General features: G+C 48.2%; 109 protein-coding genes, 1 tRNA gene and 4 pseudogenes (1 of these 114 running past the window's edge). 65 read left to right on the top strand and 49 right to left on the bottom strand.

From position 1 onward, the window contains the following. Together ACEVG1_RS05055 and ACEVG1_RS05050 are read right to left on the bottom strand one after the other, a co-directional pair. On the bottom strand, nt 1-237 hold the beginning of the coding sequence (locus ACEVG1_RS05055; protein ID WP_374742478.1) for an OmpP1/FadL family transporter. The gene continues 1,320 nt to the left of window position 1, outside the view; 237 of the gene's 1,557 nt are visible here — the first part of the coding sequence; the start codon lies at nt 235-237; its stop codon lies off the left edge, out of view. A gap of 114 nt (nt 238-351) precedes the next feature. Further along, nucleotides 352-1,518, bottom strand: coding sequence for a hypothetical protein (locus ACEVG1_RS05050; RefSeq protein WP_374742477.1), 1,167 nt, complete (start codon nt 1,516-1,518; stop codon nt 352-354). 252 nt (nt 1,519-1,770) lie between these two features. Here ACEVG1_RS05050 and proS point away from each other — a divergent pair, with 252 nt between their 5' ends. From proS to ACEVG1_RS05025, 5 genes are all read left to right on the top strand, one after another. After that, nucleotides 1,771-3,243: a proline--tRNA ligase gene (gene proS, locus ACEVG1_RS05045; protein WP_374742476.1), complete on the top strand. Its 1,473-nt coding sequence runs from the start codon at nt 1,771-1,773 to the stop codon at nt 3,241-3,243. Between the two features lie 28 nt (nt 3,244-3,271). After that, nucleotides 3,272-4,060, top strand: a complete 789-nt coding sequence (locus ACEVG1_RS05040) for a 2-dehydropantoate 2-reductase N-terminal domain-containing protein (RefSeq protein ID WP_374742475.1) — start codon at nt 3,272-3,274, stop codon at nt 4,058-4,060. Between the two features lie 91 nt (nt 4,061-4,151). Further along, nucleotides 4,152-5,306 carry a cystathionine gamma-synthase gene (locus ACEVG1_RS05035; RefSeq protein ID WP_374742474.1) on the top strand — a complete coding sequence of 385 codons (1,155 nt, stop codon included), beginning with the start codon at nt 4,152-4,154 and terminating at the stop codon, nt 5,304-5,306. A 110-nt stretch (nt 5,307-5,416) separates the two neighbouring features. Continuing rightward, nucleotides 5,417-6,289, top strand: coding sequence for a TIGR02757 family protein (locus ACEVG1_RS05030; protein WP_374742473.1), 873 nt, complete (start codon nt 5,417-5,419; stop codon nt 6,287-6,289). Between the two features lie 51 nt (nt 6,290-6,340). Beyond that, on the top strand, nt 6,341-6,946 hold the full coding sequence (locus tag ACEVG1_RS05025) for a TlpA family protein disulfide reductase (protein WP_374742472.1): 606 nt from the start codon (nt 6,341-6,343) through the stop codon (nt 6,944-6,946). A gap of 7 nt (nt 6,947-6,953) precedes the next feature. Here the strand turns inward: ACEVG1_RS05025 and ACEVG1_RS05020 are convergent, their stop codons facing one another. Continuing rightward, the gene (locus ACEVG1_RS05020) at nt 6,954-7,097 is read right to left on the bottom strand and encodes a hypothetical protein (RefSeq protein ID WP_374742471.1); all 144 of its coding nucleotides are present in this window, start codon (nt 7,095-7,097) and stop codon (nt 6,954-6,956) included. Nucleotides 7,098-7,171: 74 nt separating this feature from the next. On the opposite strand from ACEVG1_RS05020, the gene ACEVG1_RS05015 reads away from it, so the two are divergent. Continuing rightward, a complete protein-coding gene (locus ACEVG1_RS05015) occupies nt 7,172-8,287 on the top strand; it encodes a M42 family metallopeptidase (RefSeq protein WP_374742470.1) in 1,116 nt (371 codons plus the stop codon). Between the two features lie 66 nt (nt 8,288-8,353). After that, nucleotides 8,354-8,662, top strand: a complete 309-nt coding sequence (locus tag ACEVG1_RS05010) for a DUF3467 domain-containing protein (RefSeq protein WP_374742469.1) — start codon at nt 8,354-8,356, stop codon at nt 8,660-8,662. 1 nt (nt 8,663) lies between these two features. Here ACEVG1_RS05010 and ACEVG1_RS05005 read toward each other — a convergent pair whose 3' ends face one another. Both ACEVG1_RS05005 and ACEVG1_RS05000 read right to left on the bottom strand, forming a co-directional pair. After that, nucleotides 8,664-8,819 (bottom strand): DUF5670 family protein, encoded by a 156-nt coding sequence (locus ACEVG1_RS05005; RefSeq protein WP_374742468.1) that lies wholly within the window; start codon nt 8,817-8,819, stop codon nt 8,664-8,666. A gap of 55 nt (nt 8,820-8,874) precedes the next feature. After that, nucleotides 8,875-9,930 carry an NAD(P)-dependent alcohol dehydrogenase gene (locus tag ACEVG1_RS05000; protein ID WP_374742467.1) on the bottom strand — a complete coding sequence of 352 codons (1,056 nt, stop codon included), beginning with the start codon at nt 9,928-9,930 and terminating at the stop codon, nt 8,875-8,877. Nucleotides 9,931-10,301: 371 nt separating this feature from the next. Here ACEVG1_RS05000 and ACEVG1_RS04995 point away from each other — a divergent pair, with 371 nt between their 5' ends. The 4 genes from ACEVG1_RS04995 to ACEVG1_RS04980 all read left to right on the top strand — a co-directional run bounded on the left by ACEVG1_RS04995 (nt 10,302) and on the right by ACEVG1_RS04980 (nt 12,205). Next, nucleotides 10,302-11,291, top strand: a complete 990-nt coding sequence (locus tag ACEVG1_RS04995; RefSeq protein WP_374742465.1) for a DUF6266 family protein — start codon at nt 10,302-10,304, stop codon at nt 11,289-11,291. 2 nt (nt 11,292-11,293) lie between these two features. Further along, nucleotides 11,294-11,734, top strand: a complete 441-nt coding sequence (locus tag ACEVG1_RS04990; protein ID WP_374742464.1) for a DUF5675 family protein — start codon at nt 11,294-11,296, stop codon at nt 11,732-11,734. Between the two features lie 86 nt (nt 11,735-11,820). Next, on the top strand, nt 11,821-12,042 hold the full coding sequence (locus ACEVG1_RS04985) for a hypothetical protein (RefSeq protein ID WP_374742462.1): 222 nt from the start codon (nt 11,821-11,823) through the stop codon (nt 12,040-12,042). After that, nucleotides 12,032-12,205 (top strand): hypothetical protein, encoded by a 174-nt coding sequence (locus tag ACEVG1_RS04980; RefSeq protein WP_374742461.1) that lies wholly within the window; start codon nt 12,032-12,034, stop codon nt 12,203-12,205. Before ACEVG1_RS04985 ends, ACEVG1_RS04980 begins: the two co-directional genes overlap by 11 nt. 53 nt (nt 12,206-12,258) lie before the next feature. On the opposite strand, the gene ACEVG1_RS04975 is transcribed toward ACEVG1_RS04980, so the two are convergent. Further along, entirely contained in the window at nt 12,259-12,825 is a 567-nt protein-coding gene (locus ACEVG1_RS04975; protein WP_374742460.1) for a DUF4256 domain-containing protein, read from the bottom strand. A gap of 230 nt (nt 12,826-13,055) precedes the next feature. On the opposite strand from ACEVG1_RS04975, the gene ACEVG1_RS04970 reads away from it, so the two are divergent. Then, nucleotides 13,056-13,967 carry an NAD(P)/FAD-dependent oxidoreductase gene (locus tag ACEVG1_RS04970; RefSeq protein WP_374742459.1) on the top strand — a complete coding sequence of 304 codons (912 nt, stop codon included), beginning with the start codon at nt 13,056-13,058 and terminating at the stop codon, nt 13,965-13,967. 22 nt (nt 13,968-13,989) lie between these two features. Here the strand turns inward: ACEVG1_RS04970 and ACEVG1_RS04965 are convergent, their stop codons facing one another. The 4 genes from ACEVG1_RS04965 to ACEVG1_RS04950 all read right to left on the bottom strand — a co-directional run bounded on the left by ACEVG1_RS04965 (nt 13,990) and on the right by ACEVG1_RS04950 (nt 17,269). Further along, on the bottom strand, nt 13,990-14,904 hold the full coding sequence (locus ACEVG1_RS04965; protein WP_374742458.1) for a pirin family protein: 915 nt from the start codon (nt 14,902-14,904) through the stop codon (nt 13,990-13,992). Between the two features lie 138 nt (nt 14,905-15,042). Beyond that, nucleotides 15,043-15,807: a type I methionyl aminopeptidase gene (gene map / locus ACEVG1_RS04960; protein WP_374742457.1), complete on the bottom strand. Its 765-nt coding sequence runs from the start codon at nt 15,805-15,807 to the stop codon at nt 15,043-15,045. Between the two features lie 204 nt (nt 15,808-16,011). Continuing rightward, on the bottom strand, nt 16,012-16,923 hold the full coding sequence (locus ACEVG1_RS04955; RefSeq protein ID WP_374742456.1) for an oxidoreductase: 912 nt from the start codon (nt 16,921-16,923) through the stop codon (nt 16,012-16,014). After that, nucleotides 16,898-17,269: a hypothetical protein gene (locus ACEVG1_RS04950; protein ID WP_374742455.1), complete on the bottom strand. Its 372-nt coding sequence runs from the start codon at nt 17,267-17,269 to the stop codon at nt 16,898-16,900. The genes ACEVG1_RS04955 and ACEVG1_RS04950 overlap by 26 nt, the downstream gene beginning before the upstream one ends. Nucleotides 17,270-17,317: 48 nt before the next feature. On the opposite strand from ACEVG1_RS04950, the gene ACEVG1_RS04945 reads away from it, so the two are divergent. Continuing rightward, nucleotides 17,318-17,578: a winged helix-turn-helix transcriptional regulator gene (locus ACEVG1_RS04945; protein WP_374742454.1), complete on the top strand. Its 261-nt coding sequence runs from the start codon at nt 17,318-17,320 to the stop codon at nt 17,576-17,578. A gap of 28 nt (nt 17,579-17,606) precedes the next feature. On the opposite strand, the gene ACEVG1_RS04940 is transcribed toward ACEVG1_RS04945, so the two are convergent. Together ACEVG1_RS04940 and ACEVG1_RS04935 are read right to left on the bottom strand one after the other, a co-directional pair. Further along, on the bottom strand, nt 17,607-18,059 hold the full coding sequence (locus ACEVG1_RS04940) for a carboxymuconolactone decarboxylase family protein (RefSeq protein ID WP_374742453.1): 453 nt from the start codon (nt 18,057-18,059) through the stop codon (nt 17,607-17,609). A 68-nt stretch (nt 18,060-18,127) separates the two neighbouring features. After that, nucleotides 18,128-18,700: a Crp/Fnr family transcriptional regulator gene (locus tag ACEVG1_RS04935; RefSeq protein WP_374742452.1), complete on the bottom strand. Its 573-nt coding sequence runs from the start codon at nt 18,698-18,700 to the stop codon at nt 18,128-18,130. Between the two features lie 336 nt (nt 18,701-19,036). Between ACEVG1_RS04935 and ACEVG1_RS04930 the strand changes: the two are divergent. Continuing rightward, a pseudogene (locus ACEVG1_RS04930) lies at nt 19,037-19,226 on the top strand (mobilization protein); the annotation flags it as partial. Nucleotides 19,227-19,270: 44 nt separating this feature from the next. Here ACEVG1_RS04930 and ACEVG1_RS04925 read toward each other — a convergent pair. Continuing rightward, entirely contained in the window at nt 19,271-20,686 is a 1,416-nt protein-coding gene (locus ACEVG1_RS04925) for a PLP-dependent aminotransferase family protein (RefSeq protein WP_374742451.1), read from the bottom strand. 107 nt (nt 20,687-20,793) lie between these two features. Between ACEVG1_RS04925 and ACEVG1_RS04920 the strand changes: the two genes are divergently transcribed. After that, on the top strand, nt 20,794-21,669 hold the full coding sequence (locus tag ACEVG1_RS04920; protein WP_374742450.1) for a DMT family transporter: 876 nt from the start codon (nt 20,794-20,796) through the stop codon (nt 21,667-21,669). A 42-nt stretch (nt 21,670-21,711) separates the two neighbouring features. Further along, nucleotides 21,712-22,038, top strand: a complete 327-nt coding sequence (locus ACEVG1_RS04915) for a multidrug efflux SMR transporter (protein WP_374742449.1) — start codon at nt 21,712-21,714, stop codon at nt 22,036-22,038. A gap of 230 nt (nt 22,039-22,268) precedes the next feature. Here ACEVG1_RS04915 and ACEVG1_RS04910 read toward each other — a convergent pair whose 3' ends face one another. The 16 genes from ACEVG1_RS04910 to ACEVG1_RS04835 form a co-directional block, all read right to left on the bottom strand. Continuing rightward, entirely contained in the window at nt 22,269-22,625 is a 357-nt protein-coding gene (locus ACEVG1_RS04910) for a nuclear transport factor 2 family protein (RefSeq protein ID WP_374742448.1), read from the bottom strand. A 2-nt stretch (nt 22,626-22,627) separates the two neighbouring features. Beyond that, entirely contained in the window at nt 22,628-23,212 is a 585-nt protein-coding gene (locus ACEVG1_RS04905) for an FMN-dependent NADH-azoreductase (RefSeq protein ID WP_374742447.1), read from the bottom strand. A gap of 35 nt (nt 23,213-23,247) precedes the next feature. Beyond that, nucleotides 23,248-24,096 carry a sigma-70 family RNA polymerase sigma factor gene (locus tag ACEVG1_RS04900; protein ID WP_374742446.1) on the bottom strand — a complete coding sequence of 283 codons (849 nt, stop codon included), beginning with the start codon at nt 24,094-24,096 and terminating at the stop codon, nt 23,248-23,250. A gap of 38 nt (nt 24,097-24,134) precedes the next feature. Next, a complete protein-coding gene (locus ACEVG1_RS04895; RefSeq protein WP_374742445.1) occupies nt 24,135-24,740 on the bottom strand; it encodes an alpha/beta fold hydrolase in 606 nt (201 codons plus the stop codon). After that, nucleotides 24,731-25,165, bottom strand: a complete 435-nt coding sequence (locus tag ACEVG1_RS04890; RefSeq protein WP_374742444.1) for an alpha/beta fold hydrolase — start codon at nt 25,163-25,165, stop codon at nt 24,731-24,733. Before ACEVG1_RS04890 ends, ACEVG1_RS04895 begins: the two co-directional genes overlap by 10 nt. 88 nt (nt 25,166-25,253) lie before the next feature. Continuing rightward, nucleotides 25,254-25,619, bottom strand: a complete 366-nt coding sequence (locus tag ACEVG1_RS04885; RefSeq protein WP_374742443.1) for a nuclear transport factor 2 family protein — start codon at nt 25,617-25,619, stop codon at nt 25,254-25,256. Between the two features lie 102 nt (nt 25,620-25,721). Further along, the gene (locus tag ACEVG1_RS04880; RefSeq protein ID WP_374742442.1) at nt 25,722-26,159 is read right to left on the bottom strand and encodes an antibiotic biosynthesis monooxygenase; all 438 of its coding nucleotides are present in this window, start codon (nt 26,157-26,159) and stop codon (nt 25,722-25,724) included. Nucleotides 26,160-26,170: 11 nt separating this feature from the next. Next, nucleotides 26,171-26,767, bottom strand: coding sequence for a hypothetical protein (locus ACEVG1_RS04875; RefSeq protein ID WP_374742441.1), 597 nt, complete (start codon nt 26,765-26,767; stop codon nt 26,171-26,173). A 32-nt stretch (nt 26,768-26,799) separates the two neighbouring features. After that, nucleotides 26,800-27,237: a carboxymuconolactone decarboxylase family protein gene (locus ACEVG1_RS04870; RefSeq protein ID WP_374742440.1), complete on the bottom strand. Its 438-nt coding sequence runs from the start codon at nt 27,235-27,237 to the stop codon at nt 26,800-26,802. Nucleotides 27,238-27,256: 19 nt separating this feature from the next. Further along, nucleotides 27,257-27,892, bottom strand: coding sequence for a LysE family translocator (locus ACEVG1_RS04865; protein WP_374742439.1), 636 nt, complete (start codon nt 27,890-27,892; stop codon nt 27,257-27,259). A 12-nt stretch (nt 27,893-27,904) separates the two neighbouring features. After that, a complete protein-coding gene (locus ACEVG1_RS04860) occupies nt 27,905-28,360 on the bottom strand; it encodes a DoxX family protein (protein ID WP_374742438.1) in 456 nt (151 codons plus the stop codon). Nucleotides 28,361-28,429: 69 nt separating this feature from the next. Next, nucleotides 28,430-29,326 (bottom strand): NAD(P)-dependent oxidoreductase, encoded by an 897-nt coding sequence (locus ACEVG1_RS04855; RefSeq protein ID WP_374742437.1) that lies wholly within the window; start codon nt 29,324-29,326, stop codon nt 28,430-28,432. 25 nt (nt 29,327-29,351) lie between these two features. Next, on the bottom strand, nt 29,352-29,993 hold the full coding sequence (locus tag ACEVG1_RS04850) for a hypothetical protein (RefSeq protein ID WP_374742436.1): 642 nt from the start codon (nt 29,991-29,993) through the stop codon (nt 29,352-29,354). A 344-nt stretch (nt 29,994-30,337) separates the two neighbouring features. Next, nucleotides 30,338-31,213, bottom strand: a complete 876-nt coding sequence (locus ACEVG1_RS04845; protein WP_374742435.1) for a helix-turn-helix domain-containing protein — start codon at nt 31,211-31,213, stop codon at nt 30,338-30,340. A 248-nt stretch (nt 31,214-31,461) separates the two neighbouring features. Beyond that, nucleotides 31,462-31,869 (bottom strand): RidA family protein, encoded by a 408-nt coding sequence (locus tag ACEVG1_RS04840; RefSeq protein WP_374742434.1) that lies wholly within the window; start codon nt 31,867-31,869, stop codon nt 31,462-31,464. A 117-nt stretch (nt 31,870-31,986) separates the two neighbouring features. Next, on the bottom strand, nt 31,987-33,102 hold the full coding sequence (locus ACEVG1_RS04835) for a tRNA-dihydrouridine synthase (protein ID WP_374742433.1): 1,116 nt from the start codon (nt 33,100-33,102) through the stop codon (nt 31,987-31,989). A 136-nt stretch (nt 33,103-33,238) separates the two neighbouring features. Here ACEVG1_RS04835 and ACEVG1_RS04830 point away from each other — a divergent pair. Beyond that, nucleotides 33,239-33,517 (top strand): annotated as a pseudogene (locus tag ACEVG1_RS04830) (recombinase family protein); the annotation flags it as partial. 131 nt (nt 33,518-33,648) lie between these two features. Here ACEVG1_RS04830 and istB read toward each other — a convergent pair. Next, nucleotides 33,649-34,377: an IS21-like element helper ATPase IstB gene (gene istB, locus ACEVG1_RS04825; RefSeq protein WP_374742432.1), complete on the bottom strand. Its 729-nt coding sequence runs from the start codon at nt 34,375-34,377 to the stop codon at nt 33,649-33,651. Between the two features lie 145 nt (nt 34,378-34,522). Then, complete coding sequence (locus ACEVG1_RS04820; protein ID WP_374742431.1) at nt 34,523-35,110, bottom strand: hypothetical protein; 588 nt, start codon at nt 35,108-35,110, stop codon at nt 34,523-34,525. Between ACEVG1_RS04820 and ACEVG1_RS04815 the strand changes: the two genes are divergently transcribed. The 4 genes from ACEVG1_RS04815 (at nt 35,084) to ACEVG1_RS04800 (ending at nt 37,948) form a co-directional block, all read left to right on the top strand. Then, complete coding sequence (locus ACEVG1_RS04815) at nt 35,084-35,644, top strand: hypothetical protein (RefSeq protein ID WP_374742430.1); 561 nt, start codon at nt 35,084-35,086, stop codon at nt 35,642-35,644. The genes ACEVG1_RS04820 and ACEVG1_RS04815 overlap by 27 nt on opposite strands. 34 nt (nt 35,645-35,678) lie before the next feature. Beyond that, entirely contained in the window at nt 35,679-35,966 is a 288-nt protein-coding gene (locus ACEVG1_RS04810) for an IS66 family insertion sequence element accessory protein TnpB (protein ID WP_374742429.1), read from the top strand. Then, on the top strand, nt 35,966-36,319 hold the full coding sequence (tnpB, locus tag ACEVG1_RS04805) for an IS66 family insertion sequence element accessory protein TnpB (RefSeq protein WP_326329419.1): 354 nt from the start codon (nt 35,966-35,968) through the stop codon (nt 36,317-36,319). The genes ACEVG1_RS04810 and tnpB overlap by 1 nt, the downstream gene beginning before the upstream one ends. Before the next feature lie 147 nt (nt 36,320-36,466). Beyond that, entirely contained in the window at nt 36,467-37,948 is a 1,482-nt protein-coding gene (locus ACEVG1_RS04800; protein ID WP_374742646.1) for an IS66 family transposase, read from the top strand. Here ACEVG1_RS04800 and ACEVG1_RS04795 read toward each other — a convergent pair. Beyond that, nucleotides 37,937-38,452, bottom strand: a complete 516-nt coding sequence (locus ACEVG1_RS04795; protein WP_374742428.1) for a helix-turn-helix domain-containing protein — start codon at nt 38,450-38,452, stop codon at nt 37,937-37,939. The two genes, ACEVG1_RS04800 and ACEVG1_RS04795, sit on opposite strands and share 12 nt — an antisense overlap. A gap of 434 nt (nt 38,453-38,886) precedes the next feature. On the opposite strand from ACEVG1_RS04795, the gene ACEVG1_RS04790 reads away from it, so the two are divergent. Both ACEVG1_RS04790 and ACEVG1_RS04785 read left to right on the top strand, forming a co-directional pair. Continuing rightward, nucleotides 38,887-39,162 (top strand): transposase, encoded by a 276-nt coding sequence (locus ACEVG1_RS04790; protein ID WP_090622413.1) that lies wholly within the window; start codon nt 38,887-38,889, stop codon nt 39,160-39,162. Next, a complete protein-coding gene (locus tag ACEVG1_RS04785) occupies nt 39,159-40,022 on the top strand; it encodes an IS3 family transposase (RefSeq protein WP_374742427.1) in 864 nt (287 codons plus the stop codon). Before ACEVG1_RS04790 ends, ACEVG1_RS04785 begins: the two co-directional genes overlap by 4 nt. Before the next feature lie 94 nt (nt 40,023-40,116). On the opposite strand, the gene ACEVG1_RS04780 is transcribed toward ACEVG1_RS04785, so the two are convergent. The 7 genes and pseudogenes from ACEVG1_RS04780 to mobC all read right to left on the bottom strand — a co-directional run. Next, nucleotides 40,117-40,995 (bottom strand): uroporphyrinogen decarboxylase family protein, encoded by an 879-nt coding sequence (locus ACEVG1_RS04780; RefSeq protein ID WP_374742425.1) that lies wholly within the window; start codon nt 40,993-40,995, stop codon nt 40,117-40,119. A 66-nt stretch (nt 40,996-41,061) separates the two neighbouring features. After that, entirely contained in the window at nt 41,062-42,225 is a 1,164-nt protein-coding gene (locus tag ACEVG1_RS04775) for a nucleoside hydrolase (RefSeq protein WP_374742424.1), read from the bottom strand. A 119-nt stretch (nt 42,226-42,344) separates the two neighbouring features. Then, complete coding sequence (locus ACEVG1_RS04770) at nt 42,345-43,823, bottom strand: RagB/SusD family nutrient uptake outer membrane protein (protein WP_374742423.1); 1,479 nt, start codon at nt 43,821-43,823, stop codon at nt 42,345-42,347. 21 nt (nt 43,824-43,844) lie between these two features. Continuing rightward, on the bottom strand, nt 43,845-47,309 hold the full coding sequence (locus tag ACEVG1_RS04765; protein WP_374742422.1) for a TonB-dependent receptor: 3,465 nt from the start codon (nt 47,307-47,309) through the stop codon (nt 43,845-43,847). Between the two features lie 155 nt (nt 47,310-47,464). Beyond that, on the bottom strand, nt 47,465-48,532 hold the full coding sequence (locus tag ACEVG1_RS04760; protein WP_374742420.1) for a FecR family protein: 1,068 nt from the start codon (nt 48,530-48,532) through the stop codon (nt 47,465-47,467). A 153-nt stretch (nt 48,533-48,685) separates the two neighbouring features. Then, a complete protein-coding gene (locus ACEVG1_RS04755; RefSeq protein ID WP_374742419.1) occupies nt 48,686-49,273 on the bottom strand; it encodes an RNA polymerase sigma factor in 588 nt (195 codons plus the stop codon). A gap of 262 nt (nt 49,274-49,535) precedes the next feature. Further along, a pseudogene (gene mobC / locus ACEVG1_RS04750) lies at nt 49,536-51,026 on the bottom strand (conjugal transfer protein MobC); the annotation flags it as partial. Between mobC and ACEVG1_RS04745 the strand changes: the two are divergent. After that, nucleotides 51,020-51,610, top strand: a pseudogene (locus tag ACEVG1_RS04745) (recombinase family protein); the annotation flags it as partial. The pseudogenes mobC and ACEVG1_RS04745 sit on opposite strands and share 7 nt — an antisense overlap. 736 nt (nt 51,611-52,346) lie before the next feature. On the opposite strand, the gene ACEVG1_RS04740 reads toward ACEVG1_RS04745, so the two are convergent. From ACEVG1_RS04740 to prmC, 3 genes are all read right to left on the bottom strand, one after another. Next, nucleotides 52,347-52,419 (bottom strand) — tRNA-Lys (locus ACEVG1_RS04740). Between the two features lie 169 nt (nt 52,420-52,588). Then, the gene (locus tag ACEVG1_RS04735; protein WP_374742418.1) at nt 52,589-54,232 is read right to left on the bottom strand and encodes an amidohydrolase; all 1,644 of its coding nucleotides are present in this window, start codon (nt 54,230-54,232) and stop codon (nt 52,589-52,591) included. A 16-nt stretch (nt 54,233-54,248) separates the two neighbouring features. Continuing rightward, a complete protein-coding gene (prmC, locus tag ACEVG1_RS04730; RefSeq protein ID WP_374742417.1) occupies nt 54,249-55,115 on the bottom strand; it encodes a peptide chain release factor N(5)-glutamine methyltransferase in 867 nt (288 codons plus the stop codon). 126 nt (nt 55,116-55,241) lie between these two features. On the opposite strand from prmC, the gene ribD reads away from it, so the two are divergent. The 5 genes from ribD to ACEVG1_RS04705 are packed head-to-tail and all read left to right on the top strand — an operon-like array spanning nt 55,242 to nt 59,510. Further along, nucleotides 55,242-56,309 (top strand): bifunctional diaminohydroxyphosphoribosylaminopyrimidine deaminase/5-amino-6-(5-phosphoribosylamino)uracil reductase RibD, encoded by a 1,068-nt coding sequence (gene ribD, locus ACEVG1_RS04725; protein WP_374742415.1) that lies wholly within the window; start codon nt 55,242-55,244, stop codon nt 56,307-56,309. Continuing rightward, nucleotides 56,309-57,187, top strand: coding sequence for an ABC transporter permease (locus ACEVG1_RS04720; RefSeq protein WP_374742414.1), 879 nt, complete (start codon nt 56,309-56,311; stop codon nt 57,185-57,187). The genes ribD and ACEVG1_RS04720 overlap by 1 nt, the downstream gene beginning before the upstream one ends. Before the next feature lie 13 nt (nt 57,188-57,200). Beyond that, nucleotides 57,201-57,956 carry an ABC transporter ATP-binding protein gene (locus ACEVG1_RS04715; RefSeq protein ID WP_374742413.1) on the top strand — a complete coding sequence of 252 codons (756 nt, stop codon included), beginning with the start codon at nt 57,201-57,203 and terminating at the stop codon, nt 57,954-57,956. Between the two features lie 43 nt (nt 57,957-57,999). Further along, nucleotides 58,000-59,289, top strand: a complete 1,290-nt coding sequence (locus ACEVG1_RS04710; RefSeq protein ID WP_374742412.1) for a DUF2851 family protein — start codon at nt 58,000-58,002, stop codon at nt 59,287-59,289. Next, complete coding sequence (locus ACEVG1_RS04705) at nt 59,289-59,510, top strand: PspC domain-containing protein (RefSeq protein WP_374742645.1); 222 nt, start codon at nt 59,289-59,291, stop codon at nt 59,508-59,510. Before ACEVG1_RS04710 ends, ACEVG1_RS04705 begins: the two co-directional genes overlap by 1 nt. Nucleotides 59,511-59,535: 25 nt before the next feature. Here ACEVG1_RS04705 and ACEVG1_RS04700 read toward each other — a convergent pair whose 3' ends face one another. Then, on the bottom strand, nt 59,536-60,189 hold the full coding sequence (locus ACEVG1_RS04700; protein ID WP_374742411.1) for an ankyrin repeat domain-containing protein: 654 nt from the start codon (nt 60,187-60,189) through the stop codon (nt 59,536-59,538). Between the two features lie 449 nt (nt 60,190-60,638). Between ACEVG1_RS04700 and ACEVG1_RS04695 the strand changes: the two genes are divergently transcribed. From ACEVG1_RS04695 to ACEVG1_RS04640, 12 genes are all read left to right on the top strand, one after another. After that, nucleotides 60,639-61,802 (top strand): NEW3 domain-containing protein, encoded by a 1,164-nt coding sequence (locus ACEVG1_RS04695; RefSeq protein ID WP_374742410.1) that lies wholly within the window; start codon nt 60,639-60,641, stop codon nt 61,800-61,802. Between the two features lie 3 nt (nt 61,803-61,805). Further along, entirely contained in the window at nt 61,806-62,789 is a 984-nt protein-coding gene (locus tag ACEVG1_RS04690) for an ABC transporter ATP-binding protein (RefSeq protein WP_374742409.1), read from the top strand. Beyond that, nucleotides 62,773-63,837 carry an ABC transporter permease gene (locus ACEVG1_RS04685; RefSeq protein WP_374742408.1) on the top strand — a complete coding sequence of 355 codons (1,065 nt, stop codon included), beginning with the start codon at nt 62,773-62,775 and terminating at the stop codon, nt 63,835-63,837. Before ACEVG1_RS04690 ends, ACEVG1_RS04685 begins: the two co-directional genes overlap by 17 nt. A gap of 76 nt (nt 63,838-63,913) precedes the next feature. After that, nucleotides 63,914-64,492, top strand: a complete 579-nt coding sequence (locus ACEVG1_RS04680; RefSeq protein ID WP_374742407.1) for a UbiX family flavin prenyltransferase — start codon at nt 63,914-63,916, stop codon at nt 64,490-64,492. Between the two features lie 97 nt (nt 64,493-64,589). Beyond that, a complete protein-coding gene (locus tag ACEVG1_RS04675) occupies nt 64,590-65,861 on the top strand; it encodes a dihydroorotase family protein (protein WP_374742406.1) in 1,272 nt (423 codons plus the stop codon). After that, nucleotides 65,861-66,529: a hypothetical protein gene (locus tag ACEVG1_RS04670; RefSeq protein WP_374742405.1), complete on the top strand. Its 669-nt coding sequence runs from the start codon at nt 65,861-65,863 to the stop codon at nt 66,527-66,529. The genes ACEVG1_RS04675 and ACEVG1_RS04670 overlap by 1 nt, the downstream gene beginning before the upstream one ends. A gap of 17 nt (nt 66,530-66,546) precedes the next feature. After that, nucleotides 66,547-67,128 (top strand): DUF4199 domain-containing protein, encoded by a 582-nt coding sequence (locus ACEVG1_RS04665; RefSeq protein ID WP_374742403.1) that lies wholly within the window; start codon nt 66,547-66,549, stop codon nt 67,126-67,128. An 8-nt stretch (nt 67,129-67,136) separates the two neighbouring features. Continuing rightward, complete coding sequence (locus ACEVG1_RS04660) at nt 67,137-68,087, top strand: glycosyltransferase family 2 protein (RefSeq protein WP_374742402.1); 951 nt, start codon at nt 67,137-67,139, stop codon at nt 68,085-68,087. Nucleotides 68,088-68,090: 3 nt separating this feature from the next. Beyond that, the gene (locus tag ACEVG1_RS04655) at nt 68,091-69,083 is read left to right on the top strand and encodes a glycosyltransferase (RefSeq protein ID WP_374742401.1); all 993 of its coding nucleotides are present in this window, start codon (nt 68,091-68,093) and stop codon (nt 69,081-69,083) included. A gap of 84 nt (nt 69,084-69,167) precedes the next feature. Then, a complete protein-coding gene (locus ACEVG1_RS04650; RefSeq protein WP_374742400.1) occupies nt 69,168-69,437 on the top strand; it encodes a hypothetical protein in 270 nt (89 codons plus the stop codon). Then, the gene (locus ACEVG1_RS04645) at nt 69,434-70,198 is read left to right on the top strand and encodes an MBL fold metallo-hydrolase (RefSeq protein ID WP_374742399.1); all 765 of its coding nucleotides are present in this window, start codon (nt 69,434-69,436) and stop codon (nt 70,196-70,198) included. Before ACEVG1_RS04650 ends, ACEVG1_RS04645 begins: the two co-directional genes overlap by 4 nt. An 87-nt stretch (nt 70,199-70,285) precedes the next feature. Beyond that, nucleotides 70,286-70,438, top strand: a complete 153-nt coding sequence (locus ACEVG1_RS04640; protein WP_374742398.1) for a lmo0937 family membrane protein — start codon at nt 70,286-70,288, stop codon at nt 70,436-70,438. On the opposite strand, the gene ACEVG1_RS04635 is transcribed toward ACEVG1_RS04640, so the two are convergent. Both ACEVG1_RS04635 and queA read right to left on the bottom strand, forming a co-directional pair. Beyond that, nucleotides 70,435-71,142 (bottom strand): 2-C-methyl-D-erythritol 4-phosphate cytidylyltransferase, encoded by a 708-nt coding sequence (locus ACEVG1_RS04635; protein WP_374742397.1) that lies wholly within the window; start codon nt 71,140-71,142, stop codon nt 70,435-70,437. The two genes, ACEVG1_RS04640 and ACEVG1_RS04635, sit on opposite strands and share 4 nt — an antisense overlap. 18 nt (nt 71,143-71,160) lie before the next feature. Next, entirely contained in the window at nt 71,161-72,210 is a 1,050-nt protein-coding gene (gene queA / locus ACEVG1_RS04630) for a tRNA preQ1(34) S-adenosylmethionine ribosyltransferase-isomerase QueA (protein ID WP_374742396.1), read from the bottom strand. A gap of 139 nt (nt 72,211-72,349) precedes the next feature. Between queA and ACEVG1_RS04625 the strand changes: the two genes are divergently transcribed. Then, on the top strand, nt 72,350-73,597 hold the full coding sequence (locus tag ACEVG1_RS04625) for an ABC transporter permease (protein ID WP_374742644.1): 1,248 nt from the start codon (nt 72,350-72,352) through the stop codon (nt 73,595-73,597). Between the two features lies 1 nt (nt 73,598). Here ACEVG1_RS04625 and ACEVG1_RS04620 read toward each other — a convergent pair whose 3' ends face one another. After that, the gene (locus tag ACEVG1_RS04620) at nt 73,599-74,804 is read right to left on the bottom strand and encodes a pyridoxal phosphate-dependent aminotransferase (protein ID WP_374742395.1); all 1,206 of its coding nucleotides are present in this window, start codon (nt 74,802-74,804) and stop codon (nt 73,599-73,601) included. 222 nt (nt 74,805-75,026) lie between these two features. Between ACEVG1_RS04620 and ACEVG1_RS04615 the strand changes: the two genes are divergently transcribed. Together ACEVG1_RS04615 and ACEVG1_RS04610 are read left to right on the top strand one after the other, a co-directional pair. Further along, on the top strand, nt 75,027-75,998 hold the full coding sequence (locus tag ACEVG1_RS04615; protein WP_374742393.1) for a cation diffusion facilitator family transporter: 972 nt from the start codon (nt 75,027-75,029) through the stop codon (nt 75,996-75,998). Nucleotides 75,999-76,057: 59 nt separating this feature from the next. Then, nucleotides 76,058-76,672: a response regulator transcription factor gene (locus ACEVG1_RS04610; protein ID WP_374742392.1), complete on the top strand. Its 615-nt coding sequence runs from the start codon at nt 76,058-76,060 to the stop codon at nt 76,670-76,672. Here ACEVG1_RS04610 and ACEVG1_RS04605 read toward each other — a convergent pair. Beyond that, the gene (locus tag ACEVG1_RS04605; protein WP_374742391.1) at nt 76,653-78,605 is read right to left on the bottom strand and encodes a histidine kinase dimerization/phosphoacceptor domain -containing protein; all 1,953 of its coding nucleotides are present in this window, start codon (nt 78,603-78,605) and stop codon (nt 76,653-76,655) included. The two genes, ACEVG1_RS04610 and ACEVG1_RS04605, sit on opposite strands and share 20 nt — an antisense overlap. A 123-nt stretch (nt 78,606-78,728) precedes the next feature. Between ACEVG1_RS04605 and ACEVG1_RS04600 the strand changes: the two genes are divergently transcribed. The 3 genes from ACEVG1_RS04600 (at nt 78,729) to ACEVG1_RS04590 (ending at nt 87,619) form a co-directional block, all read left to right on the top strand. Further along, a complete protein-coding gene (locus ACEVG1_RS04600) occupies nt 78,729-80,075 on the top strand; it encodes a right-handed parallel beta-helix repeat-containing protein (protein ID WP_374742390.1) in 1,347 nt (448 codons plus the stop codon). 95 nt (nt 80,076-80,170) lie between these two features. Further along, entirely contained in the window at nt 80,171-86,680 is a 6,510-nt protein-coding gene (locus tag ACEVG1_RS04595; protein WP_374742389.1) for a BspA family leucine-rich repeat surface protein, read from the top strand. Between the two features lie 51 nt (nt 86,681-86,731). Beyond that, entirely contained in the window at nt 86,732-87,619 is an 888-nt protein-coding gene (locus ACEVG1_RS04590; RefSeq protein WP_374742388.1) for a PorP/SprF family type IX secretion system membrane protein, read from the top strand. A 13-nt stretch (nt 87,620-87,632) separates the two neighbouring features. Here the strand turns inward: ACEVG1_RS04590 and ACEVG1_RS04585 are convergent, their stop codons facing one another. After that, entirely contained in the window at nt 87,633-88,541 is a 909-nt protein-coding gene (locus ACEVG1_RS04585) for a polyphosphate kinase 2 family protein (protein WP_374742387.1), read from the bottom strand. Between the two features lie 120 nt (nt 88,542-88,661). On the opposite strand from ACEVG1_RS04585, the gene ACEVG1_RS04580 reads away from it, so the two are divergent. Together ACEVG1_RS04580 and ACEVG1_RS04575 are read left to right on the top strand one after the other, a co-directional pair. Further along, entirely contained in the window at nt 88,662-91,007 is a 2,346-nt protein-coding gene (locus ACEVG1_RS04580) for a transglycosylase domain-containing protein (protein ID WP_374742386.1), read from the top strand. A gap of 72 nt (nt 91,008-91,079) precedes the next feature. Then, nucleotides 91,080-94,199 (top strand): peptidase MA family metallohydrolase, encoded by a 3,120-nt coding sequence (locus ACEVG1_RS04575; RefSeq protein ID WP_374742385.1) that lies wholly within the window; start codon nt 91,080-91,082, stop codon nt 94,197-94,199. On the opposite strand, the gene ACEVG1_RS04570 is transcribed toward ACEVG1_RS04575, so the two are convergent. Continuing rightward, complete coding sequence (locus tag ACEVG1_RS04570; protein ID WP_374742384.1) at nt 94,177-94,533, bottom strand: GIY-YIG nuclease family protein; 357 nt, start codon at nt 94,531-94,533, stop codon at nt 94,177-94,179. The two genes, ACEVG1_RS04575 and ACEVG1_RS04570, sit on opposite strands and share 23 nt — an antisense overlap. Nucleotides 94,534-94,644: 111 nt before the next feature. Here ACEVG1_RS04570 and ACEVG1_RS04565 point away from each other — a divergent pair, with 111 nt between their 5' ends. From ACEVG1_RS04565 to ACEVG1_RS04490, 16 genes are all read left to right on the top strand, one after another. Next, entirely contained in the window at nt 94,645-95,418 is a 774-nt protein-coding gene (locus ACEVG1_RS04565) for a helix-turn-helix domain-containing protein (protein ID WP_374742383.1), read from the top strand. Nucleotides 95,419-95,532: 114 nt separating this feature from the next. Beyond that, a complete protein-coding gene (gene rimP / locus ACEVG1_RS04560; RefSeq protein ID WP_374742382.1) occupies nt 95,533-96,003 on the top strand; it encodes a ribosome assembly cofactor RimP in 471 nt (156 codons plus the stop codon). A gap of 1 nt (nt 96,004) precedes the next feature. Continuing rightward, nucleotides 96,005-97,243, top strand: coding sequence for a transcription termination factor NusA (gene nusA, locus ACEVG1_RS04555; RefSeq protein ID WP_374742381.1), 1,239 nt, complete (start codon nt 96,005-96,007; stop codon nt 97,241-97,243). A gap of 109 nt (nt 97,244-97,352) precedes the next feature. Next, complete coding sequence (gene infB, locus ACEVG1_RS04550; protein ID WP_374742379.1) at nt 97,353-100,247, top strand: translation initiation factor IF-2; 2,895 nt, start codon at nt 97,353-97,355, stop codon at nt 100,245-100,247. Nucleotides 100,248-100,388: 141 nt separating this feature from the next. Further along, nucleotides 100,389-101,762 (top strand): tryptophanase, encoded by a 1,374-nt coding sequence (locus ACEVG1_RS04545; protein WP_374742378.1) that lies wholly within the window; start codon nt 100,389-100,391, stop codon nt 101,760-101,762. Nucleotides 101,763-101,971: 209 nt separating this feature from the next. Next, a complete protein-coding gene (locus ACEVG1_RS04540) occupies nt 101,972-102,934 on the top strand; it encodes a formylglycine-generating enzyme family protein (RefSeq protein ID WP_374742377.1) in 963 nt (320 codons plus the stop codon). A 50-nt stretch (nt 102,935-102,984) separates the two neighbouring features. Continuing rightward, nucleotides 102,985-104,304 (top strand): Gfo/Idh/MocA family protein, encoded by a 1,320-nt coding sequence (locus tag ACEVG1_RS04535; protein ID WP_374742376.1) that lies wholly within the window; start codon nt 102,985-102,987, stop codon nt 104,302-104,304. Further along, nucleotides 104,304-105,326: an FAD:protein FMN transferase gene (locus tag ACEVG1_RS04530; protein WP_374742375.1), complete on the top strand. Its 1,023-nt coding sequence runs from the start codon at nt 104,304-104,306 to the stop codon at nt 105,324-105,326. Before ACEVG1_RS04535 ends, ACEVG1_RS04530 begins: the two co-directional genes overlap by 1 nt. A 22-nt stretch (nt 105,327-105,348) precedes the next feature. After that, a complete protein-coding gene (locus tag ACEVG1_RS04525; protein ID WP_374742374.1) occupies nt 105,349-106,278 on the top strand; it encodes a hydroxypyruvate isomerase family protein in 930 nt (309 codons plus the stop codon). A 17-nt stretch (nt 106,279-106,295) separates the two neighbouring features. Continuing rightward, on the top strand, nt 106,296-107,540 hold the full coding sequence (locus ACEVG1_RS04520; protein WP_374742373.1) for a nucleoside permease: 1,245 nt from the start codon (nt 106,296-106,298) through the stop codon (nt 107,538-107,540). Nucleotides 107,541-107,636: 96 nt separating this feature from the next. Then, the gene (locus tag ACEVG1_RS04515; protein WP_374742372.1) at nt 107,637-109,316 is read left to right on the top strand and encodes a GMC oxidoreductase; all 1,680 of its coding nucleotides are present in this window, start codon (nt 107,637-107,639) and stop codon (nt 109,314-109,316) included. Nucleotides 109,317-109,356: 40 nt separating this feature from the next. Next, the gene (locus tag ACEVG1_RS04510; protein ID WP_374742371.1) at nt 109,357-109,926 is read left to right on the top strand and encodes a gluconate 2-dehydrogenase subunit 3 family protein; all 570 of its coding nucleotides are present in this window, start codon (nt 109,357-109,359) and stop codon (nt 109,924-109,926) included. A gap of 114 nt (nt 109,927-110,040) precedes the next feature. Continuing rightward, nucleotides 110,041-110,310 carry a hypothetical protein gene (locus ACEVG1_RS04505; RefSeq protein ID WP_374742370.1) on the top strand — a complete coding sequence of 90 codons (270 nt, stop codon included), beginning with the start codon at nt 110,041-110,043 and terminating at the stop codon, nt 110,308-110,310. 19 nt (nt 110,311-110,329) lie between these two features. Next, nucleotides 110,330-111,022: a type 1 glutamine amidotransferase gene (locus tag ACEVG1_RS04500; protein WP_374742369.1), complete on the top strand. Its 693-nt coding sequence runs from the start codon at nt 110,330-110,332 to the stop codon at nt 111,020-111,022. Between the two features lie 190 nt (nt 111,023-111,212). Continuing rightward, on the top strand, nt 111,213-111,860 hold the full coding sequence (locus ACEVG1_RS04495; protein ID WP_374742368.1) for a LuxR C-terminal-related transcriptional regulator: 648 nt from the start codon (nt 111,213-111,215) through the stop codon (nt 111,858-111,860). Nucleotides 111,861-112,221: 361 nt separating this feature from the next. Beyond that, nucleotides 112,222-115,343: hypothetical protein (locus ACEVG1_RS04490; RefSeq protein ID WP_374742367.1), on the top strand; the 3,122-nt coding region annotated here is incomplete at its 3' end.

Genomic DNA, 115,343 nt, shown 5'->3' with positions numbered 1-115,343 from the left:
CGAGATGCTGATGTCTGACTGCCCGAAGAAGCCGAGGCCGGCAGGGTTCCCCGAGAGAGAGCTGAGGTCGCCCCCCAGCGCCGTCTGTGCGTTGCCCAGCCCCTTGAAGCGGGCGGTTGCACCCTGCTCGGGTTGCGAAAAGCGAAGAACATCCTGTAGGTATTGGCCCTGCGCCGCGAGGCACATCGTGCCTAACAATAAGCCCGATAGGGCGATTTTCTTGATGTACATATTCATGGTTGGTTTCGATAAATTTCACAAATAGGCCAACTAAACAAATTTCCGGGAGAGGGTCCCTTTCACGAAATGGATTCAGTTGGCCCTTGAAATGAACGTATCTTATCTTACAGGCTACCCACGGCCACGGCCGCTACTGCTTCCGCTGCTACTCCCCCTACTGCTGCTACCACTGCTTCCGCTACTGCTACCCCTGCTGCTTGAGCCGGATGATGAGGGGGGCGAAACAGATGACCCCCGGGAGCTGCTTCCGGAAGAACGCGGTGCGGGGGTGCTTGGCCGTGAGGAAGACGCCGGCCTTGCGCTGCTGCTGGGTCGTGAAGCGGGAGCCGGCCGGGCACTGCTGCCCGATGGACGCCTCGTGGATGACGGGCGTACGCCGTTGTTTGACGGCCGCGAATTGCCCGATGGCCGTACGGTTTGGCCCGCGGGTCGCCTCGTTGTGCCGGTGCGCACGCCTTCGGTATTGCCACGTGTGGTGGCTCCCGGGCGCACCGTGCCGCGTGTACTGGTCCTTACCCCTTGTGTGGTGGCGCTGCCACGCGTAGCTACCGCACGGGTGGAGATACGCCCATTGGCATCGCGTGAAATCGCTGTGCGGGTAGTGCCCCGGGTGGAGGTACGTGCCGTGCGGGTACTCATCCGGTCGCGCGACGAAGAACGCGTAGCCATATGACGGTTGTTGACAACAATCACGCCCGGGTAATAGCCGCCGTAGCCGTAGCCACCATAACCGCCCCAGCCCCAACGGTTGTATGCATAGGGGCCTCCGAAGCCGCGGCCATAGTAAGGAGATCCCCAACCCCAGTAGCCCCCATAATAGGGATTGTACCAGCTGCTACCCCAACCGAGGCCCCAGCCACCCCATCCCCAACCGAGGCCTAGACCGAATCCGCTACCGTAACCATAGCCGTGCCACGAGTTATAACCATACCAAGGGTCGAACCAAGGATCGTAATAACCCATGCCCGGTGTATTGTAGTAAAAACGGTTTATGCGGTTCGCGTATTCGCTGTCGCTATACTCGTCGCCGTAGGAGTCGTCATAATACCCTTCATCCGTATAATCATCCGCATAGTAGCCACCATCGGCATACTGCTCATCGCCCACGGTGCTTTCGTCGTAATAATAATCCGGGCTTTGGTAGTTTACTTCCTTCGCGCGGGCGCTATTATTATAGACGTCGTCGCGGAATGCCACCTGCCTGGAGGTACTACATGCACCTAATATAAGTAAGCTGATTAAAGCTATCGTGCTGACCTGTAATCTGTTGGCTTTCATTTTTAACTGTCCTTTCTTTTGGTTAAGCCCATGCTTTGATTAATAGACATTATTTTGGGCAGTTGGTTTAACTGCCGGGTTATTTTTTTATTCGGTAATTTCACAAAAGCATATACCTTTGCTAGGCGAAATTCAGACGCGTGTACAATCCGCAAACTTAGCGAAAGTTGCTTTATAGGCAAAATAAATAAAGGTGTGCGTATGAAACGTTTCTAGAGGAAAGGTTATACTAATTTTCACAGAATATCAACGATGAGCAAAGGAATTACGAGCCGCGAAACAGATTACTCCCAATGGTACAATGAGCTGGTGGTAAAAGCCGACCTCGCCGAGCATTCGGCGGTTCGGGGATGCATGGTTATCAAGCCGTACGGCTACGCGATATGGGAGAAAATGCAGGCCGCGCTCGACAAAATGTTTAAAGACACGGGCCATAGTAATGCCTATTTCCCCTTGTTTATCCCGAAGTCGTTCTTCTCCAAGGAGGCTTCGCACGTGGAAGGCTTCGCAACCGAATGTGCGGTGGTAACCCACTATCGGCTGAAGAACGACGGCAGTGGCCAGATCGTGGTCGATGAGACCGCCAAATTGGAGGAGGAGCTGATTGTGAGGCCGACATCGGAGACCATCATATGGAATACCTACCGGGGATGGATCGAATCATACCGCGATTTGCCGATCCTCGTAAACCAGTGGGCCAATGTGGTGCGGTGGGAGATGCGCACACGGTTGTTTCTCCGTACCGCCGAGTTCCTGTGGCAGGAGGGCCATACGGCCCACGCGACCGAAGCGGAAGCGGTGGCCGAAGCGAACAAGATGCTGGAAGTATATGCCGATTTTGCCGAGAATTGGATGGCTTTGCCGGTGGTGCGTGGACGGAAGAGCGAGAACGAACGGTTTGCCGGAGCGTTGGATACGCTGTGTATCGAAGCACTGATGCAAGACGGGAAAGCGCTGCAGGCCGGCACTTCCCATTTTCTGGGGCAGAATTTTGCTAAAGCGTTCGATGTGAAGTTCACCTCCAAGGAAGGGACGTTGGATTACGTATGGGCTACCTCGTGGGGTGTATCCACCCGCTTACTGGGTGCACTGATCATGGCACACTCGGATGATCAAGGGTTGGTGTTGCCACCGCAGTTGGCACCCATCCAAGTGGTCATTGTGCCGATTTATAAGCAAGATGCGGAACGGCAGGTAATAGGGGAACTGGCGGATAGACTCATCGATGAACTGAAAGCCAAAGGCATATCCGTGAAGTACGACGATCGCGACACCCAGCGTCCGGGCTTCAAGTTTGCCGAATGGGAATTGAAGGGGGTGCCGGTGCGTATCGCTATCGGCGCGCGTGATATGCAAAACGGCACGGTGGAGATTGCCCGCCGCGATACGCAGACGAAGGAAACGGTACCGCAATCGGGGCTGGCTGACCATGTCGAGCAGCTTTTGGTAACCATCCAGCGCGATATCTATGCAAAAGCACTGGCCTTCCGCGAGTCGCATACGGTAGAGGTGAACACGTATGAAGAATTTAAAGCGGTGCTTGATGGCAAAGGGGGGTTCGTATCCGCCCATTGGGATGGCACGGCAGAGACGGAGCAGCTCATAAAAGAAGAAACAAAGGCGACCATCCGCTGTATTCCGCTGGGCAACAAAGCGGAAGCAGGGGCGTGTATCCGTACGGGTAAGCCATCCACGCAACGGGTTTTATTTGCGAAAGCCTATTAACGGGCATCTTTATGGATAGCATCTCGGCATGGATATACTGATCGTGGGGTGTGGATGGGTGGGCACGCACATCGCCACCGAGCTAACCCGTGCCGGACACCGGGTATGGGCTACCTGCACGTCGACAGAAAAAGCCGAACGTTTGGAAGCCCTTGGACTGGTGGCTACCGTTGCCGATTTCGATCGGGAGGAAGAATCTCCGCGGTTGGGGCGGGAAGTGTTTGATGTTGCCATCGTCAGCGTGCCTATTACGCATAAGGATGGTGCCGAAGCGGTGCAGCACCGTTTTGCCAAGTTGGTTGGTTTCCTGGGCCGGTTTTCGTTCAAGCAATCGTTCTTTTTCGGTTCGGTGGGTATCTACCCCAAGGTAAGCGCCACCATTACCGAGGCAACTTTTGCGGATGCGGAGTTGGACCCGAAGCTGTTTTCCGGCGAGCGCACCTTGCGGGCTGCCCACCCGAATTTGAATGTGCTCCGGCTGGGTGGCCTGTTCGGCTTTGAGCGTGTCATGGCGAAGCATTTCGTCGGCAGGGTCTGCGAGATTGGTTACCAAACCGCCAATTTTGTGCATGTGGTTGATATCTACGGCATCGTTGCGGCGATGATTTCTGCCGGGTCGCAGGGGAAAACCTACAATGTGGTATGCCCGGAGCATCCATTGAAAAAAGATGTCATCGCAGCCTCCGCAGCGAGGTATGGTTACGGCATGCCCACGGCTTTCTCAGAAACTGACCGGACGGCCAAGGTAGTATCGCCGGAACGGCTGATGGCAGACCTGGGGTATCGGTTTGCATACCGCTCGCCGCTACAGTTCTGAAATGCGCAATCATTGTCGTTCATTCGTTTCCTCTGATAAACTTTGATAACTTTACCGTTTCCATTTGTTCAGTCAAAAAACGTTTAAAATCATGGGATATAAATTCGCAACGAAGGCCATTCATGCAGGGCAGCGCCCCGATCCTTCTACCGGCGCGGTGATGACGCCGATATACCAGACATCGACCTACTGGCAGGCCGCGCCCGGCGACCATCAGGGATATGAATACTCACGCGGTACCAATCCAACGCGCAAAGCGCTGGAAGACTGCCTCGCCGCGTTGGAAAACGGTGCCTACGGGTTGGCCTTTTCGAGCGGAATGGCGGCTACGGAAACGGTGCTCAAGCTGCTTAAGCCAGGCGATGAGGTGATTACCGGGGATGACCTTTACGGCGGGTCTTACCGGATTTTCACGAAAGTTTTCGAAAAATATGGCATCAAGTTCCATTTTGTGGATACCGCCCAACCGGAACACGTTGCGGAAAAGATAAACGATAACACACGCTTGATATGGGTAGAGACGCCGACGAACCCCACGTTGAAATTGGCGGACATCGGGGCGATTAGCGGTATGGCGAAAGCGGCAGGTGTGCTGTTCGCGGTGGATAATACATTTGCGTCGCCGTACCTCCAAAATCCGTTGGATCTGGGAGCCGACATCGTGATGCATTCGGTGACGAAATACATCGGCGGTCACTCGGACGTGGTGATGGGAGCATTGGTTGTAAACGATAAAGAGCTATACGATAAGCTCTTTTTTTATTACAACGCCTGCGGCGGCACACCGGGGCCCCAGGATTGTTTCTTGGTGCTGCGGGGTGTCAAGACCTTGCACCTCCGCATGCGGGCGCATTGCGAGAATGGCCGTAAGGTAGCCGAATACCTGAAGGGGCATGCGAAGGTAGCGAAAATCTATTGGCCCGGCTTTGAAGATCACCCCGGCCACTCGATTGCAAGTAAGCAGATGCGTGATTTCGGCGGGATGATATCCATTGTATTGAAAGATGCAGGTCTGGAGGAGACATTCAAGGTAGCTTCTTCGTTCAACGTGTTTACGCTGGCCGAGTCGCTTGGTGGCGTGGAATCACTGATCAACCATCCGGCTACCATGACGCATGGCTCCATACCACGAGAGGTGCGGGAGCGGGTAGGGGTGGTAGACAACCTGATCCGTATCAGTGTGGGTGTGGAAGATATCGATGATTTGCTGGCCGATTTGGAGCAAGCACTTTCCGTGATTGGATAAGGGAATCCGGATGATACGGATAAAGCGGATTTCGCTGATTAGTTGCGAAAATCCGTGCAGATCAGTCAAATCCGCGTCATCTGCGTTCGATAATATCATAAAAACACATCATGTCATTTGATATCAAGCGCTTTCTAGACCGGAAGGTAGACGAGTATAACCGTCCAGCGTTTATCGACAATGATCCGATATGCATTCCGCATCGATTTTCACGTAAGCAGGACATCGAGATCATGGGTTTTTTCGCTGCGGTGCTGGCATGGGGCCAGCGGAAAACGATCATCAACAAATGCATCGAACTCATCGACCGGATGGACGGTGCGCCGTACGATTTTGTGAAGAACCACGGGGAAAATGATCTAAGGCAGCTGGTGGGATTCAAACACCGTACGTTTAACGATACCGACCTGCTGTATTTCGTCCGTTTTTTCCATGTACACTACAACCAATACCATTCGTTGGAATCCGCTTTTATCCCACCGTGTGCCCAAGGGGAGTTTCGGAGTGAGTATATGGATGGAGTTGCTGCCGGCGCCGCTGATGCGAAGCTGTCATCGCCGGCGTGTTACTTGGGTGAGCTTGGCGGGGTTGTGGAGGGGCTGGATGCGAAGTCGGCCCTAAGCCATTTCCATCGGTGCTTTTTTGGTTTGCCGGAGTATCCGGTGCGTACCCGCAAGCACATCAGTTCGCCAGCCAGCAATTCAGCATGCAAGCGGTTAAACATGTTCTTGCGCTGGATGGTCCGCCGGGACGACCGCGGTGTCGACTTCGGTTTGTGGAACCAATTGAAGCCCTCTGCATTGGTCTGCCCGTGCGATGTGCATGTGGAACGGGTGGCACGAAAGCTGGGATTGATCGAACGCAAGCAATCCGATTGGAAGACCGCCTGCGAACTGACGGATAACCTACGGTTGTTCGATGCCACTGATCCGGTGAAATACGATTTCGCATTGTTCGGACTGGGGGTAGAAGGTGAAATGTAGTGGCGGTGACCATTTTTTAGCTATCTTTGTTTTTTGTACATCAACGTTGATATGAAGAAAATCAAGGTTTCGACCCTAGTATCCATCCTTTTGGGAGTGTTCGTTATTGCCCTCGTTTTCAGTCCCGATACGAAGGCTTGGGTAAGTCGCGGGCTCATGAAAATCGGCCTGTTCAAACCCGATTTGGAACGGGCCGAGACCACTGCGGAAAGTGTTCCTGCCGATGCTCCGGAAGCCGCACCGGCCAAACCATCGGTCTTTTTTGCCGATGGGGCGGGAAATCGTATCGACGCGGCCAACCAGGCGGGAAAAGTGGTGTTTATCAATTTTTGGGCAACGTGGTGTCCTCCCTGTATCGCCGAGATGCCATCCATAGATAAATTGTACGATCAGTTTAAAGACAACGATGGTATTGTCTTCGTAATAGCCGATGTGGATAACCAGTATGAAAAATCAAAGGCATTTATGAGTAACCGCAGCCTGAACCTGCCGGTTCATGTGCCTGCCGGCGAGATTCCCAGTCAATGGCTCGGTGGCGCTATACCCACCACCCTCATATTGGATAAGAAAGGGCAGATTGCCGCCCGGCATGAGGGTATGGCGGACTACAGTCGGCCGGAAGTGGCAGAATTCATCCAAGCGCTGATTGCGGAATGAGGGGTACTCATAGGGAATTAATGAGAGCCCAATACCGGTAGCCCAATATGGCCTGCTGTATCTTGGTCAATTTTGCCGGGTCTTTGCCCGTATACGTAGGCAACAATTTGTTGTTGAGTTTGACCAGTAGCTTAAATAATCCTTTTTTCATGGCAAATACGTTCTGTAATTATTTTGTAAGTTTGCCCCTTACTGAATCGATTAACGGATACTGTCAAAAATAACATGGCCAAAACGAAAAAAGAAGAAAAAAAACATATTCCTGTCGTTACGGAGGCATCCCTCGGGTTTTTCGAGCAATACATCAACAATCCGTCGCCCACGGGTTTCGAGTGGAGCGGGCAGCGCTTGTGGTTGGACTACCTGAAGCCTTATGTGGATGAAACGTTTACAGACCATTATGGCACCGCGGTAGCCGTTATTAACCCCAAGGCAGACTTTAAAGTGGTAATCGAGGCGCATGCCGATGAGATATCCTGGTTTGTCAATTACATCACCAAAGACGGATTGATTTATGTGATCCGCAACGGCGGGTCTGACCATCAGATAGCACCGTCTAAACGGGTGAATATCCACACGGACAAGGGGGTGGTGAAGGCCGTGTTCGGCTGGCCGGCTATACATACCCGTTCGGGTGAGAAAGAAGAAAGCCCTACGTTGAAGAATATTTTCCTCGACTGCGGCTGTACCAGCAGCGAAGAGGTTGAAGCGTTAGGGATCCATGTAGGATGCGTGGTAACCTATGAAGATGAGTTCATGGTTCTGAACGACCGCTATTACGTGGGCCGTGCGCTCGATAATAGGGCTGGTGGGTTCATGGTGGCCGAAGTGGCGCGTTTGCTGAAAGAAAAAAAGAAGAGACTACCTTTCGGGCTATATATCGTCAATTCGGTACAGGAAGAGATCGGTTTGCGCGGGGCCGAAATGATCGCCCAACGTATCAAACCTGACCTGGCGATCGTAACCGACGTGACGCACGATACGCAGACACCGATGATCAATAAAGTGACACAGGGTGACCTGGCCTGCGGTAAGGGTCCGGTGGTCTCCTATGCACCTTCTGTACAGATAAACTTTAATAAGCTGCTTATAGATACCGCGGTGAAAAAAAGTATTCCATTCCAGCGGCAAGCCTCTTCCCGGTGGACGGGTACCGACACGGATGCATTTGCCTATTCGAATGAAGGCGTACCCTCGGTATTGATTTCACTGCCGCTGCGTTATATGCACACTACAGTGGAAATGATCCATAAGGAGGACGTCGACAACGTGATTCGTCTGATCTATGAAACGTTGCTGGTCATCAAGTCAGGCCATGATTTCAGGACGTTTGCGAAGTAATTGTAAATTTCTTTGCACATTTGTGATGGGCATCTCAACCATTATTGTAAGTTAAATTCTCAGACCATGGCAGATAAGAAAGAAAACCAACTCAATATAGAACTCACTGAAGACGTAGCCGAAGGCACTTATTCGAATTTGGCAATCATCACCCATTCCAACACGGAGTTTGTGCTCGACTTCATACGTGTGATGCCGGGCATTCCCAAAGCGAAAGTGAAGTCACGCATCATTCTTACGCCCGAGCATGCTAAACGATTACTGCATGCACTGGACGATAATGTGGCAAAGTATGAAGCAGCGAACGGCCAGATAGATACGCGGGATGAACCACCGTTCCCGATGAATTTCGGCGGCCCAACGGCCCAAGCCTAATTTACGTTTTCGATGACCTGTTGAAGATAGCAATGATAAACGCGATGGCTGCCAGCAGCACAACGATATTGAATAAACCTTTCAGTGCGTAGAAAAACACACCAATCCCCCAGCCGACGAGGAGGACAAGGGCTAAGATAAAGAGGAAACTTCTCATTTCTTTTTAGTTAGATAACCGGAAACAGGACGTTTTGTTTACCCTGTGTGCCGATTTAGCTTTTCAGGCTCTGCATATCGATCACAAAACGGTATTTCACATCCCCCTTCAACAGACGCTCGAAGGCGCTATTGATATCTTGCATGGGGATCAGCTCAATATCCGACGTGATGTTGTGCCGTCCGCAGAAGTCAAGCATTTCCTGTGTTTCGCGTATGCCACCGATCATCGAACCCGAAAAGCTTTTGCGTTTGGGAATTAAGCTGAACGGGGCTACAGGAAGCGGGTTTTCGGGTGCACCGACGAGGGTGAGGGAGCCGTCCCGTTTCAGCAGTTTCAGGTACGCGTTGATGTCGTGGGCGGCCGATACGCAGTCTAAAATGAAATGCAGCGTGCCCACGTTGTCTTTCATCTGTTGTTCATCGGTGGAAAGGATAATTTCATCGGCTCCCAACCTTTTGGCGTCTGCTACTTTGGCCATGGATGTGGTGATGACAACCACATGGGCACCCATGGCTTTGGCTATTTTCACACCCATGTGGCCGAGGCCACCGATGCCGACGATTCCGACCCGTTTGCCCGGACCTACGTTCCAGTGCCTTAGTGGCGAGTAGGTGGTGATGCCCGCGCACAATAGCGGCGCTGTTGCCGCCGGGTCCAGGTTTTCGGGTATGCGTAACACAAAATCCTCATCTACGACAACCCGTTCCGAATAACCGCCAAATGTCTGTTGGTTCAGGTATTTCTCGTGTCCGTTGTAGGTCTGTACATTGCCGTTTTCGCAGTATTGCTCCAATCCTTCCCTACAGCTTTCGCATTCCCGGCAACTATCCACCATACAGCCAACGCCAACGAGATCGCCTACGTTGAATCGGGAAACGTGGTCGCCAACCTTCGTTACCCGCCCCACGATTTCGTGGCCCGGCACGTTGGGGTAAACGGTGCCCTGCCATTCGTTCCTTGCTGTATGCAGATCGGAATGGCACACGCCGCAGTAAAAAATGTCGATTTCAACGTCCGTTGCCGTTACTGCGCGGCGGTTGATGGTCAGTGGTTTAAGGGGTGCCTCCGGTGATTCCGTGCCAAATGCTTTTACAGAAAAGGTATTCATATAACGGTACTTCTAGAAGTTTATGTAAACGACGCCTTGCGTCGACTGTGTGGGCACAAAGGTAGGCTGTTTTTCGGAAATAAGCGATTACTTCCGCGTGGGAAGCGACCTGCGCCAAGTTTATTGTGGATATTCCGCGCCAAAGTACACCACTATTCCGCTCCAATATGCACCACCGATTCCGGGGCAAAGTACACCATTCTGTAAGGGTTGTTTAGGTTTAGGTTGGTTCTCTGATTGATTTTCAGCGGGTGCCATTCCGACACAAAGTACACCAATAATTCCGCTGCAAAGTGCACCACTGGGAGTTTAAGGATTGCTAAGTTAGGCGTCGACAAGACCCTAACGATATGGCAAACAACCCCATTAGTATGCACAAGATAAGACAGTTGTTATTATTTCTTGACCGTGGCTTTTCCCAGCGGAACATAGAAAAGGAAACCGGCATCAACAGACGTACGATTGCCGGTTATCTGAAGCGGTTCGGGGAGAGCGGATTCAGCTTCCGGGAGCTTCTGCTTTTTGACGACAGCGAGCTGGAGGTTTACCTGAATGCCGATAAACCACCCCGCGGGCAGACAGACCCCAGACGCTCCGAACTGGAAGCGCTGTTCCCCTATATGCTGTCCGAGCTGCGCAAAGTCGGCGTTACACGCCTGCTTCTGTGGCAGGAATACATCAGGGACTATCCCGGAGGGCTCGGATACTCGCGGTTCTGCGAACTGCTGCAGGAACATATCCTCTCGCAGGGTGCCACCATGCACTTTGAGCATGAACCCGGCAGGGTGCTCCAGGTGGACTTTGCCGGTGACATGATGCACTATGTGGATACCGCAAGCGGCGAGCTTGTGGCCTGCCCTGTATTTGTGGCCGTATTTCCTTTCAGCGGCTATGGCTATGTGGAAGCGCTCCCCAACGCCTCAGGGGGGGGTGCCACGAAAAAAAAAGGTAAGACCGCCTTTGGCAGGGCCATGTCATACCTATTGCTCCGGGCGGTAGCCGGCGACTACCCCAACCAATATGTCTGCCCCGAGGCGGTCAGGCTCAGTGAGGGCGTATTGGTCAACCCCGTCGAAGTGGAAGTGAAGCGCCAGGGGCGATCGGTCACCGTGGCAACGGTATCCCGGAACGATGGCAACGACTGGTCCAACCAATCGTGGGACGACCAGCTCATTGTATGTGCCTACCACCCCGGCGAAAGGGTGGCCGGTATCAACGAAATACCTTGCACGCGTGAGGAGCGTACCGTGTCGTTGCAACTGCCGCCGCTGTTGGCGGATAGGCCGGTGCACCTCTACCTGCTGGTACACGATCGCGCCGGGCGGAAATGGTCGAACAGTAAATACGTGGGAGAGTTTTGACGATGGCAAGGATTAAACTAATACGTGTAGCGAAAGGTGAGCACACCACGTTGGGGCATTTGTACATCAACGGGTTATTCTGTTGTTATGTGCTTGAGGATACGGTGCGAGACCATAAAATTCCGGGGCAAACGGCCATCCCGGCGGGTGAGTATACGCTGGGTTTCAATACCACGGCAAACATGAACACAAGGTATCGCAGCAATTATGCTTCCGTACACCGGGGGATGGTGGAAGTGCGCGGTATCCCAAACTTCAGCCTGGTATTCTTCCACATCGGTAATTACTACACACAAACGGAGGGTTGCCTGCTTACGGGGTCGTACTGGCAGCTGATCGATGGCGACTATCGCGTACTGCACTCGGCTGCGGCATACAAGTATGCATATCCAATGCTGGTGGAGCAAATAGAGCAGGGACATGATAAACTGGTGGTTCTGTGACGCCGGCGGCAGGAAGCGTTACAGTTTCGTCTGGATTGTTAATTGCGCCTAAAATAAATTTCATTAAGATTAAGAAAGAGCAAGAAATGGTAAAAGACAACAAAAACGTCGAGCTTCCCCAGGCGGAGAAGCCGACCGTATACGAACGGATCAAGGAAACGCTGGCTTTGGCGAGCCAACTGATCATTGCGGCACCGATGAAACTGCCACCCAAGGTGGTAATGGCTGCCCGCTACCTAGCGCTTGTGCTGGGCGTGCTGGAGGCCGTGGAGAACGGTGCGAAGAAGGGAGGGGCAGATGAAGACTGATCACCGGCTGGGCGCCGGTACGGGGGGTGGCACACTGCTGAGCGTGATCGGCCAGCTGGGGCTGCACGACGTGCTGAAAACGGCCGTGCTGGCCGCTATCGGTGCCCTCGTCAGTTTCGCCGTAAGTTGGCTGCTGCAACGGTGGGTGAAGAAAAAAAGATAAAGGATCCCCCCCGTATGCGTGCGGGGGGACTTTTACGCTTGGATAGCCGACTGTTAGACTTTTAACATACCCCGGAACCCGCGGACCCCATAGTAGGAGTCGGCACCATTGTGGTATACGAAGACACGGCCGAAGCGCCGATCGCCAAAGATTGCACCGCCCAGTTCCCGCACTTCAGCAGGTGTTTTTAGCCAACTCGACGTTTTCGTGTCGAATTTTCCAAGTTCTTGCAATGCTTCGTATTGTTCTTCCGTCAACAACTCAACACCCATCTCGTTGGCCATATCCAATGCACTGTTGGCCGGTTTATGTGCCTTTCGCGACTCCAACGCTTCGCGATCGTAACAGATGCTTCTGCGGCCCTTGGGGCTTTCGGCAGAGCAGTCAACAAATAGATACGCGCCGGTCTTTTTGTCCTGACCCACCACATCCGGTTCACCGCCTGTTACCTCCATCTCATCGAGCGACCATAGTTTTTCGGGATGGGTTTCCAGCCGATCTTGTATTTTACGCCAATCGAGCCCCTTATGCCGGGCCATGTTTCTTTCAAAACGTTCTTTGAGTGTATGGAGCAATTCATCGCGCTGCTCGGGCAATAGTTCTTTTTTCGTGGTGGTCATACTGTCGGTCACTTGGATTACCAGTTTCTCTTCCTAACAATCAGTTAGCTTTGATCAAAATTACTAATAACCGCCGAACTACAGGGAATATCTGTGGAAATATTCGGGTATGTAAGGGTTTGTTGATTTTTTTATTGCAACATAGTTGCTAATAAAAGAATATGATGTAGCTTTGTCGGGTAGAATGGAACACGTGGGTACAGACAAAATCGGGATATAAAATAACAGCGATGATAGCAGGTAACTATTTTGACGCCATCATTATTGGGGGCAGCTACGCCGGATTATCGGCCGCGATGGCATTAGGGCGCTCTTTGCGGAACGTATTGGTTATCGACAGTGGATTGCCTTGCAATCGGCAAACGCCGCATTCCCATAACTTCATTACACAAGATGGCGAAACGCCCTTTGCCATAAGCAAGAAGGCAAAGGAACAGGTGATGAAGTATCCAACGGTACATTTCCGGAGCGATTTGGCATTTGGTGCAGTGAAAGACCAGGAGGGGTTTGCAGTGATGACGAAGTCTGGCGACAGGTTTGTTGGCAGGAAATTGATTGTGGCAACGGGTATCAAAGACGAAATACCCCCTATAAAAGGCTTTGCTGAATGCTGGGGAATCTCCGTCATCCATTGCCCATACTGCCACGGCTATGAATTCCACAGTCAACGGACGGCGATCCTAGCAAATGGCGATCGGGCCTTTCACCTGGCTTCGTTGGTTAGCAACCTCACGGACGACCTGACCATCATGACGGCAGGTACGCCGACGTTCACTGCCGATCAGTTGGTTCGTTTGAAGCGCCGCACCATCCCGGTTGTTCACGCTGGCATCAAGGAAATAATGCATAAGGAAGGTCACGTGGAAGGCATCCTTTTTGACGATGGCAATCAACTCGCGTTTCGCGCTATCTATGCCGCCATTCCGTTTACCCAGCACTCGGATATCGCTGTTTCACTTGGCTGTGAACTTACCGAACAGGGGCATATTAAAGTGGACCATTTTCAGCATACTACGGTTGGAGGCGTATATGCATGTGGCGACAATACGAGCCCCCTGCGTTCGGTTGCCAATGCGGTTGCGGCAGGTAATTTTACAGGGGCCATGGTCAATAAGGTGTTGGCGGAAGAAGAATTTCAGTAGGCAACCATCGCTTCAAAAAAGCTCACGAAAGTGGCTCAGGCCCCGGGGGAGCGTCCGATGGCCTTGATTTATCAGCCGGCAATAGGATAAATTCGTCATTGTCGGTAGGCGGCAAAATAAATCGGCCTTGTTTCCAATCTTCCTTTGCTTGTTCAATACGTTCTCTCCGGGAGGAAACGAAGTTCCACCAGATAAAGCGTTCGCCCAGGGGCTCGCCGCCGAGGAGCATCAATGTGGTTTCTTCTTTGGCTACAATACGTGGGTCGACACCTTTGGTGAAGACCAGCATGATTCCTTCGCCATAGGTGGTTCCCGCTATTTCCACGGCTCCTTTGACGATATAAAAGCCGCGCTCAGCATGTTCTTTGGGGAGACCGAAGACCGCTTCTTTCTGCAACACCACATGGAGGTAAAATAACGGGGAGTTTGTTTGTACGTTACTCTGCAATCCGTAGGCGTTGCCTGCGATGAGCCGCATCCAGACACCCTTATCGGTAAAGATCGGCAACTGCGCCGGTTTATAATTGGTAAAAGAAGGCGCCGCTTCCTCGTCGCGTTCCGGAAGGGCCACCCAGGTCTGTATCATTTCCAGTCCGCCCGCCAGTGATGATGGGTTTTCGAACCGTTCTGAGTGGGCAATGCCGCTCCCTGCCGTCATCCAGTTGACCTCGCCCGGGAGGATGATCTGCTCCACACCTAAACTGTCGCGATGGGTTACTTCGCCACCAAACAGATAGCTTACGGTCGATAGGCCGATATGGGGATGCGGAAGCACATCCAAATTTGACGGGGCCGCCGGAAGATTTTCGATGGGACCTGCATGGTCCATGAATATAAAAGGGCCGATCATCCGGCGTTGCCGGAATGGAAGTATGCGTTTCACCTTCATCTCGGCACTTATTGCCGCTGTACGCGATTCGATAACTAAGTCGAGCATAACATAAAAATTCTATACGGATGTAGGAAGTTGTTTTTTGTAGTGATTTTGTGAACCTGCTAGTATAAAACTCGAACTATTTTTCGGAGGATTTGAGACAATTATCGTCTGGCATTTCCAAGAAATTGATAAAAGGGATTAGTTTAGAATTTCATTTGCCTCGGTGAGTATAATAGGCTTTCCATCGGTTACGATAATCGTATGCTCATGTTGAGCCATATAACCACCCCTATCGCCAACCATCGTCCACCCGTCGTTCAGTGTTGTAGCGTAAGACGAACGGGTAGAAATGAACGTTTCAATGGCAACAACGGAATTTTTCTTAAATCTTCTCGGGTCAAGCCTGTTTTTAAAATTCATGATCTCATCGGGTTGTTCGTGCAAACTTCTACCGATACCGTGCCCGCCAAGATTTTTGATAACCCTGAAGCCTCTTTTTTTAGCTTCAGTTTCCATTACATGCCCCATGTCCGCTATTTTTACCCCACCTTTTATATGATTGATTGCTTTTCGTAAAACTTCCTTTGACGCGTCAACCAATTTTTGGTGTCCATTAATATCTTTTCCAAGAACAAATGAAGCGCCATTGTCTGCCCAATATCCATTAACCTCGGCAGAAACATCAATATTAATCAAGTTGCCTTGTTTTAGTAGCCGCTTTTCGGAAGGCACTCCGTGACAAAACTCATTGTCAACACTTATGCAGTTCCAACCGGGAAATCCGTAGGTCAAATAAGGCGCAGATTTTGCCCCGAAATCCGACAAAATCCTTGCTCCATATTCATCCAATTCCTTTGTGGTCATTCCCGGTTGAGCATAGTTTATCATTTGCTTCAAGGCATATGCAACAACATTACTTGCGTTTTGCATTCCTATCAATTCAGATTCTTTTGTTATAGACATGTGGTAACAATTAATTACGCTTGCAGCGTACAGGTAATCCCAAAAATACAAATTAATTCTCGGTTCATGGTTTGTAGCGTATTCTTTATTCGTTCGTTATAGGAGGAACTACGTGAACCGAGGATATGTAGCGCAAAATGGCACACCACGTCGAACTTCGAAGGTAAATCCAACGCTGATGTATGCGTTACGGAATAGTCTGTCTTAGAGATCAAATTTTGTTTGAGTTTTTTGCTCTGCATATTTCCACAGCTTATCGGCCAGCTCCAAACTATTCATAGCCGGAGTACTATGTTTGGATGGGGCGGGGTAACCGGCGTGTTCTTTTTCTCCATTAGGCCCGAAAAATTCCCCTCCATTTACGGACGTGTCTGTAGCGGCAAAAAGCGAGGGCAATGCTCCCTGCCAAGGTTCCATCACTTCGTCAAATTCTGAGAACATTCCTTCCAATTGTTCTCCGGGAATATGGCGTTGTAAATCGGTTCTTGTAACGCCGGGATGTGCTGCTACGGAAAGTACATTCAGACCTGCTACTTTTATTTTTCTGTCCAGTTCATAAGTAAACAGAATATCGGCCAGCTTGCTGACCGCATACGACTGCCATTCATTGTAAGGTTTTTCTAATTTCAGGTTTTCAAAATCAATGCCATCGGTTAAGGTTGCCGCACCGCTGGAAAGCGTTACTATTCTTGCATTTGACGAGTTTTTTAATAAAGGGAATAAATGTCCGGTCAATGCAAAATGCCCTAAAAAGTTTACCCCAAATTGTAACTCAAATCCGTCATCAGTGGTGGATGCCGGCGGTATCATCACTCCAGCATTGTTGATTAAAATATCAAGTTGGGCATACCTGGTTTTAAATTGGCCTACGAAGGCTTTTATCTGAGCAAGGTTCGCTAAATTAAGAATACCGATTTTTAAATTTGCTGCTCCTTTGGTTTCAAATTTGATTTTTTCAACCGCTGCTATGGCTTTCTTTTCGTCTCTGGCAGCGAGCGTAACATTTGCACCTTTTTCGTAAAGCGCCTTTACGGTTTCGTAACCGATACCGGTATTCCCTCCGGTTACAACTGCTGTTTTCCCGGTTAAATCAGGCATATTTTCTTTCGTCCACATTCGTTTTTGAGTTAATGGTGTTAATTCTTTTTTGACAATAATCCCAGACAAGCTGTTGGTTCGGTTTGCTGTAATATCTTTGAGAGGCGGTTTTTATTTTCTTGTTTTCAAAATATTTTCCGCTTATTGATTTTACATCTTCTGATGTAGCTAGGTATATAGTGGTTTCCGCTCCCTGTTCCGGTGTTTTGAAAAATGGGCATGCTAGTTTGCCAAAAAAATTCAACAAGCCGCCCAAATTGCTGTTCACCCCGAAATCAGTCGCTACTGCTCCAGGATGTAAGGTATTTACCGTGATGTTTTTAAAATCATCTTTGATAAGCTTTTCCGCAAGATACTGACCCATCCAAATCAAGAATAGTTTTGCATTCCCGTAAGCCCTGGAAGCTGGAAGTTGCCGATATTGTTGGCGTTGAAGGGCGGAGCAAAGCGTTTCCGGCAAATTGCCAGAGAGGTAGAAGGGATCAGTGATAAAATGTTGTCCAAAGAATTGAAAGATTTGGAAACGAACTTTTTGGTAAAACGAACCGTTTACGATACCTTTCCGCCAACTGTGAAATACGAAATTACCAAACACGTCGACACTTTACAGGAAGTAATGCTTGCTTTAACCGAATGGGGAAAACTGCACCGGAAAAAAATCACAGGGGTTTAATCCTGTGATTTGGTTTTATACTTCTTTTTCAAGCGAATGCCTGTCCGGGTTGGAAAAGTCCGCTGATGGCAATCCTATTCCACGCATTGATGGTAATGACCGCCATAATGATTTCAGCAATTTGGTTTTCGCTAAAAAACTGCAAGGCATTTTTGTATGTTTCATCGGTCAATCCTTTTTGTCGAATTAGGGTCATTTCTTCGGTTATTGCCAGCACGGCTCTTTCTTCATGCGTAAAAATTTCGGTTGCTTCTTTCCACGCATTGAGTAGAAAAATACGTTGATTGGTTTCGCCATTTTTCAAGGCATCTTTGGTATGCATATCAATGCAGTAAGCACAGCGGTTGATTTGCGATGCCCGAATTTTGATGAGTTCTTTTAGTGTTTTGGAAATAGAAATATGGGAAAGATACGTTTCCAAGCCCATCATTGCTTTTAAAGCATTGGGATCTGCCGAATTGATGTTTACTCGTTTTTGCATTTTATTATTTTTTTAAAATTGTTCAATGCAAAGTTGAAAAACGCTAAAGCGAAAAAACTTAAACTGCTTTAAGAAACAATCCTCCTACGGATTTCACTTAAATATTCGGGCGTGAAACCCAAGAAAGAAGCGATGAGATATTGGGGTACACGCTGTACAAATTCAGGATGCTTGCGAAGCAATTCAAAATAAAATTCTTCTTTCGAAAGCGAAAAGAGATATTTGATACGCATTTGTGCTGCAGCATAAGCCCTTTGATAAACGAAACGAAAATAGCGTTCCATTTCGGGAAATGCTTTCATTAATTTTTCCTGGTTATCCTGTGAAATATAAAGTATCCGTGATTTTTCTACAGCTTGTATATAAAATTCCGTAGGTAATTTATGTTCATAAGCTATATTGTCGGTAATCCACCAGGTTTCTATGGCAAACTCTGTGGTTTGTTCCGTGCCTTTTTCGTTTATATAAAACTTGCGGAGCAGTCCTTCCAAAACAAAATAGTGGTGTCTGCACAATTGTCCTTCTTCCAAAAGATTTTCTTTTTTCTTAACGACCTCTATTTTGAAATAGCTAATGATTTCATCAAACAGCTTGTCATCAACTTTGATGAATTTTTCCAAATGCTTTCTGAATGGATGCATTGATATTTAATTTCAGTTATCTGCTTACAAAAATAGAAAAAGACGATTGACGGACATTTGGGGCTTGATGACTTCTTTGCCGTGAAAGGCGACACCGAGGCGTAGACACGCGCGCTGGAAGCCAAATTGATCGATAGCAATGCTAATCCGGAAAAATGACAGCTGCTTGACGCTGCGATTGCGCTTCTGTTCTCATCCCAGCTAAAACGACAAAAGCCACTCACTTGAGTGGCTTTTGTGAACCCGTTGGTACAGAACTCGAACTCTTTTTTGGAAGATTTATGATCATTGAACCAATTTAAAAGACTGTCTATATGAGCACAATTTGAATATAGAGAAACTAAAGCGTACAAAAAGGTACCGCAGATATTATCCTTTACTGATGAAAACGGCAACGATAATATGAAACAGGTAATGGAAGCCAATTACAGGCAGATAAAAGCGGATGTTTTGCAGATTGTCGAAAGCGAAATGGAACGTATTAAAAAATGACCCCGATTTACAACATTTGATACAGCAGGAGTAAAATAAGAAATTGTTTAAAAACCTACTGATACGGTTTATTATATATCATCCAAGCATCTTAGCAAGGTTTCCAAGCTCTTTTAGTTTTAGACCTAAATCGTCAGTCCACGGCAAACCTATGCAAAGACGCATGCAGTTATGAAATTGGTTTTGCAGGGTAAACATTCTGCCCGGTGCAATGCTTATATGCTTTTTTAGGGCATAATTATATAGTTCTGTTGTATCAATTTCTTTCGGAAATTCTACCCACAAAGCAAGTCCGCCCTGTGGTCGGCTTATTTTAGTTCTGTGAGGGAAATGTTCTGCAATGGCAAGGGCGTAGTGCTGATAATTTTCCTGCAATGTTTTACGAAAATGCCGAAGATGATTTTCATACCTGCCAGTCATTAGGAAATTGCCAACAGCTTCGTGAATTAAAGCAGTAGCGGATAAAGAATGTATGAGTTTCAATTTTAGTATCTGGTCTTTATACTTGCCCGGAGCAATCCAACCAACACGATAGCCCGGTGCAAGTGTTTTTGATACGGAGCCACACCACAAAACATTTCCGTCCATATCAAAAGACTTACAGCATTTCGGACGTTCAGCACCAAAATGAATATCACCGTAAGTATCATCTTCAATTAACGGAATATTATACTTTGCCAAAAGCGATACGATTTCTTTTTTGCTTTCATCAGGCGTACAATATCCCAAAGGGGTATTGAAGTTAGGAACTAAAAGGCAAACGTTTATTTTAGGTAACAATTTTTTCAGTGCATCAATATCTATTCCGCTAACGGGGTGGGTAGCCACTTCCAATACTTTCAATCCTAAACTAACAGCAAGTTGCAGAATGCCCGGATAACAGGGGCTTTCCAAAGCTATGGTGTCGCCCGGTTTGGTTAATGCCATAAGGCACAGTGCCAAAGCGTTCATACAACCATTAGTCGTTACCACATCACATTCTTTTAAATGCCCTTCCCAAGCCAATGAACGGACTGATACCATTCTGCGGAGTTTCACATTACCCTGTAAAGGTTCGTATTCCGTTCCGCCCTCTTTCAGTTCCCTTGTGGCAAGCACAATTTCTTTTTTCAGCTTTGCCAATGGTAAAAGGTTACCAGAGGGAACGCCAATAGAAAAAAGCGTTAAATCACTACGTCCCATTGTGGAATAAACGCCACTTATCAATTCTTTAGGTTCAGTGTTATTAGCCACAGGTAGAGGTTTGCTTGCTTCGGGTAGTGGAAGTTTCAAATAATTTAACGGACTTACAAAATAACCCGATTGTGGTTTTGATTGTACTAATGATTGGGCTTCGAGTTCGAGAAAAACCCTTTTAGCGGTATTGACACTTATTCCGTGTTCCTTGCTCAACATTCTTACAGACGGTAAACGTTCCCCAGTTTTCAACACACCTGTTTTGATTTTGTCGGCAATGTTCCCTGCAATCTCATTGTATAGAAAATCCTTTTTCATAATACAAATTTAACTGTGTCTATTGGAATATCAAAAACTGTGACTGTGTTTATTCGTATTATTTGCCGAATTTTGCACCAAAATAGGATACAATGTCAGAGTTGAGTATGAGTAAAGTAAAAGGAGATACAACACAGGGTTGGTTAAATGGCTTTATAGGCGTGGTATTGTTTAGCGGGTCTTTGCCTGCAACAAGGGTAGCCGTTTTAGAATTTAATCCACTGTTCTTAACAGTCGCCAGAGCTTCTATTGCGGGAATACTTGCCCTTATTGCTTTGTTGGTTTTCAAAGAAAAACGTCCTAATCGAAAACAAATCTTCCCATTGGCTATTGTTGCTCTTGGTGTGGTAGTTGGCTTTCCTTTATTGAGTGCATTGGCATTACAATATGTTACTTCGGCTCATTCTATTGTCTTTATAGGTATATTGCCTGTGGCAACGGCTATTTTCGGCATCATTCGTGGTGGCGAACGCCCACGACCCATATTTTGGATTTTCTCTATTATAGGCAGTCTTTTGGTAATAGGTTATGCAGTGGCGCAAGGTCTTACAGCTTCGCCTATGGGCGATATTTTAATGCTTGGGGCAGTCATTCTTTGCGGATTAGGTTATGCAGAGGGGGCAAAACTCACCAAAACATTAGGTGGTTGGCAGGTCATCTCTTGGGCATTGGTATTGTCATTGCCTGTAATGCTATTGCTTTCATTTATCTATGTGCCGACATCGTTTGAGGGAATTAGTACCGGAGCGTGGATTAGCTTGGCTTATGTATCGCTGTTCAGTATGTTTATTGCTTTCATTTTTTGGTATAATGGCTTGGCGCAGGGCGGAACAGCAACCGTAGGGCAATTACAGTTATTACAGCCGTTTTTTGGTTTGGCTTTATCCGCTTATTTACTTCACGAGAAAGTAAGCATTGGGATGTTAGCCGTTACAATCGGCGTAATCCTTTGCGTGGCGGGTACAAAGAAATTTGCCAAGTGAAAGGATAAAAGATTTAACTCAAAATAATGGAAACATAAAAAAATGAATTGGATTATTTTAATTGTAGCAGGACTATTTGAAGTAGTCTTTGCTTTTTGTTTAGGAAAAGCAAAAGAAACAACTGGAAATGAAATGTATCTATGGTATGGGGGCTTCTTAGTGGCATTATGTATAAGTATGGGGCTACTTATAAAAGCCACACAAGCGTTGCCTATCGGAACAGCTTATGCAGTTTGGACAGGAATTGGAGCAGTACCCTTTCATTTCGGACAGGCATTCAAGAATATGGTGTATAACGGTTTCTATCCGTTGTATGGAACAATCGGCTTCAATCTCGAAGTCATTGATGACTGTTTCCAGTTTGTGTAACTTTATCATTGTAAAATTTATCCATTTACTCGCATTTATTCTCCTATTGAGTTCCGACCGGAGCGTGCCGCTCCGCTCTTACGTTAGTATTTGTTAACCCATTAGCATAATTTTAGACGGTTCCCTATTGGTTGGAGAATAATTGTTTAGAATGCAGAAATAAGGCATTAAAAAAATTATTCTTCAAGATGATTTAAGATGGCTGAATAAAATTCAGCCATCACTGAAAACTACTTCATATGGATTGTGGGTGTGTTATTTATTATTTTCCAATGCTCATTATCCCGAATACATATTATCAATGAATGAAAGATAAGAAACTCACTTTCCAACGTCGTGTGTGCAATAGCCATATGGTCTGATTGCTTTATGTTGTTTATCACCAAGCTCCTTGGGCTTCCTCCGAATCGCTTGGTACGGATGAGTTCGATATAGTCAGATTTCGAGAATACAAAAATCCCGTTCTCATCGAAAAACCCGTCCTGTATATTCTGAAAGCCGGGATGTAAGATACTTTCCAATGCTGCTACATCACGATTGTCGCCAGCTTTTACAAATGCTTCGATTGCTTTTTCTGCCTGTTCCATTTTTATTTGTTTAAGATGTTCGTAAATAATTCTTTTTGATGGTTTAGTTGTTGTTTGACAGATTCTTTATCATCCGTTCCGTCCAATGAATAATAGTAAATTTCCCTAATGCCAATAAAGTTCAATATCTGCTGCAGATGCATTTCCACTAGATTGGGCAAAGCTGAATCCAGTTCCCCCATAGCGGAGAGAACGTATGCTTTTTTATTCTTAAGCAATCCGATTGCCTTTTCCCCGTCGTATCTGAAAGTTTTACCTGTCCGCAGCACAAGGTCGAAATACGCTTTCAGCGAAGAGGGTATGCCAAAATTATACATAGGCACTGTGATAAGGATTTCATCACACCCGAATAGTTCTGCTATCAACTGGTCAGACAATTTTAGGCGGTCTGAAGTATCCCCGGTAGTATAAAATTTCTCAAGTACTTCCTGCTCAAGATGAGGAATGTGGGAGGTGCCTACTTCCCGTATACTGATGCTCCCTTCCGGATTCAGTTCTTTCCATGCCCGTACAAAATTGTCTCCCGCATTGCGGGAATAGGAGTTTTTTAAACGTAAGCTACTGTCAATTCTCAATAATGTCTTCATCTTTTTTACTATTTCTATGGAAGACCATTTGAGTACTAAATATGTGACAGCTTGGTAATATTTTTTAGCTTATCCGGGTCTACAATGGAATATATTTCCTGGATCAATCCATCTTCACTTAATTGGAGTATATGACAGTTATGGAGCTTTTCATGCTCCCAAAAGCAGATAGCAGGTTGATGATTGAAAAATTGAAAGGTATATGTTTTTCCCATCAGAAAATGCTGCTGTACATAAACCAATAAAGTGGCCGTGGCTGTTTTCCCTATTTCCGAACCGCTCACTACCTGCACCTTCGTACCTCCGTCGGCACTGAGTTTTATGTCGTCTACCAATAAGTTCTGCAATTCCACGATGTCAGCCTGAGCCAACGCTTTCTGGTACCTGCCTACAGTCTCAAATGAGTGACCCAAATGTGGGCTATAACTTGAGTATTTACTGTCTTTCAATTGTTTGTTGGCCCTGCTTAATAGCTGACGTGAATTTTCGGTGCTTATTTCAAGCAGTTCGGCTATCTCTGCATGCGAATAATCGAAGCCCTCTTTCAAAATGTAGGCCGCTCTTTCTTTTGGGTTCAGGTACTCGAACAGCACGAGCATGGTATAGCTTGCCGTTTCGTCCCTAATAAGTTTTGCATCGGCATTTTCAAAAGAAACAGGTTCGGGGAGCCATTCGCCGAAAACTTCTTTTTTACTTTGGCGGGTTTTAAAATTTATGGCATGATTAATCGTGCTTTTAATCAGAAAGTTGGATTCGTGGCGGATGCTCGATTTATCCAATGTAATGTATTTTTCCAGTACATCCTGTACCAGATCTTTCGCATCTTCATAAGAACCGACAATATTGTAGGCATAGGTCAATAACTTATTATAATGTTTCTCCATCTTTTTATTCTATTTTTGATATTAGCAAATTTCAGGCTTTATGTTCCTTTATCGGCCAGAACTTCCTGCACCATAATCCTATTAAATTTTTCCGGTTCTACAAAAGCTGCATAATGCCCTGAGTTTTCAAACCAGATGAATTGTTTTTGAGGCGCTTTTAGTTTCCTGAAAAATTTATAAGCAAGTGTGGAGGGGGTATTATAGTCACACCGCCCTGCGATAAAGTAAACGGGGACTTTTACTTCCCGAACCGTTTTAAATAAATCTACCTGCATTACTTCATCCCACATGGCATTCATTGTGAAGGCTTGTCCCTTAGCTATCAGGCTATCTTTGTAATATCGCGTGGCAAAGGAATCCATATTTTTATAGAGCTGGCCAACATTGGTACCTTCACAAAAATCACCATGAAAGTGCCGGAGCCATTTTCTTGATAAATACAGGTGTGATATTTCATTTTTTGAGCGGGACGGGTAATGCTTACGGAGTTTTTGCAATTGAGCCATTGCTACGCTGTCTTTTTTTAACCTGGCCTGTTGAATTGAATAATCGAGCGAAACCTTTTCATTCAAATACATACTGGTAACCTGTCCCACGCCAATATAAGCCTGAAATAGCGATGGATACTTTTGAATCAGATGCATGCCATAATAGAACCAAAAGAATAACCAACCAAATATATTTTCTCTTTCTTAAAACGCTCTTTAAGAATATGTATTAAACTTAGCGCATCATCTTCCAGCTGTTCAATAGTGATGCTTCCGGGAGGCAGGGTATCGTTGTAGGATAAACCCGTTCCCCTTTGGTCGTATGTAACCACCGTGAAGCGCTGTTCCAGTTCCTTATTGTGTGTTTGCCAAAAATAAAAATCAGAAAACCCAGGGCCACCGTGCAATATGAGCAAAACAGGGTTCAGGGCATTTTCCCCTTTAATAAATACGCTGTGCCTGACACCATTTAATTCAATACGGTTGTATTCATTGATGGAATTAATTTGGGCTGTACAAAACTGCCAGCTGATTGAGGTAATTATCAAGGTTATGAGGAACTTTTCTTTCATCTTATTCATCTAAAGTGCAAATAGAAACATAAACGTATCTCTATTATAAATTCACTATTTTGCCGATTCCAGTTCTAACTGTTTTATCGGCTTTTAATTAAATAGCCATTCCGCTTCCACCAACTACTTTTATACCTTCAGGAAACTTTTTCCAAAAACGGATATATCTATAATTAGCTTCAAAAGGCTCATTCTTATAATTTCCTTTTAATTCCATCTGCAAAGTAATGACAGCCAGATCAGCTATGATATTCAGTTCTTCTACTTTGGGAATGAGTTCCTCGACTTTTAAATTCCCTTCACGATAGGTCTGCAGATCCATTTCTTTGGTTATCGTCTGACCATTGGGAATTATAAAAAGCAAATCAGCATGCAATAGGTTGTCGAGTACTTCCGTATCCCTATTTTTGATGGCTTCGTAAAGTGTGTTCTCTAGATTTAAAATTTCGTCCTTTGTTATCATTTCTTAGTCATTATTAATATGCATTAAACTTCTGTTTGTGCTGATTTCCTGTCCTGTTTTATACTTTCTATAATTATCAAGTCTGCTATAAATCTATAAGACTTACTCCTCGACCATCTGATAAATCCCCCTTTCCATCGTAATACCATGTTGTTCTAAAAAGGCGGGCATTTTAATCCCTGCTTTTTGCATTGCCTCCCGTATGACCACTCTGGCATCGTCCATCCGCTGTCGGTCTGCCCAAGTGGCAACCGTAATAACCCGAAGGTCTCCACTATCGCCTGTCTGTTGAAAGATTTCATATTTTACAAAGCCGGGCTGCTGCCGAAGTGTATTTCTGATGAAAAGCGATTTTTGGGAATACTCCGCGATAGCTTTTTTGGGAATGCTGATTTTATCGATGACGGCGACATGTTCCGTAACAGTACGCTCTTCTCCGTTATTCTGTTCCATTTTGACTTGATTTTGATGTTGACCAAAAGTATTCACCGCCATAAGAATGGGTATGATAAGGATGACGGTTTTTAATGTCTGTTTCATAAGGCTTGAGTTTATTGTTTCCAGTTCAGCTTACCGTCTTTGTCAAACATTTCGATGGACGGGTTGCCCACACTATCAACCTTTAGAATAATTCTCGGTATTTCATTGTTATTCTTCATTACCAAAGCCGCATTACCATTTTCCGTTATCAGGTTGATACGGTTGATATTATGTCCGGGTTTCCCCGACAGGTCTTTGTCATTTATCACCAGCCCAGCCCTGAAATAATTGTCGCTTTTATTATCCTGTGCGAGAATTCCAATGGCATCTGCATTCTGGTAATCGAATGATAGGGCATTTAAGTTAGTCTGCTCATTATCGGTAATAGCAAGACCGCCTCTTTCGTCGCCGTTCTTGTCATAGAATATAAGACCTGCTGGGGCGTAAGCTCTTTTATACGTTTTTCCATCAATAATGGGCTCGGGAATATGGTCTGTGTTTGCAATAACGACACGATTTTTTCCCGAAGCATCATTGATATTTATTCTTTCTGCATTAAAGTTTGGCCTGTTATTTAAATATAGGTAGACGATACAAATCATCAACACGACATTGGAAACTACAAGGACGGATACTAGGATTTTGAATGGTTTAGGGATTGTTTTCATAATTGAGTATCATTTTTAGTTCATTATTCTTTTTATACTACCGTTTTCTTGGTGCTGATTACAATCCTATTCCATGCATTTATCGTAACAACCGCCATTATGATCTGTGCAATCTGGTTTCCATCAAAAAGTTGTTCGGCCTGTCTGTACGTTTCATCGCTTAACCCGTTTTGGCTGATTAAGGTTACTTCCTCGGTTATAGCTAAAATTGTTTTCTCTTCCTTGGTAAATAATCCGGTTTCTTTCCAGGCGTTGAGCAGGAAAATTCGCTGTGCGGTTTCACCCTGCTTTAATGCATCCGAAGTGTGCATGTTGATACAAAAAGCACAACCGTTGATTTGCGAAGCACGAATTTTAATCAGATAGAAATGTGTTTTAGAAAGTCCTGAATTGTGCAGGTAATTTTCCAGAGCGAACATTGCCTTGAATGCATCCGGCTCAAGCTGCTGTATGTCTATTCTGTTTTCCATATTTATTTTTTGTTTGTCATTATTTAGCTTTTGAAAGCACCATTTTTATGGCTAAAAAAGTCAGTACACTGGCCATACACCATTTTTGCGTCCTTACCCAAAGTGGATTTCTTGTAAGGAAAGAAGCCATTTTTGCAGCGGTCATTACAATAACAAAATTGATAGTGAAGCTGATAGAAATCTGTGTAATACCCAATGCCATACTCTGACCTAATATAGATCCATATTCCGGTTTGATAAATTGAGGGAAAAAAGACAGGTAAAATACAGCCATTTTAGGATTCAACAGATTGGTTAAAAAGCCCATCAGGAACAGTTTTCGAGGCTTGTCTTTCGGAATATGCTCATTCACTTCAAAAAATGTTTTGCCATTGGGTTTAATGGCCTTATACGCCAAATACAACAAGTAAATAGCGCCCGAAATTTTCAGTATCCCGTATGCAAAGGGAACAGCCAGTAATATAGCCGTCAATCCAAATCCCGCCAGGACGATATGAAATAAAAAACCACAGATAACGCCAACTAGTGAAACAAGCCCGGCTGTTTTACCCTGCGTAATGCTTCTTGAAATAAGATAAATCATATTCGGCCCCGGGCTGATGACCATCAGGAAGGCAGCCAAAGCAAACCATAAAAGTTCATGAATCGGGATCATCGTTGTTTAAATTTAAGCCGTGAGTTTTTTGGATATCAAATTGTCCAGTGAATATTTTCCACTTCCCTGAATGAATAGTGCCAGACATAAGCCAATCATCAGTAAGTGATATTCGAATCCTTCACCTTCCTTATCACCAAACCAGTTCATGAAAAATCCATGCTCGAGATGTCCTCCCAATAAAATGATCCCTGTAAAAAGACCTCCCATTGCGATCGCCCAAAAACGGGAGGCAAAGCCCATTATTATAAAAATGGGTGCAAAGAACTCTATTAAAATAACTAATAGCCCCACCAGCCACGGGTGTCCCATCTGTTGCAAACCCTCCAAAGTTTGGGTAAACCCAAAGCCACCAAACCAGCCCAGCATAGCCCGCGCCCCGTGTGGAAACATAACGATACCGATTGTCAGTCGAATGATCAGACCTGTATAATCATTGTGCGTATTAAAAAATCTCTGTTTCATCATTTTCCTTTTTTATTCTAGTTATATCTTGTTTGTATCCCCTTTAAATATTGTGGTCAATGCTGGTAATTGCTATTGTTTCCCTAGTAGTTCGAATAAACTCGAAAATCCCTGCGCTCCATGCCCATCAGCTATTCTACGGTCCATGAGGTTTTTGATTTCTTGCATGCGCAGAGTTTCCACATTTTTTGATTTTCGATGATTGATGAGGTCATCAAACATCGCGGCTTGAACCTGAAGCGGCCCTAAGTCGGGCTGGTATGTACCCAACTTAATTTCATTGACCATTAGGGACAGCAGCGGGCCATAGCCCTGTAGCGTGCCCGCAACCCGATGTGCAAAAGCGGCCAAATCCACTCCTTCCTGATGCACCAATTGAAGGGTATGCAAAAAACCTATTAAAAATTCATAGCCAATAGCTACCTGCGCTAAAAAATCTACAGCCGCGGCTCCTGCGTCCTCCCCGTAGTAAGTAATGATACCTAGTTTTTCCAACAGCGAATACTGCGTATCAAAAACGGTTGGCTTACCACTGAATAATAACTGTGCTTTGGCGGTTCCGATGTCTATTGGGTCGGCCAAGATTTTTCCGTCGATATAGGAAGCGTTATGTCTCTCTGCCCACTCCGCAAAAACACGAGCCTGAGCAGGAGTACCGCTCGTTAAATTGATGAATACTTTTCCAGCAACCTCACCAGTTAGCTGTCTAAGCACTTCATCTACTGCAGTATTGTTTAACAGGCAGATCACAACCTGTTTACTGGCAGCAACTGCCTCACTAAGTATTTCTATACCCGCTCCACCTGCTTCAACTAGTGGTTTACATTTTTCAGCATTTCGGTTCCACACAACCGTATCATAACCTTGATTGATAAATGTATGGGCTATCGCGGCTCCCATCTTACCCAATCCAAGTACCGTTACGCTCTTATTGTGAGGTGTTTCTGTTTTGAGTTTATCTATATTCATATTTAATTGTATTTTAAAAGTTCTGTTAGAATACTCTTCGCACAAAAAGTCCAAAGTTGCTGTAGTGTTCAGTATTTGGGCCGTATTGGTCAAAGTTTACACCTAAACCATATTGTACACCATTATTGTCCACTCCCAATCTTGCATATTGCACGCTCTTTAAGTGCCCGTTCCAATGCATTGAAGTAATATATTGAAGCTGCAAACGCGCATAAAGATTAAAATCCTGATTTTTGCTGCCTTGATATTCCACAGAACCGAACAGCTCAAGACTGGGTTTAGACCAAACATCCATTCTCGTAAAAATGAGATACGATAAGTCATTTTTTTTATTGAAATACCAAACAAAAGCCGAAGGCACAAACCGATTTCCCGGTGCATAGATAGAACCCAAACCGGTTGCCCAGCGTTTATTTATTTCGTAAGTAAGATACGATTGGCTCATCACTTCAATCCCGCGTTTTTTGTCGTAAGGAAGCAAAATAGAAGACGTATTAAAAAATCCAAACGGCTTTTCCGCAATGATTTTACCGGAAAACATATGCTGATAATAATAACTCGAATGCCCTGCAGTGATTTCCACAGGGACTTGCGCCTCGATGTGCAAGTAGCACATGCTGAAAAATAAACAGGCCAGCAAGTGTTTTATTATTGTTGTTTCTTTCATCGTTCCCTTCAAATTTCTTTTTTTTGTTAGGTTGTGCTTAGATAATTATTACAGCCAACCACCGTTTAATATATTGACACATGAAGTGCTGAAAACGTGACAGCCTATTCAGGATATTTTCTTCCGTAGGCGATTTGTCATATCTTTTCGTAACGAAAGAAATACTGATATGCTGGAAACGGGCATTTGTGATAGCATTTACATTCCCGATAGAACATCTTATCTAAACTTCATTGTACGTTTTCTGTAATACCATACGAAGATATGAAGGAGCCTGGCCGTCAATACTGTAAGTATGACGGCAAAAAATGTAGTTTTTTCTGTTTTTGATGTAGAACCCGCGATTATGCAGGTATTTCAATTGTATTTTTGAACTCAGTGGGGAGCTGGCCTTCGTAGCTTCTGAATGCACGGGAAAAATGGGAAGAGTCTGTATAGCCAAGTTGAAAAGACACTTCCTTGACAGACATATTCCAAAAGCTCAACAGGTACTTTGCCTCCTGCATGATATGGAACTCAATCCATTTTTTCGCCGAAAGCCCGGTGTATTCAACTAATATTTCGCTCAGGTATTTTGGGGATATATGCAACTGTTCTGCATAAAAAGCAACATCTTTAAACTGCGAGAAATTCTTTGAAACTAATTCTCTAAACTTTACAACGGTATGTTCTTTACCGTTGAGTTCCTTTTTATTGCCCCGGTACAGGTTCCAGAAATATTTCTGTGAAATGATCAGGATCGAATATAGTATTCCCGATACTGCTTCGGGCTTATCAGCTATTGCCCGAAGTGTGCTGAAAAGCTGTTGCATTTCCTCGAATTGCCTGTCGGAGAGTTGCATTACACTCTTTTCATCGGGGCAAAAAAATTCGAGGGAATAGAAAAATGACCTGCTGAAATTATTTACAAAAATATCATCATAAAAAAACAACGTGTCATTTGAGGGAAAACTGGTATTGAGCCATTGACAGGTCATTCCGGGGCCAATCGTCAACAGGCTTCCTCGTGTTAAATCATAATCGGTAGTGCCTATCCTGATGCGAGCTCCTTCACCATAATACAGACCGATAGTATAAAAGTAGTTTTTAAAGGGATTGGTGATTTTCAAGTCTTCAAGACACGTTTTTGATGCCAGATAATAAGGCGCTATATGGCCATCATTTTTTTGAGACCTTAAATATCGGAGCAGATCAAAGTTATCTGAATATTTTTGTATCATAAGGAAGATGTCTAAAAATTAGTATATAGTCCAGGGAATGCTTTTCCGTCCAGATTGAAAAATGATAATTATGAAATGTAAAGTTTATTCTCATGTCAAACTTAGTATATCAGAAAATACTAAAATACGCAATTATTATCACTTGATAATGTATGGTTATTTATAATTCATTGTATATAAATGTCCAGAATAAACAAGGAGTAGATACTACTTATCCACTCCTTACTGTGACTGGTTTTATTTTCGTATTACTTTTCCCAATCTGCCGCCGCATCAGCCACAGCAATGGCTTCAATCTCAATCAATGCATCCGGTGAAAACAATGAGGATACTTCAAAAATAGTATCGGCCGGATAAGGGGGGGTAAAGTATTTGCCTCTCAATTCGACAATCTTCTCAAAGTTCTTCATGTCACGGAGCATGATAGTGACCTTAACCACGTTTTTCAAACTTGAACCACCAGCTTTCAATACCTTGTCCAGATTTTCAAAAGCCATTTTTGCCTGTGCATCAAAGTCACCTATGCCTATCAGGTTTCCTTTCTTGCCAATAGCGGTCTGTCCCGAAATAAACAACAAATCGCCAACACGATGTCCCTGTGCCAGACGGAATGGTTCATAAGCGTCCGGCGTAATTTTAATCTGTGAAATTTTCATTTTTAATTTATTTAAAGTTATCGATGTGTTTCTTTCTGTGAGCGTTTTTCCTGTGATGTATATACTGAAAGTAAAGTCCCAATTATCAAGAATCTGTTCATTTTCATTGTTTTCTTTCTAACTATTTTCAAGATTTAATTCTTTGACGATTTTACGGGTATAGCTAAGGGTTGCCTCCGGCCATAACATTTCACGGTGAAAAGAAATCAACGGTAGTCCGTTCATGGTTTTCATCACCCAATGGGGATCTGCTAAGGCTGCTTTTCCGATAGCGATCAGCGTTGCGTGGTTGTCCTTCAAGGCAACTTCTGCTTTATCAAGATTGTGGAAACCACCGTTGGCGATTACAGGAATGCCCGTTGCCTGCCGGATAACCGATACCAATGATATTCCGTCTCCAAAAAAGCTGTCCCGTTCCCATTCGCCCGTCTGCACCGCTACGTGAACAAAATCGGGTTTGCTCACCTTTATTTCTTCTGCCAGTTCTTTAGCTGTTTCAATACCATGTTTCCAACGGTAGGTAAGGTCATTTACTTTCCCCTCTGAAACCCGTAAACCGACAATGAAACTCTGTGGCACGGAAGCCTTTATACCAGCAATAATTTCAGCAATAACACGGAAACGGTTCTGCATAGTGCCACCATATTGGTCGTTTCTGTGGTTCAGTTCCGGTGTGAGGAACTGGTCTAACAAATAACCATTTGCCCCGTGAATTTCTACGCCGTCAAAGCCTGCCTTATAAGCGTTTACAGCTCCATTGATAAAGCCCTGTTTCATTCTTTCAATATCCATCGAGTCCATTTCTTTAGGGGTAGGAAATGTCCCCTCGCCACCGTAGGAAGACATCTTTGTGCCAATAGGCTTTAGGGCAGACGGAGCTAAGGTGTTCTCACTATATTGCGATAAAGCACCTGCGTGCATCAACTGAGCGAAAATAAGGGAGGGAGATTGATGGACAGCACGGGTTACCTTTTCCCAAGAAGCGCTTTGCTCTTCGTTTACAAGTGCAGGTTGGTTGTTATAACTCTGGCTACCGTATACATCAGTGTAGATACCCTCGGTAATGATAACTGCAAATCCTCCAATTGCAAATGCGGAATAATAGTCTTTCATTTCGTCCGTAGCCAAGCCGTCCGTCGTAGCGCTCACGCGTGACATGGGGGCAACTACCGTCCGGTTGATCAATTCTCTTTGCCATGTAATGGCGTTCTGAAAAATAGGATGATGTTTCATTTGCTTCTTAATATTATGAAGCAAAGTTGACGGTAATTGATGGAGAAAAAATTGATCTAGGTCAAGACGGTTTATTTTTTTTCTTAATGCGGCTTATAAATTCAGCTGATACACCCAAATACGATGCAATCAGATATACAAAGAGGAAAAGGGATATTTTGTCAAAGGACAACATGAGCCATTAATCAGCGAAAAGACGTTTGCGGATGTACAGGATATTCTCGATGGGAGAAAGAGGGCTGTAAAGCCTAAAATCGTGGCTATGGACAATCTACCGCTTAGAGGGTTTATTAAATGCCCTAACCCTAATTGTAATAGGATGCTCACAGGAAGTGCCTCAAAGGGCAAGATGGGCAATTACTATTACTACTATCATTGCACTTCCTCCTGCGGAGTACGGTTCAAAGCCGAAACCGCTATAATTCCCCCCGAAATGTCTATTCCGATTTATTTGACCCCCCATTCTTATAATTTGACCCACCCCCCGAAGACATCAAAGAACGGTTTCTATTATCAATAATAACACTAATATCCGGATAGTGCCAACTATAATTTTTTTCCTCTGAGTGAATCGCCTTTCAGCTCGATACGGTGTGCATTTGCTGTCAGTCTGTCAAGGAATGCGTCGGCCACGGCGGGGTCGTTCAGGTAATCGTGGTAGCTTCCCACGGGCATCTGGCTGGCCACGATGATTGACTTACGCTCATAGCGGTCTTCCATAATCTGCAGCAGGGCGAGCTTGACTTCGGTCGGCATCACCTGCAGGCCGAAGTCGTCCAGGATGATCAGCGGTATGCGTTCCATTTTGGCCAGCAGATTGAGGTAGGTGCCTTCCAGTTTCGCCATGGTTATTTTCTCGATGAGTTTGTTCATGTTCATGTAAAGGGTTTTGTAACCCTGTGAACATGCCTGGTAACCCAATGCGCAGGCCAGATGCGATTTTCCGGCTCCAGCCGGACCGCTGATCAGCACGGGCTGTGCCTGGCGGATGTAGGTTCCCTCCAGCAGCGTTGCCAGCTGCTGTTTGCTGAAGTTCCGTTCCTGCGAGCAGATCACGCTTTCGGGCTGTGCGTTCAGCCGCAGTCCGGCCATTCTTAGGTAGCTGGCCGCCCGTTCGCTCTTGCGGTTCAATGCTTCACTCTGTGCGAGGTGGGCCATCAGTTCATGGGCTTCCAATTGCCTGTCCACGGGCAGTTCCAGCTGCTGCTGGTAGGCGGCGGCCATGCCGCGCAGTTTCAGCTCCCTGAGCTGCTGTAAAGTTGCTTCATTGTTCATTGCATTGCTGTTTTATTGTTTAACATGTAATCCATTGATTATTTACCGGTGCCATTTATCAATAAAATGCCGCCACCCCGGGCCATCAACCATAACCTGCCCGCGCGGCGAGCGCCCGCCGGAGGCACGGCCGTCTCCGATGTGGTCACCGGTAGGCATCCTTCCCCCTGATATTGCCGTGCGGGGGCTGGACGGGTTTGTCCCCCTGCTCTGAGAACAGGTCGGCCGGTGCCCTGTCCAGCCCTTTGGCCAATATGTTCTTCACCATATTCAGCGAGGGCTTTTCCACGTATTCCAGCCGCCTGCACGCCGCTTCCAACCGGCCCGAGAAACCATCCTTCTGGTTGAGCTTGACCAGGGCGATGCAGGTGCGGTAGGCCTGCGTGCGGTTCGGGTACCGGGCGATGATACGCTCGATGGCCAGCCGTGTGCAGGGGCCGATGGCATCGGCTATCCGGTAGAAATAGTCGTTGGTCCATCCCCTTTGGGCCACGATGGCCCGGTGCGACGGTGGGACGTGTTCCCCGACCGTGGTATAGATCGCCGTGCCCTCCCTGCGGTGCACGGCTATGCGCTGGCGCGTCAGGTCATCCAGGTAGACCTCAACCGTATTAGGATCGTAATAGATCCGCACGCGCTGGCCGATGTACTGCCAGGGCACGCTGTAATGGTACATCACTTTGCTGGTCTCGTGGATGATGTACACATGGTTGTTCTTTCCCACCGTTGCCATGCGCAGCAGGCGCGGGGTGAACAGGGAAGCGGGCATCGGTCTGAGCAATGGCCGTTCGTGTTCGGTGAACAGCTGCCTGCGGCTCAGGGGCGACTTACGGAACGGCCTGGCGTTGAGCTTTTCCACCTGTGCGGTGATGGCCGCATTGAGTTCGGCAAGGCTGCGGAAGGCCCGGTGGCGCAGCGGCGTGTAGATGCGGTCGTAGGCGATCGATACGCTGCGTTCGATATACGGCTTGTCCTTGGGCTCGTACGGGCGCGTGGGGGAAAAGCATGTACCGTAATGTTCGGCCATCTGCTCGCAGGCATCCGTGAGCACGGGTTCCTCCCGGCCGGCTTTTTTGACCAGCGTGGCCATGTTGTCGCAGATGATATAGCCCGTGGGCACACCGCCGAATGCGGCCAGCATCCGGCCGATGCAAGCGGCTACTTCGGGAAACTGCTGGGTCAGCACCGCCCGGCAGAACACAAGCCCGGAGAAGACCATCACCCCAAGGTATCCGCCCTACCAAGTACATATTTCCTGATTAACTGAGTGCCCGTAGCTTTACGCCCAAAATAATATGATTATGAAAGAGCGTAGAGACTACATGTTCACCCTTGTCCGCCAGTGGCGCGAGAGCGGATTGACCCGGAATGAATTCTGCCAGCAGCATGGTGTCACCCTTTCCAAGTTTGGTTACTGGATTGCCCGGTTTAAAGAAGACCAATCGGACGGAGGAGGCCGTTTTATCCCGATGGGCTCCTCGGGGCCATCGGGCCATGCTGTTTTATCCGTTATTTATCCCAACGGCGTACGGCTGGAAGTCCCGTCTGCCGACCTGGGATTATTGTCCAGGCTGATTGCCCTTGGCTGATGTTCAGTTTGGGTTCCTCGCACCGTTATTACCTGTACGGTGGCCATTGTGACATGCGTAAATCATTTGACGGGCTCTGCGGGCTGGTGTCCACCGGTTTAGGCCGTGGGGCCACAGGCGGGGATGTGTTCGTCTTTCTGAACCGTCGGCGCACCCACATGAAACTGCTGCACTGGGAGCACGGCGGGTTTGTGCTGTATTACAAAAGGCTGGAGGGCGGCACCTTTCCGCTACCGCAAAGCAGTGGAAAGCACGGTGAGATCGACTGGAGCGAACTGGTGCTGATGGTTGAGGGGATCGTTGTGGAGAAGAGCCGCAGGCGGCACCGGTTCTCACTTAAAAAAGTGGTATGAAATAGCTGTAAACATTGTTTTTCACTTGCAAACCCCGCCGGTTATCTGTATTTTTATGCCATGCAAGCGGCACTGGAAAACCTGTCAAAAGAAGACCTTTTAAAGGTTATTTCCAGCCGTGACCGGGCTCTTGCCGAGCAGCAACGGATGGTCGATTCCCTAACGCAGGACTCCGCCCACAAGGATGAAAAGATCGATTCCCTCACCCGGGAACGTGACCAGCTCAGGGCCCGTGTAGAAATGCTGCAGCGCATGCAGTTCGGCCAGAGCCGCGAACGCTTTGAAGGCGACCCGGCCCAGATGAGCCTGCCTTTCGATGCTGCACCCTCTGAAGTGGAACAGCAGCAGGAAGAAGTAAAGGAAAAGATCGAATATATCCGTAAACGTCCAAACCACAAAGGGCGTGCAAAACTGCCGGAACACCTTCCTGTCCAAGAGATCGAGATCCACCCCGAAGGCGACCTATCGGATATGGTGTGCATCGGGAAAGAGGTGACCGAAGAACTTGAATGCGAGCCGGCAAAGTTCTATATCAAACGCTATATCCGTTATAAATATGCTGCTAAAAACGGCGACGGTGTACGGATCGGTGAGCTCCCTGAGCGGGTCATCGACAAAGGGATACCGGGAGCCGGCCTGCTGGCGATGATCCTGACCGGAAAATACATGGACCACCTGCCATTGTACCGCCAGAAACAGATCTTCACCCGGGAAAACATCCGGATACCTTCCTCGACCATCGAAGGCTGGACAAAGGAGGCACTGATCAAACTGCACCCGCTGTACGAACAGCTCATCTTCGACACGAAATCAAAAGGATATTTACAGGTTGACGAGACCCCGATAAAAGTATTGGACAGCGATAAGAAAGGCGCCGCCCACCAAGGATATTATTGGGTATACCATGCCCCATTGGACGGGACGGTATTGTTTGACTACCAGCCCACGCGCGGACAGGTGGCCGCAAAGAAGCTGCTGGATACCTTCAAAGGTTATCTGCAAACCGATGGGTATGCCGTCTATGAGAAATATGGCCGCAAAAAGGATGTCACGCACCTGGCCTGCTGGGCACATGCGCGGCGTGAGTTTGAGCGTGCTCTGGATAATGACAGGCCCAGAGCAGAGAAAGCGCTTCTTATGATACAGCAACTGTATGCCGTAGAAAGACAGGCCCGGGAGGAAAAGTTGGCTGCCGATCAGATCAAGGAACTCCGGTTAACCGACTCGCTGCCGGTAATCAACGAATTGGGTAAATGGATCTTTAAAGAAATAAAATCCACCCTGCCCAAAAGCCAGATCGGCAAGGCCATGGCTTATGCCTATGCCAGGTGGGATGCGCTATCGGCTTACCTGTATGACGGGAACCTGCAGATAGACAATAACCTATGCGAGAATGCAATAAGACCTGTTGCCCTCGGCCGGAAGAACTACCTCTTCGCCGGCAGCCATGAAGCGGCACAACGCGCCGCCATGATCTATTCATTCTTCGCCATCTGCAAAAAACACGAAGCGAATCCCTTCCAGTGGCTGAAATACACGCTGGAAAACATCATGGCCATAAACCACAAGAACCTGAAAGACCTCTATCCGCAGAATTATAAAAGAAAACTCCAGGAATCAAACATGTAGTTCATAGGGCGGATACACCCCAAGGAAGATATCACAGTCCACCACCTCGCCGGTTTCCGTGTCCACGTAACCCAGTTTGCTGCCCGCAAAGTCGATCTCGGCCACCTCCCCGGGACCGTAATGCTGCGGAAGGGAGATCTCCATCCCCTTCAGGTACTGCCGCCACAGCAGGCAGTACTGGCTATAGCTGTAGCCGTCGGGGTGTGCCAGGCGGTATTCCTCCCAGATCACCTGCTTGTTGCCGCGCCGTTTCACCAGATGGCTTTTCTCTTTCCCGAAGTGCTCCACCAGCGCCACGTGCCGCTCACTGTTGAATGACCCCGCCTCGGCGGGATGGACGATGCTGCCCAGCGCCGTATCGTCAATGGCCGTGATATCTTCACATTCCCCGTACTCGCGGATGTACTTGCGCACCGAGTTGCGGCTGATGCCCGTGATACGCGCAATCTCCCGGATGGTCCTATTGTTCTGGTACAGACCGAGTACCTGTCTGATTCTGCTCATTGCTAATGGTTTCCTGCTCATGGGCGTACAATCCTTTGTTTATCGCGTTTAATGAAACGGCTAAATAAGGGATCGTCTGCCAAAACCATCGATGATATCACGGGGGTGGGTCACTTTACGTAAGAATAAGGTACGCCAACCTATGGAAGCCCCCGGCGGGGAAACCTGCATTGGTGGGTCACTTTACTTAAGAATAACGGGTGGGTCACTTTACGCCGGAATGTCAGTAAGGAAGCATTGGTCCGGTAATACCCACGCCCGGTTAAACAGTATTTACTTTTTAGTTAATACGGAATATTAACTCTTTCGGCGCTTTTATTCCCGAAGTTTAGATGGGTCAAATAACTTAAGAATGGTGGGTCACTTTACATCGGTGCAGACACGAAAACAGGACAGCAGTTTAAGTTAGATTTTTAGATTAAATTTGTTGTATTATGAGTAGGCGAAAGTTCACATCAGCTTTCAAGACGAAGGTAGTATTGGAAGCTTTATCGGAGCGTGTGACGATCCAGGAGCTGGGTCAGAAGCACGGGATCCACCCCACGCAGATCACGACGTGGAAGTCTCAATTTTTGAAGCAGGCCCCTGCGGTCTTTGATCGTCCGGTCAAGGACGCCAAGAGCGAGGCTCAGGAGCGTGAGGAGCAATACCTGAAGACGATCGGCCAACAGAAGATGGAGATTGATTTTTTAAAGAAAGCCTTGTCATGAAAGAGACACCAGCACAACGGAAGGCGCACGTTGGCAAGGCAGACGGGCTGAGCATAGCCCGCCAGTGCGAATTGGTATCGGTATCCCGGAGCAGTTTTTACTATCAACCTGTCGGGGAAAGCTCGCTGAACCTGGAGTTGATGCGGTTGATCGATGAGGAATACCTGCAGCACCCCTGGCTAGGCGTTCCCCGGATGACCACCTGGTTGCGCAGGGACAAGGGCTACCGGGTCAATCCCAAGCGCATCGAGCGGTTGTACGGGATCATGGGGCTGTCGGCCATGGGCCCGAAGCCGAACACATCCAAACGGGGCAAAGGTAAGGGGCACCGGATATACAAGTATTTGTTACGGGGTCTGAATATCACCCGCGTGAATCAGGTATGGGCCATGGATATCACCTATATTCCGGTACAGGGCGGTTACCTGTATCTGTGCGCCATCATTGATGTATACAGCCGCTATGTTGTGGGCTGGTCACTGTCCAACACGATGACCTCCGGATGGTGCCGGGATACGCTGGAGGCGGCAATCGGGGAACACGGTACCCCCGAAATACTCAACACCGACCAGGGAAGTCAGTTCACCGCCCACGAATTCTGCAACTGGGTGACCGGAAACGGCATCCGGCTAAGCATGGACGGCAAGGGCCGGGCGATTGACAATATTTTCATCGAACGGTTGTGGCGGAGTGTCAAATACGAACATGTATACCTGTTCCCGGCTGCCGATGGGTTGGCCTGTTACCAAGGTCTGCAAACGTATTTCGGGTATTACAACAACCAAAGGAGGCACCAAAGCCTGGAAGATGAAATCCCCGGTGAGGTCTACCAGAGCCTCAAACAAAAGGAGGTGGCATGAAGCAGAGGAAAACAGGTGCCTCCGGCGGGCGCTCGCCGCGCAGGCAGGTTAGGTTAATGTTGGTGGGTGGGATACCGGAAATATCTTACTTAGTTTATGAAAAATCTGTCCAATGATTGGGGGGAATTATGATCCCACCCATGAATACCATCTTGCCTTTAAAATTTTCAGCCAGATATTCGGCATTCATGTTCGTTGCCAATACCTGGATAGGGTGGATACAATCAATTCCAGCATCAGCAAGGTGAATGATAATCCGATAGATTGAGCCACAACAATGCAATACGCTATGGTATCCGTACCTATGTGCCTGATCAGCAAATTTTCTTAACCAAGGTAAGCAAAACTCTTCGAAAAGATCAGGACTTATTAACAGGTCGTTTTGTGAACCAAAATCATTACCCATAAAATGGGCGTCGATGAGGTTACCTGCCTGTTGGTAAAACAATTCGTTAGCATCCAGATAAAATCCACACAACCTATTAAGGATGGCATGTACCACTTCAGGATGCGTGTACATCTTTATTAAAAGATCTTCAGTACCAAGCATGTACGTCAAATCATGAAAAAAAGGAGACCAAAATCCGCTTAACCGGTAATAATCACCCATATTACGCAATCCGTTTATAGTCTCGGTGAAATCGAGGTATTTGGTTTGAGGCCAATCATACAATTCAACCTCTTCCACTGTTTCGATATGAGACAGGGGGCCATTGGCAAGCCCCATAGGATTGGCCTCCTTCCATGGGCGTAATTTTTTCTCCAGCGGATGATTGTATGTAGAACTGAAATACTGAGGAGTGATCCAGCGGATATCATCACCCATAAATTTCTGGATGTCTTCGAGACTATTTTTGCCCAGTTTTTCACAATAAACTTTTATTGTCTCAGGAAGTGGGTTTCCCAACCAAAAGCCACACCTTTCAGAAGGCTCTCTGTTCATTATTTTCTTTATTAATTCTCTACTTACCATTTTAACGCATAATGCTTATAAAACCCAACACTTGTATTATTCTTTATGCCCGAGCCGATCAAAGGGTCAAGGCTTTAAAAATGAAAGATATAATGCTTTTAAAGCATCTTGCATCCATTGCTCATATTTTATTGGGTCTCCACGTTCATAAATAAAAAAATTGCTATGTCCCGTTTTTTCAAATTCAAACAAACCATCTTTATCCACCGTTACGTTGCAAGGTATAAGTACTTCTTTAAATACACTGTCCATTTCCCCAATTTGGCTTTCAGGGATAAGTCTGTATTGTCCAAAATTATTTTTTATTAATTTTCTGTTTGTAACCTGTGCCCAAACTGCGGTTTCCCAAATACTGTGGGATTTATTATATAAATCTTTTTTATAATTTTGAATTGTATCATCAATAGCCCTTAAAAAGTCAATTCTGCATGATTTCGAGTAAGCATAACTAATATAGTTTTGAAGTTTCAAATTTAAATCCTTTATAAAATCCATGTTGTGTAATTTCCAATAAGTATTATTGATTCCCTTATCGAAAGGGCCTTTCTCTGTTGCACAAGGGTAAATAACTATTGGAAGTTTTGACTTAAGAAGAACATTTATCGCTAATGGGTCTAACATGACATTCCATTCTTGAAATTTTGAAGAGCTTGAGCCAGCACTTAAATTTATCCGGTTGATTTTATTTAGAAGGAGATCTGGATTTCTATTATATGCTACCGCAAGTACCCGTGCAGATCCAGTTACTACTATCTCAACTTTATCTTGTGATTCTTCAAGTATAGATAGTAGTAATTCTACTCCACTTTGCTGAAATACAGGAATATCATCCATTTTGTCCCCAAACGTGCGCATTCGAATAAATGGACCAATTGCAAATTGAACATTTTTATCAAAAATATAATTTAGCTGTATTAAAGGAATTATTCCCGGTTCTCTGGGACCTCCTTTATCCGTTCCCCACAAGTTAATAAAGTGACCCCTTTTATCACCATAAGAACTAATTGGCTTTCGAAATTCGTCAGTTACATCAATTATAACAGCTTTCAAATCAACCTCAGGAAGTGCATAAGGTGTAATGATATCAAAATTATCACCAAAATCTTGATGTGGATGGTAAAAATCTGTAATAAAAACAACATTCTTCTTGGAATAATCGCCCATTATATTTCCAAACAAACAAATATTAGATGATAAAAACGTAATGATTATTATGGTAATCCTTTTCATATTTATAATTTATATCCATCGTTAACAATTATAACTATATATGTGAGTAGAGGTTATTATATAAAATTATATATTCAAGAGGGGACCTCAACGAGGTTCCCTCTTGTTTAAAAATTCAACTAATATCCTGGATTTTGTTGAATCTTCCCTTTACCTTCGTTTATGTACTCTTGAGGAATTGGGAATAAAACAAAATGATCTTGAGCGTTAAGAGACCCTTTATATTGACGAGCATATTCGATATATTTTCCATGTCTGATCAAGTCTTCCCTACGACAACCTTCAAACCATAATTCATGACCCCTTTCCAATAAAATTAATTCATTGATTTTTTTCAAAGTATTATAATCTTTAAGTTCCAAATCATCTAATCCAGCCCTTCTCCTTACCATATTTATAAGTTCTATTGCTTCAGTTGTTGGGTTTCCATTATTATTTGCAATGGCTTCTGCTAATAAAAGAACTGCATCTGCATAACGGTAAACAATCCAATCAATTTGAGACCCATGACCTGTTGCTTGTGGATCCTCACCATATTTAACTGGAATAGCCCCTCCCCACATATATATGCCTGGATTTTCTTCATTATAAGTTATTCCATCTGTACCAGTATATTCACCAACTAAAACCTCTAGTCGTTTATCTTTTACTTCGAATGTATGGTAAAAAAACCATGGAATTCTAAATCCACTCCATCCTGGGATATTAGCATTCTTTACAGGATAGTTTGTGGGAAGGACATGGGGCAAATAAGTCTGTACTGTTTTTATTGTATTTGGCGTAGCGTAAATTATCTCACTATTTTGTTCATTTTCAAGCGTGAATATTGATGAATAATTGTCCATTAATCTATATTCATACTCTGGTTTCATCAACTCTCTTCCTATTGTTTCAGCTTTTGACCAATTTTTTTCGTGCATGTATAACTTTAAAAGGATCATTTGAGCCATTCCTTTTGTAAATCGTCCCCAATCATTTGCACCATATTTATATGGTAATACTTTTGCCGCTTCGGTTAATTCCGTTTCAATATAGTTGACCATCCATTCTTGTGTAGGACGTTCTATGACTACATCTGTAAGAGGATTTTCTAAAATGTCCAGAGAAGCAACTGGTATGGGACCATACAAATTAAACATTATAAATGCCATCCAGCCTCTTGCACATCTAATTTCAGCAATATACCGGGCTTTCAAGTCTTCATCCATTTGCACATTTGAAATTCTTTCAATATTCATTGTCATTTTGCTGAACTGATTGTAATTAGAATACCAGGTTCTAAGTTGAAGAGTCGATGCATTCCAATTTAAATTATTTAGAATTAACCATCTTTCTTCAGCCCATTGCTCCATACATATATCTGTGGTCAAATCAGTATTTTGTATACCAGTACTATTATTATATAGTCCAGCCCATTCTGCATTTCTAAATGGATAATAACAAGCTGTTACTAATGCTTCGATATCATTGGCGTTTTTAGGAAAAATACTTGGATTAATTGCATCGTACATTTCACTATCCAATTTTCCATAACAACCATGAAGAAAAGGACTGAACATTAATATGAATAATAATATTCTATTAAAATTTGATTTCATAATAACTATTTTTAGAATTATTTAAAATTTTATATCAATTCCGAAAGAAAAAGACCGAGAATTAGGATATGCCCCCTGATAAAAGTCTGTTTCTGGATCTAACCCTGTATAGGGAGTAATTATAAATAGATTTTGAACATCAAAATAAAGACGAACATTTGTAATGTTACTTATTTTTGGTAACGTATATCCAACTGTAATATTTTTACATCGAATAAACCAAGCTTTTTCCAACAGAAAATCACCATAACCATAAGTAGAGTAAGACTGAAAAGCAGAAGGAAAGTTTGTTTCCTGATTATCGTGAGTCCATCTTGTTTTTGCTATATTCAAAAAATTCTGACCACGCTCAATCTCTAGCGAGTTGACTGCAAAACTAGCATACATTTGATTTGTAATATATCTGTCAAATAAACCATAGAAATAAATGCTCAAATCAAAATTTTTATATTTAAAATTATTGTTAAATCCAAAACTGTAACCTGGGTCCATTGAACCAAATAAGATTCTATCTGCATCATCAATTTTACCATCAGGTTTTCCTAGATACTGGAATCGTCCCTTTTCGTCAACAATATATTTCCCATCCGCATCTTTTTTAAACCCATCAATGTCTTTAATCTTAACTTGTCCTGGAATTGCACCAGGCATTGCAGCTATTTGCTCTCCTGGCTGTATTAATCCTTCAGAAATATATGTAAATATTGGTCTGACAGGGTCATTTTCGTTTTCGTAGATTGCGGGTGACCAGTTTTTATCCCTTTCTTTCCATCTATCCTTATAATGAGAAAATGTAAAATCTGATGTCCAACTAAAACCGTCAGAAACAATATTTTTTGAACTTACACTCAGCTCATAGCCTTGACCTTGAGTTTTTCCAATATTTGCTGCAATAGAGTTTACTTCGTGATAAGACATAAGATATCGTGTATTTAATAAGTTGGAAATAACTTTGTCATAAAATTCAATACTCCCTGAAATCCTGTTTTTTATTAGGCCGAAATCTATGCCAATATTTTTTTCAGTTGTTGTTTCCCAACTTAAATTATGATTAGCCAATTGGCTTAAATAAATTCCGATAGACTCCACCCCTCCGATATTATAATTTTCTCCGACTCTATAATTTGAAAATGCTCTATTCCCAATATTCGAATTCCCAGTCTGTCCATAACTTAATCTAAGTTTTAAATTTGATATGGAATTTTTAAATCCTTCCATAAAGGTTTCGTCACTAATTCTCCAGCCTAGCGCAACAGATGGAAAATATCCCCATTTTTTATTAGCTGCAAAGTTTGAAGCGCCATCTGCGCGTATAGTAGCTGTTAGTAGATATTTGTCTGAAAGAAAATAATTGAATCTTGAAAAATAGGAAGCCATTTTAGTTGATCCGCCATAAGAACCAACTGACGGTTTAAAAAAAGCACCCGCAGCTAAATTATAATAAAGAAATCCATCAATAATAAAATCTGAATTCTGTGCATTAAACCCTTCCCATGTAAATTTTTGGTATGAGTGTCCAACTAATAAACCAAAAGAGTGATTTTGATTTATCGTTTTTGAATAATTCATGGTTAAATCAAAATTGCTATCCAATTTTTCATTTTGAGAAATTGACGCATTTCCTCCATCGGTCTTTCCATAAAGTGTTGATTTTGGCAAGTATGTTGATCGTTTTCCAATATTTCGATCTACGCCTGCATTTAATCTAAGTTTTAAATTTTTTATTGGTGAAACTTCAAAATAAGTTGAAGCCAAAATTTTTTCATTTACGCTTTTATCGCTAATGCTCAGCATCGAAACTGGATTGGGCAACCAGGACATTCCAGGAGGGATAGAGAATTCACCCTTTTCATCATAAACAGGTAAATAACTGGGGTAACATAATGCCGTCTGAATGATTCCTGCATTTTCATATTTCCCGGCACCAAGTTGTGTATTATCATTCTCAATCCGACTTATGTTTGATACTATGCCAATTTTAATATATTTCCCAACATTTTGATCAAGGTTTAATCTTGATGAATATCTCTTTAAATGAGAATTTTTCAATATGCCCTGATGATCATTATAGTTTCCTGATAAAAAATATTTTGTGTCTTTGTTTCCACCCGAAATACTAATGTTATGTTGATTAATAAATCCATTTCTTGTTATTTCGTTAAACCAATTTGTATTTGCAGGAGGATTTTTTATTTCTGAATCAAGGAAACGAGGTGTATGTGGATTTCCCGAGGCAATTACTTCAGCTTCGGTTTTACCACCATATATGCCAATTTTATTATCATACATCCATTTTTCATAGAAATGTCGATTGTTCTCTATCATTAAGTCTTTGGCATTCATCATATCATACATATCTGAAGGGGTTTGAATGGTATATGAACCATTATAGTTAATAACAATTTTACCTTCTTCCCCTTTCTTTGTAGTAATAATTATAACCCCATTCGCTGCTCTGGCGCCATAAATAGATGTAGCACTAGCATCTTTTAAAACTTCAATCGATTCAATATCTTGCGGATTTAAAAAATTTAAATAGCTTTTTGCTCCCCCATCATAGCGATTGCCACTTCTAGGTTCATTATCCTCAGTAATTGGAAATCCATCAATAATTAGCAAGGGTAAATTACTGGCATTTATGGATCCCGCACCTCTTATCAAAAATGTCATTGCGCCCCCAGGTTGTGCTGTGTTTTGTATAACTTGCAACCCACTTGCTTTTCCAGCAAGCATTTGTCCGACTGAGGTATTAGCAATCATAGATAGATCTTCTGATTTAACTGATGATATAGCTCCAGTTAAATCACTTTTTCTCATTGTTCCATACCCTACAGCCACAACCTCCTCAATCCCAATCATATCTTCCACCATTGAAATATTGATTGTAGTTTGGTTCCCAATAACAATCTCCTGCGTCCTCATCCCTACAAACGAAAACACCAGCGTAGCGTCTTCAGGAATATTGGAAAGGGAATATTCCCCGTCGGCATTGGTTACTGTGCTTTGGGTGGTGCCTTTAACCACAACGGTTACTCCGGGCAGCGGCAGGCCGCCGGAGTCTGTTACTTTACCGGATACTAATTTTTGTTGCTGAGCCATGAAATCACTACCTGTAACTTCAGGTGTTGTTAGCAAAACAAAGCGGTCTTTTACCTTGTAACTTACATCGGTTCCGGCAAACAGTTCGTCGAGAACTTCGTTAATTTTCTTATTTTTCACGGTCACCGATACTTCGTGGTTAACATCGATCAATTTTTCGCTGTACATAAAGACAAACTCACTTTGCTTCTCAATGTTCCGAAGAACTTCTTTTACCGTGCTGTTCTCCATATCAAGATTCAGCAAAGTGGTTTGCGAATACGATTTACTTGCAAACACGCTAATTACAGAAAGCAATAACAGGAAGACAGTTAGTTTCATAATTCTAAATACTTTTTGTAACCTGGGAACTTTCCATTCCCATGAAATACATTCATTTTTTTTCATACTTTTATATTGTTAAGATTTGAAATTACCCTGTACGGTTAATACTACAGGGATGGTTTTGAACTCTTCAGGGAGGTGTTGGCGCACTTCCCTGTTGTTTTTTAATATCTTCTCATCATAGGCAAATTGTTTTAATTCGTTAGCTTTAAATTTTATTATCGTCTTTCTATTTTAATTATTTGTTTAGAAAAAGTACCGTCATCCAGTTTTTTTCGCGGAAACCTCCTGTATGTAATAGGAGTTGTTTCAGTCATTAAATCGAGAATAAGATACAGGGGATCATCAGCAAAGGTTACAGTATAGGTTAAATCCTTTATGTCGTCAGCCACATCAAATTCAACATTAAACATCCGGCTCAGTTTCTCAGTAACCCGCAGAATTGGGGTATTATCGAATACCAGTTTGCCTTCCTTCCATGCAATATAATTTTCGACATTTACCTGATTTGAGCTGATTTTACCCGTTTTTGAATTATAGGCTAAATGCTGCCTCGGAGCCATTGTTCCAATCTTTCCGATTTTCTTATCCGACAATATTTTTTCAATTACTACTTTCCCCTCTACAAGTGTTGTTGCAATAATATCATCGTCGGGATACGCATTTACATTAAACTCAGTACCCAAGGCTTTTACATTCAGCTTTCCCGCTTTTACAATAAATGGTTTATCAGGGTTATGGGCTACATCAAAATATGCTTCGCCCGACAGTGTAATTTCTCTTGTATTTCCGATAAAGTTTCGTGGATATTTAATTTTACTGCCGTAATTGAGGTTTACTTCAGTTCCGTCCGATAATTGTACAACTGTTCTTGAACCTATAGGAGCAATAATTTCAAGAGAGTCAACAGCAAACGATAAATCAGTGAAGTTATTCATTTGCAGGTTGCTGTTCGATAGCAAATAAAATACTACACCAAGTAAGGGGATGAACAGTATCGCTGCTGCCCGCCTTAACCATTTTGCAATTTTTGAAAAATTAATCACTTTGCCGTCTGCATCCTTCCGATGTTTAAGGTTTATTTCATGGTGAATTTTATCGAGTAATGCACTGTACTTTTTCTCATCTTTCTTTTTTAAATCAGCTTCAAAAATTTTCCAGAAATCGTAGCTCCAGTATTTGCCAACATCACTTGCAGCTTCATTTTCCAACCAGCTTGCAAGTTCTTCAAATTCCTTGTCAGTACAGTTATTGTTTAAATATTTTTTAAGGATTTCTTTATTCATTTTCTTTTTCAAATTAAGTACCTCCCCATTAACAGGGGAGGTGCTCTACCTAACTAAACCAAACCTATGAAATTAACACTTTTTTCTTTCAATAAGGTTTAATAGTATTACGCATAAGAGCTATGGGATAACTATATAAAAATGCTGTTTTTTTTAAGAAAGGAACATGCAGACAAATAAAATATTGATAGCCAGACCACTATCGAGATGAGATTTTAAAAACTTTATAGTTTTCACCAGGTGATTGTTCACCGTACTTTCAGAAATATTTAATTTCTGGGCAATTTCTTCGTGTGTCAAACCTTCTTCCCTGCTTAATCGGTAAATCTCTTCCTGACGTGGGGTTAACTGTTTTAGTAAAAACTCTACCTTCTGCTTTAATTCTTGATATTGGATTTCATCTATTACGTGTTCAGCAGCACTAACTTGTTGCAATGATTTCAGGTATTCCCTCGATTTGGTTTCACGCATTCTTTTGCGCAATAAACTCATTGTGGAGTTATAGGCAATGGTAAACAGGAATGACTCGAAGGAAGCATAAATATCAATTTTACCTCTTGATTCCCAAATCTTAATAAAAACTTCCTGCACAATCCCCTCAGCATCTTCTTTCTGCTTTAGAAACATGAATACAAACTGATGCAATTTATGGCAGTATTGATTATAAATGGCATCAAAAGCTGCCATGTCACCTTTTTTCAGGAGCTTAACAAGTTCAGTATTTGATTTGACATTTTTCACGGAAAGTTAAGTTTGAACGCTTCAAATGTAATGATTCAAATAGAATAGGCAAATATTATTATTTTGTATAAAATATAATTCCATTGTAATCGATCAATAATATTAACAGATTATCTCGCTTTTGGCACATCAGATTTTTAAAACGAACATATTTAAAGGAGCAAAGTTGCATAACGGCGAATATGAAAAATGGCGAAAGGATATAAGAAAAAAAAGACCATCAATTGTGTAGGTTTGTTAGATATAGGAAAACCTTGGGAACTTATATTGCTTTAATCCGCTCCAATTCTTCCAAAACAATTTGTACCGTTTCATCTTTTATCCTCCGATAGTTGTATTCAATCTCCTCCTGTAAATGATTTTTGCCATTTTCATCAGTAAAATTTGTAATTACAGGGATAAGTTGATACATGGAAGATTCTTTTGCCACTTTCTCTTTGTCAACCACAATTTCAGCATGAAAAATCTTTTGCTCAATGCGTTCTTCAAAATTGTCTGAGACAGCTCCGACAAAAACACCCTGTGTGAGATTGCTGATTTTTGAAGCCGGAATCAATGTATCCATCTGGGTATTTATGGAAGTGGATTTGTCCTGCCGGTTAATGGTCATCGATTGCCGTTTCTGAAGAACTTTCCCAAATCGTTCCGACAATGTTTTTGCTGTTTCGCCAACTACCTGTCCGCTGAAAATGTTTCCAACCGTATTCATCACCACTTTGGCTTCTTTGTCACCATAATCGCGGTTTAACTGCGAAAAATCCTGAAATCCCAAACAAACAGCTACTTTATTGCTCCGGGCTGTGGCAATCAGGTTGTCCAGCCCACGGAAATAAATCGTTGGAAGCTCATCAATAATCACCGCGCTTTTAAGCTGGCCTTTTTTATTTATCAGTTTTACAATCCGGGAGTTATATAATCCAAGCGCTGCTGAATAGATGTTCTGGCGGTCAGGATTATTGCCTACACAAAGGATTTTAGGCTCTTTCGGATTATTGATATCCAGCGTGAAGTCATTGCCCGACATTACCCAGTACAATTGCGGTGAAATCATTCTTGAAAGCGGGATTTTTGCACTGGCAATTTGTCCCTGCAACTGATCCTGCGCGCCGCCCTCCCAGGCATCGATGAATGGGGAAAGATAGTTCTCCAACTCCCGGTACGAGGTGAGAATGGTGAAAATATCGGCGTACTTTTTATTCAGAAATTCGATGGCATGAGGGAAAGTGCAGTATTTTCCGTTCTTATAGATTTTCAGGTACCAGATAATGGCCGTGAGCAGGATAATGGGCGACTCCACAAAAAAGTCGCCCTGCTTCTGAATCCAGGTTTTGTTCAGATTCAGCATGATGGTATAGGCAGATTCATAAGCATCGGCAATATCCGTCATAAACTCAGGGGCTATGGGGTTACACCGGTGGCTCCGTTCCGGGTCGTCAAAATTTATCACATAAAACCTGGGTGGGTGCTCATACTTTTCGATGTTTTTCATCAGAGTATTGTAAGCGATGATGCTCAGGTCGTCAAACTTAAAATCGTAGATATACATGCTGAAACCTTTTTCTATTTGTTGCTTGATGTAGTTGTTGATAATTGCATACGACTTTCCACTCCCCGGGGTACCCAAAACAATGCTCGCCCGGAACGGATTAACTACATTAATCCATCCGTTGTAGGTTTTTCCTTTGTGCTCAAACCGTGTTGGCAGGTTCACGGAAAATTCATTTTCCATCAACCGCGTTTCCTGTGATGCTGACCTTTGTAAAACGCTCGAAAAATGTCAATTATGTGATTGTTTACTCTTATGAACGTTTTTCCCGTTCGGGTATTGCAGGAGCTTCAATTGCCGACGATTTGCTAAAAAAATATGGGGTAATCACCCTGGCAACCACACAGGAATTGGACCCCACAACTCCTTCCGGTTCCTTTCAGCAAAAAATATTATTCCTGTTTGGTCAGATGGATAATGAATTGCGACGGGATAAGGTGGTTACCGGCATGCGTGAACTGTTAGCAAAAGGTTATTGGTTATGGGCTCCTCCGCGTGGATATGAAGATTTAAATAAAGGGAGGGCAACAGAACGTAAATTAGTTGTTAGTGAAGAAGGAAAACTATTAAAGAAAGCATTTGAGTGGAAAGCTTATCATCAACTGCCTACCGTTGAAATTAGTAGGCGCTTAAAACAATTGGGGGTTGATATATCGGAAAAGAGATTGGTTAACCTGTTTTTAAATCCGTTTTATTGTGGTCTTATTACCAGCAAAATACTTCCGGGGCAGGTGATTGAGGGTAGGCATGAACCATTAATTTCAAAAGAATTGTTTCTGGCAGTTCATAATATCCGGCAAGAAAAGCGAACACATGGTTTTGTCCATGATAAGGATAATGAAAATTTGCCATTGAAGGTATTTACTAAATGTGATAAGTGCGGCCAGACAATGACTGGCTATTTGGCAAAAAAGAAGGGAATATATTATTACAAGTGCAGAACCAAAGGATGTAAAGTCAACCGAAGTGCCAAAGGAATGCACGAATTGTTTCGAAATGTGTTAAAGACTTTTCAGATTGGGAACGAAGAGGTTGATATTATTAAGTTGCAACTAGAAGAACAGATGGCTGTGTTTTTTAAGTCCCAAATGGAGAATACGACTTTTTTAAAGGCCAAACTAACAGAAACAAGAAAAAAATTGAATGCCATTGAAGAACGGTTTGTTATTGGAGAAATAGACAGAAACCTTTTTGAAAAATTCAAGCCAAAATATGAAAAAGAGTGTTTTGAAATTGAGCAAGAACTTAACAAAACAGGTGGATACAGTTCGAACCTTAAAAAAGTGATAGATTTTGCTGTGAGAATATGCCGTAATCCCTTTCTATTATGGGATTCCAGTGATTTGAACAGTAAAAGGGTATTTCAGAATTTGCTGTTTCCTGAAGGAATCTACTATAACCGGGAATTGGACTTAGTTCGAACCTCGAGAATAAACTCATTTTTTTCTCCAATCCCTGAATTAGCAAGGGTTCTGAACGGACAAAAAAAAGGGGATTCTATCAAAATTGATAAAATCCCCGCTTGGGTGAACCCGCTGGGACTCGAACCCAGGACCCATACATTAAAAGTGTATTGCTCTACCAGCTGAGCTACGGATTCATGGTTTTTTATTCACTTAAAGTACATCTTTCCTGCTTTTGGAAAGTGGTGCAAAGATAGAATTATAGGGTGTACTGTCCAAAATAAATTTCAGATAATTTCAGCTGTATTGGTAAGGGCTTTAGTTTCAATCATTAATACGGCGTCCAAATGTGTGCATCGTCCGTAATTATTTCTTTATATAAACCGTTTCCCCGGCAATGGTGGTTTGTAATACAGCGACGTCGCGGATTTCATCGGGCGGAATGGTCATGATATCTTTTTCCAATCGCACGAAGTCCGCTTTTTTTCCCACTTCGATGCTACCGCGTTTGTCTTCTTCAAATACGCTGTATGCAGCCCATACCGTCATGCCCCGCAAGGCCGATTCGCGGTCAATCGCATTCTCGGGCTGGAAGCCACCTTTCGGGTAGTCATCTTTGTCTACACGGGCTATGGCCGCATGGAATCCATAGAGTGGGTTGATGTGCTCCACCGGGAAATCACTGCCCAATGCCAGTAAACCCGCCTGTTCGAGCAACTGGCGGTACGCATAGGCTCCTTTGATACGCGCTGGGCCCACACGGTCCTCGGCCCAGTACATGTCTGATGTAGCATGCGTTGGTTGCACCGAAGGGATAATATCATAAGTGCCGAATTTCTCGAAATCGGTCGGCGACACGATCTGTGCATGCTCGATGCGCCAGCGGCGATCGTTTTTCCCTTTAAGGTATTTGCTGTAAATATCGAGCACCAACCGGTTGGTCGAATCGCCGATGGCATGCGTGGCTACTTGGAAATCACTATCCACTATGCGCGCGATGGCCGAATCGATGGCTTGGGGGATGAATAGCAGGAATCCAGAAGTGGGCGCATCCGCGTAAGGGAGGAGCAGGCAGGCACCGCGTGACCCCAGGGCGCCATCGGCCAGTATTTTGAAGGCGCGCACCGTGAAACGGTCGCTCACATAAGGCCCTGCCGCTAGGTAATGATCGAGGTTCTCGTGCGATAAGCCAATCATTGCGTGGTTACGGATGCGAAGCTGCCCCGACGCATATAGGCTGTCCAGTAAGTCGATGGACGAACGCCCTAGCCCGGCATCACTCACGGTGGTAAGTCCCACGGCTAAGCAGGCGTCTTCCGCTTTTTGAAGGAATTGGGTCAGTTGTGGTGCTGTGGCACGCGGGATGATACTAGATACACGGTCCATCGCGTTGTCTACCAGTATACCGGTAGGCTGCCCATTTTTGGCTTCAACCAACCCACCTTCTACGTCGATCGGCCCGGTCACACCCGCAAGCTCCAGTGCCTTGCCGCTCGCCAACGCCGCGTGGCCGTCTATGCGCACCAGGTAAACGGGCACGTCGGGAAATTCGGCGTCTAAACGGTGCCGCGTAGGGAACGACTTGTCTTTCCATAGATTTTGGTCCCACCCGCGACCCAGTAGCCACGGCGCATCGGGATGCTCGGCGCGGAATGCCTTCAACCGATCAATGATTTCCTCGAACGAGGTAGCCCCACTCAGGTCCGCTTGGCCAAAGGTCTGCGCATAGCCGAAAAAGTGGGAATGGGCGTCGTAAAAACCAGGGTAGATAGGCTGTCCCTGTGCATCGATTGCTTCTTCAGCCTCGTATGCCGTGCGTATCTCGTCCGATGTGCCGATTGCAACAAATACCCCGTTGCGCACGGCAAAGGCCTCGGCCTTACGGAAGGATGAATCGACCGTGTAAACGACCGCATTGTACACAATCAGGTCCGCATGTTTGATGTCACCGCAAGAGAACGCCACGGCAGCTGCGCTGCAAGCGGTCAGGGTAAGGACGGTTTTATTCATGGCTAAAATACGTTGGTTATTCCTTTTTTGCGTGGACCATGCGATCGGCTCCTTGCATGTCTTGGTGGAGTGCGGCCGCCACGAAGCCTTTTTTCCTGAACAAGTCGCTTACTGCTTGGCCGTAGTAGCGGTTTATCTCTACATATAAATCGCCTGCTGGCTGTAAATGGTGCAATGCAAATGCGGCAATATGTTCGTAAAATAATAGCGGGGCACTTTCCTGTACAAAAAGTGCCAAGTGGGGTTCATGCGCCAGCACATTGCGGTGCATGTCGCCCTGCTCGGCCGTTGTGATATACGGCGGATTGCTCACTACGATATCAAATCGCTGTTCGTGCTGGAAAACCAATTCCCATTCCAATATATCCGCATGGATGAAATCGATGCGTGCCGACTGGCTCTCCGCATTCTGCCGGGCCATATTCAGTGCGTCTTCCGAAACGTCAAGACCATATACATGTGCCGTTGGCAATGCTTTTTTGAGGGCAATGGCAATACAGCCACTCCCTGTGCCGATGTCGATAATGCGCAGGGGGCCAGTTGCATGCTTGTTATGCTGGCTAGTGATGAGGTGAACTAATTCCTCGGTCTCCGGCCGGGGTATCAATACCGATTCGCTCACGGCAAGTTTCATTCCCATAAACCAAGCATGCCCCAAAACGTATTGGATGGGTTTTGCCGTCAGCAGTTCCGATAGTGCGGACACCAACCAACGGGTATCCTCATCACGTAGCAGCGTTTGGCGGTTCAGCAAGTAGGTTGTTTTGGTCCAACCCAATCGATTTTCAACCAGCAGGTAATACAGGTGTTTGATTTCATCTGCATGGTACAAATGCAACAGGTCATTTACGAATCGTTGTTCGATTGCTGCGATGGATTGCATGCATACAAACATACGCTATCCATCCGGGTTGACCAAACAATATAACCAGCGGGGTTAGACAAAGGTTGCTCGGGCGATGCAGGTATGTGCGTGGCAAAAAAGAACATTTTTAAGTATGTTTGCGTCATGCAGGAACATGAGACTTACATGCGGCGCTGCCTGGAGCTGGCCCGGCTGGGGATGGGGCAGGTAAGTCCCAATCCGATGGTAGGGGCGTTATTGGCGCATGACGGAAAGGTCATTGCCGAAAATTACCACCAGCGTTTCGGGGGGGCGCATGCGGAGGCATTGGTCATCGAGGAGGTTCTTAACAAGTATGGGGATGGTGCGGCTTCCTTGTTCCGCAATTCAACCATGTACGTAAGCCTCGAACCCTGCGCCCATTACGGGAAGACGCCGCCTTGTGCTAAGCTACTGGCGGATCATCGGATAGGGGAGGTGGTTGTAGGGTGCCGCGATCCGTTCGACCAGGTGGATGGCAAGGGGATAGCCGTGATGGAAGCGGCCGGCATCCGCGTAACCGAGGGCGTATTGGCCGATGAGTCGCGTTGGTTAAATCGCCGTTTCACAACGCGGGTAAGCCAGCAGCGGCCCTACGTTATCCTTAAATGGGCACAAACAGCCGACGGGTACATGGCGCCGGAAGACGGCACCCAACGGTGGATCACAGGTGCAGACGCTAAACAGTTGGTGCACCGCTGGCGCAGCGAGGAAGATGCGGTATTGGTGGGCACGCGCACAGCCCTGTCAGATAACCCGCAACTTAGCGTAAGGGAGCTGCCGGGGCGCAACCCCAAGCGGGTGCTTATTGACAAAGACCTTGCCGTTGGGTCAACAGCCCATCTGCTCGATGCCAGCGCCGAGACGATTGTGTTCAATGCCACACGGGCGGATTGGATGGGAAACATCAAGTATATCGCGTTGGAGAATTTTGATTGGTACCTGCCGCAGAATATACTTTTCCAGCTTTACCTGATGGATGTCCAATCGGTCATCATAGAGGGTGGGCGCAAAACGCTCGACCTCTTTCTGGAAGCAGGCTTGTGGGACGAAGCCCGGGTGTTTACAGCGCCCCAACGTTGGGGTGCCGGCGTAGCGGCTCCCATCTGTCATGCAGCCGCTGCTGCCGGCCAGCAGGTAGGCGCAGATCGGCTCCATATCTACTACCGTACGGATCAAAACGCCACTAGCTAATGGATTTCTACTTCGCCGCAGTCATTCAAGCATTGTGTTTCGGTCCATTGGTCGTGGGTCTTTTCCTGTCGATGAAAATTTTCAACATCCCGGATATTACCACCGATGGGAGCTATACGTTGGGTGCGGTTACTACAGCGGTGGCGCTGTCACAGGGTTATCCCCCGTTGGTGGCGCTGCTATTGGCCATGGGGGGCGGCGCGTTGGCGGGGTGCTGCACCGCATTGATCCATACATGGCTACGCATACATGCGCTGTTGGCGGGCATTTTGGTAATGACAGCCCTCTATTCGATCAATTTGGTATTCCTAGGGCGGTCTAATATGCCCTTACTTGATTATCCCGCTGTGTTCGACCAACTGGGACTATTTGACAGCATAGACCACAACACGATGTCGGTTTTGATACTATTTGTCATCGCCCTGCTTTTTGTCATGAGTTATTTGCTGCGTACCGATTTTGGTATTGCACTACGTGCTACGGGCGATAGTGAGCCCATGATCCGTGCCCAAGGGGTAAACACCACGCGGATGAAGGTGTATGGTCTGGCCCTTTCCAATGCACTGGTGGCTTGGAGCGGTGGATTGATGGCGCAGTTTCAGGGTTTCGCAGACATCAATATGGGCATCGGTATTGTGATCAGCGGTTTGGGTGCCGTAATCATCGGCGACACATTGATTAATTTCCTGAAACTACGTGCTATGCTGCCGATGCTTAGTTGCGTCATCGTAGGGGTGGTTTTGTTTCAGTCCGTGCTTGCATTGGCGTTAAGTGTCGGTGTCAACCCCAATCTGCTCAAACTCACCACCGCCTTGCTGGTACTGGCCATCGTGGCCTTACCCCGTGTAGGGGGTGTGTTGCAACTGGCCAAACGTTAGCGAGAGAACAGGTATGCTTCAGCTCCAACATATCACCAAAGTGTTCAACGCCGGCAAAGCCACCGAGGTGGCCGCTGTGCAAGATGTTACGCTCCGGTTGGAGCCACGGAGTTTCACGGTGCTCGTTGGCGCCAATGGTTCGGGAAAAAGCACGCTGCTCAACCTCATTGCGGGTAGTATATATCCTGATAAGGGCAGCCTCCTGTTGCACGGGCACGATATCCAGCGGCTACCCGATTACCAACGCAGCCGATGGATAGGCCGCGTATTCCAAAACCCGCTGCTGGGCACTGCTGCGTCGTTGAGCATATTGGATAATTTCCGCATGGCGGCCTTGCGCGGATCGACCAAATGGTTGAAATTGGGCACGGGTACAGCCTTCCGTAGGCAGGTGGCCGATAAAGTATCGACGTTGGGCATGGGGCTCGAAAATAAGCTAGCCCAACCCATGGGCACACTAAGCGGGGGGCAGCGGCAGGCATTGACCTTATTGATGACGGTGATGGCCGATGTGGATATATTGTTGCTCGATGAGCCAACGGCCGCGCTCGATCCCCGCTCCGCACGTGAGGTGATGGAAACAGCCAATCGGTTGATAGCCGAAGACCAGCTTGCGGCATTACTCGTTACCCACAACATCAATGAGGCTCTCCGTTATGGAAGCCGTTTGATACAGATGGAGAACGGGAAAATCATAAGGGATTACGAAGAAATAGCTAAACGCACCCTTGACCATGGCGCGGTTGTCTCATGGTTTGATTATTATTAATCAAATTCCTACCTTTGGTCTACATTCCCTATGACCATGTTATATGACCTTGTCTGAAGATTTATTGCATTTTGTTTGGAAGTACCGTCTATTTGCCATGCAAAATTTGCGTACCCAATCGGGTAAGCTGGTTCGAATTATCTATCCGGGTACGCACAACCACGATGCAGGTCCCGATTTTTTAGCAGGGCGTGTGGTTATCGATGAGGTAGCGTGGAGTGGCAACGTGGAGATCCATATCCGGGCGTCAGACTGGGAGCGGCACCGGCACCATGCAGATAAGGCCTACAACAGCGTGATTTTGCATGTGGTTTATGAATACGATAAGCCCGCATACAGGGAAGATGGCACACCGCTCGAAACATTGGAACTGAGACCACGGATCCCGGCCACTATCTTGCCGAGATACCGCGAACTGATGAGCGGAATGTGGTGGATTCCCTGCGAAAAGCTAATCCATAGCGTTCCGCCCTTTCATTTATCCCAATGGCTGTCGCGCTTGTTGATGGAGCGTTTCGAATACAAAATTTCGGCCATATATGGGGTGTTGGACCAGCAGCGCGGCAGTTGGGAAGACACATGTTATATCTGGATGGCACGGAGTTTTGGGTTTAAGGTGAATGCCGATGCATTCGAACAGCTGGCGCGTAGCCTGCCCCCATCGGTCATTGCAAAGCACAAGCATCGCCCGTTGTCGGTAGAAGCCCTGTTTTTCGGGCAGGCGGGGATGCTGGAAGATACCCTCTTTGCAGATGGCTACCCACAAGATCTGCAACGGGAGTATGCCCATTTGCGCAGGTTGCATTCGTTGCAACCGATGGGTGCTGCTTCCTGGCGATTCATGCGCACGCGCCCCGGCAATTTCCCTACGGTACGCATCGCCCAGTTTGCCGCCCTATGTTTGCGGTCTACGCAGCTATTTGCTGCCATTACGGACACGAAGGAAATTGGTTCGTTGAAAGCGTTTTTTGACGATCTGCCCGTCAACCCATATTGGCTAGAACACTACCGCTTTGACACGCCTCCCGCATCGGGTGGAAACCAGTTGGGTGCACGTTCGATAGATGCGCTACTCATCAATGCCGTGGCAGGCATTATATTTGCCTATGGTAAATATATGGGTAAAGAAATGTATATTTACCGGGCTATTGCCTTGCTTGAGGATTTAAAAGCAGAAGATAATGCGGTTTTGAAGCGTTTTTCCGCGTTGGGAGTAAGGGCAGCACAGGCTGCTGAATCACAGGCTTTGTTACAAATGAAAACGTTTTACTGCGACAAGAGAAAATGTTTGGATTGTGGGGTGGGGTTGCAGTTAATCAAACACAATGAATGATGGTAAAGCGAATCCTTTTGTTTTTCGAACAGCGTTCCTTTGGTGTCTGCACGTACATCGGCGAGCGCTTGGGAATCTCCATTTCCAAACTTCGGTTATTCTTTATCTATACCTCTTTTCTTGCCGTCGGCTTCCCGATCATCTTTTATTTCTTGGCCGGGGTTGTGCTGGATTTCCGGAATTATATCAAACGCATGCGGCACCAGCTCTGGGATGTTTAGCGTGTGCTAGGAAGTAAGCGCCGGTTTATTCGGCTCTCAGTATATTGGCAATTTCAGTATGCCCCTTTTCGCCTGCCAGGTCCGAGGCCGTTTTGCCCATTTCATTCTTGATCGCTACCGATGCCCCATTTTCCAATAAGAGGATAATCAGGTCAATATTGCCGGTTTGTGCAGCGAGGTGCAAAGGGCTGGTCCGCGAGGTTTGCAATACATTCACTTCTGCCCCCGCCTCGATCAGCATCTTCGCTATGCCGTCAAAGCCAGAACCAACGGCGGCGTGGAGTGGATACACATTGTAACCATTTTGCGAGTGGGTGTTTGGGTCGGCACCTTTTTCCAATAGAAAACGGACGATATCTTCATTTCCGAAATGTGTGGCCATCCCCAATGCGGTAAATCCATGGTCTGAAACCGCGTCCAACGCATCCGGCAGGTCCGCTGCCATCGCCTGTACTTGTTCGAGGAGATTGGCCGCCGCCGCTTCATGTATGGTGAGTTCATTGATGTGTTTGAGCAGTACTTTTACAATTTGGGGTTTGTTATAGTAACAGGCAAGTAGGAGCGGAGAAATTTCGTGACTGGTTTTTTGGTTGCACAGTGCGGGGTTTCCGTTCAGCAAATCATCGATGGCTATACTGTCGCCTTTCTCTATATACGCTTCTAGTAAACTTAGACTCATTTTTTTACTTTGGGTGGTCAACAACTAAATTATAAGGACGAATTAACTAAAAATTTATCAAACCTGTATGAGCTGGCGTTTAAAAAGAACCCGAATAATAAAGGGCTGTACACGCCCGAGCCACGTTCAAGAGAGCAACGGGACTAGCAAAAATATGCTATTTTGTTATGCTGTTGTAGTATTACGTCTACAAAAACCGTTTTTAGATTATTATTTGTTTGGTATCCTCAATCTTTGATGTACTTTTGTATTGCCCTCCCAAAGGGCATGTTTTTCATAGGTAGATGTAGGGTCGAATATTTAGTTATTCGGCCCTTTTTTGTGGGACTGTAAATTTCGTGCTTTTCCGAGCCAATTGTTAAAAAATGTGAAATTATTTTTGAGAAAATAGTGATTTTATACATTTGCCCATACTATTTATCATTTCTGAATTAGTCAAATTTCTTTTTATGTTAACACGTGCCATTACTTTACCAAAAGTTGTCATTTTGCTATTGGTGTTGTGCGGAGCGATTCCCGTTCCGCAAGTGCAGCGCGTTACCGTTGCACAGAGTTTATCCCTTTATACGCCCTATACCAAGATTTCGGTGCCTCCGGGCGAATCCATTGATTATTCGGTTGACGTGATCAACAACAGCGGGGGTATCCGGGGTGCCGAACTCGCCGTTTCCGGTTTGCCCGAGGGGTGGTCTTACGAGCTCAAATCGGGCGGATGGACCGTAGAGCAGCTCTCCGTATTGCCCAAAGAGAAGAAGAATGTCTCTTTTAAAGTTCAGGTGCCCTATAAGGTAGAAAAAGGCACCTATCGCTTCCAACTCGTAGCAAGGGGAGCCAGTAGCCTCCCGCTTACCGTGGTCGTATCCGAGCAGGGAACCTTTAAATCGGAGTTCAGTACCGACCAGGCCAATATGGAAGGAGCAGCCAATTCTACGTTTACCTTCAATGCCACGTTGCGCAACCCGTCTAGCGAAGAACAGGTTTACGGACTGCGGGCGCAAGTGCCACAGGGATGGAATGCGCTGTTCCGGGCAAATGGCAAGCAGGTATCGTCGGTGAACGTAAACCCCAACCAAACGCAGAACATCACCATCGAGCTGGATCCACCCGATCAATTGGGCGCCGGCAAGTATAAAGTTCCGGTGGTTGCCTCCGCAAGCGGCATGTCTTCCAACATGGAGCTCGAAGTTGTCATCACGGGATCCTATAACCTCGAACTCACTACGCCTTCGGGTAGGCTAAGTACGTCCATCACCGCGGGCGGTGATGAGAAGGTAGCGCTACTGGTGAAAAATACCGGTTCCGCCCCGCTGAAAAATGTAGAGATGAAATCGTCGGCACCGGTAGACTGGACCGTTGAGTTTCAGCCTGCGAAGATCGACGTGATTGCGCCCGGCCAGCACGCGCAAGTGGTAGCAACCATCAAAGCAAGCAGGAAGGCCGTGGCGGGCGATTACGTGACCAACCTCGAGGCCAGGACAGCCGAGAAGACAGCTACGGCATCGCTGCGTGTATCGGTGCGTACGCCGCTGCTATGGGGGTGGCTGGGTATCCTGATTATTCTCGGTGCCCTCGGTGGCGTTTACTATTTGTTCCGCAAATATGGAAGGAGGTAACCGGTGGATAAATCGATTATTGAGCTCAAGGGGCTTACCAAGCGGTATGGCAATTTCACGGCGGTAGATAGCCTCGACCTTTCTATTCGCAAGGGCGAAATCTTCGGGCTGCTCGGTCCCAACGGAGCGGGCAAGTCAACAACCATCCTCATGATGCTGGGGCTTAGCGAACCAACCTCTGGGGCCGTGCATGTCTGTGGGATAGATGCAACGGTAAATCCCATCGAGGTAAAACGCCAGGTAGGGTACTTGCCAGACGACGTCGGGTTTTACGAGCATCTGAGCGGTCGCGAAAACCTGTTGTACACGGCGAGGCTCAACCGCCTTTCGCTGCACGAGGCTTCCGCGCGTGTGGATCGTTTGCTGCAACGTGTGGGTTTGCAGCAGGCAGCCGGGAAGAAGGTAGGCAAATACTCGAGGGGTATGAGGCAACGCCTGGGCTTGGCCGATGTGCTGGTGAAAAATCCCCAAGTCATCATCCTTGATGAGCCCACCCTGGGCATCGACCCCATCGGCGTACGCGAATTTTTGGAGCTTATCGTGGCATTGAGCCGTGAGGAGCAAATAACCGTGCTGCTTTCTTCCCATCACTTGCACCAAGTGCAGCAAGTGTGCGATCGGGTGGGGATATTCGTAGCGGGTAAGCTGCTGGCAGAAGGAAATGTGCGGGAGCTCTCGCGTACACTATTTTCAGCCAACGAACCGTATATTATTGAAGTAGGTATCGATACGGAAACGCTCGATGGCGAAGGGGCGCAGCTAGCAGCGGTCAGGTCAGCCCTTGCCGAGTTGAGCCAAGTGGTGTCCGCTACCATCCATGGTGGTATACTGCGGGTGGGAAGCGAGGCAGACCTCCGCACGGAGGTGGCGCGCATCGTAGTTGATTCGGGCGTGGGGCTTACCTCACTGACGATGAAGGAATATGGCTTGGACGATATTTATACCCAGTATTTCGAGGGAGGCGAAACATATGGAAAAATCGCATAACGCAGCCGGTCGGCTGACGACCAGCGCTTGGGCCGCGAAGGCAGGCAACACCATAAATGGGCTTTTTGCCCGTCTGAACCACCGGCATACGCATCGGGCCGTTCATCCTTTTTGGGTCATCGTCCAGAAAGAAATATCCGACCATGTGCGCAGCTGGCGTTTCAATGTGCTGTTGTTCCTTATTCTGTTAACCTGTTTTGGCTCCCTTTACACGTCGATTACCAACCTGGTAGACGAGCTTGCCAAATCCAGCAAAGAAGACGATCCCTTTTTTTTCCTGAAGCTGTTCACGTTGTCCGACGGTTCCTTGCCGCCGTTCCATGTGTTCATCGGCTTTCTGGGGCCCCTGTTGGGTATCGGGTTGGGATTCGATGCCATCAACTCCGAGCATAATTCGGGCACGTTGAGCCGTATCATGGCACAGCCTATCCACCGTGATTACCTGATCAACGCCAAATTTGTCGCGGCGTTGGCGGTTATAGGCGTCATGTTCTTCGTCCTCGGCTTTTTGGTAATGGGCTTCGGTTTGTTCATCATCGGCATTCCACCCACTGCAGAGGAATTTTTGCGGATTATTTTCTTTCTGTTGTTGAGCGTGCTGTATGTCGCATTTTGGCTCAATTTGGCGGTATTCCTATCCATCCGGTTCCGGCAGGCAGCCACTTCCGCGCTGACTGCAATTGCCATATGGCTGTTTTTTACCATATTCTACCAATTGATTGTCAATATGGTCGCCAGGGCAATGGCACCGCCCGACATGGCATCACAAGAACAGTTGTTGGGCTACCAGCAATTCATCGTTAATCTCATGCGTGTTGTTCCTAGCCAATTGTATGCCGATGCCACCACCACGTTATTGGTGCCGTCGGTGAGAAGCTTGGGCCCGCTTACCATGCAGCAGGCCTACGGTGCCATCCCCAGCCCATTGCCCTTGGGCCAAAGCCTGCTCATTGTATGGCCACAGCTTACCGGGCTTATCGCGGCAACGGTAGTGTGCTTTGCCTTGTCGTACGTTTCGTTCATGCGTAAAGAGATTCGGTCAAGGTAGGGCCGCCACGCTTCGTCGTTCGCACCCGTTTGTAATTCAATGCCGATTTGGTTATGTTTGGCAAACTTTCAGAACGATGAAGCGTAAGATTGTTGTAGCCATCACGGGGGCCAGCGGGTCGATTTATGCCAAAGTATTGCTCGATAAGCTGTTGGAACTCCAGGCGCAGTGGGATGCAGTAGCTCTGGTGATGTCTGATAACGCGCGGGACGTATGGCAATTTGAACTGGGCAGTGATAGCTATGCGGCATATCCATTCGCCTTGTATGAAAAGAATGATTTCTATGCGCCGTTTGCATCGGGATCCGCCCGGTTTGATACGATGATCGTGTGCCCGTGTTCGATGGGCACGTTGGCTCGGATTGCGCACGGCACCTCTTCCGATCTGACAACGCGCGCGGCCGACGTGGTACTGAAGGAGCGGCGTAAGCTGATCCTGGTGCCGCGGGAAACGCCGCTGAGCGCCATCCATCTCCGCAACATGCTTGCCGTTACCGAGGCCGGAGGCATCATATGCCCGGCGAGCCCGTCGTTTTACAGCTTGCCGGAAAATGCAGAAGGAATTGCGGCAACCGTGGTAGACAGGGTGCTGGCGTTGGCTGGGTTTGAGCAGGATGGTTACGAGTGGGGCGCGGTAGCAGATGATGAAAAATAAAATAAATAGTTGCCATTGCGGCGGATTTTGTAATTTTGTTGGTCAATGAATGTGCATACCGCCATAAATCCACGCTTTTTGTCTTTTTACGATATACATGGATAACCTACTCATCAAATCTGCCAAGATCGTTTTCCCAGGTACGCCTTTTCACGACCGTGAGGTGGATGTGTTGGTTGAAGACGGAACCATCACCCAGATTGCCGCCCGGATCAAGGCCGCTGGCGGCACGCAAACCGTCGTTGATGCAAAGGGACAATACCTAGCACCGGGCTTTTTTGATATGAATGTGAATTTCGGTGAGCCGGGGCTCGAAACCAAGGAAGACATGGTTTCGGGGTGTGCTGCCGCAGCAGCTGGTGGGTTTACGGGAGTGGCTGTTCGGCCCAATACGCAACCATCGCTGAGCAGCCGACCGGAAGTGGCTCTGGTTGTGAACCGTGCCAAACCGTTGCTGGTTGATGTATATCCCATTGGTACCATCAGTAAAAAGCGGATGGGCGAGGAGCTGGCAGAACTCTACGATATGAAGTTGGCTGGAGCGGTGGCATTCAGCGACGGCGACAAGCCTGTGCAGCAAGCTGGCTTGATGAGCAGGGCATTGCTATACAGCAAGGGGTTCAACGGACGCATCATTTCCTGCCCGGAGGATGTGTCGGTGGCGGCGGGTGCAAAGATGAATGAAGGGGTTACAAGTACCTACCTCGGTATGCGCGGCAATCCGAACCTGGCCGAAGCGCTCATGGTTGCCCGCGATTTATACCTCGCCGAATACAACGACGCACCGATCCACTTCTCCACCATCAGTACGGCAGAAAGCGTGGATCTGGTCCGCAAGGCCAAGGCCAAGGGCATACCGGTTACCTGCGAGGTAGCGGCCCACCACCTGGTGATGACCGACGAACGGGTAGTGGGTTTCGATAGCAATTATAAAGTGAGTCCACCCCTCCGTACTTCCCAAGACCGCAAAGCACTGCTTAAAGGGATTAAAGACGGTACCATCGATGCCATCGTATCTCAGCATACACCGCATGAGATCGAGTATAAGGAGGTCGAATACCAGATTGCTGCAGACGGTATTATTGGCTTGCAGACCGTTTTGCCGCTCGTGCTCCAGGCGGGGTTGACTGTGGAACAGCTGGTCGATAAGTTGGCCATTGGTCCGCGACGGGTACTGGGGCTTCCTATTCCCGAGTTCAAGGAAGGTGCCCCCGCCAATCTCGTCTTGTTCGATGTGGAACGCGAATGGCGGTTTGACCGGCAGACAAACCGTTCGAAATCGAGCAACAGCCCGTTGTGGGGCAACTTGCTGAAAGGTGCCGTAACAATGGTAGTCAATAAACGTCAAACAGCAAACACACAATTCTAATGGATCAACGTATTCGCAAAGCGGTTGAAAAATGCCTGCAGGCCTATGCCACCGAGGCTCAGTTGGAAGTGGCTGGGGTACAGGCGTCACTGCTTGAAGCGTTTGGAAGCGACAAGGCTTTTTTAGACAAGGTAGGCCAGTCAGACGCTGTTTTTGATGACCACCCCGCTTTTGAGGAACTGCGTGAAGTTGTTTTTGACCTGCTGCTGATGAACTTTTTTGCCGCCGATGTGGAGAAATTGGAGAGCGATTACCTCGAGTCGGACGCGTGGGAGGAGATTGAGGAGCAAACCATCGAGCGGGGCACCGAACTGCTCAACCTGCTGCTCTATCTCCGTGAATGCAGCGATGAGGATATCGAACCTGAGTTGGCGGATTACCTCAAAGAATTTTTGCTGGTAGACGAAGACGAGTTTCAAGATGAGCACCGTATCTACGAGCCCATTATAGCCAACCAGTTGCTAGTTGATAGCTCATACGGCGAAATTGCCAAGGTCGCTTCGAACATCCCCGGAAACCAAGAGCTTGCCGACTTGTTCTATCCGATAATGAGTTTCTTCCACGAGCAGCATCCCGCGGATGCCGATTGGGCGGCATATGCAGCACAAAGTACCAATCCGGCCTTTGACATGGCCCTCTATGGGTTGTTGGTAGCTTATAATCATTAATTAAAACACACATAACCATGACAACGAATCTTACCACCGAAGAAAACGTAAGTGCAAAGAAAGTAGCGATCACCAATGCGCTTATCTGGGCCGTCATCAACATCATCATTTTCCTGCTGGTATACTATGCCTCGCCCACGTTGATGGCAAATCCAGCCTTTGGCTTTATTACCATTGCCATTGGCATTGGTCTTGCCATCTACTTCACCATAGACCTCCGCAAAAAAATAGGCGGTTATTGGTCATTCCGCGAAGCGTTGGGCAATATTTTCCTGATGTTCATCGTACAGGTGGTCATCTCTACCGCATTTACCACCGCTTTTGCCAAATGGATAGAGCCCGATTATGCCAATATGATGCGCGAGGTCACGCTGAATGCCACCACCCAAATGGCCGAGACCTTCAGTTCCGACCAGGAAGTGATCGACAAGATGATCGAGGAGGCGGAGAAAAGTATCGAGAAGCAGGTAAACCCAGGTTTGATGGATTTTATACAAGGCCTGGCCATTGCAGCCATCTTTTACTTCATCGGGGCACTTATTTTTGCGGCTATTTTCAAACGTGAACGCCCGGTTTTTGCACCCGTTGACGAGGAGTAATCACCCTGATGGATATTTCTGTTGTTATTCCACTGTTTAACGAAGCGGAATCGCTGCCCGAACTTGCTGCGTGGATCCGGCGGGTGATGGACGACCATCGGTTCAGCTATGAGATTATCCTGGTGGATGACGGCAGCACGGACGAATCGTGGATGGTCATCGAGGGACTCAAAACTATCAATCCCAAGATATCCGCCGTTAAGTTCAGGCGCAATTACGGTAAGTCAGCGGCCCTTAATGTAGGGTTTGCGGCTGCGCAGGGCGATGTGGTCATTACCATGGATGCCGACTTGCAGGATAGCCCGGATGAGATACCCGAATTATACCGGCGGATTACGCAGGATGGATTTGACCTGGTTTCCGGGTGGAAGCAGAAACGCCACGACCCGCTAAGCAAAACGGTGCCCACCAAACTTTTCAACTCCGTTACCAGGAGCATGTCAGGCATCCATAACCTCCACGATTTCAACTGCGGGCTGAAAGCCTACCGCAGGGAAGTGGTAAAGAGTATTGAGGTTTACGGAGAGATGCACCGGTACATCCCGGTCATCGCAAAATGGGCAGGCTTCCGACGTATCGACGAGCAGGTTGTGCAGCATTTTCCCCGCAAGTACGGCACAACGAAATTCGGTCCGGGCCGATTCATTAAAGGTTTCCTTGATTTGCTTTCCATCTTTTTCGTTGGCAAGTTCGGCAAGCGGCCCATGCATTTCTTCGGCACCATGGGGGTTTTGAGCTTCCTCGCGGGCTTCGTGATTGCCGTTTGGCTCATCGTAGAGAAGCTGGTAAGCATTGCCAACCAAAGCCCGTATCGCAACGTAACCGACCAGCCGCTGTTTTTCTTTGCCCTCATCGCCATTGTAATCGGTACGCAGCTGTTCCTTACGGGATTCGTTGCCGAACTGGTTTCGAGAAACGGGGTGGACCGTAATAATTACCAGATAGAGAAGGTCATTTGATCCATGTTTTTTTCGATCATCATCCCGCTTTATAACCGGCCGCAGGAAGTTGATGAGCTGCTTGGTAGCCTTACCCGCCAAACCTATTCGCCATTTGAAGTGCTGGTTATTGAAGATGGTTCAACCCAGGATGCCCGGCATATCGTGTCGGAATATGAGGGCAAGCTCGATGTGCACTATTACGTAAAGCCGAATGCCGGACAGGGATTTGCGCGCAATTTCGGCTTTGAGCGTGCCAAAGGCGACTATTTCGTCATTTTTGATTCAGACTGCCTCATCCCTTCGGATTACTTGGCCAACGTCGCCGCATTCTTGCGGGAGACACCGCTTGATGCGTATGGCGGCCCCGATGCGGCCCATGAATCGTTTACCTCCATACAGAAAGCCATTAGCTATGCAATGACGTCGCCGTTTACCACAGGAGGCATCCGTGGAAACAGGAAACATCTCGGGCAGTTCCACCCGCGTAGTTTCAATATGGGGGTTTCGAGGGCCGTATGGGAGCAGATCGGCGGGTTTAAGCTTACCCGCCTCGGTGAAGACATTGAGTACAGTATACGCATCCATGCCTCCGGATTCCGCATCGGGCTCATTCCAGATGCGGTGGTGTTCCACAAGCGGCGTACCGACTTCATGCAGTTCTATAAGCAACTGCATTTTTTCGGCCGTGCCCGGATCAATATCTACAAACATTTTCCCGGGGAGCTCAGGCTGGTCCATTTTTTCCCGGCGGCGTTCGTGTTATTTTTGATGGCATTATTGCTGGCCAATTTATCAAGCAGGGTGATGGGCATGGTGTGTTTAAACGCTTTGGTAGCAGCAGGCAATGCCCTGCTTGGGGGGTACACCCTCTTGCTTTTTTTCCATGCATTGGTTAAGACCCGGCGGCTGAAAGTGGCGTTATTGAGTATTGTTGCCTCTTTTATCCAGCTATGTGCCTACGGGTTGGGATTCATCCAAGACTTCGTTAAGCGGGTGGTACTCGTACGCGGTTGAAAAGGCAACGGCCTGTTGATAAATCGCCTTTGTTATTTCGTGAGATGAATTGTATTTTGGCACATCGAAATCCGATTACGTTTGTTGCCCAATACACAACATAGCCTCGATAAATTGGAAACCTTGTTGAAAGACTTAGGTTATAAGGTGCGCTATGAAAAAGGCAATTTCAAAACCGCTGCCTGTGTGCTGGAACATAGCCGGGTAGTGGTGGTCAACCGGTTTTCAAACATCGAAACAAAAATAGGTTCCCTGGTGGGTATCCTAAGGGAGGTGCCCGCGGCCGATGCAGCACTGGGTGAAAAGCAGCGGCAGTTTTTACAAAGTATCAAACAAACTAGGCTCACGATTTGACGGTTAAATTTTTAGGCACAGGTACATCGCAGGGTGTTCCGGTCATCGCGTGCGATTGCCCGGTATGCACCTCCCCAAATGTTAAAGACAACCGTTTGCGGTCTTCTGTATTGGTTGAGCTGGAGGGAAAAAACATCGTTATCGATACGGGTCCGGATTTCCGGTACCAGATGCTTCGCGCGCACGTTACCCATTTGGATGCCGTATTGTTCACCCATTCACACAAGGACCACGTAGCCGGATTGGATGATGTGCGTGCATTCAATCGGCAACAGGGGGCGGCCGTTGATATTTATGGCACGAGGGATGTGCACGAAGCCTTGCAGCGCGAATTTTACTATGCCTTTTCCGCAAAGCGATATCCCGGGGTACCCATGCTAAACCTCCATGAAATTACGTCGGCACCCTTCAGGTTGTTCGGCCACGACGTGGTCCCCATTGAAGTGATGCATTATATGATGCCGGTATTGGGGTTCCGCATAGGCCATTTCACCTATATTACGGATGCGAAAACGGTCGATGACAGCCAGGTTGAAAAAATGGCCGGTACCCGTGTGTTGGTGGTCAATGCGCTGCAGCGCGACGCCCATATCTCGCATTTTACGTTAGCCGAGGCGGTGGCATTCGCACAACGGATCGGTGCCGAACAGACTTATTTCACCCACATCAGCCATCGGCTTGGGCTGCATAGCGAGGTGGAAGGGGAGCTGCCGCGGGGCATCCACCTGGCTTATGACGGCTTGGAGCTAATCATTCCCTGACGCTCTAATGCAACGCGCCAAAACTTTTTTGCCCGGCAGGTGTTATTGTAGGTAATTATTAAATATTAACCTCAATATTATTATGTTATGGGAAATTTGCTTTATATCATCGCCGTAATCCTCGTGATCGCTTGGGCGATAAGTTACTTCGGTGGTTACTACACAGGTGGAATCATCCACATTTTGCTGGTCATCGCGATCATCGCAATCCTATTGCGTGTTATCCGAAGTGCTGCCTAGGGGCGTTGCCTGAGAAGTATCTCCGCGATGGGCAGATCTTCCGCATAGGTGATTTTAATATTATGGGTATCGCCATCCACTAACGTGATGGGATACCCCTTTTTTTCCACTACCGAGGCATCGTCGGTAAAAGCATGTTCATAGGCTTGCTCATATGCATCGCGGAGGACAGCACCGTTGAATGTCTGTGGTGTTTGCATCAGGTACACACGTGTCCGTGGGAATGCGTTGTTTTTTAAGCCATTGCCATGGGTTACCCGTATGGAGTTGGTGCTGGGCACAGCCAGCGCGGCAGTACCCGTACGCGCTGCCTGCAGGTAGGTTTTGTCGATTAGGGTGGGCGAGATCAACGGGCGCGCAGCGTCGTGCACGGCAATCAGGCAGTCTTCCGGTGTGTCACCCGCCACCGTTATGGCATTCAAGGCGTTCTTCACACTTTCAAATCGGCTGTTTCCGCCATCCACTACGGTATGGGGTACATCAAAACCATGCCTTTTGCACAAGGTTGTCCAGTCGTCGCGGAGCGATGGGTGGATTACCACGATAAGCTGCGGTGAGCTTTCGCTTCGGTAGAATGCGTTGATGGCGTGCATCATTACCGGGAGGCCGTCCAGCAGCAGGAACTGCTTCGGCGTATCCATACCCATGCGGGTACCGGTACCCCCGGCAACGATTATCGCATAGTTTTTACGACTTACGACCAATGGCTAAACGACTTACGACTAAATAATCAACATCGCGTCCCCGTAGCTGTAGAAACGGTATTTCTCTTTCACGGCTATTTCATATGCATTCATCACGTTTTCGTAGCCGCCAAATGCAGCTATCATCACCAGTAGCGTAGACTCCGGTGTATGGAAATTGGTGATCATGCTATTGGCAATGCTGAAGTCGTAGGGCGGATAGATGAATTTGCTCGTCCATTCACTTGCCGGTTTAAGGTGCTTGTCGGCAGATACCGCAGACTCGATGGCCCGCATGGAAGTGGTGCCTACCGAACATACGCGCCGCTTCGCATCGATTGCCTTGTTTACTGTTTTGGCAGCCTCCTCGGGGATGAAAAATTGCTCCGAATCCATTTTATGCTTGGTGAGGTCTTCCACCTCTACCTGCCGGAACGTACCCAACCCCACGTGCAACGTGATTTCGGCAAATTCAACCCCTTTCAGTTCCAGTCGTTTCATCAGTTCACGGCTGAAATGGAGGCCGGCGGTTGGGGCTGCCACGGCACCTTCGTGCTTGGCGAATATGGTTTGGTAACGAAATTTATCCTCCGGCGTTGCTTTGCGCTTGATGTATTTCGGTAAGGGTGTTTCGCCGAGCACTTCGATGTTGCGGCGGAACTCTTCATCCGTGCCGTCAAACAGGAAACGGATGGTGCGGCCGCGGGAGGTCGTGTTGTCTACCACCTCTGCAACCAGCAGGTCGTCATCGCCGAAGTATAGTTTATTGCCTACGCGTATTTTCCGGGCGGGATCTACCAGCACGTCCCAAAGGCGGAGTTCCTTGTTCAATTCGCGCAAGAGGAACACCTCGATGGTGGCACCGGTTTTTTCCTTGTTGCCATACATCCGGGCAGGGAATACCTTGGTGTTGTTGAGGATCATCACGTCCTTGTCGTCGAAATAATCCAGCACATCGCGGAAAATCTTATGTTCTATTTTCCCCGTCTTGCGGTCGAGCACCATCAACCGCGATTCATCCCGGTTGTCGGTAGGTTCGTAAGCAATTAATGATTCAGGTAAATTGAACTTAAACTGTGATAGCTTCATTGTTGATGTGAAATTTTAGATGGTGGCATGCCGATATGCCAACGTGTAAATCAGCGTGCAAAGTTATGAAATTATTTAATATTATATTGTGTATTTTTGGCTGTAACTTAGTGGCCGTTTGGTCGTCTTACCGTATATGATGTTATTCCTGAGATTAATCGGCGAGAGTTTTGGTTTTGCGTTTGCGGCGTTGCGCGAAAACCGCACGCGGACATTTTTGTCGTTGCTTGGAGTAACCATCGGCATCCTCATCATTATCGGCGTATTTTCGGCGGTGGATACCCTGCGGGCCAACCTGGAGAATAGCGTCGAGAAACTGGGCAGCAAAACATTGTATGTGCAGAAGTGGCCATGGGGCGGGGGTGAGGAGTATCCCTGGTGGAAATACGTGAACCGTCCCGAGCCCGATTTGCGCGACTTTACAGCATTACGTAACCGGATGACCACGGCCGAAGCGATCACCTTCAATATCGATGTGGGCAACCGGATGGCCCAATACGGCAACAACAACGTTTCGGGCATTACCGTTTCGGCCGCGTCGCACGATTTGTATGACATCCGCAAGCTCGAAATCGTTGAAGGGCGCTATTTTACAGAATCCGAGTCCAACCGCGGCAGCAACGTAGCGGTTATCGGGGCCACCGTTGCGGAGGGCCTTTTCCCCGGCGGCGCCAGCCCTATCGGCAAATCCATCAAGGTGTTGGGCCGGAAGGTAGCCGTGATCGGCGTTTTCAAAAAAGAAGGGGAGGGCATGATATTCGATGTGTCGATGGACAATACCGTGCTCATCCCACTCAATTTCGGCCGCAACGTCATCAACATCCGGCGTGCCGATTCCTATATCATGGTGAGCGCGTTGCCCCAGGTTTCGTTGGATGAAACCGAAAGCGAGCTACGCGGTACGATGCGGTCTATCCGGCGGCTCAGCCCGCAGGAAGAAGACGATTTTTCACTCAACAAAACCACCATCATCACCGCTCAGTTGGACGCGATGTTCAGCGTTATCAACATGGCGGGTGGTTTCATCGGTATCTTCTCCATCCTGGTGGGGGGCTTCGGTATCGCCAATATCATGTTCGTATCCGTCAAGGAGCGCACGCATATTATCGGTATCCAGAAGTCGTTGGGTGCCAAGAACTACTTTATCCTATCTCAATTCCTTATTGAGGCGATAGCGTTGTGTATCATCGGCGGGTTAGCGGGCCTGTCTATTGTTTATCTACTTGCCTTTTTGGTTAAGCTCGCCTTTGGCCTGGCCATTGTGGTCAACGTCGGCATGGTTATACTCACCATTGTACTTTCCACGTTGATCGGTCTCATTGCCGGTATCATACCGGCGGCCATGGCCGCACGGTTAGACCCGGTAGAAGCCATTCGGAGCAAGTAAGTTACGCCAATTTCGCCAGTGCTTCTTTAATCCGCCGGAGGGCCTCTTTAAGCGCGTCGTCAGATGCCGCGTACGAAATCCGGATGTAGTTGTTGTTGCCGAATGAATCGCCGCCTACGGTAGCCACATGCCCTTCGTTGAGCAGGTACAGCGCCAGATCGGCCGAGTCTTTGATGGTATTTCCCTGTGGGTCTTTTTTGCCAAAGAATGCGCTGATGTCGGGGAAGAAATAGAACGCTCCTTGCGGCAGGTTCGTTTTCACGCCCGGTATATCCTTCAGCAGGTTGTACACCAGTTCGCGCCGCCGTTCGAATGCATTTTTCATTTCCAGTACGGTTTCCAATCCCTGCTCATAGGCCGCTATCCCCGCCCGTTGGGCAATGGAGCACGTACCCGAGGTGGTTTGGCCCTGCAACTTGTCATTGGCTGCCGCGATTTCCTTGCTTGCCGCCAGGTAGCCCAGCCGCCAGCCCGTCATCGCAAAGGCTTTGGAAAAACCGTTGATCAAGATCACGCGGTCTTTGATGCTATCGAACTGCGCAATCGACTCGTGTTTGCCCACGAAGTTGATGTGTTCGTATATCTCATCGGAAATGATGTAGATGTCCGGGTGCTTTTCAAACACATCCACCAATCCGGCAAGCTCCTCCTTGCTGTACACGCTGCCCGTAGGGTTGCAGGGCGAAGAAAACATGAACAGCTTTGTCCGGGGCGTAATCGCCGCCTCCAGTTCGGCGGGCGTAATCTTGAAGTCGCTCTCGATGGTCGCGTTGATGAATACCGATTTACCTTCGGCCAGCGTGACCATTTCTGAGTACGATACCCAATACGGGGTGGGGATAATCACTTCGTCGCCTGGATTGATCAGGGTGAGGATAGCGTTGGATAGCGATTGTTTCGCTCCGGTGGAAACCACGATTTGCGAGACATCGTAATCCAGGTTATTTTCCGTTTTCAGCTTATTCACGATCGCTTTCCGCAGGTCGGGGTAGCCCGGCACCGGCGAATAGCGGGTATAGTTCTCGTCGAGCCCCTGTTTCGCGGCTTCTTTCACGTGGTCCGGCGTGTTGAAATCCGGTTCGCCCACGCTGAGGCTGATCACGTTGATGCCTTTGGCTGCCAATTCACGGCCCAACTTCGTCATTTTCAAGGTGGCCGATTCGGACAGGTTATTGATCCTGTCGGAGAGAATAGAAGGTGTGTTCATGAGGGGCAAACTTAGGAAAAGTTGTGCATTAATTATCACGAATTTGGTGAAATTTCACTTTCCAGCAACAGGTATTTTATGCCGTGCTATATACAACGAACCGAGCGGGCTTGTATGTGGAAGCCGTTGCTTCGTAAGACGGTAGTCAACGACTCCAATCACAGAGGGAAGTCATCTTTAAAAGAAGCCATCTTTGACTACCTTTGTAAAAATTCATGGGTTGTGGACAAACAGAAGAAAATCATCCGAGTTGCGTTGGTTACCGGTATCGTGCTCATGCTGGTAAAGTTTGCCGCCTACCTGCTCACCAACTCTAACGCGATACTGACCGATGCGATGGAGAGTATTGTTAATGTCGTGGCATCGGGCTTCGCATTTTACAGCATCACCCTCGCGGCGCGGCCCAAAGACCGCAACCATCCCTATGGCCACGGCAAGGTGGAGTTTTTCTCGGTTTTCCTGGAAGGTGGCCTCATCTTCATCGCCGGGGTACTGATACTAGGTAAAGCCGGCCACAGCATCTTCTTCCCGGAGCCCATTGGCAACCTGATGAGCGGTATGGGACTGATCGCCTTTACGGGGGTGGCCAATTTAGCCCTCGGCACTTACATGGTGCGGCAAAGCAGTACACTCAATTCGCTCACGCTGCAGGCCGATGGCAAGCACCTGCAGACCGATGCCTATAGCACCGTGGGGCTGCTGGTGGGGCTGCTGGTGATGTATCTTACCGGGCTGGTGTGGATCGATGTCGTGCTTTCGTTGGGCTTGGGACTTTATATCCTATGGAGCGGCTATAAGCTGCTCCGCAAGTCGATCGCTGGGTTGATGGATGAATCGGACACGAAACTCGTGGGCGAAATCGCATCGATACTGCAGCAGCACCGCGAAAATGACTGGATAGACGTGCACAACCTCCGCGTGCAGCGATACGGGCACGAACTGCACATCGACTGCCACGTAACGTTGCCCAACTACTACGACCTGAACCGGGTGCACGATGAAGTATCGGCCGTCGATAAATTAATAAACACCCACTTACATGCAAATACCGAGTTGTTTATCCACGCCGATCCTTGTGTGCCGGCGTGCTGTAGCTATTGCCGTATGGAAAACTGCCCCATCCGGAGTGAACCCCAACGGAAAGACGTGCGATGGGATGACAAAGTCCTCAGCAAAAACGAGAAGCATTTTTGACTACTCTGGTAATTATTTGTATTTTGGGAGCCTAAAAATGGGGTAACCTGCTAGTTGCTATGTTTGATATTCGAGTGCTTATCGTTGAAGACGATCCCATCATTGCGGAAGACATTAAGGAAATGCTGAACAATGTGGACTACAGCGTGTCGGGTATCGCCTATACCAAAGATGAGGCATTGCGGATCATGGATAGGGAAAAGCCGGATTTGGCATTGCTGGACATCAACCTGAATGGTCAACATGAAGGCTATGATGTAGCCGAATACATCAACAAAAGCCGCAAGATACCGTTCCTTTACCTCACCTCATATTCCAGCAAGGAGTTTGTGGAAAAGGCCAAACACACCATGCCGATGGGGTACATTGTGAAGCCCTTTCGGGAAGAAGAACTGTATTCGAGCATCGAGATAGCGCTGTACAATTTTTCGAAATTCATCCTGCCGCTGGATCTTTCCCTTGCCATCGTAAACAGCCACATACACCAGCCTTTAACAGACAGGGAGTTTGATATCTTGAAAGACCTGTATGAAGGAAAAACAAATCAGCAGTTGGCCGAAAAGAATTTCGTTTCGGTCAATACGGTCAAGACCCACCTGAAGAACATTTTTGAGAAACTGGATACCCGCTCCCGATCGGAAACCATTGCCCGGCTTACCGAACTGCTTCATTAGCGGGGAAAGGCATGTGGATAACAAACGTTGTGCCTGCCATAGTCGTTACCTGAACCGTAGCCTGTAGTTTCCGTGTGAGCGAACGTACCAACCGCTGGCCAAATGACTCTTCGCTTTCCGTACTTGCTTTTTCTGTGGGTATACCCACTCCGTTGTCGCGGATGATGAGCAAATAGCCATCCATATCCCGTTTCATGGTGATGACCACCTCGGGCTGGTTAACGTGGTGGCCGGGGAAGGCGTGTTTCAACGCGTTGGTGAGCAGTTCATTGACGATGAGCCCCACGGGGATGGCTGTTTCCACATCCAGGGTGATGCCGTGGGTTTCGATGATACGCCGTATGGTGGTGTCGTTGTTCTTATACGATTTTAAGATGTTGTCTGCCAGTTCTTCGAAATAGCGCTGCATATCCACGGCGGCGAAATTGACGCCTGTATAGAGGTTTTTGTGCAGAATGGCCATCGATTGTACCCGGTCTCTTCCTTTCTGCAGCGCCTCAAAGGCGTGTGAGTCCGCCTCTACATACTTGGATTGGAGGTTGAGGAGGCTGGAAATCGTCTGGAGGTTGTTTTTGACCCGGTGGTGCACTTCGTGCAGCAGCAATTCGCGCTCTTTGAGTGTTTCGGATATGATGGCGTTTTTGGTTTTTATCTTCCGGTAAAGCCAATAGAAAATCAGGGCAACGGCAGCTAGCAGCAAAATACCGGAAATAGCGGAATAGACGATGACCGTTGAACGTTTCAATTGCATCCGCGAAATTTCTTTTTCCTTATTGAGCAACTCGATTTCCGTTTGGTGCCGCTGGGTATTGAATTGGGCATCTTTTTCGGCGATGGCCCTGATGGAGGCCTCGGTATAGATGGAGTCTGTTATCTTCTTCAGGCTTTTGGCGTAATCGAGTGCGGCTTCGAGATTGTTGCTTTTTTCGCTGGCTTCAGAAAGCAGTTCGTAGGCCCGTTGCTGTTGGTTGAGCGACTGGTGCTCTTGGAACATGAACACCGCTTTCAACTGCTCGATAGCCTCGGGATACCGGTTCATCACGATTAAGATCTCGCCTACGTTTAGCTTTGATTCGCATAGGTTGTACGTGCTGCTCAGGTTTTCGCGTATGCGCAAGGCCTTTGTCATGTGTTGATATGCTTCGCGCACTTTTCCCTCTTCCTGCCTGAGCTTGCCCAGGAAATCGTAGTGAAAGCCCATTTCCCGTAGGGTGGGAAAGACTTTGTTGAGTTCCCGTTGCTTAAATAGATGTTGTTCGGCCTTTTTGAAATTGCCCAGGCCGGTATAGAGCATCCCGAGGTTGGCGTTTACATTGGCCATGCCCGCGCTGTCATTCAACAGCGCGTATTGTTGCAACGCTTTTAAATACCAGCTTTCGGCTTTCTCCTGCTGGTCCATGCCAAGATAGAAACTGGCCAGGCTATTTTGGATGGAGGCGTTCTGTTTGGGGGTGCCGATGCGGGCATAGATGCCGGCCGCTTCTATAAGATGCTGCTGGGCGGCGGCGTTGTTGCCGATAAATGTGGAAAGCGTACCGATGAAGTGGCCGCTCTTAGCGATATCGAGCGAATCGTTGTGCCGTTTGGAATAGTCATAGATGGCGTTGTATTCGTTCAATGCCGTAGCGTAATCGCCCTGCCACCGGTGGCTGGCCGCCAGGATATACTGCGCACGACGCAGATTGTTGCTGTCTGCAGGCGCTATGTGATTGTCTTTTAGTTCTGTGGCTATCTTTTCGGCATAGTCCGGATCGCGCTGTACCAGGTATGCGCCCAACTCATATAACGCATCGGCCCGTGCCTCCCGGGAGGGAGCATGGTCTATGGCCTGCTGTAAGCTGTCTTGGTAGGCATCCGGCTTGGCATCCTGTGCCAACGTGAAACCTACGCAACCAACAAGCGCGAGAAGAAAGACAAATAGCGATTGCACCATACGGTCCGTTTCATGCAAAGGTATTAAAAACAACTTTTTTAAAAATCACTCAAACGGGTGAAATGGGCAAAAATTGTTTTGGACAATTTTGTTGCCGAAAGGAACAATTAATCTATTCAGACGATGAAAACTCTACCAACTCAATTTGCGCTCTGCCTGCTGGCCTGTATGATGGCTGCCCTGCCTGCGCTGGCACAAGGAAACAACTCGCCTAGTTTTGCGAAAAAGGGCAGGGAGTGGTTTGTCAGCAAAGCAAACGGATCGGGCCAGCAAGGCACCAAAGAAAAGCCGGCGAAAGACCTAGGCAATATCATCCATCTGCTGAAACCAAATGATATTGTACGCATAGCCGGCGGTACGTACCTGAGCAAGGGATCAATGGGTGCTGACGAAATCAATGTGCCCGTGCATATCATTGGCGGGTACGACGAAACGTTTACCGTGCGCGATCCATGGGATAAATACAAAACCATCTTTACGGGCACGAATGAGTACATGAAATCTACCAGCCCGAGGCTGTACATCCGTACCGAACAGCAACGCGAGGCAAATGGACAGCTTGCCCAAGGGGGGACCATCTTGGTTGATGGTATCATTATAGATAATGGTCCGCGAAACCGCTACCACTTGGACAAGGGGCTGGCCATCCGCCGGAAGGCCGACCCGACCACCGGGCAAAACCCGTCGCCGGAGTCGGGCGGAATCGTTATCGTGGGTAGCAAATACACTAACATTGCCGTGCAGAACTGCGTGGTGATGAATACGGCTCCTTCTGAAGGGGCGTTGTCCGTACGGGTTTTCCAGGGGGGCAAGGGCATTATCCGTAATAACCTTTGCCTCAACAATACCGGTTATGGCATCTTTGCCCGCACCGGCTATGTAGGCAGCGACCCGAAGATGACCCCGCAATTCCTGATTGCCAACAATACTTCGCTGTTCAACTGGAAGCATGACCCCATTGCAACCTACGGGGGCAATGCGCTGGCGTTGGACCAGTTCCTCACCGCGACCGTCACCAACAACGTGTTTGGCTTTGCCGATATGGGCGGTGTGTACAACAAAGGGTCCAGGATCGTGATGAGCAACAACCTTTTTGCCGGAAACTCCAAATACGACTATGACGAGAACGGAGCGAAAATGAAGGCGAATGATATCTTGGATGAAGCCATGTTGGTAGACCCGAGCAGTGACGGCAACGAAGCTGCACTGATTAAAATTCCAATTGGCGAACGCTGGGCTACTATTTACGGTAGCCGGGTGGAAATCAGCCGTGAGCAAGTGGATGCTTCGGTGACAGTGGCTAATACGGGTGCCAATCAGCTCCGCAGTATGCTCGGTCTCAACTTACAGGGCAACGCTGTGGGCATGGATGCCGAGATATTTCTGCCGCTGTTGCAGCTGGAAGAGGGGCTGCCGGTTGGATTCATGCCCTGGGATGGCAAAGGCTGTGTACTGCCAAAACAACAATAACTTATCCGGCCCCTTGAGGCTCATAGCTTTAAAACTACCCAAGGCGTCGTGATTGCCTTGATAAACAATAAGTGATGAAAAAACAATCTATTCGAATGAAACGTATGTTCCCGATACCGTCGCTGCTTACCGTGTTGTTGCTGTCGGTTGTATTACAAATGGCAAAAGGCCAAACCATTCGCTATGTAATGCCGATGCCTGCCGGAGCTGCCGACGGTTCATCCTGGGGCAACGCTTCTGCCGACCTCCAGCTGATGATCAATGAATCTGCCGACGGAGACGAGGTATGGGTGGCTGCGGGTACATACGTGCCGAATCGCCCCGTTAACGATATCCATACGCTCGATCCGATGAATCGGGACAATGCTTTCCTGATAGATGGAAAGTCGATAGGGGTGTATGGCGGATTTGCCGGAGGAGAAACCGACCGGGCCGACCGCGATATAGCGGCCAACGAAACCATCCTTTCGGGCGATTTCAATGCAAACGGGTATGCCGACCCTACCTGTGCTTACCACGTGGTGGCATTCCGTGGGGACGCCGACGGTGAAGTGGATGGGTTTACTATTAAACATGGCCATGCAGAGGGGTCGCTGGCGGCGGGCGGTTTCGGACAGAGCTACGGCGGCGGGCTGTATATTTTCCAGTCGTCGCCCACACTGCGGAACCTCGTCATCAAAGAAAATGTGGCCGGGCGCGGTGCCGGGGTGTACTTAAGCGGTTCGGGTGCTGTTTTTGAACGGTGCGAAATCATCAGCAATACCACCCAAGACTTCGGGAATGGGACCGATGGTCCAGGCGGCGGGGTATACACCCTGGGTCAAAGTGGCAACTTTACGTTGACGAATGTATTCAGGAACGTGCGTATTGCAGGCAACAACTCATCGGGGATGGGGGGTGGAGTCTATTTGGGGCCGTATGTGAACATCGAGATGACAAACGTGCTGATTACCGGGAACCAGGCAACCGAAAGCCGGGGCGGCGGTATTTACGTGCGGAATATCTACGGCGGCTGGCTGACCAATGTGACCGTCTATGGCAACCACGCCACCGGTGGCGGCGGCAGAGGGGGCGGCATTGACGGTGCGCTGACGGGGGCAACGGCCGACTATGAACTGTTCATCCGGAACAGCATCATCTGCGGGAATGTGGGCGTTAACCTGGTGCCACCGCCCGCCGATGAGGATGGCTCGTTCAATATTACGCATAGTATCGTGGAAGGGGGCTATACAGGCGTGGGGAATATGGATACGGACCCGTTGTTGATTTTTCAGCCCGGGCCTTATGCGGCACCGACATTGGACGGCGATTTCAGGCTATCGCCCTACAGTGCGGCAATAAATGCCGGTAGCAATGCGTATTACGCGGCCGGGCAGGTGCCCGATCTCGCCGGCGTGACGACCGATCTGGACGGGAATCCGCGCCAGTTCGATAGTGAACCGGTGGATATGGGAGCTTACGAGTTTCAGGGTTCGCCGCCTGCGCCGAGGCCATTCATCACCACGTGGAAGACCGATAACCCGGGGACTTCCGCCGATAACCAAATCTCGATTCCCATAGTGGATACAGGCTACGACATGACCATCGACTGGGGTGACGGAACCACGACCACTTGGCAGGATGGGGATAATGTGGCTGATTTGACTCATACCTATGCAACCGCCGGCACCTATGATGTGGGTATTACGGGTGATTTCCCGCGGATCTATTTCTACGGTAATGGCGATAGACAAAAGATATTGGATGTGAAACAATGGGGCGATATCGCTTGGAAATCGATGGAATTGGCATTTTCTGGAGCGAACGAGTTGGAAGTAACTGCAACGGATGCTCCTGATTTGAGCGATGTGGTGTCTATGGCAAGGATGTTCCAGTCGGCTTCGAAATTCAATTCAAACATCGAACATTGGGATGTGTCTACAATCGAAGATATGACTTCCTTATTCAATTCAGCGGTGGCGTACAATCAGCCCTTAAATGCGTGGGATGTGAGCAACGTGACCAAAATGGCTCATCTCTTCAATTTTGCAAGCCAATTCGATCAGCCACTTAACGACTGGGACGTTAGCAACGTGAAAGATATGTCGGGCATGTTTGCCAATACATCATTTAACCAACCCATCGCCGATTGGGAGGTGGGCCAAGTGGAGAATATGTTGCTGATGTTTGCGAGCGCATCCTTATTCAATGCCGATATCGCCGGCTGGGACGTAAGCAGCGTGACCGATATGGGACAACTGTTCCAAAGTGCGCACGCGTTTAATCAGGATATTGGTGGTTGGGATGTTTCAAATGTAACCAATATGCATCTTTTGTTTTTTGATGCAGGCATGTCTACAGCCAATTATGATGCGACATTGATTGGTTGGGCAGGCCAAGCCGTGCAACCTTCGCTCACGTTGAATGCACATGGCCTTACATATTGCCTGGGAGAAGCAGCGCGGCAGTCGCTCATCGATAACCACGGTTGGGTGTTCGAGGACGATAGTAAGGCGCTTGATTGCGCCGACCCAGGTCCGGTATTGGTGGCCCCGGCAGACGGAAGTGCCGACCTGGCCCAGCCCGTGACACTGGAATGGGAGGCGGTGGATGGCGCAACCTCGTATTTCATACAGGTTATCGAAGTGGGGGGCGACTTTGGCTCACCCTATTTTAGCGGGACTACCGCGTCTACGTCAAGGGAACTGACCATGTTGCCCGAAGGCGGTGAATACCTATGGCGGGTACAGGCCGTGGTTGGCGGGCAAATCTCCGCTTGGAGTGAAACATGGAGCTTCTCCACGCTCACGGCGCTGCCCGAGATTACAGGGATCGTCTTTGTGGACGATTGGCGTACGTATGATGGCAATGCGCATGCTATTTTTATTGAAGGTACGTTGCCCGACGAAGTAGAGGTAACCTATACCGGCAATGGACAGGTGAACAGTGATATGTACACTGTTACCGCTTATCTTGACGGTGGGGGGGTGTACGAAGACAAAGAAATGACGGCCGTATTGACCATCAACAGGGCGCCATCGGTCATCACCGCGCTGCCGGTGCAGACGCATGCCTATGACGGAACGAATAAGATAGTGGTGGCATCACTTAACCATAGCGAGGCGGTGTTGAACTATGATCCAACCGACCGCTTTAACCAGGTGGGTGAGTATGACGTGACGGTTTCCGTTGAACAAAGCACTAACTATGAAGCGGCATCCGTGAACGTGCAACTCGTGATACAACTGGGGCAGCAGCAAAACCTGGCCATGGCATCCCGGGTGATTACGTACGACGGTGAGGAGCAGTTCCTGTTCGTTACCGGCGCGGCACCGGACGCAGTAATTTCTTACGTGGGCAACAACCAGCGCGACGTGGGCGAGTACGAGGTGACGGCAACGGTAACACGTGTTGGCTTTGAGCCGAAAGTGCTGGAGGGTACGCTAACCATCACTTCGCGTAATGTCGCCATTACGATTGGACAGCATGAGAAGGTCTACGGCGATACGGATCCGGTAGCTTACACCTATATGGTGACGAATGGCAGTTTGGTGGCGGGCGACGAACCTGCTGGTTCATTTGCACGCGAACCTGGCGAAAACGTACAGGTTTATCCCATCAGGCAGGGTTCTTTCACGTTTGGCGACAATTATAACCTGATCGTTAACCAGGGCTACTTGAGGATTGTCAGGGCTCCATCCGTGATTACGGCAGATGCCATCCAGACATTTACCTACGACGGCGAATTGCACCAAGTGGTGGCTGCCTTGAACCACGACCAGGCGCCGTTGATCTTTATGCCGGTAGAAAGGGGCTATGCCGGGGTCGGAGAGTACGATATCACCGTACGGGTGAACCAGTCGGCAAACTACGAGGCGACAAACATCACGGTGAGACAGATCATCGAACCGGCAGAGCAGACCGGCGATATGACGTTGCCATCCCGAACCGTCACGTACAATGGCGGAACCCACAGCCTAGCCGTGGAAAACCTGCCTGGCGAGGCGGCCGTAACGTATGTGAATAATGGACAGACCAACACGGGTACCTATACTGTAACGGCCACGGTGACCCAGCCGGGGTATGCGGATGTGGAGCTGACGGGCACGTTGACCATCCAGCGGGCAACGGCGGTCATCACTGCGGATGCCGTGCAGATTTATCCGTATACAGGTAGTGAAATCGGCGTGCAGGCGACATTGAACCACGATGAGACTGGATTTATCTATACGCCGGTGAGCGGGTATACCAATCCGGGTAACTATAACATCACCGTGACGGCCCCACAAACGGACAACTATACGACCGCGTCGCGGACGCTCACGCTGCGGATTGTGCCCGCAGAGGAATTACACCTGCCATCAGCGACTGTGGTGTACACCGGCGAGCCGCAATACCTGGCCGTGGCGAACCTGCCCGCTGGTGCGGATGTGACCTATACCAATAACGGACAGGTGAACGTGGGCGTGTATCCCGTGACGGCGATCGTGAGCCTGCCGGGCGAACCCGACGAGGCATTCGAAGCCACGCTGACCATTGCACGGGCGACGCCCATCATCACCGCAGAAACGGTGCAGGAACATACCTACGATGGAACCGTGAAGGAAGTGGTGGCCAGTTTGGATCATGATGAAGTGGAATTGGACTACCTGCCCGCGAAGGGGTATACGTTGCCCGGTACGTATGAGATCGCCGTCCGGGCGATGCAAAGTGAAAACTACACCACGGCTTTCCGTAATGTGCAACTGGTCATCCATCCGTTATCTGCAAGCGGGGATTACACGATGGCTTCCCGTACAATTACCTATGACGGACAGCCGCACGGATTGACCGTGGAAAATCTACCGGACGACGCGACGGTGGCTTATGACATCAACGAGGTGGTAGACGTTGGGGTTTATACAATCACGGCCACCGTTTCGCGTCCGGGCTATACGACCGAAACCCTCAACGGTGTGCTCACCATTGAACGGGCTGCCGCTGTGATTGCCGCCGATGCGATGCAAGCGCATTCGTATGACGGTACGGCAAAGTCGGTGGTGGCGACCTTGAACCATAATGAAGTTGAGCTGGCCTATTCGCCTGCGGTGTCATTCACCGATGCTGGTACGTATACGGTTACGGTCACCGCTGCGCAGTCGACGAATTACACGGCTGCATCGGCAGTAGTGACCCTGATGATTACCGAGGCAACGGCACCTGGCGTAGACCCGGTATTTGAAGGGCGGACCGTCACCTACGATGGCGCGGAACACCGATTGGAGGTGACGAACCTGCCGGAGGGGGCAACGGTGGTATACGCCAATAACGGGCATACCAACGCTGGTGTGTACACCGTGACGGCTAACGTGACGCTGGCCGATAACTCGACCCGTGAATTTACGGCTGTATTGGCCATTGAAAAAGCGACCACCACGAACGTAACCTTTGCGGATGGTACATTTACATACGACGGTATGGCGAAGTCCTTGGCGTTGGCTGGTACGTTGCCTGCCGGCACGGACGTGACCTATGCCAACAACAGCCGCGTGGATGCGGGTAGCCAGCCGGTAACGGCCACGGTGAGCGGGGCGAACTATGAATCGCTGGTGCTTACAGCCGAGCTGACGGTAACCCCGGCCGCGGTCTCGGGCATTACGCTGGCCGATGGCTCGTTTACATACGACGGCACGGCGAAATCGTTGTCCATTGACGGTACGTTGCCTGCCGGCACGGATGCGACCTATGCCAACAACAGCCGCGTGGATGCGGGTAACCAGCCGGTAACGGCCACGGTGAGCGGGGCGAACTATGAATCGCTGGTGCTTACAGCCGAGTTGACGGTAACCCCGGCCACACGGAGCCTCTCTTTTCCGGAAATAGCGGCGAAGACGATGGGCGACGATGATTTCGCGGCAGGGGCAGCGGCAAGCTCCGGCGAACTCATCCTTTATGCCAGTAGCAACGAGCGCGTAGCGGTAGTGGAAAATGGAATAATCCGTTTGGTAGGCGCGGGTACAACCACGATAACGGCTACCGTAGCTCCGCATGCGAATTACAGCAATACGCCGGTGGCTGCACAGCGGTTGATAGTGGCCAAAGGCCAGCAAGTGATCAACTTTGGGGAAGTGGGGCAAGTGGACCGTAATATAGGCTCCGTTTCCCTACAGGTGGGTAGTTCGAGCGGATTGCCGGTAACTCTGTTGGTGGACGACGAGCAGGTGGCCCAGTTGGAAGGAAGTGTCTTGAACATCCTAAGGATAGGTACGGTTCGCATCACGGCTACACAGGCCGGGAACGAAAGCTACGAGGCCGCCCAGCCGGTCACCATCACGGCGCGCGTGGTGGATTCGGAAGCAGAATTTCCCGTAAGGATCCATCAGGCAGTATCGCCCAATGGCGACGGCGTAAATGAGTTCCTGATGATTGAAGGGATAAGGGACTATCCTGAAAACCGGGTAACCATTTTTAACCGGAACGGTACCATCGTTTATGAAGTAAGCGGCTATGACAATGGTTTACGTTCGTTTAAAGGTAAAGGTTCGGGGTTGATAAACCTCCCCGCGGGTACGTACTTCTGTATTGTTGAAATCAAAGAAGGTGCCGATTGGAGGCATCACAAAGGTTATTTTGTGCTTAGGTATTGATGGGTGGTATTTTAAAGTATAACAAAAATGGTCGATCATAAAATGAGGTTCATGAAACAAATAATCGCGGGGGTCTTGCTGTTTGGCGCAACGGTATCCCAAGCCCAGCAGGCGCTCACATATACGCAATATATGGAAAATCGGACGCCATTGAACCCCGCAGCGAGTTTAATGAGTGGAAACGGAGAGGTGTCTTTCATTGGGAGACGGCAATGGGTGGGGCTGGAAGGTGCACCTACCGTCTATTGGGGAAGCGCACATGTTGGCTGGCAGTCCATCGGTGCGACCCTGGGAATAAATGTGAAACATGAAAGTATGGCGGTAGAAGATAATTTGGAAGCTAGTGCCTTCTTTGCCAAATCCGTGCGCATTTCGGAAAGGGAGTATCTCGGTTTATCGCTCAACGTGGGGATAAATTACGTGAATGGTAATTTTTCTGCGCTCGACCCCCACGACCCGGCTTTTCGGGATGATATCCGGGAAACCGATGTGATGACCGGCTTCGGCGTGCTTGTATATTCGCCCGAACGGTACTACGTTGGACTTTCTTTGCCCAGGCTTATGCTAAGTAATCTTGGCGTGGGAGGCGATAATCAATACGATTTTCGAAACCAGTACCACGTGATGGCGGCGGCGCTCTTTCCGATTGGGAGCGACTTCCATGTGAAGCCCTCGCTCTTGGCAACCTACGCAGAGAGCTTACGCCCGCAGGTCGACGTGGGCGTAATGGCATTCATCAAGCAGGTTTGTGGCATAGGGCTAAACATGCGGAGTTATGGCGAGGTAGCCGGGCTGGCTCAATTGAATTTCAGCGGTTTGGGAATTGGCTACAGCTATCAGTTCAATACCCGCAATGAGCCGTTGAATAGACGGATCAACAACACGACACATGAAGTGGGAATACGCTACCGTTTCGGCGGGAACACGAGTTTATTATAACGCGCAAGAACGGTCATTCCAAGGGCGGTAGCGTAGTAAAGGATGGTTCTTTTTCCAGTACTTGCTTGTAATGATCAAGCTTGGCGCGTTGTTCATCGGGGAGTTTAGGGAACTCCGGTTCCATATCCGCCAGTGTTTCCACGATGATCTTGCCCACGGCGTAGCGGGCAAACCATTTCTTGTCGGCCGGGATGATGTACCAAGGCGAGTCTTCCGTAGCGGTGGCAGCGATGGCTTGTTCGTAGGCGCGCATGTAATCGTCCCAATAACCGCGCTCCTCGATGTCTGACGCTGAAAATTTCCAGTTTTTATATTTGTCTTCGATGCGGTTGAGGAACCGCTCTTTTTGTTCTTCTTTCGAAACGTGAAGAAAGAACTTGATGACCTTGGTACCGTTGCGATGCAGATGGGCCTCGAACTGCCGGATGCTCTCGTACCGGTCGTTCCAGAACTTGTCGTCGAAATCGACTTCAGCGCGATACCCGGGGATACGTTCCGATAGGTTGAATGCCGGATGGACCTTGCAGATAAGCACGTACTCGTAGTGCGATCGGTTGTGGATGCCGATGCGACCCCGCTCGGGCAATGCCTTGTAATGCCGCCAAAGGAAATCGTGCTCGTAGTCGTTGCTGGTGGGCTGCTTGAAGCTGAACACCTGGCACCCCTGGGGATTCACACCGCTCATTACGTGCTCGATGGCACCGTCTTTACCGGCGGCATCCATGGCCTGGAAGATGATGAGCAGGCTTTGCGAATCTTCGGCATACAGCCGCTCTTGGTACTCTTTTAGCTCGGCCTGGAAATCGGCCAGATCGGCCTTGGCCTCTTTCTTTTTAAGGGATCCGGCATCGTCGGTCCGGAAATTTGCCAGTTTGAAAGGCTTGCCGGAGGTAACCCCGAATTTCTGGGTGATTTTAGACATGGTGGTGTTCAATTAAAGTGACTGCAAGATAGGGTTTTATCAATGAAGTGCAAAGGGATATGTAGCGTAAAACCGGATAATACCGTATGCATTATCAAAACAAATCGTCATCTTTACCCAATGTTTAAAGAGATACGGAACCGCTTCATACGTTATGCCGTCATCGTCATCTACGCGATTATTTTGCTGGTATGCATGGTGGAAGTGAATTTCCTTTGGTTGTTTGGCTATTCGCCCACGGCCCGGGATATCCGTAGGCCCATCCAGCACGTGGCTTCTGAGGTGTATACCGCCGATAGTGTGCTCATAGGCCGTTATTTCAAGGAAGACCGCTCACCCGTACCTTATGACAGTATTTCGGCCGATGTGGTAAATGCGTTGGTTGCCACCGAAGATATCCGGTTTTTCCGGCACCATGGCGTCGACTTCCTTGCCATCTTTTCGAGCATCGCCTCGGCTGTGCGGGGCGAACCGCGGGGCGGCAGTACCATTACCCAGCAGCTTGCCAAGAACATGTATCGCACACGCTATAGCCAATCAGCCGGGCTGCTCGGTAATGTGCCGGGGGTGGGCGTACTGGTGTTCAAGCTTAAAGAATGGCTCACCGCCTACAAGCTCGAAAACAACTATAGTAAGAAAGACATCCTTGCCATGTACCTCAATACGGTCTCGTTCAGTAACAACGCATATGGCATCAAAACCGTAGCAAGGCGTTACTTCAATAAGGAAACATCGGAGCTGAGCGCCACGGAGGCCGCTGTGCTGGTGGGGATGCTGAAGGGTACCACACGGTACAACCCCGTGCGTAATCCGGAGCGTTCCTTCGAGCGCAGGAACGTGGTTCTGGGGCAGATGCATAAGGCCGGGATGCTGACGAATGAAGCGTTTGAGGCTGCCAAAACAGCGCCATTGGGACTGCGCTTGGGTGAAACAGAGGAACTGGGGAGCGGCGATTCGTACCTGCGCGCGGCGGTGGAGCGCTGGCTGGCCGATTGGTGCACGGAACATGGATACGATATCTACTTGGATGGATTGAAGATATACACCACCATCGACTCACGGGTGCAGCGCCATGCCGAAGAGGCGGTGGCTAGCCAAATGGGTACCCTGCAGCAACGGCTGGAAAATGCCTGGCAAGGTGAAATACCGTGGCGGGATTCCGATGGGCAGGTGATTGAAGGGTTTCTGGAAGCACTGGCCGAACGGACCACCTACTATGCCCAACTGACCGAGAAATACGAGGGCAATAAAGATAGTATTTTCCATTACCTCAACCTACCGAAAACAATGGAGGTGTTTACGTGGGATGGCCCGAAGGAGGTGCAGTACTCCAGTATGGATTCGCTTGCCCACTATGCCATGATGCTGAACGCCGGACTGATGACCATGGATCCCTACAACGGGGAAATAAAGGCATGGGTAGGTGGCATCAACCACGAATATTATAAATACGACCACGTATTCCAGTCGAAGCGGCAAGCCGGCTCCACGTTCAAACCATTCGCTTACCTCGCCGCCTTGGAGGCGGGCATGTCTCCCTGCGACAAATACACAGACAAGTTCGTGCGCATCAACTATGTAGAAAATGGCGAGAAGAAAGTATGGGAACCCAAGAACGCAGATTGGGTGTTCAGCGGAAGAGAGATGTCGCTGCGTTGGGCCATGGGGCGGTCGGTCAACTCGATCACGGCGCAGATAACCGAAGAGGTGGGATGGGACAAGGTAGTGGATGCTGCCCATCGCTGTGGCATTACGAGCCCACTGGCATCGGTCCCCTCGGTGAGCCTCGGCTCCAACGATGTGAGTGTTTTTGAGATGGTCAACGCCTACGCCACGTTTATGAACAAAGGGGAGAAGGTACAGCCCATTTTGGTGTCTGCAATTGTAGATTACCACGGAAATACGGTCGCCTCGTTCAAAACGGCGACTACGCGTGTAATCAGTGAAGAAGTCGCCTGGTTGATGGGTTATATGCTGCGGGGCACGATGGAAGAGCCGGAGGGGACTTCGCAAGCCTTGTGGGAGTGGGACCTGTGGCGAAAAAATAACCAGATTGGCGGAAAGACCGGAACTTCCTCGGACTATGTGGACGGTTGGTATATGGGGGTAACGAAAGATTTGGTAACGGGAGTGTGGATAGGGTGCGACGAACGCAGCATCCATTTCAGGAACTCGCAGACGGGCGAAGGGTCCAGGACCGCCCTCCCGGTATTTGGCAAGTTCATGGAACAGCTCTACCAAGACGATTCGCTCGCCTATGGTTACGGCCCGTTTCCCGAACCGGGCGTGGAAATCACCCGGAAATACAATTGCCCTAGTCCGCGCATTATCCAACCCGATAGTACGGCCGTGGATAGCATCGCTCCGTTGATGCTGCCCGATAGGCTTCCGGAAATTCCGGTGGATTTGGAAGAACTGGAGCAGCGGATCGATATAAACGCACCTGCCGTGGAAGGGCAAAAATAATATGTTGCGAGAATTAAACTTTTTCACCGATATTCGTTCTAATTAGATAGTATATTCTAACACCTTTTTTTCATGACATACCGCAGTCGATTTTTCAGGCGCTCGTTGTTGAACACACTTGCTATATGGTTGTTTTGTACCGTTGCCACCCATGTGCAGGCCCAGTATTTCGGTCAGAATAAAATGAGGTATAAATCGCTGAAATTCAGTGTGTATGAAACTCCTCATTTTAACTTGCACTACTACCTGAAAAACGACTCGCTTGTGCGTTGGCTCGCCAAGGAAAGTGAGGTGTGGTATGAATTGCACCAGCAGGTATTCCGTGATACGTTCTTGCGCAAGAATCCGATTATCCTGTATGCCAACCACCCGGAGTTTCAGCAAACCACCACCGTGCAGGGCGAGATTAGCGTGGGAACGGGGGGGGTTACGGAGGCGTTCAAAACACGTGTAGTGATGCCGGTGATGCAGACCAACAACCAGACCCGGCACGTGCTGGGGCACGAATTGGTGCATGCCTTCCAGTACCGGGTGCTGATGGAAGGAGGAGACTCGACACGCCTGGAAAATATCGGTAACATACCGCTTTGGATGGTGGAAGGGATGGCCGAATATTTTTCCATCGGTAAGAAGGATGCGTTTACGGCCATGTGGATGCGCGATGCCTACTTGAATAATGATATCCCCTCGCTGCGGGCGATGACAGAAAACATGAATCGGTATTTCCCTTACCGGTACGGGCAAGCATTCTGGTCGTACATCGGTTCTACCTACGGCGATACGGTGATTATGCCGCTATTCAAGGCAACGGCCATGTACGGCTACGAAATGGGTATCAGGCGCGTGTTTGGCTACGACGCGCAGACCTTGTCCAATCTTTGGAAAAATAGCATGGAAAACGCCTACCGCAGCCTGCCGATAGATACGGCGGCGAAGCCCGTGGGCAGGTCGATCATCAACACCGGTAATTCGGGGCGGATGAATGTCTCGCCGGCGATTTCGCCGGACGGCAAACACATTGCGTTTCTTTCCGAAAAGAGCCTATTTAGTATAGACTTGTTCCTGGCGGACGCTGAAACCGGAGGAAACATTAGGAAATTGAGCAGCAAACTGACCAACGAGGATATAGACGAGTATAGTTTTATCGAATCGTCCGGTGCGTTTTCGCCGGATAGCCGCAAGTTTGCCTTCAGCGTATTCAGCCGTGGCAAAAACAGGCTTATGATTGTGGATGTGCAGACGGGCAAGCAGTTGATGCTGGAGGCGATGGGAGACATTTCGGAGTTTGCAAACATTGCATGGTCGCCCGATGGGGAAACGGTCGCGTTTTCAGGATTGAAAAACGGCTATAGCGATATTTACCTCTACAATGTGGCAACCAAAGTTCTTACCCAACTGATAGATGATGGTTATTCCGACTATCAGCCTGCTTTTTCTCGGGATGGGAAAAAGATTGTGTTTAGTACCGACCGGGTATCGTTGCAGTCGGATTCGAGAAGCGTAGATATTCCGATGAATATTGCCGTGGTGGACATAGAAACGAAGGCCATTACGAACATTGACGTATTTCAAGGCGCCAACAACCTGAATCCACAGTTTTCGGCAGATGACAACCAGATTTATTTCCTGTCTAACAGCGATGGTTTCCGCAATATGTACCGATATACCCTTGCTGATGGCAAAGTTGAGCGGCTGACCCAATATTTCACGGGGATTAGTGGTATAACTGAATATTCGCCCGCATTGAGTTTGTCGGCGAACGGTGACGTGTTATACTCATATTTCCGTAATAACGGTTATTCGCTATACAATGCCAAAGAGAGCGATTTTGAGGGTGTGGAGGTAGATCCGTATACGGTCAACTTCACGGCAGCGATGTTACCGCCGCCTGAAAACCTAGGCGTAGATGTGGTGAATGCGAACCTGAAAAACTTTAACCTGTTCCAGCGCATCGGCGATGACCGGATTGCTTCGGTGTCTTATAAGCCGAACTTTAAGCTGGACTACTTGGCCAACAGCGGCATGGGATTGGCCGTGGGTAGCCGCTACGGTGCAGGTATAGCCAGTGGCATACAGGGTATGTTTTCGGATATCCTTGGCCATAACCAGATTTTTGCTGCGTTGTCTATAAATGGTGAAATCTACGATTTCGGTGGCCAGGTGGCTTACATCAACCAGAAGAGCCGTATCAACTGGGGTGGGGCCATCTCGCACATTCCGTATATGTCGGGCTTTTCAATGTACGACGTGCGTGATGTTGGAAGCGGTGAAGAACCGATCCTCGATACCTATATCATCCGTACGTTCCAACAGCAGGCCGAGGCCTTTGGCGCTTATCCGTTTTCACGGCACCACCGCTTCGAAGTAGGAGGCGCGATTGCCCGCTACAGCTATCGCGTGGACCGATGGTGGCAGAGCTATTATTATGGCTATGGCGGCCGTGATAAGATATCCAATGACGAGGCAAGCCAAGTGTTCGGTGGGAACTTCAACGCATTTACTATCCAACAGGTAAACACCTCGTTCGTTGGTGATCATGCCGTTTTCGGTATCGCCGCGCCATTGCAGGGCTATCGCTACCGCGTAGGGGCCGAACAATATTTCGGCGATTATAACTTTACGGCATATACATTTGACGTACGGAAGTATAACCGATACCAGCCGGTTACCGTAGCCGCTAGGGCATATACCTATATGCGGGCGGGTCGCCACGAGAATGCACTCTATCCGTTGTTTTTGGGGTATCCGCATTTGATACGGGGGTATGAAAGTTCGTCGTTCCGCAATAGCACTGGGAGTTTTAATTTCAACAGTTTGATGGGGACGCGTATCGCCGTGGTGAATCTCGAAGTTCGGCTGCCCTTTACCGGACCCGAAAAGCTGGCCGTTATCCGCTCGGGTATGCTGTTCTCCGACCTGAATTTATTTTTTGATGCCGGTTTAGCGTGGAGCAGTGATTCGAAGGTGGCATTTCGGAGCACCCCCCGGCTGATCGATTCTCAGCCGAACCCGAACGACCCCAACTTACCGGCGATCGAAACGTATGAACGGATTCCGGCGCTGAGCGCCGGCGTATCGCTACGGGTCAATTTGTTCGGAGCGATGATACTCGAGCCGTATTATGCATTTCCATTCCAACGCGCCGATGTGAAATTCGGTACATTCGGACTCAACTTTGCGCCCGGCTGGTAACGGCTGCCAATCGCCCGCGATACGACAAACCCGGGGGCACTGTGCTTGATCTTGGCGATGCGATGCCCAGATCCAGCCAATTGGGATTGTGCCGCCGTATGAGGCGTTCTTTCTGCATGCGGGTATACTGGCTTAGTTCTTTGAACCTGCGTAGCGCCTGCTCGCCGTTTAAAAGCACTTCATGGTATACTAGCCGCGATACGCTGGAAGGGGAGTCGAAAAACAACCCGGTAAGTTCGCGATAGGTTTTTGCTGCCTTTTCAAGATCATCGGTCAAGCCCACATGGAGGCAGTTGCGGTTGCTGTCAGTGAGGATATAGATGTAGCTGTTCATGTTGTGGAAAAATTATTTATGCATTAATTTCCGTCTTCTAGAAAAAGTTGCTAACTTTATTGGCACAATAATACTAATTAATTTAGTGTATCCAAATTTATTTTTATTTTTATGTCTAATATTGCTAACAATCTTAAATATCTCCGCAAGAAAAAGCGGCTTACCCAACAGCAATTTGCGGATGAAATGTCCATTAAGCGGGCTTCTGTGGGAGCTTATGAAGAAAAGCGTGCAGAACCGAAGTATGAGTTGCTAAAGAAAATTGCCGACTTCTACGATTTGACGATGGATGAGTTGGCCAACGACGAGATCAACGACAAGTGGAAGCCCACCGCACGCAGCAATGCCGCCAGCGTGCGGGTGCTTAGCGTCACGGTGGATGGCGAAGACAAGGAGAATATCGAATTGGTGCCGGTAAAAGCCAGTGCGGGCTATCTGAATGGCTATGCCGACCCGGAATACATCGCTGAACTACCCAGGTTCAGCTTGCCGATGTTTAGGCAGGGTACCTATAGGGCTTTTGAGATCAAGGGCGATTCCATGTTGCCCCTGCAGCCGGGTAGTGTGGTCATTGCTGAGTATGTGGAAAATTGGAATGAAATCAAACCCGGCCAAACCTATGTCGTCATTTCGCGGGATGAAGGCGTGGTTTACAAACGGATTGCCTTTAAATATAAGGAAGAGAAGGGGCTGAAACTGGTTTCTGACAACAAAAGCTACGAGCCGTATTGGGTGGGGGCCGACGATATCCTGGAGGTATGGAAGGCAAAAGCATATATCAGCACGCAGCTGCCGGAGCCAACGCCGGAACCGACCATGGAAACCCTTACCGCCATGATGACACAAATGCAAAAGACCATCAGTACGGTGGTTGAAAAAAGGTGAAAACAAGGGGTGCATGATTTTTGATTTTTAAAGATTTTATTTATCTTTGCATCATCTTGAGAGGGAGGGGACAGTTGTGGTCCCCTTTTTTCATGGTTAGTAGTTCGTAGAAACGTGGCACATTCAATAGAAGAGAAGGTTACCGCATTGGTAGAAGAGAAAATTGTCGACAGGGATGACCTCTTTGTGGTGGACGTGAAAATGCACCCAAACGGCAACCTGGAAGTGCTGGTTGATGGCGATAACGGTATCAGCATCCAAGATTGCGCGGCCATCAGCCGGTATGTAGGGTTCCAGCTGGAGGAGGAGGATGCGATTCCCCACGCTTACCGCTTGGAGGTATCATCGCCCGGTATTGACAGGCCGCTACATACGGTAAGGCAATACCGCAAGAATACCGGTAGAACCATCCAGCTATCGCTGCAGGATGGGACTACCAAGACAGGTAGATTAACGGACGTGGCTGATGCGTCTGTCACGATTATGGAAACAATAAAAGAAAAAGGGAAAAAGGCTGTTGAACAACAGGAGACGATACCCCTTGAGAACATCAAAACAATAAAGGTGTTAATTTCATTTAAATAAAATGAGCAACAATATCAATCTCATTGACTCTTTTCAGGAATTTAAAGAGTTCAAGAACATCGACCGCCCGACGGTCATCAGCGTGCTGGAGGAAGTTTTCCGTAGTATGATCCGTAGGAAATACGGTACCGATGAAAACTGTGACGTAATCGTGAACCCGGATAACGGTGACCTGGAAATATGGCGCACCCGCGTAGTCGTGGAAGACGAATTTTCGGAAGACGACGATCTGGAAATTGAACTTGCCGAAGCAAGGAAGTATGACCCGGACCTGGAAGTGGGCGATGATTACATTGAGGAGATAACACTCGAAAGTTTCGGCCGCCGGGCTATTCTGGCCGCCCGGCAGACCCTGGTTTCGAAAATCCTGGAACTCGAGAAGGACGAAGTATTCAAGAAATACAAAGACAGGGAGGGCGAGCTGATTACCGGCGAGGTATACCAGATATGGAAAAAAGAAACATTAGTACTGGATGACGAAGGCAACGAGTTGATTCTTCCCAAAACCGAACAGATACCCGCTGACTACTTTAAAAAAGGCGATACCATCCGTGCGGTGGTGGATAAGGTAGAGATGGTCAATGCCAATCCGCGCATTATCATTTCACGCACAGCGCCGGCATTTTTGCAGCGCCTATTCGAGCTGGAAGTACCTGAAATATTCGATGGCTTGATTACGATTAGGAAAATTGTCCGTGAACCGGGTGAGCGTGCAAAAGTGGCGGTTGAATCTTACGACGACCGGATCGATCCGGTAGGGGCGTGCGTGGGAATGAAAGGATCGCGTATCCACGGTATTGTCCGCGAATTGCGCAATGAGAATATCGACGTGATCAATTACACCAATAACACGCAGTTATACATACAACGGGCATTGAGCCCGGCACGGATCGGATCGATAAAGCTGGATGACGAGCACATGACAGCGGCAGTGTACCTTAAATCCGATCAAGTGTCCTTGGCAATCGGGCGCGGCGGGCACAATATCAAACTGGCCGGTAAACTTACCGGCTACGAGATCGATGTATATCGTGAAGCAGAGGAAGTGGAGGAAGATGTGGATATCGAAGAATTTGCTGATGAAATAGACGGATGGATTATCGACGAGTTGAAACGTGTAGGTTTGGATACCGCTAAGTCCGTGTTGGCACTTTCGGTAGATGAACTGGTACGGCGTACCGATTTGGAGGAAAACACCATCCAAGAGATTGTCAACGTGTTGGAGGCAGAGTTTGAATAAGCGTTGGCTGGGCCGCCACTGGCGCTCCACGCTTTTTTAATTCATTGCCGATAAACGCTTAAAAAAATATACTTTTGTATAGCACAAAAACGAGAGGTAAATAAATTAGATGTCAGAAGGTAAACGCATAACACTGCTGAAAGCAGCAAAAGAACTGAACATTGGTATAGGTACCGCTGTGGATTTTTTAGCCAAAAGTGGCTATGAAGTTGAACCCAAGCCGGCAACCAAGCTGGACAGCGAGACCTACGATGTGCTGTTGAGGGAGTTTCAGGGCGACAAGATTGTGAAGGAGGAGGCCAATCAAATCATCATTGGCAAAATTCGCCGTGAAGAATCACCGGCCGAAACCGTTGTGCTAAAACCGAAAGGCGAGAGCGATGCTGAAGAGATTCTTATCAAGAATACGGGCGCTTTTATACCGGAAGAACGGGAAGCGGTTGCGACTCCTGAGCCGGATAAGGGCCAGGAAAAACCTGTGGAACCGACAGCTGCTGCAGAGGAGTCCTCCCATACAGGGATGAAAATTGTTGGCAAAATCGATCTGTCGAATTTCAAAAAAGGCGGAAAATCCGAGCCGAAAGCTAACAAGGAAGACGAGAAAGCGAAGCAGGTAGAAGAATTCGCACCCAGCGATGCTGTGGAGCCGGCAGCCACTGACAAGCCGGTTGAACAACCGGAAAAGGAAGTGCCTGTAGCAGAACCGGCCGAAGAGCAGCCTGTAGCTCCAGCACCCGAACAACCTGCCCCGAAAGTGGTGGCCCGGCCTGAAGTGCCGAAAGCGGAAGCCAAGAGCGATACCCGCGAACCGCAACGTGAGGTCATCCGGGCCCGTGCACAGCGTCTTACCGGCCCCAATGTTGTTGGGCGCATTGATTTGCCTGTACATCAACCCAAGGAAAAACCGGTGGCGTCGTCGAGTGCTGCCGGAGGGACATCCCAAGACCAGAAGCGTAAACGCAAACGGAAAGATAAACCAACAACGCAACGTCCGGGCACACAGCAAGCCACAGGCCATCAAGGCGGTGGCAAAGGGCGGCCTGATTTCAGGGGTAAGCCGCGTCCTGGTGCTGAGAACCGCGAGGAACCGTCGGAAAAGGAAATCCAGGATCAAATCAAGGCCACACTTGCACGGCTCAGTGGTGCGGGCAAGTCCGGCAAGTTTGCTCAACGCGCGAAGCTCCGCCGCCAAAAGCGGGACGACATAGCTCACTCGGCCGAAGAAGCAGCCTTGGAACAGGAAATGATGTCTAAGGTGTTGAAAGTTACGGAATTTGTAACGGCCAACGACCTAGCTAATATGATGGGTGTGCAGGTAACGCAGATTATCGCTACCTGTATGAGTTTGGGCTTGTTCGTTTCGATAAACCAACGATTGGATGCGGAAACGATTGCGATTGTAGCCGATGAATTTGGTTACGAAATCGAGTTTGTGAAGCCGGAAGATGAGGAGAATACGGAGCTTGAAGAACCGGACAACGCTGAAAACCTGGTACCCCGGGCACCGATCGTAACGGTGATGGGCCACGTGGACCACGGTAAGACCTCACTGCTAGACTACGTACGCAAAACGAACGTAATCGGTGGTGAAGCGGGCGGGATAACCCAGCATATCGGGGCCTATGAAGTGACATTGGACGACGGGCGTAAACTGACATTCTTGGATACACCGGGGCACGAGGCATTTACGGCCATGCGCGCCCGCGGTGCACAGGTAACCGATATTGCTATCATTGTGATTGCCGCTGATGACGCGGTGATGCCACAAACAAGAGAAGCAATTAATCACGCACAGGCGGCTGGCGTTCCTATTGTATTTGCATTTACAAAAATTGATAAACCGGGTGCCAACGCAGACAGGATCCGCGAGCAGCTTTCAACAATGAATATTTTGGTAGAAGACTGGGGAGGCAAATACCAATGTCAAGAAATATCCGGAAAAACAGGACAAAATGTTGATCAATTGCTTGAAAAGGTATTACTTGAAGCCGAACTTCTTGAATTAACAGCCGATCCGAAGAAACGTGCTGTTGGTTCAGTTATTGAGGCCAGTCTTGACAAGGGACGGGGAATTGTTACCACCGTATTAATCCTCTCGGGAACACTCCGAGTAGGTGGGGCTATATTGGCAGGGTCCCATAGTGGCAAGGTGAAGGCTTTGCATAATGAGCGTGGTCAAAAAGTGAGCGAAGCAGGTCCTTCAACTCCCGTACAGATATTAGGTATGTCCGGAGCGCCGACTGCCGGGGATAAGTTCTATGAAATGGAGAGTGAAGTCGAGGCAAGGCAAGTGGCGAATAAAAGACTTCAATTGCAACGTGAACAGGGACTCCGTACGCAGAAGCACATTACGCTCGACGAAATCGGCAGGCGGTTGGCAATCGGTAACTTCAAGGAACTGAATGTCATCGTGAAAGGCGACGTCGACGGTTCCATCGAAGCATTGTCTGACTCGTTGCTCAAATTGTCCACAGAAGAGATCCAGGTCAACGTGATCCATAAATCGGTTGGCCAGATATCCGAATCGGATGTGTTGCTGGCATCTGCCTCCGATGCCATTATCATCGGCTTCCAGGTACGGCCATCTACCAGTGCCCGCAAGTTGGCCGAACAGGAACAGATTGATATCCGGTTGTACTCCATTATTTACGACGCGATTGAGGAAGTCAAGGCCGCAATGGAAGGAATGCTCGAGCCGAAATACGAGGAGAAAATCGTTGCCAACGTGGAAATCCGTGAAACCTTTAAGATAAGTAAAGTAGGTACGATTGCCGGATGTATGGTGCTGGATGGCAAGATCAACCGGAACCATAGCATCCGCATTATCCGTGATGGCGTGGTTGTCTATTCGGGACAGCTTGCATCACTCAAACGGTTTAAAGATGACGTGAAAGAGGTATCGGCGGGCTATGAATGCGGATTGAATATCCAGAACTTCAATGACATCAAAGTGGGCGATATCATCGAAGCCTACGAACAAGTGGAAGTGAAGCGCAAACTCTAACGTACCCCCTATGTGGATGAATATCATTAAACGCCCGTCATAGTTTGGCATAGAAAAGCGTGTGGCCCGGCTTTATTAAAACCGGGCCGAGCGCTTTTTTGTTGCTTAACGAAATGGTCGAACGTTTAATGATTTTTTTCCATGAATACTATAATTGAACCTTTCCGGATCAAATCGGTTGAACCGATTTATTTTTCCTCGCGCAAGGAGCGCTCCGGTATCTTAAAACAAGCACACTATAACCCATTTCTAATCAAGGCGAGGGATGTGATCATCGACCTGCTGACCGATAGTGGCACCAGTGCGATGAGCAGTGAGCAATGGGCAGGAATGATGCGGGGCGATGAAAGCTATGCTGGCAGCGATAGTTTTTTCCGTTTCGAAAAGATAGTCAATGAGGTAACGGGCATGCCATTCATTATACCCACGCACCAGGGAAGGGCCTCGGAGAGAATCCTGTTTTCCATCATGGGTGGCAAGGGCAAATACGTATTGAGCAATACGCTGTTTGACACCACCCGTGCCAACGTAGAGTTTTCCGGCGCGGAGGGCGTAGACCTCCGGTGTGCCGAAGGCAACGACGCCGAGACCGTGGCACCCTTTAAGGGCAACATGGATGCCGCCGCGCTGCAGGCGTTCATTGCCGAACAAGGCGCCGAGCATATTTCACTGGTGGTATTGACGGTGACCAATAATTCAGGGGGCGGTCAGCCGGTGAGTATGGCCAACATCAAAGCGGTACATGCGATTTGCCAAGCGCACGGGATACCGTTATTTATCGATGCATGCCGATTTGCCGAGAATGCCTATTTCATTAAGCTGCGTGAACCCGGCTATGAGTCGAAAAGTATCTTACAGATTTCCCGGGAAATGTTTTCGCACGCAGATGGATGTACCATGAGTGCGAAGAAGGACGCGTTCGCCAATATCGGCGGATTCTTGGCCATGCGGGATGCGCAATTGGCTGAAAAGTGCCGTAATCTGTTGGTCATCACCGAGGGTTTCCCAACCTATGGCGGGCTCGCCGGGCGCGATCTGGAAGCAATCGCCATCGGTTTACGCGAAGTGATGGACGAAGATTACCTGAGGTACCGCATACGGAGCATCCAATATATAGGGGAGAAGCTCGACGCATTCGGCATTCCGTATGTAAAGCCAACGGGAGGGCATGCGGTCTACCTCGACGCCGGCAGGTTCATGGACCACATACCGGTGCACCAATACCCCGGGCAAGCCCTTTGCAATGCCTTGTACCTCGAAGGGGGCATACGCGGCGTAGAAATCGGCTCGGTTATGTTTGGTAAATATGCCGCCGACGGCAGTCTCCTGTCGCCGCCGATGGAACTCGTAAGGCTCGCTATCCCGCGGCGGGTCTATACACAAAGCCATATTGATTACGTAGCGGAAGTAATCCTTGCAGTTTACCAGAAGAGGCAAGGATTCCGCGGGTATAAACTTACGTACGAACCGCCGATGCTCCGGCATTTTACCGCAAGATTTGAGTTGGTGCCATGAAGGTATACGTTGCCGGCCAGAAAGTTTTCCACACGTTTACATGCCCGGTCCGGGTGTAATTAATACACCGAAGTGGCGTTTCTCGCATCACAGCGGGGCAGACTGCCATGCTGAATACCTGTGCGGTGATCGAAATTAAATCCTCGAATTTTTGGATTTAAATAAAAAGGCAGTAAATTCAGCCACCAATTTTATTGATTGTAGCTGAGATGACTGTTAATCCCTTTGTTTTTTCGGGCATATTTTTGCTGAATGTTGCCGTAGCCCAAGAAGAGTTCAAACCCTATAGCCAGTCGATTGAGGGCACATCCCTCAGTTTTACCATGCAACCGATTCCGGCCGGTGAGTTTGCGATGGGGAGTACGAATGGTAATCCGGATGAACAGCCGGTTCACCAGGTAAAGATAGCACCGTTTTGGATGGGCACGTACGAAGTAACGTGGGACATATACGAGCCCTTTGTTTACAAGGACCTTGAGCTTACCCGTAGCAGCGGCAGTGTGTCGCCCCAGGTGGATGCGGTGACAAGGCCCACCAAGCCTTATTTGGATATGACATTTGGTATGGGTAAAGAAGGCCATCCGGCCCTTGCCATGACCCACTACAATGCCATCCAGTTTTGCAAATGGCTGTATGTTCGTACCGGTATATTTTACCGTTTGCCCACCGAAGCGGAATGGGAATATGCTTGCCGCGCGGGCAGTGCTGCTGCGTACTACTTCGGAGATGATGCTGCTGCCTTGGATGATTACGCCTGGTACGCGACCAATAGCGATGGAAAAACACATGCGGTGGGGCAGAAGAAGCCCAATGCTTGGGGGCTTTATGATATGCACGGAAATGTGGCTGAGTGGACGTATGACCAATACATAGCTGATTTCTATCAACAGTTTGATGGCACCACGGCCGAAAACCCCGTGGCTTTGCCTGATAAGCTATATCCGCACAGTATACGGGGCGGTTCATTCAGCGATGCCGCGCGAGATTTGCGGGCCGCATCGCGCTTGCCCTCCGATCCGTCTTGGAAACAACTCGATCCGCAGATTCCAAAAAGCAATTGGTGGTTTCCCGAGGCCCCGTTTATTGGATTGCGCTTGGTTAGGCCGCTAAACCCGCCGTCCGAAGCGGAAATTATGGCCTATTTTGATCGGGCACCGATAGAGGATTATTGATATTACTTTACGACATTTATTTTGTTAACCATTTAGATAAGCTAAAACAGATGGATAAATCAAGTTTGGGCGGTCAACGCCGGGAATTTTTAAAAACATCGGCCTTATTGGCGGGTGGAGCAATGTTGAGCAGTGCACCTTTCATCGGTGCGAATGCGAGTGTAGACGACACGATTAAAGTGGCGTTAATCGGTTGCGGCGGTCGCGGTACCGGTGCAGCATTCGATGCCATCGCATCGGGTGCTAACATTAAGATTGTCGCAATGGCAGATGCTTTTCGCGACCGCTTGGATGACGCGTTTGAGAAGCTTTCGGCAAGACATGCAGACAAGCTGGATTTATCTGAAGATCGGAAATTCGTTGGATTTGATGCGTATAAACACGCGATTCCATTGGCCGATGTGGTCATCCTCGCTACGTCTCCGGGATTCCGGCCTATCCATTTCGAAGAAGCGATTCGTCTGGGCAAACATGTATTTATGGAAAAACCCGTAGCAGTAGACGTGCCCGGGATTCGCAAGGTGCTTGCCGCCGCTGAGGAAGCAAAGCGAAAAAAACTAAATGTGGTGGTGGGATTGCAACGCAGATACCAAGCCGTTTATCGCGAGACGATAAAGCGGATTCAAGACGGTGCCATTGGCGATATCGTGTCCGGCCAGGTTTATTGGAACAGTGGCGGCGTATGGGTGCGGCCACGAACTCCGGAACAGACGGAAATGGAATACCAGATGCGCAATTGGTATTATTTCAATTGGCTGTGCGGTGATCATATAGTAGAACAGCACGTCCATCAGATTGATGTGGCTAATTGGGTAAAGGGAAGCTATCCCGTATCGATACAGGGAACCGGTAGCCGTGCCTGGCGTACGGGCAAAGAACACGGCGAGATTTATGACAATCACGCCGTTGAGCTGACCTATGCCGACGGATCGGTAATTTACAGTCAATGCCGGCATTTTGAAGGAACTTCCAACCGGGTGGATGAAACTTTCCAAGGTACGAAAGGGCGCGTGTATCTTTCGGCTGGCAACGATGGCATCCTTTGGGATCAAAAGGGCAATAAGTTGTTTACCCATCCCAAACAAGGGAACGCAAATCCGTACCAGCACGAGCATGTGGAACTTTTTGATGCAATAAGCAAAGGAGAATACAAGTTTGACGATGCTGAGTATGGGGCGTACAGTACGCTTACCGGTATCATCGGCCGGTTGGCCACCTATTCGGGGCAGGTTATCAAATGGGAAGACGCGTTGAAATCCAACATCGATTTGATGCCGGAACGCTTCGCTTGGGATGCCCTGCCAAAAGTGCTTCCGAACGAGGACGGCTTTTATCAGCACGCAATACCCGGCCAGACGGTCGTATTGTAGTGGCCGGATGGGATAGCTGGCGTGTATTGTCCATAGTCGTAGCCGGATGGTTTGTGCCATCCGGTTTCGATGAGCCCGGTCTGAAACCATACCATTTAGCCGGGTACGCACAGGGCACCACGTATGCGATTACATATTACGCGAACGAACAATCCGTTTCAAAAGGGACCATCGATAGTATATTGGCATCGATCGATAGTTCGATGTCTTTATATAAGCCCTATTCGTTGATCAATAAAATCAACGAAAGCGACGGTCGGATACGGGTAGCCGATGCGCATTTCCAACGCGTGCTCCGGCGTTCATTTGAGATATACCGGCGCAGCGGTGGATTGTTTGACATAACCGTAGCTCCGCTCGTGCAGCTGTGGGGGTTCGGAGTAGAAGCCGTGGATCACCTGCCCGATAGTGCGGCTGTAAACGAAGTGTTGGCCCGCGTGGGTATGGATAAAATCAGACGTAGGGGGAGGCTATTGATAAAAAGGAAGCCAGGGGTAGCGCTAGACATGAACGGCATTGCGCAAGGGTATAGCGTGGATGTGTTGGCGGATCACTTGGAAAGCAAGGGCATTGCCCGCTACCTCGTTGAGTTGGGAGGCGAGCTACGTGTGAAAGGGCCGAAGCCCGATGGCACACCGTTCCGTGTGGGGATTGAGCGCCCGGTACCTTCCGATGGGAACGCAACGGTGGTCAATGACGTGGTAGAGATACAGCGAGGCGCCATCACAACGGCCGGTAGTTACCGGAAGTTCTTGCAGGAAGGGGATAGGCGCGTTTCTCATCATATTAACCCAAAAACAGGGTATCCGTTTGCTACCGGTATTATAAGCGCCACGGTATATAGTGATGAAGCGATGACGGCGGACGGGTATGACAATGTGATCATGGCGATGCCCGTAGCAGAAGCCATCACATTTGCGAACCGTTTCAAGGGGATGGAAGTATTCATTATCTATCAAGATAAAGAGGGCTCGATAAGGGATACCATGAGCCTAGGTTTTAAAAAACTAATAGCCAATTGATCATATTTAATCGTTAATGAACATGAAGAGAAGTCAATTTGTAAAAAACTCGCTGCTGGCTACAGGGGCCGTAATGAGTGGCGGTTTATCGCCAGCGTTTTCCAGGGTAGGGTCCAAGCCGGCGATACCCGAAACCAAGCCGTTTAATCTCAATTATGGGCCCCACCAAGGCCAGTTCGAGAACCATGCAGGGAAGAATGTCCTTGATCAGATTCAGTTTGCATACGATCACGGTTTCCGCAGCATCGAAGACAATGGGTTTTCGGGCCGCTCTGTTGAGGAGCAGGAGCGTATTGGCAGCCTGCTCGCCAAGTTGGGTATGGCGATGGGGGTATTTGTACTGGACAAAGGCGGGAATGGCGCAAATACGCTGGCTGCCGGCAAACAGGAGCATATTGATATTTTCCTGAAGGGCTGCCGGGAAGCCGTAGAACTGTCAAAGCGGTGTGGAGGTAAATTTACGACGGTGGTACCGGGTGATTTCGCACGGCACCTGCCCGTAGATATCCAAACAGCCAATGTGATCGAAGCGTTGCGGCGGGGAGCGGAAATACTCGAGCCACATGGCATCATCATGGTGCTTGAGCCATTAAGCGATTCGCCGAATCTTTTCTTACAGCATTCGGCCCAGACTTATCTCATCTGCAAGGGCGTGAATAGCCCGTCGTGTAAAATACTGTACGATATCTTCCACATGCAACGCAACGAAGGCGATTTGATAGCGAGTATGGAGCGCTGTTGGGAAGAAATAGCCTATATCCAGGTAGGCGATAATCCGGGCCGAAAGGAGCCAACCACCGGTGAGATACACTACAAGAATGTATTTAAATACATTTACGATAAGGGGTACCGCGGTGTGGTGGGTATGGAACACGGCAAGTCCCAAGGTGGTAAAGAGGGCGAGGTTAAACTGATGGCCGCTTACCGCGAGGTCGATAATTTCCTGAGTTAATCCCATAGGCTAACAGGATGGCGGTAGGTACGCGAATCAAGCTCTCTTTCATGATGTTCCTTGAATTTTTCATTTGGGGAGCATGGTTTGTCACATTGGGAACCTTTCTGCCGCAGAACCTGAGCGCATCCGGTTATGAGGTAGCCAATGTGTTCTCCACACAGTCTTGGGGCGCTATCATCGCACCGTTTATCATCGGGCTGATTGCAGACAAGTATTTCAATGCCGAGCGCATCCTAGCGGTACTGCACTTACTGGGCGCCGTATTGATGTATCAGATGTACAGTTCTGCGAGCGTGGGCCACTTTTATCCGTATGTTTTTGTTTATATGGTTGCCTACATGCCTACATTGGCGCTGGTCAATTCCGTTTCTTTCCGGCAGCTGGCCAATCCCGAAACGTCATTTTCAGGTATCCGTGTTTGGGGCACCATCGGTTGGATTGCGGCGGGGCTCACCATCAGTTTCCTTGGATGGGATTCGACCGAAGGGATAAAAGAAGGATTATTGAAGAATACGTTTCTTATGGCCAGTGTTGCCTCATTGGTGTTGGGGGTCTTCAGCTTTACGTTGCCAAAAACACCACCTGTAGGAAACGGGGGCAATGAGAAGCGCAGCCTCTCGGAAATCCTTGGGCTCGATGCCGTCAAACTATTGGCCAATAGGAATTACCTTGTGTTTTTCTTTGCCTCGGTTTTAATCTGTATCCCACTCGCTTTCTATTACCAGAATGCAAATCTATTCCTGTCGGAAGCAGGTTTGGCCAATCCGACGGGTAAGATGGCTATCGGGCAGGTATCGGAAGCAGTTTTCCTTTTACTGTTGCCGTTTCTGTTTACCCGGATAGGGTTCAAGAATACCATCCTGCTGGGGATGCTGGCTTGGGCCATCCGCTACTTGTTATTTGCGTATGGCAACGCGGGCGAATTGACTTACATGCTCATTATCGGTATCGCGTTGCACGGTATCTGTTATGATTTCTTCTTTGTTTCCGGCCAGATATATACGGACGCGAAGGCGGGGGAGAAGTATAAGAGTTCGGCCCAGGGTTTGATTACATTGGCCACCTATGGCGTTGGCCAGTTGATCGGTTTCTGGGTGGCCGGTTTCATTAGTGAATATTACAAAGAAAACCCAACGAACGATCCGCTATGGCAAAATATCTGGCTCGTACCCGCCGGAATCGCTGCGGTGGTACTATTTTTATTTGCGGTCTTTTTCAAAAATGAACAGGCGCAGATGACCGATAAATCGGGAAGGTAGCGCAATAAATTTTGACAAATGACGTGATTAATAGTACCATGTTGTGGGCTAAGCGGTACAATAAATATAACTAAATAAACACTATAAATACAGACTATGGCAGATAACGTATATGATGCGATTGTGATCGGATCAGGTATCAGCGGTGGCTGGGCTGCGAAAGAGTTGACCCAAAAAGGCCTCAAAACGATCATGCTTGAGCGTGGACGTAACGTGGAACATGTGAAAGACTACCCGGCGGCGACGAAGCATCCATGGGATTTCCCGCATCGCGGTGGCCGCACGCAGCAGATGATCGAAGACTATCCCGTGTTAAGCAGGGATTATCCGCTGAATGAGAAAAACCTGGATTTCTGGGTGAATGAAAAAGAAAGTCCGTATGTTGAAGTGAAACGCTTCGACTGGTATCGCGGCTACCATGTGGGGGGGCGCTCTTTAATGTGGGGGCGGCAAAGCTACCGTCACAGCGACCTCGATTTCGAGGCGAATATGAAAGATGGCCACGGCGTGGACTGGCCCATCCGGTATAAGGATATAGCACCATGGTATAGCTACGCGGAAAAATGGGCGGGCATCAGCGGTAACAGGGATGGACTGGATGTGTTGCCCGATGGTGATTTCCTTCCGCCCATGGATATGAATGTGGTCGAAAAAGACCTGGCGGCCCGTATCAAGTCTCACTACAACGGAAAGCGGCATTTCATCATGGGGCGCGTAGCCAACCTGACCAAGCCCCATGAAGGCCGGATGAACTGCCAGTACCAAAACCAGTGCTGGCTGGGTTGTAATTTCGGCGCGTATTTCAGTACGCAATCGTCTACATTGCCGCCAGCGATCGCTACGGGGAACCTTACGCTGCGTCCGTTTTCTATCGTAACACGTATCCTTTACGACAAGGATACGCAGCGCGCCAAGGGCGTGGAAATAGTGGATGCAGAAACAAACCAGACGTACGAATATTTTGCAAAAATCGTATTTATATGTGCCTCGGCCTTTAACTCCACCTGGATACTGATGAACTCGGCCACCGACGTGTGGGAAGGCGGACTGGGCAGTAGCAGCGGTGAGCTTGGCCACAATGCGATGGACCACCATTTCCGCTGCGGCGCCGGAGGTAGGGTGGAAGGGTATGAAGATAAGTACTATTTCGGCCGCCGGGCCAATGGATTGTATATCCCGCGCTACCGCAATGTGGGCGATGACAAGCGCGATTATGTGCGCGGGTTCGGTTATCAAGGGTCGGCAAGCCGCGGCCGTTGGAGCGGCGAAATTGCCGAAATGAGTATCGGTGCCGAATGGAAAGACGCCCTATGCGAACCCGGCTCGTGGTCGGTCGGCTTCACCGCATTTGGCGAGATATTGCCTTACCATGAGAACAGGATATTCCTTGACAAGGAAGTGAAAGATAAGTGGGGGCTGCCCGTGCTTGCCATGGATATGGAAATAAAGGAGAATGAGTTGAAGATGCGTAAGGATATGATGGAAGATTGCCAGGAAATGCTCGAAGAGGTGGGGGTAAAAGACGTTTATACATACGATAATGGATACGGCTTCGGCCAAGGCATCCATGAGATGGGGACGGCTCGGATGGGAAGGGATCCCAAAACCTCCGTATTGAATGGCAATAACCAGGTGTGGGATGCACAGAATGTGTTTGTAACCGATGGAGCCTGTATGACCTCGGGGGCCTGCGTGAATCCATCACTCACTTATATGGCATTGACCGCCCGCGCGGTAGATTTTGCCACCTCGGAACTAAAAAAGGGTAACCTGTGATGCATACGCAGGGAATGTTAACTTTAAAAAGAAAACAGCTATGAACAGAAGAGAAGCGTTGGCGCGGGTTGCTTGGATAATGGGGGGAACGGTGGTGGGTGCCAATCTATTTTTGGAAGGATGTACTAGGGAGGCAACCATGAATGTGGAGCGCCTTTTTGAACCAGCTACCGTCGATTTCCTCGGTGACATCGCAGACACCATTTTACCGCCTACGGGTAGCCCCGGAGCGAAGGAAGCCGGTGTGGGGGCTTTCATTCCGGTGATGGTGAAAGATTGTTATACCGAAAAAGATCAGCAGACATTTGTCGAGGGGCTCGCTTCGTTGGAGGGCACCGCCAAGGAGAAATTTGGCCGTAAGTTTCAGGAACTTAGTGCAGACGAGCGTACCGAACTACTGGCGGCCATTGATAAAGAGGCCAAGGAACACCAACGGAATAAAACCGGAGATGACCCCAATCATTACTTCCACCTGTTTAAGCAGCTGACACTACTTGGGTTTTTTACGTCGGAATTGGGAGCCACCAAGGCGCTCCGGTATGTCCAGATTCCTGGCAAATATGATGGCGACTACCCCTATAAGAAAGGCGACAAGGCGTGGGCAACCTAACCTGTCAGAACAGGGATTCCCTGTTCTGATGGGCTTGCATTTCGGTATTTTTTCTATCCGGTTATTGCGATTTCGGGCGAATTTGCGTAGTATTGTTTTATTCAAACAAACAGCATGACAACGGTAGAGTTAATATCTAAAGAAGATATCCCGAAGTATAAATTGGCGCGGGCATCAGAAGACCATGTAACGGAATTGCATCAGAAATTGCAGGGTGCGCTTCGCTTGGGCAATGAGTTTAAGTCCAAGGCAACGATTACGTTCCAAACAGTCGAGGGTCCCAAACGCGTGGAAACGACCGTGTGGACGCTCACGGACGATGCGTTACAGATAAAGAACGGAGTCGTGTTGCCGCTAGGCAGTCTATTAGATATTGATTACTAAGCGAAGTGGTTGCGTCGTCATGAACATACATTATTTCCAGCATGTACCTTACGAAGGGCTGGGCCATATCCAATCATGGGCCGCAGCCAATGGCCATCAGCTGACTGCTACCCGTTTTTTTGACGAGACATGGCAGCTGCCCAAGTTGGAAGAAATCGATGCATTGATTGTGTTGGGTGGGCCAATGAGCGTGTTTGACGAGGCCCAATATGGCTGGCTGACTGACGAAAAGGAGGTGATTAAAGCCGCCATTGAAGGGGGGAAGAAAGTTCTCGGAATTTGTTTAGGCGCCCAGCTACTGGCGAATGTATTGGGCGCAGCGGTAAAGCCCGCCCCCAATAAAGAAATAGGTTGGTTTCCGGTGGTCGCCACCGATGAAGCCAAAGCGCTCCCTTGGTTTTATGAACTCTTTTCCGGCAGCCCAACGGTATTCCATTGGCATGCCGACAAGTTTGAGATACCCTATGGCTCCATCAATTTAGCCTCTTCAGAGGCAAACAAGAACCAGGCATTTGCAGTGGGAAATCAGCTGTTGGCATTGCAATTCCATGTGGAGACAACACCCGCCGATGTGAAGGTGTTGCTGGAGAATGCGTGGGCAGACGTGGTGCCCGGTAATTTCGTGCAGGAAGAAGCCATGCTGCGCAGTGATTTGGCTCTTGCTGAAAACCAGCGGTTGTGTAACGACGTGCTTACCCGTTTTCTGCGTTGACATTTTTTAACATCCCAATCCATCCCAACACCTAACCCGCCAAGGCCCCAAAGCCCTGCCGTGTCGTTCGTACACATTTTTCTGCTGTTTACATGCATTGATTTTCTAATAGCTGTTTAACCACCTAACTTTGATCCCAAGAGAAAGATCAAACAACAAACAACAGGGGAACATACCTACTATATGCAGCATGGGAAGTAACTTAGCAAATGTTGAGCATAACATATTCCTGACCTATTGCCACGAGGTGGTGGGGGTAGCGATGAAATGGCTGGTGAAACAACATTTTCCAATGTCGGCCATTGGCGAAGCCAAAAATTTCCAGGAGACGATCAGCGATTTGCCAAAGAAAGATTACGATTTGGTGGTGCTCGATGCCGAAATAGGAGATAGCAGCCATTTATTGGGAGCCGTGGAGCATATCAAGTCAGTCAGTCCACTCACCCGTATATTGATTTTTTCCGAGTTGGATGAAGCAGTTTACGGACCGAAATACCTGGCTTTCGGCACCAACGGATTTCTAGCGAAAAATGCGGATATAGACGATATCGTGCTCGCTATCGAAACAGCCTTGCGCGGTGGTGTTTTCCACGGAGAAATAGCCGATAGTGCATCCGTTTCTAAGCAACAAACAGCCCCGTCGAAGGCAGCTCACCGGCTTTCGTCAAGAGAATACCAAATTGCCGATCTGTTGGTCAAAGGAAGTTCCCTCTCACAGATCGGTAAGTTGACGAGTTTAAAGGAGACAACCATCAGCACATATAAGAAACGGATCTTCAAGAAAGTCGGTGTAAAAACCTTGTCCGACCTTATCGCGGTGTGGGAAATTTACCGATAAATTGCCCCCGCTTTTTAAAGCCATATTAGGAGCTTCCCCGATAGACCTTTTATCATTCCATCCCAGACCTTAAGCGTGTTGTAGCATAACTGCTACACAAATCGCCGTTCACATACATTTTCCTGTCGTTTGTATACACCGGATTGCCGCCTGCGCTGCAAATCATTCTCTTTGTGTGCCTGAACAGGGTATATGGCCCTATCAGAGCAGATTAGTCACATCTATTAATTTCGGTTTGAAAAATGAATTTGGGAGCTAACCAAGCGGGTACAAACCCAGTGTGTCAATTTCGGGAAATTGACAACGTCGTTCCAACCCCGCAGTATCCATCTGAAGTTCTCTTTGATTTCAACGTATCGCTATGAATCGTAGATTTTTACTTAGTGTTTTCAAGAAGACATTCCTTTTTGTCTTATTAACAGCGCTGTTTGGCAGTGTAGAGAGTTTTGCTCAGTCATCCGGTTATGGTGACTTCATTATCTTTGAGGATTTTGGAAGGGCAGTTCCGGGCAATCCGGACCACGAACATTACACGTCGACGCAAAACGGTAATCAAGGGCAGGTGTATTTCAGGAAAACACCTTTGTCTGACATCGACCCGAACAATTTACTTTTCTACATCCCGTCAAATCCCCCAGCCTCCTATGGCAGCACGAATTGGGGGCCGCAATACCGGGATAATGTGGGGAGAGGCTCTTATTCCATTGTGACGAACTCAAGGGGATACCGAAATGTCTACTTTTACGCGGGCCTAGACCATACCGAAGGTGATGGTGAATTGGGATACATGCTTTTAGTGGATGCCCATTCCAGTACGACGCTTTATTTTGACCGGGAAATGGAAGGGTTGTGTGCAGGAACCCGGTTCGAGTTTTCGGCTTGGGTGAAAGACGTGAATAACGGCGGAAGTACCAAGCCGCGCATCCAATTCGACATTATCAACGCGTCGACCAATGCACTGATAAGTTCATATCCTAGTACCGATGACGACGTTTCGCCCGCCAATACGTGGAAGCAGATAACAATGGATTTCGAAATGCCGGCCGGGGTTAACAAGATCAAGCTCCGGATCAGCAATATCGTCTCTCAACATAATGGTAACGATATCGCTATTGACGATATCGGCTTCCGGCCGATGGGCCCCAGCCTGAATTTCGGCGCGAGTCCGGAAAGCCCTGTGTGTATTGGTGAAACGGTGACGTTTACTGCCAATGTAGTGAACGCAGGCGAGGCGTATCCAACCAATCACTTTGTTCTACAAGGCCGTGAGAACGGATCAGCGGCTTGGTCGAATGTCGGAAATTATGAAACGAGCTACGGTGCTGATCAGGTAACCTTTACCTTAAGCAATGTTACCATGGCGCACGACAACTACGAGTATCGGGTGGTCGTGGCGGGGGATCCTACAACACTTGACAATGAAAATTGCCGCACCGTATCGTCACCGATTTTACTGCGCGTAAGAAATCACCTGCCCGAGATATCGGTGGTTGGCGGGAATGCGGAAATCTGTGCGAACGAGGCTGTTCAGCTAAATGCAACTGTTACGGGCGGCATCGGGAGCCCCGTCTATACATATGTTTGGGAAAGATCGGTTGACCAGAACCTATGGGAGGTGATTGCAGGGGAAACAGCTGCTACCCTGGATTCCGGCCCGTTAAGTCAGGCGACCTACTATCGGGTGACGGCGTACGTCGACGGTGTGGACGGCTGCGCCGGTGCGGGTGCCTCGGACGTGTTCGAAGTGAAAGTTAACGCCTTGCCTGTTGCTCCTGTGGCGGTGGATCAAGTTACCTATGTGGGTGCAACGGGTATCGAATACAACGTTACGGCGTCAGCAGATTATACCTTAATTTGGTTTGACGAAAATGGCAATCCGCTCACACCCAATGAAAAACCTGCGGTCAGTACCGCTGTAGCAGGGGAATTTACCGCATACGCGGCACATCAGGATAACGAAACAGGGTGTGTCAGCGAGATTGTGCCGGTAAAGGTTGTTGTAAAACGTGTGGAGCTGTCTGTTGAAAAAACGGTCGATTTGACTGACATAAATGGTACGGGGCAATTGGCATATACCATAATAATTGAAAATACTGGTGAATTTGATCTGACAAATGTCGGTATAACCGATGTGTTGAAGCAGCAGGGTGTTGCGGACGAGACGCTCGCTGTAGGTGTTGCGGTTGAATCCAATAACGCCGACAATATCTTGGAAATCGGTGAAACATGGACTTACGCGTTTGTGTACACGGTAGATCAGCTGCGCATTGACAAGGGTGCCGATTTGCAGAATACCGTTTCGGTGACTACCGGAGAAGGTGCAACGGATGAAGATGAAATAACCACTACGATCACGCAGTCGCCTTCGGTAAGCGTGGACAAGGTTGTTGACCTCGCGTCCATCGCCGCACCTTCCACGCTTAACTATACGATTACCGTTGCCAACACGGGCAACGTCAGTTTGACGGGCATCGCGGTGACCGACGCGGTTACACAGGACGGCACCAGCGCCGCATTGGCATTGGGTGCACCGTCCGGCGATGATACCAATCCTGGTATCCTTGATGTCGGCGAGACCTGGGTATATACGGTCAGCTATGCTGCGGAACAGTCACACATCGACAACGGTAGTGACATCGTGAACGTGTTCACGTTCGACGCGGATGAACTGACCGGCGAGGTGAGCGACGACGCGACGACGGCGATCACACAATCGGCTTCGGTAAGTGTTGACAAGGTAGTGGACCTTGCTTCCATCGCCGCACCTTCCACGCTTAACTATACGATTACCGTTGCCAACACGGGCAACGTCAGTTTGACGGGCATCGCGGTGACCGACGCGGTTACACAGGACGGCACCAGCGCCGCATTGGCATTGGGTGCACCGTCCGGCGATGATACCAATCCTGGTATCCTTGATGTCGGCGAGACCTGGGTATATACGGTGAGCTACGCTGCGGAACAGTCACACATCGACAACGGCAGTGACATCGTGAACGTGTTCACGTTCGATGCTGACGAACTCGGAACTCCGGAGAGCGACGACGCCACCACGGCGATTACACAATCTGCTTCGGTATCCGTTGGAAAGGTAGTCGATGAAACTAACATCGCGGTACCATCAACACTTAACTATACGATTATCGTTGAGAATACGGGTAACGTGAGCCTGACGGGCGTCGCTGTGACCGATGCGGTTTCTCAGGACGGCACCAGCGCCGCATTGGCATTGGGTGCACCGTCCGGCGATGATACCAATCCCGGTATCCTTGATGTCGGCGAGACGTGGACATACACGGTGAGCTACGCTGCGGAACAGTTACACATTGACAACGGCAGTGACATCGTGAACACGTTCACCTTCGGTGCGGATGAACTGACCAGCGATGTGAGCGACGATGCAACGACGACCATCACGCAATCGCCCTCTGTTTCCGTTGAAAAGGTAGTCGATGCAACCAACATCGCAACACCTTCCACACT

Origin of the sequence: Parapedobacter sp. 2B3 (genome assembly GCF_041925275.1) — a bacterium.
GTDB classification, from domain to species: domain Bacteria; phylum Bacteroidota; class Bacteroidia; order Sphingobacteriales; family Sphingobacteriaceae; genus Parapedobacter; species Parapedobacter pyrenivorans_A.
This window is presented reverse-complemented; position numbering and strand designations above follow the sequence as displayed.

Excerpts from the sequence above, each read along its gene's own strand:
- ACEVG1_RS05050 (WP_374742477.1), bottom strand. The coding sequence starts at position 1,518 with ATGAAAGCCAACAGATTACAGGTCAGCACGATAGCTTTAATCAGCTTA.
- proS (WP_374742476.1), top strand. The coding sequence starts at position 1,771 with ATGAGCAAAGGAATTACGAGCCGCGAAACAGATTACTCCCAATGGTAC.
- ACEVG1_RS05040 (WP_374742475.1), top strand. The coding sequence starts at position 3,272 with ATGGATATACTGATCGTGGGGTGTGGATGGGTGGGCACGCACATCGCC.
- ACEVG1_RS05035 (WP_374742474.1), top strand. The coding sequence starts at position 4,152 with ATGGGATATAAATTCGCAACGAAGGCCATTCATGCAGGGCAGCGCCCC.
- ACEVG1_RS05030 (WP_374742473.1), top strand. The coding sequence starts at position 5,417 with ATGTCATTTGATATCAAGCGCTTTCTAGACCGGAAGGTAGACGAGTAT.
- ACEVG1_RS05025 (WP_374742472.1), top strand. The coding sequence starts at position 6,341 with ATGAAGAAAATCAAGGTTTCGACCCTAGTATCCATCCTTTTGGGAGTG.
- ACEVG1_RS05020 (WP_374742471.1), bottom strand. The coding sequence starts at position 7,097 with ATGAAAAAAGGATTATTTAAGCTACTGGTCAAACTCAACAACAAATTG.
- ACEVG1_RS05015 (WP_374742470.1), top strand. The coding sequence starts at position 7,172 with ATGGCCAAAACGAAAAAAGAAGAAAAAAAACATATTCCTGTCGTTACG.
- ACEVG1_RS05010 (WP_374742469.1), top strand. The coding sequence starts at position 8,354 with ATGGCAGATAAGAAAGAAAACCAACTCAATATAGAACTCACTGAAGAC.
- ACEVG1_RS05005 (WP_374742468.1), bottom strand. The coding sequence starts at position 8,819 with ATGAGAAGTTTCCTCTTTATCTTAGCCCTTGTCCTCCTCGTCGGCTGG.
- ACEVG1_RS05000 (WP_374742467.1), bottom strand. The coding sequence starts at position 9,930 with ATGAATACCTTTTCTGTAAAAGCATTTGGCACGGAATCACCGGAGGCA.
- ACEVG1_RS04995 (WP_374742465.1), top strand. The coding sequence starts at position 10,302 with ATGCACAAGATAAGACAGTTGTTATTATTTCTTGACCGTGGCTTTTCC.
- ACEVG1_RS04990 (WP_374742464.1), top strand. The coding sequence starts at position 11,294 with ATGGCAAGGATTAAACTAATACGTGTAGCGAAAGGTGAGCACACCACG.
- ACEVG1_RS04985 (WP_374742462.1), top strand. The coding sequence starts at position 11,821 with ATGGTAAAAGACAACAAAAACGTCGAGCTTCCCCAGGCGGAGAAGCCG.
- ACEVG1_RS04980 (WP_374742461.1), top strand. The coding sequence starts at position 12,032 with ATGAAGACTGATCACCGGCTGGGCGCCGGTACGGGGGGTGGCACACTG.
- ACEVG1_RS04975 (WP_374742460.1), bottom strand. The coding sequence starts at position 12,825 with ATGACCACCACGAAAAAAGAACTATTGCCCGAGCAGCGCGATGAATTG.
- ACEVG1_RS04970 (WP_374742459.1), top strand. The coding sequence starts at position 13,056 with ATGATAGCAGGTAACTATTTTGACGCCATCATTATTGGGGGCAGCTAC.
- ACEVG1_RS04965 (WP_374742458.1), bottom strand. The coding sequence starts at position 14,904 with ATGCTCGACTTAGTTATCGAATCGCGTACAGCGGCAATAAGTGCCGAG.
- map (WP_374742457.1), bottom strand. The coding sequence starts at position 15,807 with ATGTCTATAACAAAAGAATCTGAATTGATAGGAATGCAAAACGCAAGT.
- ACEVG1_RS04955 (WP_374742456.1), bottom strand. The coding sequence starts at position 16,923 with ATGTGGACGAAAGAAAATATGCCTGATTTAACCGGGAAAACAGCAGTT.
- ACEVG1_RS04950 (WP_374742455.1), bottom strand. The coding sequence starts at position 17,269 with ATGGGTCAGTATCTTGCGGAAAAGCTTATCAAAGATGATTTTAAAAAC.
- ACEVG1_RS04940 (WP_374742453.1), bottom strand. The coding sequence starts at position 18,059 with ATGCAAAAACGAGTAAACATCAATTCGGCAGATCCCAATGCTTTAAAA.
- ACEVG1_RS04935 (WP_374742452.1), bottom strand. The coding sequence starts at position 18,700 with ATGCATCCATTCAGAAAGCATTTGGAAAAATTCATCAAAGTTGATGAC.
- ACEVG1_RS04925 (WP_374742451.1), bottom strand. The coding sequence starts at position 20,686 with ATGAAAAAGGATTTTCTATACAATGAGATTGCAGGGAACATTGCCGAC.
- ACEVG1_RS04920 (WP_374742450.1), top strand. The coding sequence starts at position 20,794 with ATGAGTAAAGTAAAAGGAGATACAACACAGGGTTGGTTAAATGGCTTT.
- ACEVG1_RS04915 (WP_374742449.1), top strand. The coding sequence starts at position 21,712 with ATGAATTGGATTATTTTAATTGTAGCAGGACTATTTGAAGTAGTCTTT.
- ACEVG1_RS04910 (WP_374742448.1), bottom strand. The coding sequence starts at position 22,625 with ATGGAACAGGCAGAAAAAGCAATCGAAGCATTTGTAAAAGCTGGCGAC.
- ACEVG1_RS04905 (WP_374742447.1), bottom strand. The coding sequence starts at position 23,212 with ATGAAGACATTATTGAGAATTGACAGTAGCTTACGTTTAAAAAACTCC.
- ACEVG1_RS04900 (WP_374742446.1), bottom strand. The coding sequence starts at position 24,096 with ATGGAGAAACATTATAATAAGTTATTGACCTATGCCTACAATATTGTC.
- ACEVG1_RS04895 (WP_374742445.1), bottom strand. The coding sequence starts at position 24,740 with ATGCATCTGATTCAAAAGTATCCATCGCTATTTCAGGCTTATATTGGC.
- ACEVG1_RS04890 (WP_374742444.1), bottom strand. The coding sequence starts at position 25,165 with ATGAATAAGATGAAAGAAAAGTTCCTCATAACCTTGATAATTACCTCA.
- ACEVG1_RS04885 (WP_374742443.1), bottom strand. The coding sequence starts at position 25,619 with ATGATAACAAAGGACGAAATTTTAAATCTAGAGAACACACTTTACGAA.
- ACEVG1_RS04880 (WP_374742442.1), bottom strand. The coding sequence starts at position 26,159 with ATGAAACAGACATTAAAAACCGTCATCCTTATCATACCCATTCTTATG.
- ACEVG1_RS04875 (WP_374742441.1), bottom strand. The coding sequence starts at position 26,767 with ATGAAAACAATCCCTAAACCATTCAAAATCCTAGTATCCGTCCTTGTA.
- ACEVG1_RS04870 (WP_374742440.1), bottom strand. The coding sequence starts at position 27,237 with ATGGAAAACAGAATAGACATACAGCAGCTTGAGCCGGATGCATTCAAG.
- ACEVG1_RS04865 (WP_374742439.1), bottom strand. The coding sequence starts at position 27,892 with ATGATCCCGATTCATGAACTTTTATGGTTTGCTTTGGCTGCCTTCCTG.
- ACEVG1_RS04860 (WP_374742438.1), bottom strand. The coding sequence starts at position 28,360 with ATGATGAAACAGAGATTTTTTAATACGCACAATGATTATACAGGTCTG.
- ACEVG1_RS04855 (WP_374742437.1), bottom strand. The coding sequence starts at position 29,326 with ATGAATATAGATAAACTCAAAACAGAAACACCTCACAATAAGAGCGTA.
- ACEVG1_RS04850 (WP_374742436.1), bottom strand. The coding sequence starts at position 29,993 with ATGAAAGAAACAACAATAATAAAACACTTGCTGGCCTGTTTATTTTTC.
- ACEVG1_RS04845 (WP_374742435.1), bottom strand. The coding sequence starts at position 31,213 with ATGATACAAAAATATTCAGATAACTTTGATCTGCTCCGATATTTAAGG.
- ACEVG1_RS04840 (WP_374742434.1), bottom strand. The coding sequence starts at position 31,869 with ATGAAAATTTCACAGATTAAAATTACGCCGGACGCTTATGAACCATTC.
- ACEVG1_RS04835 (WP_374742433.1), bottom strand. The coding sequence starts at position 33,102 with ATGAAACATCATCCTATTTTTCAGAACGCCATTACATGGCAAAGAGAA.
- istB (WP_374742432.1), bottom strand. The coding sequence starts at position 34,377 with ATGAACAATGAAGCAACTTTACAGCAGCTCAGGGAGCTGAAACTGCGC.
- ACEVG1_RS04815 (WP_374742430.1), top strand. The coding sequence starts at position 35,084 with ATGGTTGTTCTTTCCCACCGTTGCCATGCGCAGCAGGCGCGGGGTGAA.
- ACEVG1_RS04820 (WP_374742431.1), bottom strand. The coding sequence starts at position 35,110 with ATGGCAACGGTGGGAAAGAACAACCATGTGTACATCATCCACGAGACC.
- ACEVG1_RS04810 (WP_374742429.1), top strand. The coding sequence starts at position 35,679 with ATGAAAGAGCGTAGAGACTACATGTTCACCCTTGTCCGCCAGTGGCGC.
- tnpB (WP_326329419.1), top strand. The coding sequence starts at position 35,966 with ATGTTCAGTTTGGGTTCCTCGCACCGTTATTACCTGTACGGTGGCCAT.
- ACEVG1_RS04800 (WP_374742646.1), top strand. The coding sequence starts at position 36,467 with ATGGTCGATTCCCTAACGCAGGACTCCGCCCACAAGGATGAAAAGATC.
- ACEVG1_RS04795 (WP_374742428.1), bottom strand. The coding sequence starts at position 38,452 with ATGAGCAGAATCAGACAGGTACTCGGTCTGTACCAGAACAATAGGACC.
- ACEVG1_RS04790 (WP_090622413.1), top strand. The coding sequence starts at position 38,887 with ATGAGTAGGCGAAAGTTCACATCAGCTTTCAAGACGAAGGTAGTATTG.
- ACEVG1_RS04785 (WP_374742427.1), top strand. The coding sequence starts at position 39,159 with ATGAAAGAGACACCAGCACAACGGAAGGCGCACGTTGGCAAGGCAGAC.
- ACEVG1_RS04780 (WP_374742425.1), bottom strand. The coding sequence starts at position 40,995 with ATGGTAAGTAGAGAATTAATAAAGAAAATAATGAACAGAGAGCCTTCT.
- ACEVG1_RS04775 (WP_374742424.1), bottom strand. The coding sequence starts at position 42,225 with ATGAAAAGGATTACCATAATAATCATTACGTTTTTATCATCTAATATT.
- ACEVG1_RS04770 (WP_374742423.1), bottom strand. The coding sequence starts at position 43,823 with ATGAAATCAAATTTTAATAGAATATTATTATTCATATTAATGTTCAGT.
- ACEVG1_RS04765 (WP_374742422.1), bottom strand. The coding sequence starts at position 47,309 with ATGAAAAAAAATGAATGTATTTCATGGGAATGGAAAGTTCCCAGGTTA.
- ACEVG1_RS04760 (WP_374742420.1), bottom strand. The coding sequence starts at position 48,532 with ATGAATAAAGAAATCCTTAAAAAATATTTAAACAATAACTGTACTGAC.
- ACEVG1_RS04735 (WP_374742418.1), bottom strand. The coding sequence starts at position 54,232 with ATGAATAAAACCGTCCTTACCCTGACCGCTTGCAGCGCAGCTGCCGTG.
- prmC (WP_374742417.1), bottom strand. The coding sequence starts at position 55,115 with ATGCAATCCATCGCAGCAATCGAACAACGATTCGTAAATGACCTGTTG.
- ribD (WP_374742415.1), top strand. The coding sequence starts at position 55,242 with ATGCAGGAACATGAGACTTACATGCGGCGCTGCCTGGAGCTGGCCCGG.
- ACEVG1_RS04720 (WP_374742414.1), top strand. The coding sequence starts at position 56,309 with ATGGATTTCTACTTCGCCGCAGTCATTCAAGCATTGTGTTTCGGTCCA.
- ACEVG1_RS04715 (WP_374742413.1), top strand. The coding sequence starts at position 57,201 with ATGCTTCAGCTCCAACATATCACCAAAGTGTTCAACGCCGGCAAAGCC.
- ACEVG1_RS04710 (WP_374742412.1), top strand. The coding sequence starts at position 58,000 with ATGACCTTGTCTGAAGATTTATTGCATTTTGTTTGGAAGTACCGTCTA.
- ACEVG1_RS04705 (WP_374742645.1), top strand. The coding sequence starts at position 59,289 with ATGGTAAAGCGAATCCTTTTGTTTTTCGAACAGCGTTCCTTTGGTGTC.
- ACEVG1_RS04700 (WP_374742411.1), bottom strand. The coding sequence starts at position 60,189 with ATGAGTCTAAGTTTACTAGAAGCGTATATAGAGAAAGGCGACAGTATA.
- ACEVG1_RS04695 (WP_374742410.1), top strand. The coding sequence starts at position 60,639 with ATGTTAACACGTGCCATTACTTTACCAAAAGTTGTCATTTTGCTATTG.
- ACEVG1_RS04685 (WP_374742408.1), top strand. The coding sequence starts at position 62,773 with ATGGAAAAATCGCATAACGCAGCCGGTCGGCTGACGACCAGCGCTTGG.
- ACEVG1_RS04680 (WP_374742407.1), top strand. The coding sequence starts at position 63,914 with ATGAAGCGTAAGATTGTTGTAGCCATCACGGGGGCCAGCGGGTCGATT.
- ACEVG1_RS04675 (WP_374742406.1), top strand. The coding sequence starts at position 64,590 with ATGGATAACCTACTCATCAAATCTGCCAAGATCGTTTTCCCAGGTACG.
- ACEVG1_RS04670 (WP_374742405.1), top strand. The coding sequence starts at position 65,861 with ATGGATCAACGTATTCGCAAAGCGGTTGAAAAATGCCTGCAGGCCTAT.
- ACEVG1_RS04665 (WP_374742403.1), top strand. The coding sequence starts at position 66,547 with ATGACAACGAATCTTACCACCGAAGAAAACGTAAGTGCAAAGAAAGTA.
- ACEVG1_RS04660 (WP_374742402.1), top strand. The coding sequence starts at position 67,137 with ATGGATATTTCTGTTGTTATTCCACTGTTTAACGAAGCGGAATCGCTG.
- ACEVG1_RS04655 (WP_374742401.1), top strand. The coding sequence starts at position 68,091 with ATGTTTTTTTCGATCATCATCCCGCTTTATAACCGGCCGCAGGAAGTT.
- ACEVG1_RS04640 (WP_374742398.1), top strand. The coding sequence starts at position 70,286 with ATGGGAAATTTGCTTTATATCATCGCCGTAATCCTCGTGATCGCTTGG.
- queA (WP_374742396.1), bottom strand. The coding sequence starts at position 72,210 with ATGAAGCTATCACAGTTTAAGTTCAATTTACCTGAATCATTAATTGCT.
- ACEVG1_RS04625 (WP_374742644.1), top strand. The coding sequence starts at position 72,350 with ATGTTATTCCTGAGATTAATCGGCGAGAGTTTTGGTTTTGCGTTTGCG.
- ACEVG1_RS04620 (WP_374742395.1), bottom strand. The coding sequence starts at position 74,804 with ATGAACACACCTTCTATTCTCTCCGACAGGATCAATAACCTGTCCGAA.
- ACEVG1_RS04610 (WP_374742392.1), top strand. The coding sequence starts at position 76,058 with ATGTTTGATATTCGAGTGCTTATCGTTGAAGACGATCCCATCATTGCG.
- ACEVG1_RS04605 (WP_374742391.1), bottom strand. The coding sequence starts at position 78,605 with ATGGTGCAATCGCTATTTGTCTTTCTTCTCGCGCTTGTTGGTTGCGTA.
- ACEVG1_RS04600 (WP_374742390.1), top strand. The coding sequence starts at position 78,729 with ATGAAAACTCTACCAACTCAATTTGCGCTCTGCCTGCTGGCCTGTATG.
- ACEVG1_RS04595 (WP_374742389.1), top strand. The coding sequence starts at position 80,171 with ATGAAACGTATGTTCCCGATACCGTCGCTGCTTACCGTGTTGTTGCTG.
- ACEVG1_RS04590 (WP_374742388.1), top strand. The coding sequence starts at position 86,732 with ATGAAACAAATAATCGCGGGGGTCTTGCTGTTTGGCGCAACGGTATCC.
- ACEVG1_RS04585 (WP_374742387.1), bottom strand. The coding sequence starts at position 88,541 with ATGTCTAAAATCACCCAGAAATTCGGGGTTACCTCCGGCAAGCCTTTC.
- ACEVG1_RS04580 (WP_374742386.1), top strand. The coding sequence starts at position 88,662 with ATGTTTAAAGAGATACGGAACCGCTTCATACGTTATGCCGTCATCGTC.
- ACEVG1_RS04575 (WP_374742385.1), top strand. The coding sequence starts at position 91,080 with ATGACATACCGCAGTCGATTTTTCAGGCGCTCGTTGTTGAACACACTT.
- ACEVG1_RS04570 (WP_374742384.1), bottom strand. The coding sequence starts at position 94,533 with ATGAACAGCTACATCTATATCCTCACTGACAGCAACCGCAACTGCCTC.
- ACEVG1_RS04565 (WP_374742383.1), top strand. The coding sequence starts at position 94,645 with ATGTCTAATATTGCTAACAATCTTAAATATCTCCGCAAGAAAAAGCGG.
- nusA (WP_374742381.1), top strand. The coding sequence starts at position 96,005 with ATGAGCAACAATATCAATCTCATTGACTCTTTTCAGGAATTTAAAGAG.
- infB (WP_374742379.1), top strand. The coding sequence starts at position 97,353 with ATGTCAGAAGGTAAACGCATAACACTGCTGAAAGCAGCAAAAGAACTG.
- ACEVG1_RS04545 (WP_374742378.1), top strand. The coding sequence starts at position 100,389 with ATGAATACTATAATTGAACCTTTCCGGATCAAATCGGTTGAACCGATT.
- ACEVG1_RS04540 (WP_374742377.1), top strand. The coding sequence starts at position 101,972 with ATGACTGTTAATCCCTTTGTTTTTTCGGGCATATTTTTGCTGAATGTT.
- ACEVG1_RS04535 (WP_374742376.1), top strand. The coding sequence starts at position 102,985 with ATGGATAAATCAAGTTTGGGCGGTCAACGCCGGGAATTTTTAAAAACA.
- ACEVG1_RS04525 (WP_374742374.1), top strand. The coding sequence starts at position 105,349 with ATGAAGAGAAGTCAATTTGTAAAAAACTCGCTGCTGGCTACAGGGGCC.
- ACEVG1_RS04520 (WP_374742373.1), top strand. The coding sequence starts at position 106,296 with ATGGCGGTAGGTACGCGAATCAAGCTCTCTTTCATGATGTTCCTTGAA.
- ACEVG1_RS04515 (WP_374742372.1), top strand. The coding sequence starts at position 107,637 with ATGGCAGATAACGTATATGATGCGATTGTGATCGGATCAGGTATCAGC.
- ACEVG1_RS04510 (WP_374742371.1), top strand. The coding sequence starts at position 109,357 with ATGAACAGAAGAGAAGCGTTGGCGCGGGTTGCTTGGATAATGGGGGGA.
- ACEVG1_RS04505 (WP_374742370.1), top strand. The coding sequence starts at position 110,041 with ATGACAACGGTAGAGTTAATATCTAAAGAAGATATCCCGAAGTATAAA.
- ACEVG1_RS04500 (WP_374742369.1), top strand. The coding sequence starts at position 110,330 with ATGAACATACATTATTTCCAGCATGTACCTTACGAAGGGCTGGGCCAT.
- ACEVG1_RS04495 (WP_374742368.1), top strand. The coding sequence starts at position 111,213 with ATGGGAAGTAACTTAGCAAATGTTGAGCATAACATATTCCTGACCTAT.